Genomic DNA, 115,343 nt, shown 5'->3' with positions numbered 1-115,343 from the left:
TTCAATGAAGGTGTTTGAAATTGTTATGGTGCTTACCGAGGGGGGACCCGGCTATACGACAGAGGTGTTCTATACGTACATTCGCAACACGTTTAGCTCGGGGGAAATGGGCTATGCAACGGCAATCAATATGCTGCTGTTCGCTCTTGTGACGCTAGTCGGCGTTCCTGTGCTCATGGCGATGAAGAAAAGGGAGGTCGAGATGTAATGAGGAAAAAGCTTTCTCCCTTCGCGCTGGAAATTTTAGCAATTGCTCTTGCTCTCTTGATTCTAATCCCGTTCTTCATGATCTTCGTCAATTCCTTTAAAGGGATCAGGGAGTCCGCGCTGTTTGGCTTATCGCTGCCTTCAACGTGGGAGTTCAGCAATTACAAGGATGTATTTAAACAGGACAATATTTTGCGCGGCTTCAAAAATAGCTTTCTCTTATCGGCTCTTGTGGTTGTATGTGTGAACTTGTTCGCCTCCATGGCGGCGTTCGTCATTCAGCGGCGCGGCGGAAAGTTTTTGAATGGTGTGTACATGGCCTTTATTATGGGCCTTATCGTACCGGTATCCATTATTCCGACCATTCGGCTGATGGATGTTCTGCATATAAAAGGAACTTATTTCAGCATTGTGATGTACTACACGGCAGTACTGCTACCGTTCGCGGTCTTTCTATTAGTAGGGTTTATCAAATCCGTCCCACGGGAGCTTGATGAAGCAGCAATTCTAGAGGGCTGCGGTTACTTCCGTCTTTATCTGAAAATAATTCTGCCATTAATCAGCACGGTGCTTGTGACGGTGTCGATTGTCGTCATCGTATCGGTGTGGAATGATTTCTTCGGTCCCTTCTATCTCGTTACGGACAGTACGAAATGGACGATTGTACTGCAGGTATTCAACTTCGTTACACTGTACAGCACAAACTGGGGAATCGTATTCGCATTTATGATCGTTGTCATTACGCCAGTGCTCATCATTTATTTGTTCCTGCAGCGTTATATTATCGATGGTTTAACGGCGGGCTCGGTCAAAGGGTGATTTGGGGTGATGCTCGTAGCGAGGGGGCCTAACGAAAAAAATGAGACAGGTTATGATTGTCGATGATGAACGTTGGATTCGCAGAGGCTTGATTCAATCGATCCCATGGGAGGAGCTGGGACTTGCGCTTGCGGGGGAAGCGGAGGACGGTGAAGATGCCTACCATATGGCGTTATCCAAAAAGCCGGATCTGCTGTTTCTTGATATGCGAATGCCTGGTCTTGATGGCAAACAATTGCTTGCTTTGCTTAGCAAGGAACTTCCCGGACTGCTGACAATCGTGGTAAGCGGCTACTCGGATTTTGAATATACAAAGGAAGCGATTCGTCATAAAGCATTCGAGTATTTGTTGAAGCCTATTAAAAAGGATGAGCTTGCCGTTGTGCTAGGAAAAGCGCTGGCTGAGCTGGATAGCCGCGAGGCTGGCGAAGCGATTAAAAAGCAGGATAATAGAAGCAATTGGCTTTGGAATGTTTTGTTTGTAGGGGAAGGAAGCGTGGCTTTAGACTCGGGCAAGCTTGAAGCCCACTGCTGGCATGCTCAAAATGCTTTATTGCTGGTTGCGCAGCCAGATGTATATATGGAGCGGTGCGACTTGGTGCCGATCATGGAGCAATTACGGCATAAGCTGCTGCTGGAGCAATCGTTTTATTTTGGCGGGGATTGGGAGTTTATCGTGACGGCAGCTCCAGGCTGCCATGGAGAGCTGGTACTCTGTCTGCATGGCAGCCAGCTAGCTAAATCGGAGCTTCAGCGATTGTCTTCTCTGCTTCAGCAGATGCTGGGGCAGTGGGCTGGCGTGAGCCACAGCATAGCCATCAGCGAGCGGGTAGAGCAGTATTCCCTGCTTCCGCAGGCGTACAAGAAAGCGAAGCTGAGCTTGAATTTCAGAAGAATTGGCGAATTGGGAGTAGTCGTATTTGCTGGCGAAGGCACCGCTGCTGCTGCTGCCTATCCACGGGAGCTTGAGCAAGCTTTGCTTTTGAGCCTTCAACTGGGCAATGAAGAGCAAGCTCAGCATGCTTTTGAAAGCTTCTATGTCCATATTTCCAGGCCCAATATGACGGTGAATGATTTGGTGCGTGGAGCGACGATGCTCATACATGCGCTGGAGAAGCAGCTGCAAACGACGGATAGCACACTGGAGACGGCAAGCGGCCAAACATTGCTTGCTTATACGGAAATCATTCGGCAGCGCAGAGATGCGGCAGCTGTAAAGAGTTTATTTTCGGATGGGATATTGCCGGGGATGCTTGCTTTGCAATGTCCAGCAGCCGGGAAGCAAGGCGAGCAAATCGTGCGGGAAATTGTGAAGCTGATTGAGCTGCACTACGATCAGCCGCTCAGCCTGCAGCAGATTGCAGAGAGCCGCTTCCTCAATCCTGATTATTTGAGCCGCTTGTTCAAAAAAACGACAGGCAGCAATTTCGTCGATTATTTGACTGATGCTCGAATTGCAGGGGCGATTAAGCTGATGCGTTACCCGAAATATAAAAACTATGAAATTGCAAAGCGGGTCGGTTATGAGGACTATCGCTATTTTAGCCAAATTTTCAAGAAGAGAATGGGTAAGACGATTGGGGAGTACCGCGGCTCGCTGGAGCCTCAAATCATGCCATGACGAAGGAGAGATATAGAAGATGACGACTAGACAAATACCCGATACCCTAACGCTTGAGGATAGAGCCGGCCATGCGATGAATGCCATCGCCGGCATGGCGGATCGCGACTTTGATGATATTCCATTTTTTGCTGCCAATTTAATGACGGAGCCAGCCAATCTGACGCATGGTGATTGGGATTACGGCTCCTCGCACGGACGGATGGTCGATGGCATGATCTTGGCGCGTCATATGTCCGGAGAAACGTTTGGGGCAGATATTGAAGCCAAATACAGATCAAATCTGCTCTCCTTCTTCAGAGAGGATGGGCTTAGTTATAGGCAGAAGAACCCGCACCATAATTGGGAGGCAAACGCTAACTTTATCGATCAGCGCGCCGTAATTTTGTCGCTAACCACATGGTTTCTTTCTACAGGAGATATGGTTGTGAAGGAAGCGGCAGATAAGCACGTGGCGGCGCTGAAGCGCGTGGCGATCAAGGAGCGGGACGTCTGGTATTATCCTGCCTCTGAATATAAAGAGGGCGGCTGGCCGTCCTCGAATGCGATTTTGCTGAGGCTGGCACCAGACCCTGCGGCCTTTTGCGGCAGGCTGGTCATGCCGCTGCTGAAATATCACGAGCTGACCGGCAATGCGGATGCTTTTGAGCTTTGCCAGTTTTTCACTGCATTAATAGTGCAGCGCAGCGGCGTGTTCAATAAGGACGGAAGCTTTAATGATTCGCTTGCTTATCGTAGTGGACATTTCCATACCCGCCTTGGCACGCTCGATGCGCTTGCGAGATTCGGCGTATTTACTGGAGATGCCGCGCTTATCAGCTTTGTGGAGAAGAGCTACGCCTGGGCAGTTACACAGTGTACCGCCTTCGGCTGGACACCGGGCGATATGAAGGAGCAGGCTTATGAGCATGAAACCTGCTCGCTCGTGGATCTAATTTCCACGGGCATTACGCTGGCTCAGAGCGGCTATACGAAATATTGGGGTGTAGTCGAGCGCTATATTCGCAATCACTTGGCAGAATCACAGCTGCTGGAGATGGACTGGGTAAAGGAAACGGATGACCGATCGAAGGATGTTCCCGGTCTTATCACGTTCGAGAATATCGCGAAGCGGACAAGAGGTGCCTTTGCAGGCTATTCCGCACCCAATGATTTTTGCTGCAATGTGAATCATGGACGCGGGCATACGAATGATTTGCAAATCTGCTGCCTCGGCTCGGGAACGCGTGGTCTGTATATGGGCTGGAGCAATACGATTACCGAAAAGAAGGGCACAGTCAGCGTGAATTTCCTGCTTAATCGTGGCTCGACATGGCTCGATGTAGACAGCTACCTGCCGCATGAGGGCAAGCTAGTGCTGCATATACACCGCGATATTCCGCGGCTGCAGGTCCGCATTCCAGAATGGGCGGGCTATGCGAAGGTGACATTTGTTCGCGAGTTGGATGGCGAGACGACTTCAGGCAAAGGCAATGAGCCAAGCCGCTGGGTAAATGAGTGCTTCCTGCTGTTAGGTGCAGCGTCGGCAGGCGAGACCATTACGATTGAATTTCCGTTATCGAAGCGCACAACGATCGAGACCGCTATCGGACAAACATTTGAAACGAAGTGGCAGGGCGATGACGTTATCGGCATTTCCCCGCAGGGCACAAGCCATCCTTTCTACAGCGGCCGCAAGGTATACGATAAAGCGCCGCTTCGTGAGGGAGAGTATCGCCGCTTGGAGACGGAGCTCGTGTGGTAGCTGCAAAAGTGCAGGATAGGAAGAAAAGGATGTAAAGGATGTAATTAAAACGAGTAGTGGAAACAGAGTGATTGGACAAAACGTTTTAAAAGGAGGCGCTTTGCATGAGAACGGTGGTTGCGGTTTATACGGGCCAAGGTTTGTCAGATCCGCTAAAGGCGGTGTTTCAGGAGCTGCTGCCTGATGTTCGTCTCGTTAATATTATAGATGACAGCTTGATTGGAGATGTGGTGAAGGCGGGCCATATTCCGGCGGGCGTTACGAAGCGGCTGACTCAGTATTATGCTAATGGTGAGGAGCTCGGGGCTGACGTGATATTGAACACCTGCTCCTCCGTAGGCGAGGTTGCGGATGCGGCAAAGGGGAAGATCGGTATTCCGATTGTAAAAATTGATGAAGCGATGGCTGCTAAAGCGGTGGCTGAGTATGACAAAATCGCAGTGCTTGCGACGCTGCCTTCTACTTTAGAGCCGACCATGCGGCTGATTAGGAAGAAAGCAGATTTGGCAGGAAAAGAAATAACGCTAGTTGACGGACTTGCCGCAGGGGCGTTTGATGCATTAGTCAGCGGCAGGCCTGATGAGCATGACCGAATTTTGCTTGAAACGGCGAAGCAGGTTTGTGAGGCAGCCGACGTGCTGGTGCTGGCACAGGGCTCGATGGCTCGGATGGAGGCAGTCCTTCGCGAAGCGATAGGCAAGCCGGTGCTGTCTAGCCCACGGCTTGGTGTGGAGCAGGTAAAAGCCGTGCTTGAGCAGCTGGATGCAGAGTAGAGCAAAAAAATAGGCAACGAGATGGAGAAAGCTGCTTGGATAGTTAAAAGTAGATGTTCGTTTAGCTTTTAGATAGATGAGGGCAGGAGGTTAAGCATTTGAATGAGGATAGAGTGGTAGCGGTCTACCGGGTAGAAACGCCTTATTCGCTGGAGAGAGCGGCGGAGGTGATCGCCGGTGAGCAATCGACGGGCACATTCACCGCGGTTCCTGGCGAGACGGATGCGTTAAAAGAAAGGTTTGGCGCACGTATTGAGAAAATTACGGAGCTGGAAACGGTCTTGGAGCCATCCTTGCCCGGCTCTAAGACGCCAGCCGGACATGATGGGCAATATCGGCGCGGTTTGATTGCGATCTCCTTTCCGCTGCATAATTTTGGTCCTTCGATTCCAAATCTAATGTCGGCTATTGCAGGCAATTTGTTCGAGCTTCAGGAGCTGTCAGGGCTTCGACTTGTCGATTTGGAGCTTCCCACAGCATTTACGACCCGTTATCCAGGTCCGAAGTTTGGGATCAATGGCACTCGCAAACTTACGGGGGTTTATGATCGCCCGATCGTGGGGACGATTGTTAAGCCAAGCATCGGGCTTGATATGAAGGATTTGCAGCGTATGATTCTGAATGTTTCGGCGGCGGGGCTTGATTTTATCAAGGATGATGAGCTGAATGCAAATGCACCTTATGCCCCTTTGGAGAAAAGGGTGAAGGCGGTTATGGAGGCGGTCGATAAAGCTGCTGATGTGACGGGCAAAAGGATCATGTATGCGTTCAATATTACCGGGGATATCGATGAAATGGAGCGGGGACACGAGCTCGTCGTAAAAGCGGGCGGAAATTGCGTCATGGTGAGCATCATGAGTGTTGGGCTTGCAGGCTTGGCGCATCTGAACCGCTATAGCGAGGTGCCCATTCATGGTCACCGGAACCAATGGGGCATGATGACGCGCAGTCCCATGCTGGGCTTCGAGTTCTCCGCGTATCAGAAGCTGTGCCGGCTGGCGGGGGCAGACCATCTGCATGTCAACGGCTTGAACAGCAAATTTTACGAGAGCAATGAATCGGTTGTTCGTTCTATTCAAGCCTGCTTGAAGCCGATGCATGAGGGATATAGGACGATGCCGGTTGTATCCTCTGGGCAGTGGGCGGGGATGGCGCCGGCAACCTTTGCAGCTACTGCAACCATGGACGTTATGCATTTGGCAGGTGGCGGTATACTCGCTCATCCAGATGGGGCGGGAGCCGGCTTCAAGAGCATGCAGCAGGGCTGGGAGGCGGCTGTGCAGGGCATTGGGCTTGATGCTTATGCAGAGCAGCATTCTGCGCTTCGTCGAGCGATTGAAAAATACGGGAAGGGCTGACTGGATATGACGATGAATGCTTCAAAGGCGAAACCCTTCACCAAATGGCTATGCTATTACGGGGATGACTTCACGGGCTCGACGGATGTGCTGGAGTCTTTGTTCCGCGCAGGCGTGAGGACGGCTCTGTTTCTGGAGCCGCCAAGCGAGGAGCTTCTGCAAAGGCGCTTTGCTGAGCTGGATGCCTTCGGAGTTGCCGGAATCGGACGTTCACTTCCGCCAGCTGAGGCTGAGCAGGAGCTGCGTCCGATTTTTGAGCAATTGAAGCAAACGGGAGCGGCGATCGTACATTACAAACTATGCTCGACCTTCGATTCGTCGCCATCCATCGGAAATATCGGCAAAGCGGCGGAGATTGGCCGCTCTGTATTCGGAGAACATATGATTCCACTGTTAGTCGGCGTTCCTTACTTAGGGCGCTATACGCTGTTTGGCAATCATTTTGCCGATGCAGGCGGCCAGGTTCACCGCCTTGACCGGCATCCGACCATGTCTCGCCATCCGATTACGCCAATGAAGGAAGCTGATTTGCGCAAGCATTTTGCGGAGCAAAGTGCGCTGAAGATTGCGCTTATGAATATTTTGGAGCTGCAAGGTACATGGGAAGCGGTGCAGGCTCGCTATAGGAGCCTGCTAGAGAGCGAGCAGCCTGATTTGCTGCTGTTCGATGTCCTGGATGACGCTCGCTTAGAGACTGCTGGCTGTTTAATTTGGGAGGAAGCGAATCGTTCAGAAGGGCTTTTTGTTATGGGATCGTCCGGAATAGAGTACGCGCTTACCGCATACTGGAGGACGAGCGGCTTGCTGGCGGATGGAGGACGGCCCAATTCTGTTGTATCCGCTGTGGAGCAGCTGCTTGTCGTATCGGGAAGCTGCTCACCGATGACAAAAGCTCAGATTGAACACGCCCTGCATGCAGGATTTGCGGGCATTCCAGTACCAGCTTGGGAGCTGATTGACCCTAAGTTAGCTGTGCAAGCACGCAAGCAGCTGCTTGAAGACGCGCGAAGGCTGCTGAAAGAAGGGAAAAGCGTCTTGTTATATTCGGCAGCGGGAGCAAATGATCCAGCCATTGCCGCATTCCGTACCGCGCTTGCCTCGCATGGATACCAGGCGGAGGACAGCAGCCGTCTTCTCGGGGAGATCCTCGGTTCTTTGGCACGAGAGCTGATCAAGGAGGAAGGGCTTAGCCGTTTAGTCATTGCTGGGGGTGACACGTCAGGTTATGTGACCCGAGAGCTTGGTGTCTATGCACTGGAATGTATCGCTGCTTTAGCGCCCGGCGCACCCTTATGCCGTGTTTTCTCCGATGATCCCGCTCTCGATGGCTTGGAGCTTACACTGAAGGGCGGTCAGGTAGGAGGGACGGATTTTTTCAGTAAAGTGAAGCATGGAGGCGTCTCAGATGATCTTTAATCAGAACGGACCAGATTTCAACAATTTGCAGGTACTGGAGCTAGGCACGGTGTCTCCGCGCGCAGAGCTTATTCCATACGGCGATTGGGAAACGGCGCTCAGCCGTGATCGAGCAGCATCGCCTTACTATCAATTGCTGAGCGGCAGCTGGCGATTTCGTTATTGTGCTTCGGCGCTGTCATGTCCGGAGCAATTCTATGCTCCTGATTACGACGATGAGTCTTGGAGTTTCTTGCCGGTACCCGGCAACTGGCAAATGCATGGATATGGACAGCCGCATTACAGCAGCTGTCCGTATCCATTTCCAATTGATCCGCCATATGTCCCTGGGCTTAATCCAGTTGGCTGCTATCGTACAGCCTTCTCGGTACCTAAGGAATGGAGCGAGCGACAGATTCGTCTCGTGTTTGGCGGAGTAGACTCCTCCTTTCACCTGTGGATAAACGGACAGCCAGTTGGCTATAGCCAGGGAAGCCATAATACGTCTGAATTTGAGATCACCAGGTTTCTGAACGCTGGAAGCAACGTACTCGCAATCAGCGTATATCAGTGGTGCGATGGCAGCTATTTGGAATCTCAGGACAAATGGCGGCTTAGTGGTATTTTTCGCGATGTGTATTTGGCTGCTTTGCCTGGGATTACGATTGAGGACGCATTTGTGCAAACAAATCTTGAGCCAGACTATACCGGAGCTGAGCTCAACCTCCAGCTTAAGCTGACTAAGGGAATTGAGGAGCCGGAGTCGGCTTACCGCTTGAGGGCAACGCTGCTCGATGAGCTGGGCAATCAGGTAATGGATGCCTATGCTTCGGAGAAGCTGGTGCTAGAGGTTGATGAGGAGCAGACCATTTCATTCCAAAAAACGATTGATGCGCCTTTGCTGTGGACTGCGGAAACCCCCTATCTATATACGCTGCTGCTGACTTTATATGCTGGCGAGACCCATATTGCCGAGGTTAAAGCGATCTCGGTAGGCTTCCGATCCATTGAGATAGCTGACGGACAAATGTTTATTAATGGGCACCCCATTATAATCAAGGGCGTGAATCGCAATGAGTTTGATCCGGTTGCAGGGTATGTAACGACACTCGAGTCGATGCTTGCGGATATAAAACTGATGAAGCAGCATAACATCAACACGGTTCGTCTGTCCCATTATCCGAATGATTCACGTTGGCTGGATTTATGCGATCGCTACGGGCTTTACGCCATTGATGAAGCGGATTTGGAGACGCATGGCTTTCATTTTATTGACGATGAGAGCTATTTAAGCAAGCATCCTGATTGGCGAGAGGCATATGTGCAGCGGGCAAAAATAATGGTTGAACGCGATAAAAATCATCCATCTGTCATTGTATGGTCGCTAGGCAATGAGTCGGGCTATGGTCCCAACCATGATGCGATGGCAGCGTGGATTAGAGAGAAGGATGAGACTCGGCCGATTCATTATGAACGGGCCTACGAAGCGCCCGTCGTCGATATCGTTAGCACGATGTATCCGTCTGTAGACATGCTGATCGAGGAAGGGAAAAAGGCAGATAGCCGTCCTTATCTGATGGTTGAATTTGGCCATGCCATGGGGAATTCAACAGGGAATCAGCAGGAATATTGGGATACCGTATATGAGTATCCACGCTTGCTTGGAGGACTCATATGGGAGTGGGCGGACATGGGCATATTGCAAAAAACGAAGTCAGGAGAGCCTTGGTACGCATATGGGGGCGACTTTGGAGATGCTCCGCATAGCGGTTCATTTTGTATGGATGGCTTGTTGTTCCCGGACAAAACGATTAAAGCCTCTTTGCTTGAGTATAAGAAAGCGATTGAGCCTGTCAAGATTGAGGCAGCAGAGCTCGATTCAGGAAAAATAACGATTAAAAACCGTCACAGCTTTCTCTCGCTTGAGCATCTGCAAGGAGAATGGCAGCTGCTTAGGGACGCCGTGGTGGTGGAGCGGGGCAAGCTGCAGACCCTGCATACACCAGCAGGAGCAGAGGAGACGATTCAAATTCCGCTGAAGCAGGGCTGCATGCAGCAAGCAGCAGGCGAGTACTGGCTTCATGTGAGATTTATGCTGAGCAGCGATGCAAGCTGGGCGGAGGCTGGTCATGAGGTTGCTTGGGCGGATTTACCGTTCATGGAGGTAGAAGTCGAGCAGCGAGAGGAGCTTGAGCAGCATGCAAATGATCCATCTCGGCTGGAGGCCGCTGACAACATAGAGGCTGGAGTTTCTCTTATCATCCAGGATGAGGCTGTAAAGCTTAAAGTGCTGGGTCATGGTTTTAAGATCTCGTTTAGCAAAGAGACCGGCTTAATGGATACGTGGCAAGCCGGCGGTCAGTCGCTGCTGCTTGCAGGGCCATCTTTGAACCTATGGCGTGCCCCGCTCGATAACGATGTTCATATCGCGAAGGAATGGGTAAAGGCCGGTTATGACCGAATGGAAACCTCAATACGAGGCTTTAGTGCCGCAGCCATCACCCAACATTGCTGTCAAGTGACCATAGAAGCAGCGATAGGGGCCAAGGGGGAGGCGGTAGCTTTTCACTCCGTTACGCTTTATACGATTAACAGCTCCGGAGAGGTCAATATTGAAGTTGCGCTAAATCCGTTAAAGGAGCTGCCTCCCCTGCCAAGATTCGGCTTAGAGCTGCGTATGGCTGACAGCTTTGATCAGCTAAGCTGGTTTGGCCGAGGACCACATGAATGTTATGAGGATCGCAAAGAAAGCGGTAAGCTGGGAGAATACAACGGTTCCGTTGCGGAGCAGTTTGTACCCTATGTGAGGCCGCAGGAGAACGGAAATAAATGCGAGATTCGCTGGTCTAAGGTGACTAACCGGGAAGGGCAAGGGCTTCTTTTTAAGAGCAAGTTTCTCTTTAATATAAGTGCTCATCATTACTCTGCCGCGGATCTGACGCAGACGAAGCATGTCCATTTGCTGACTCGTCTCAACGAAACAATAATTAAGCTGGATGCAGCGCAAAGCGGCATTGGCAATCATAGCTGCGGCTACGCGCCAACGCTTGAGAAGTACATGATTTATCCGAAAAAAATGAGCTTTCAAGTTATGATTAGTCCGTGTAAGCATGAAAAAGAATAGTGTTAATTCGGTTAAGAAGAATGTGGGCCTTTTTATTTCAGCTATGTAAAATACCGCAAAGTAACGTTATTTTTACACAAGCTATGCACACAAATGTAAGCGGCTGCTTGTTAAGCTGGGTGTAGAACCTTAGAGGAGGACTTACCTATGCTAAAAGTAGCCATTATCGGTGCAGGGGCGATTTCCAACGCTCATATTGAAGCTTTTTTGAAATTTCCACAGCGCTGCGAGATTGTAGCGATCAGTGATATTTACGAGGACAAGGCGCTCGAGCGTATTAAGCAGCATCAGCTGAATGCGGTCGCCGTATCCGATTACGCGAAGCTTCTCGAGATGAATATTGATTTGGTATCGATATGCACGCCACCCTACACACATGCAGATCTTGCAGTTGCTTTTCTAGAGGCAGGCGTGCATGTGCTTGTGGAAAAACCGATGGCTGCCTCCTTGGAGGAATGTGATCGAATGAATGAAGCAGCTGCTAAGACCGGCAAGCTGCTGTCGATCGTTGCGCAAAATCGTTTCAAGTCACCAATGATGAAGCTGAAATCGATACTGGATGAAGGCCTTGCGGGCAAAATTGTTCACGCTCAGATCGATTCCCTCTGGTGGCGCGGCCATAGCTACTATGATCTCTGGTGGCGCGGCACATGGGAGAAGGAAGGCGGAGGCTGTACCTTAAATCATGCAGTCCATCATATTGATGCTTTGGTGTGGATGATGGGGCGTCCGTCCGAAGTACAAGCTTTTATGACGAATGTTTCGCATGACAATGCAGAGGTCGAGGATCTATCGATAGGTATTTTTCGTTATGCCGAAGGAGCGCTTGCACAGGTTACAAGCTCGGTCGTGCATCACGGACAGGAGCAGCAGATTATTTTCCAAGGAGAACGAGCGCGTGTATCAGCACCATGGAAGATTGCCGCTTCCACCGCTTCCACCGCTAACGCTAACGGTTTTCCAGAGCCGAATATATTGCTCGAGGAGGAGATCCAGCGACGCTACGAGTCTTTGCCGGAGGTTGTTTATGAAGGCCATGCGGGACAAATAGACAATGTGCTGACAGCGATAGAGACGAATGCCCCCTTGCTTATTGACGGGCTAAGCGGCCGCCAGACGTTAGAGGTGATCATTGGTATTTATAAGGCTGCCAGCACGAAGAGTCCTGTACAGTTTCCGATACGCATGGATGATCCATTTTATACACGAAGCGGTATGCAGGAAAATACGATTCATTTCTATGAAAAGAAGAGCTCGGTGGAAAACTTCTCAGATTTGCCTATTACAATCGGCAGCGACTTTAAATAGCCCAGCTAGCGTGGGGCCGGATAGAACCCGCTTTGGAATTGCTTTCGATACTGATGCGGCGTGATGCCCATTTGTGTCTTGAACATTTTGCAAAAGTAGGAGCTGTTCGTAATGCCTACTTCTTCTCCAATGCGGGCAATGGAGAGCTCGGATGCGGTGAGGAGCAGTATCGCTTGCTGCACTTTTTTGGCGGCGACATAGTCAGAAATGCTGCTCCCCGTACACGCCTTGAACAGATGGGATAGATGATAGGGCGAGAGATGAAGCTCGCTTGCCATTTGCTCCAGTCGCAAGGGCTCCTTGTAATGCTCATCAAGCCATTCCAAAATTCGCTCGGCCTGATGTGGCCGGCGCAGCAGGCCTTGCTTGGAAGCCGAGCTAGACTGCATCTCCCATAGCTGCTTGAAGGCACGCAAAAAAGCAACGAGGAATAAAGAGAATTCTTCAAAATATTCACTTTTAGCTATATTCGGCAGACGCTGCTCGAAGCTTCGCAGCAAGCTGTGCAGCGGCTCTGCATCCCCGCTTGGATAAATACAGGGCTCAAGCAGGCTGCCAGTATGAATATGCTTGAAAAAAGCTTGTAGGGCCGGCCATTTGTCCAAATAGCTCTCGTATAGCGTCGGTTCAAAATGTACGATGGAGCGAATAAATGGTGTGTTAGGACTTAACTCGACCTGGACATGGTGCAGCTGGTACGGCTGGAAAATGCAGAGCATGCCGGGTGCCAGCTCGTAGCTTTTTTGCTCAATAATCAATGTGCCTTTTCCTTCATGAACGATTAAAACCTCGATGCCCTGATGGGCGTGAAACGTCCTTGTGTAATGCTCAGGCCCGTCGTTGGCGCGTCTATATGCAAAGTAGAGTGGAACCTCTTGTAAATTAATATTTAGAATATGGGACACACCAAGCACATCCTCGCTGACAAAAATGATTACACTCTATTAGTTTAACATAATAGAATGTCATCATTTTTTTTAGATAAGCTAAGGACGAATCGTTACGCGCGTGCCGACCGGAACGATTTTGGACAAGGCAAGGACGTCGTCATTGAACATACGAATGCAGCCGTGTGAAACGAGATGGCCGATGGAGGCAGGGGCGTTGGTGCCGTGAATGCCGTAATGAGGCTTAGACAGTCCCATCCAGAATGCGCCGAAGGGACCGCTGGGATTGAGCTGCTTATTGATAATCGTGAATTCACCAGTTGGCGTTTGGGAGACCATCTTGCCGATGCCAACAGGATAGGAATGAATAACAATATCGTCATCGAGCAGATGAAGCTGTCGATCGGAAAGATCGACAATGATGCGGTAGTTGGGCATATTAGCTTCGCTCCTTTTATTTATGGTATGTAGGAAGGATAGAAACATTTACAGTAGTTACCTTGTTTGTGATGGAGATTGAAGGGAGGGGGAAGGGGAGTGTGGAATAATGAAGAAGCTAATCGTTACAATTTTATAGATCAAGATTGGTGTGAAATGAACAAAGGGGCCTCTGCAGGCCCCTTTGTTGTTTAATGACCCGCAGCTTCGTGGTCGTTCGATAGTTTAAGCACGTCAAATATTTTGAACAGCAGGCTTAGTACGATTGCAACTACAGTTGCAAGTGCCATCCCCGATAGTGAAAAATCACCGATCTTGAGATTTACGCCGCTGAGTCCTGTCACCATAACAACAGTTGTAAGGAAAAGGTTCGTCGGCTTGCTGTAATCCACCTTGGATTCTACAAGCATCCGGAAGCCAGATGCAGCGATTACTCCGAATAGCAGCAATGAAACACCGCCCATGACGGGTGTTGGAATACCAGAAATTAATGCGGAAAACTTGCCTGAGAACGAGAGTACGATGGCAATGAGAGCTGCTCCCCCGATAACAAAGGTAGAGTATACCTTTGTTATGGCAAGCACTCCAATGTTTTCCCCGTAAGTCGTGTTAGGCGTGGAGCCTACAAAGCCCGATAGAATGGTTGAAATACCGTTGCCAAGCATAGAGCGGTGGAGGCCGGGATCCTTCGATAGATCTCTCTCCACAATGTTGCCTGTTACGACTAGATGCCCAATATGCTCGGCAATGACGACTAGTGCAGCTGGGGCAATAGCGATAATTGCCGTCCACTGAAATTCAGGAAATGTGAAATGCGGCAATTGAACGACGCTGCTGTCACTAACATTGCTGAAATCGGTGAAGCCCATGTAAGAGGCCAGCACATAACCAGTAATAATACCGATCAGAATCGGAATGATCCGCATAAAGCCGCGGAACAGTACGGAGCCAAGCACGGTTACCGCAAGGGTAATGGTAGATAGCGCTACAATTTTTGGATCCATCGACCATAGCGCTGCATCCTCATCAGCATATGGAATCCAGCCAGCCATGCGCGCGGCGACAGGAACCAGCTCCAAACCAATAATCGCGACGATAGCACCCATGGCTGCCGGTGGAAACAAGACGTTAATCCAGCCAGTACCTGCCGCTTGAATAATGAGCGCGACGATCGTGAAGATAACGCCTGCTGCGATAAATCCGCCAAGCGCGGCTGCGTAGTTGCCGCCTCCAGCAGCATGATCGCCGATTACGGCGCCGGCAGGAGCAAGAAAGGCGAAGCTTGAGCCGAGGTAGGCTGGAATTTTGTTTTTGCATATCCATAGATAAAGCAGTGTACCGATACCATTCATGAGCAAGCAGATCGCAGGATCAACGCCTAGTAAATTGGGTACGAGTACGGTGGAACCAAACATAGCAAATAGATGCTGCAGGCTGAGCAGAAAGCTCTGCAGAGCAGGAGGCTTTTCCATGACCCCAATTGCTTTTCTCATATTAAAATTGTCCCCCAGTAGATGTAGTTGGTTCAAAGACCTTTGATGATTCTACATATTCATTGTCGGTTTGGCAAGCTTTTTTTAAAATATAGGAAAGCATAAGTTACACATTTATATTTTCCTATATTTCTCGGGTTGAAACGCGCAGGCGCCGCCAAAGGATGGCGAAAGCCGTTTCACCTTGTTGTATAGGAAACCATGCATTCTCCGAACCTGTTGATCATGATGCTGCGGCGGCAGCCAGTGAGCAGATAACAAAAGCTAACGGAAGCCAGAGACGCTAAAGTTGAATTTTGGGTTAGCGTCACATTTTAACGGAAGCCAGAGACGCTATTCCTCAGAAATGAAGCGAAATCGGGCATGTAGGGTACAAATAGAGGCGCGTGTTTCCGTTAGAATCTTGAAACGAAAAATAAAGGCGATTTAGCGTCTGTGGTTTCCGTTAGAAGTGTGAGCTGACGCGACCGCGATTTCCAATCATCCGTAAGGGTGATTTTGTTCAGTTCAGCTAATTTAGCTGGAATTTCTCCCTCTATTTTATGGGATTTTAGCTTGTTTTGGCATTTAGCTGGAATTTCTCCCCCTAATTCTAAGGAATCATCCGAATTCAGGAAAACGCGTAAAATTCACGGGACAAATTCCATCTATTTCATACTGCGAAGCGAAAACTGTTATTTTAGCGGGACAAATTCCATCTAAATTCATGGAAGGTGTACAGGTGAAGGTAAAACGAAGCGATTAGCGCATGCCTTGTGATCGCGGTTGCAGCCGGATGCTTTGATTTCCTTAGACCTTTTCCAATCTAGTGCACGAAGTAGAGTCTACGCGCGATGACCCTCATTTTCAGCAGATTTGATTGTACAAAGTGCAGTGCAGCAGCAACACAAAGCTCTATTCATCCTCCGTCTCCAGAACCTCATCAACATGTCCTATCGCCATAAGGACGGCGACAGCCGTTTCACCTTGAAATATAGTGAAAATATATTCGTGTCGGAGCTCGTCGAATTAAGGGAAGTGATTCGACAGTAGAGCGGTTCCAAGCCATTTAACCGGATTATTATATAAATATTTATTTTAGGTTCGAAATTTGTTTTTTTTAGCATATATTTCAAGGATATATGGTTTAATAAAGGTAGAGTATTGGCTTTGAAAGGAGTGTGACAGGATGGAACTGTGGCTCATATGGCTTATTATTGCTGGCATTTTGATCGTTGTAGAAATGCTGACGCTTACCTTTTATCTGTTATGGCTCGGGATAGGCGCTGTAGCTGCGGCAATCATCGATTTTATTTTTCCTGATGCGCTAGTATTGGAAGTGATTGTTGGCTGCGTTGTTGCTCTTATTTTGACGGTATTTACAAAAACGCTTACAAGGCGTGTCCGCAGCTCACGCGGCTTTAAGGATGCCGTAGACGAGTTGGTTGGAAAGTCAGGCATTGTGCTCGAAGATGTGTCGATTGATGCGCCAGGAATCGTCAAGATTGGCAACGAAACATGGAGTGCGTTGTCGAATGAGCCGATTCATAAGGGAGAGTCGATTGTTGTCGTAAGCAGAGGAAGTGCAGTGCTTCAAGTTAAAAGATGGGGAGGTTCTAATTAATGGGCATTATTTTAACGATTATCATTGTAGTCATCGTAGTTGTTTTTGTTGCTATGTCAGTGAAGATTGTGCCTCAGCAAAGAGTCGGGGTGGTGGAGCGGTTAGGGAAGTACAATCGCTTACTGACAGCAGGAATCAATATTTTGATTCCGATTATTGATCATGTGCGAACGTATCATGATTTGCGCATTCAACAAGCGAATGTGCCGCCGCAAACCGTTATTACCAAAGATAATGTTCAGGTGAAGATCGACACGATTATTTTTTATCAGGTGACGGGTCCAGAGCAGGCTACATATGGCATATCCGATTATGTGTACGGGGTTCGGAATATTAGTACAGCTACTATGCGTCAAATTATCGGTAAAATGGAGCTGGACGAAACATTGTCTGGACGTGAAAAAATATCGTCTGATATTCGTATTGCCCTTGATGAAGCAACGGAAAAGTGGGGCGTGCGAATCGAGCGGGTTGAGGTAATTGATATTCAGCCTCCTCTTGATATTCAAGACGCGATGGATAAGCAAATGAAAGCAGAGCGAAGCAAACGGGCGATGGTGCTGGATGCGGAAGCAGCGAAGCAGGATATGATTCTGCGGGCAGAGGGCGACAAGCAAAGTAAAATATTGAAGGCAGAGGGCGATAAGGAAGCCCGTATCCGGCAGGCGGAAGGACAGCGTCATGCGCAGGAGCTTGAGGCGCTGGGCGAAGCGAGAGCGATTCAGTCGATTGCGGAAGCGGAGAAAATTCGTATTGAACTGATTCGTTCGGCGGGTCTGGACGAGAATATTCTTACGTATCGTTCCTTAGAGGCGCTGACTGATATTGCAAATGGACCAGCCAATAAGGTGTTCATTCCAACTAGAGCGATTGATACGCTTGGAAGTATTGGCGCAATAGGTGAAATGCTTAAAGCGAGTAAATAAAACTCGAATCAGAATTGTGAAAATAGCTGAGCAGAACTGCTTTTCTGCTCGGCTATTTTTTGAAATAACTTGTCCTTAGATAGGCAAAATTACGACTATGAGGTCTAAACTCGCAGATAAATGAAGAGATTTGATTGTTTTATGAGTAAAATGAGAAAATTTGCGAAAAAACCGAGACCTTTGCCCAACTTATCCGTAGTATCCCTTATAGCGATAATATTTTGCGCAAAATGAGAATGGCTTGAAAGGGGAGAGATGTCATTGAGCTTCATGGATCAAAACGAGAACCAACCTCAGAATCATGGTATGAGTGGACGTAAACCACCGGAATTAAGTCCACGTACGGTGAAGAGAATTGTTATTGGTGCCATTGCGGCAGTGCTAGTCATTACGTTAGGATCGTCCTCATTTTATACGGTACAAGAGCAAGAAAGAGCAGCAATTTTGACATTCGGCAAATATTCGGGAGAAAGCTCCGCAGGGCTGCATTTTAAATGGCCTTATCCGGTTCAACAGGTCATCACCGTCCCGGCTGAGCTTACGCAGCGGATTCATATCGGCTACCGTCAGGAAGGCTCCGAATCGATTCCGGTTGACGAGGAAGCAATGATGATTACAGGCGATGAAAATATCGTATCAGCAGATGCGGTCGTTCAGTGGAAAATCAGCAATATTCACGATTATTTATATAACATCTCGGATGCGGAGCAGTTTTTGAGAAATGCTGCCAGTTCGTCAATACGTGCAGTCATTGGCTCAGAGAAGCTTGATTACGCTATTACCGATGGTAAAACGGTTATTCAGGACAAAGTACGCGAGAAGCTGATCGAGCTTCAGTCCAAGTACAAAACGGGAATTCAAATTATAGATATCAAGTTCCAGGATATCGAGCCGCCAAGCGGTCAGGTTGCCGAAGCTTTCCGCGAGGTTACGAATGCGCGTGAGGAGAAAAATACAAAAATCAACAACGCCGCGAAGTATGAGAATGATAAGATTCCGAAGGCGCGCGGTGAGGCACAAGCGCTGCTTGAGAATGCGGAAGGTCAGAAAAAATCACGGATTTTGAACGCAGAGGGTGATGTTGCCCAGTTTAACGCGATATTCGGAGAGTACAAAAACAATCCGGATGTAACCCAGAGTCGTTTGATTTTGGAAACGCTTGAGAAAATTTTACCGAATTCCAAAATATTCATTACGAATTCAAACAGCGATACTGTAAACTATTTACCGCTCAATGAGCTGATGAAAAGCGGAACTAACAGCAGCACGACTCCGACAGTGACGACGCCTCCGGTGACGACTCCGCCGGCAGCAGAAGTTCCGAATGGAGGTACAGCACAATGACACTAAAAAGAAACCAGTGGCTGATGATTATTATTGGTTTGGTTGTAATTATTTTGGGATCAGGCTCGATGTATATCGTCAAGGAAGGCGAATATAAAGTCGTGCTTCGCTTCGGTGAAGCGATGAGAGCTGTACCGGAGCCAGGACTCAAGTTCAAGCTTCCATTTATTGAGAATGTTATGATGCTGCCTAAGTATCAAATGACCTATGAGAGCAGCCCGACTACCATTCTTACGAAGGATCAGAAGCCAATCGTAGTAGATAACTATACCGTATGGCGGATCACCAACGCTTCACAGTTTTTGAGAACAGTGCAATCGGTAAGCGGCGGCGTTCAGCGGATTGATGAGGCTGTGTACAACTCCGTTCGACGCAAGCTCTCAGAAGTTAACTACGATAATATCATTAGTGAGAATACAGCACGTGGTAATATTAATGATGAGATTACGAAGGATGTAATATCGGCATTGACTAGAGATAACTACGGGATCGAAGTTATCGACGTTCGTATCAAGCGTACTGATTTGCCAGAGGAAAATAAGCAAAGCGTATACAACCGTATGATTTCCGACCGTCAATCCATCGCAGCGCGTTATTTGTCTGAGGGTGATGAGGAGTCGCGTAAGATTACTTCCAAAGCAGATCGTACGGCAACTGAGCTGCTAGCTCAGGCGCAGGCGGATGCGAAGAAAATTGTAGCTGAAGGCGAGCGCGAGGCAGCGGTTATTTACAACAAAGCCTATGGCAGTGATCCACAGTTTTATAATTTTTATCGTACTCTTGAGAGCTATGCAACCACATTGCAAAATGAGCCGGTCATCATGCTTCCAATTGATTCGCCGTATGCGAAAATATTGTTAGGAAAATAACGAATAAGCCTCTCGCTGACAAGCGAGAGGCTTATTTTTTTTGAAAAGGCTATTAAAGCTGCATAAATATTGCATTTGTATTACTTGTAGATGGTATGGAATCCTTTAGAGTTATAGATGTGGTCAAAGATAAAGCGAACTTCATACAGAAAAATGACAACGCTTTATTATTTTGGAGGCTTAAAGACTGGGGAACAAATTACAATCAAAGGAGTGATAGAAATTGAAGAGAGTAAGAGGAATTCGCAAGGGTGTCAGTATGCTCGTTATCGTTTGTATGGTTTTTGGTTTATTCACAGGCATCCCATTGCCTTCTGTGCATGCTGCTGATTTAACAGTAAATGTACCAGTACCTAATGGGAGCTTTGAGAGTAATTTAGAATCGTGGGATACGAGCTTTGAACCAGCCGAAGGGGCGAGCCCGATTACAATTCAGGGAAGCTGGATCCCGACAGGCGGGGGAGCGCAGCGTCTCGATTATTGGAGCGCTAATGCTTATAAAGCAAATACATATCAGACGATTATTGGTATAACAAATGGCGCTTACACACTCTCTGCATGGGTAGAGCGAGGGGCGGGCTTTAATGAGAGCTATATGTACGCGAAAGACACGGGACTTGCAGAGGTGAAGGTAAATGTGCCTGTCAGCGGCAGCTGGATACAAATTCACTTGCCGATCGTCGTGGCTAACAACCAGCTGACGCTAGGTTTTTATGCAGATGGCATGGCATCCGCTAGCAACTTTATGGGTGTAGACAACGTTACGCTTGTGCTTGATGAGGCAGCTCCAGCCAAGGAGCTTGAGAATACAAGCTTTGAAAGCGGTTTAACGGGATGGGAGACCAGCTTTGGACCAGAAGGCAGTACATCGCCAATCGAAATAAAATCAGACTGGTCGCCGGAGAATGGTGGAACGAATCGGCTAAACTATTGGAGTGCAGCTCCTTACACTGCGGATACGTATCAGACGACAACCGGCCTTGAAAACGGCGTTTATACATTATCGGCTTGGATATCGAGCGGGGGCGGCTTTAATCAGAGCTATATGTATGCCAAAAATACGGGGAGAGCGGAGACTAAAGTGAACATACCGATCAGCAGCTCGTCTTGGACGAAAATCAGCTTGCCCGTCATTATCGAGAACAACAGCGCAACCATTGGCTTTTACGCTGATGGACCTGCAGAGGCTTGGCTCGGCATCGATCTCGTTTCTTTAGTGAAGGATGAGGAGGCTGAGACACAGCCTGTCGGAGTAACCATCGACAATTATAGCTTCCAAGCTGACGGGCAATCACAGGAGCCGGACGGCTGGAAGGAGGAGGGCGATATTACCGCTTCCTACGCGGATGCTCCAGGTTATTTAAGCAGCTACAGCTTGTCTCACTGGTCGGACAGCAATTATAAGGTAACGACCTCCCAGACTCTTTCTGGCTTGGAGAACGGTTATTATACATTGACTGCTTGGGCACAAAATAGCGGTGGACAGCATGCCAGCTACTTGTTCGCTCGCGATAATGGGACTTCCGAAGCAAGAGCGGCTTTGCCGATTGCCAGTACATGGACGAAGGTATATTTGAGAGGTATCCATGTTCTTAACGGCGAAGCAACGATCGGCTTGTATTCCGACGCCATTGCAGGCAATTGGGTAAAGCTTGATAGAGTCGAGCTGGTGAAGGACGATAATCCTTATAAGTTTCTAAAGGGCGGAGATGTTTCGGAGCTTACCTACGTGGAATCACAGGGCGGCAAGTTTTTTGACAGCGAAGGCAATGAAAAGGATTTATTTCAAATTTTAAAAGAAAACGGTCATGATATTGTACGGCTGCGCGTCTACAATGAACCTGGCAAAGGACATGGCGACGGCAGCTATTATCGCCCTGCTGGGATTATGGATAAAGCGGATATTTTGAAGCTTGCAAAGCGCGCGAAGGCGGCAGGCTTGCAGATTCAGCTTTCTTTCCATTACAGCGATTATTGGACGAACGGCGCAACACATAACGTTCCGAATGCATGGCTAAATGAGATCAGCGGCTTAACAGGTGATGAAGCCAAAGTAACTAAGCTGGAGCAGCTCTTGCGTTCTTATACGACAGAGGTTATGGAAGCCATGGTAGCTCAGGGCACAGTACCGGAATTCGTTTCCTTAGGGAATGAAATGCAATCGGGTATCTTGTTCCCATATGGCAGAGCTTCTGGCACGAATTGGTCAAATTTGGCTAGATTCCTTCAAGCAGGATCAGAAGCCGTTAAAGCAGCTTCTCCGCAGTCGAAGGTGATTTTGCATCTTGATGATGCGGGTAATTACAGCAAATATGAAAGCTTCTTTAATCAAATCGAAGCTAGAAATGTCGATTACGATATTATTGGTCCTTCTTATTATCCGTTTTGGACGGATTTGACGATTGAACAAATTGTGGAGTTTTGCAATTATTTTAGCGAGAAATATGATAAAGACATTATGATTATGGAAACTGGATATAACTGGAACAAGACGCTGCCAAATGGAACCATTGGACAGTTGAATGATAACGGTCCTTATTCGGAAGACACCAGCACTCCGCAAGGCCAGAAGGAATTTATGATTAATTTATTCAATGGCTTAAAGAGCGTAAATAATGGCAGAGTCATTGGCGATCTTTACTGGGACCCGATTATGATCGCTGTGCCAGGCGTAGGCTGGGCAATTAAGGAGATTGATGATCAGCCGGACTTGAATGTCGTTTCGAACACGACCTTATTTGATTTTGATGGAAAGGCGCTTCCGTCGCATGATGCTTATATTCAAAATACGGAAGGAACAACGATAGGACATCTCTCGGGTGTTGTACGAGGGACGTCGAGCAGCCCAATAGCTTATGCATCCATTAAAACTACGGTTGGCGGCCAAGCCTATACGACTCGTTCCGATGCTGCCGGCAACTATTTCATTCCGGATTTGCCCGTTGGTACAGCTTATACGCTTGAAGCATCCAAGAGCGGCTATCAAGCCGGTAGTATGACAGCTAACGTTGTGAAAGCAGGAGAGTTTACTAAAAATCAAGATATAACGTTAACTGGCGGCTCAATTGCAGGTACTGTGAAGGATCAAGACCAAATAGCCATTGCTGGCGTAACGGTTTCGACTACGATCGAAGGCGAAACCTATAGTGCGTTAACAAACGCTGCAGGACAATATACGTTGGCTGATTTGCCAGCCGCATCGTCTGCAACGGTTCATGCGGTTAAGGAAGGTTATTCCAATGGTGTAGTAAGCGGTATAGAGGTTGCCATTGGTGTGAGCAGCACTGCTATTGATCTTGCTGTCGTATTAAATTCAGGTACGATTGCTGGGACAATACAAGACGGAGAGCGATCTCCCCTTGCAGCGGCACAGGTCAGCGTTTCTGTAGGTGGGAAAATCTATTCAGCAGTCTCAGCACCAGATGGACATTACTCGATTTCGAATGTACCCGCAGGTGCAAATTATATAATTAAGGCTGTGAAAACAGGTTATATCGATGGTGAATCTGCTCCATTTGCAGTTGCTGTTGGCCAAATGACAGCGGATATTGATGTGACGCTGCTTCATAACTTTGGCATGATCACAGGAATAATAACCGACAGCTCCAATGCTCCAGTTGCAGGTGCGACAGTCAAGGCTGTTAAAGGAGATCATTCGTATTCTGCGCAGACTGATGCGTCTGGCAAATACACGCTGAAGGATGTACTCGGCGGAAGCGGTTATGTAGTCACAGCTAGCAAGAACGGTTATATGAACAGCTCGGCAGCAGGGGTCACTGTAACGGCATTAACGCAAGGAGCAGCTGTGCATTTGAAGCTTGCAACACTTATTTCTTTAACCAATGCCAGCTTTGAGACACAGGGTGCAGATAGATATACGATTCCTGGCTGGACAATAACAGGAACAACCAATGCTACATTTATTCAAACCCATGCGAATGCAACGGATGGTCGTTATGTGTTCTCCAATTGGCTCGAAGGAGCTTATACGTCAGAGGCGACACAGACATTAACGAATCTGGCAAACGGCTATTATAAGCTGACTGCATGGTTCTACAATGGTGGAGATCAGAAGGAATATTATATGTATGCGAAGGATTCAAGCGGCGAGCTCGCACGTCTGGACATTCCAAAAAGCAGCTTGATGACCGAGCGAAGTATGGAAGTTTTAGTTGAGCATGGCGAGCTTGCGATTGGTTTCTACGCCGATGCGAACGCAGGAAATTGGTCGCTGATTGACTCTGTATCCTTAGGTTATCTAGGGGCTGGAGCGGGTGCGATTTCTGGAATCGTTCAAAATGAATCGGGTGCCAAGCTTGCGGATGCAGCAGTTAAGATTTCGATAAACGGAGTGGAATACCAAGCATCTACTAATTCAGTCGGTGAGTTTAGCTTATTAGAAATACCGGCTGGAACAGGATACACACTGTTTGCGAGTAAAACGGGCTTCCAAGGAAATTCGGCAGCAGGCATCGCAGTGGTTGATAAGCTGACAACGTCAGATGTTATCATTACGCTGATTGAGGAGCAGGCGACAGCTACGCCAACTCCGACTCCGACACCAACGCCAGAGGAAACGGAAACACCAGAAGTGACACCAACACCGGAGGAAACGGAAACACCGGAAGAAACAACAACGCCAGAGGAAACAGTAACGCCGGAGGTAACACCAACGCCAGAGGAAACGGAAACACCGGTGGTGACACCAACACCAACGTCATCAATACCATCGACGCAAGCACCGATATTGCCTACGGCAATGCCGGTCGTAAAGGTTGATTTGCAGCAAGGAGTGAAGAATGAAGCAGAGCAATCGATTACGGTGAGCGTGGAATTTGCGGCAGGAGCTGGCGATATCATCGTAGAAATTTCTGCACAACAAATTGCACAGCTGGCAAGCACCTCTTTGAAGACTATTATGATAAAAACAGGCCTTGCAACGGTTTCGCTGTCGCCTGAGCTATTTAAGGATTTAATTAATGGCACTTCTAATAACGTTCAGCTCTCCGTCGCTATAGTCGAATCGTCAGCATTGGCGGGCGAACTTAAGACGCTGATCGATGGAAATGCGTTGTATGATTTTAATTTAACGTTAGATGGGAAGAAAATAACTGAATTTGGCCCGGGGATGGTGAAGGTAGAACTGCCGTACACGCTGCGACTGGGAGAGAAGCCGCATAATGTGATTGTTTATTACATCAACGATGAAAGCAAGCTGGAAGTTATGAAAAACGCTAGTTATAACGAGGCAACGGGGACTGTTTCATTTGGTCCGAAGCATTTTAGTAAATATGCAGCAGGCTATAAAGCTAGATTATTTACAGATCTTGCTAAGGCAGCCTGGGCGCAGCAAAGTGTTGAGTTTCTTGCAGCGAGAGGTATCATTAACGGCTTTGAGGATCACTCCTTCAAGCCTGACTCGGCCGTAACGAGGGCGCAATTCCTTCATATGCTGATGGGATTACTCGATACAGGGGCAGCGGTGGAGCATTCAACCTTCACGGATGTGAAAGAAAATATGTGGTACAGCGAAGCTGTTTCAGCTGCTGAGAAGCTCGGCATAGTTAAAGGGAAGGGCGATGGTAGCTTCGGTATTCATGATGAGATTAGCCGTGAAGAAATGGCGGTGATCATGTATCGTGCTTCACAAGCCAGCAACACTAATATGGCATTGCAAGCAAGCGCAGATGCTTTTGTCGATCAAGCTGATATTTCAGTATTTGCAGAAGAGGCGATTCAACAGCTACAGCTAGCCGGACTTATCAATGGGGTAGGCAAAAGCCGGTTTGCTCCTAAAGCAAGCGCAACAAGAGCACAGGCAGCTGTTATTTTAGAGCGATTATTCATTGCAATGGTGTCAGTAAAATAATGGATTGATAGTAAACAGGGGTTGTCCCAAAAGTAGATAAATCTACTAAAGGGACAACTCTTTTTTTAGGAAAAGAGTGAATGCAGTAAACACAGATGAGCAGAACCATGTATCTTTCTGCTCATCATACAAGAATGTCTGCTGCGCAGTGTCTTTAAGCACCTATGTGTTCTTATCCGCACAAAATGACCGCCTCCGGCAGCTAATTCCACCTGATAAGCACCTATATGTGCTTATGACCCAAGAATGCCTGCTGCGTAGTGGCGTTAAGCACCTATGTGTTCTTATCCGTACGAAATGGCCGCCTCCGGCAGCTAATTCCACCTGATAAGCACATATATGTGCTTATGATCCAAGAATGCCTTGTGCGCAGTAGCGTTAAGCACCTATGTGTTCTTATCCGCACGAAATGACCGCCTCCGGCAGCTAATTCCATCTGATAAGCACATATATGTGCTTATGACCCAAGAATGCCTGCTGCGCAATAGCGTTAAGCACCTATGTGTTCTTATCCGCACAAAATGACCGCCTCCGGCAGCTAATTCCACCTGATAAGCACCTATATGTGCTTATGACCCAAGAATGCCTGCTGCGCAATAGCGTTAAGCACCTATGTGTTCTTATCCGCACGAAATGACCGCCTCCGGCAGCAAATTCCGCCTGATAAGCACATATATGTGCTTATGACCCAAGAATACCTGCTGGGCAGTAGCGTTAAGCACCTATGTGTTCTTATCCGCACAAAATGACCGCCTCCGGCAGCTAATTCCACCTGATAAGCACCTATATGTGCTTATGACCCCAAGATGCCTTGTGCGCAGTAGCGTTAAGCACCTATGTGTTCTTATCCGCACAAAATGACCGCCTCCGGCAGCTAATTCCACCTCCTAAGGGGACATCCCCTTTGATCAATGACTTTATGTGACAGCTCCTATTCAAATTTTATAATCAGAATATTGTCCATCATGACCAGCGTTTAATGAATGGCAAGAGGCAGTCTCCTCCTGTAAGCTAAAGCTATAGAATCGTTAACTTATAAGAGGAGTGATCAGATTGAACCATAAGGCAGAACGTTCGCGCGTCTGGGAGGAGATCGTTCAAATCCCAACCTACGGCGTTGGTAAACCAGATAAAAATCCAATGTTCTTGGAGAAGCGAGTCTATCAAGGCAGCACGGGCAGAGTATATCCACACGCGGTTATTGACAAAATTGACGATGAGAAGGCAGCGAAGCCTTATAAGATCGCTATTTTGGAAAATGAATATTTGAGAATTGAAATTATGCCTGAAATTGGCGGACGCATCTATCGTGCTGTAGACAAAACAAATAATTATGATTTTGTTTATTATAATCAGGTCATTAAGCCTGCGCTAGTTGGTCTTGCCGGTCCATGGATTTCGGGAGGCATTGAGTTCAACTGGCCGCAGCATCATCGTCCGAACACCTTCGGACCAGTAGAGTATCGCTTAGAGGAAAATGCTGATGGCAGCGCTACGGTTTGGGTAAGCGAAATCGATCGTATGTATGGAACAAAAGTAACAGCAGGCTTTACGCTGCATCCGGGAAAAGCTTATTTGGAGGTCCATGCGCAGTTGTACAATCGGACGCCAGAGCCGCAAACCTTCCTATGGTGGGCTAATCCTGCGGTTGCAGTCAATGATCATACTCAATCCGTATTTCCTCCAGATGTTCATGCCGTATTCGACCATGGTAAACGAGATGTTTCCAAATTTCCGATTGCAACGGGCACTTACTATAAGATGGATTATTCCGAAGGCGTCGATATTTCGCGCTACAAGAACATTCCGGTTCCAACCTCGTATATGGCGTATAAATCGGATTATAACTTTGTGGGCGGCTACGATCATTCGGTACAAGCGGGGCTGCTGCATGTCGCGAATCATCATATTTCACCGGGCAAAAAGCAGTGGACTTGGGGAGACGGCGAGTTTGGCCAAGCATGGGACCGCAGCTTAACCGATGAGGATGGCCCCTATATCGAGCTTATGACAGGTGTATATACAGATAATCAGCCGGACTTTACGTGGCTGCAGCCTTACGAGGAAAAATCCTTTAAACAATATTTTATGCCTTACAAAAATATCGGCGTAGTCAAAAATGCTACGATTGAAGCCGCAGTTAATTTAGAGGTTGATCCGGTTGAAGCGAAGGTGACCGTTCAGGCTTATGCGACATCGTTATGCTTAGCAGCAACGATTGAGCTTAGAAGCAAGAACAGAGTATATTTGCTTGAAACGGCAGACCTTTCGCCAAGCACTACCTTTATATCCAATGTTCCACTGCATGCAGATGATCAAGAATATGATCTGAAAGTGACAATTAAGGATGCAGCAGGTCGCGTGCTCGTCAGCTATCAGCCGAAGAAGCCAGGTATTGAAGAAATGCCTGATGCAGCTAAGCCGATGCCAGAGCCGCAGGAGATGAAAACGAACGAGCAGCTTTATTTAGCTGGTCTTCATCTGGAGCAATATCGCCATGCGACATTTGAGCCGGAAGCCTATTATTTGGAAGGGATTAAACGTGATGATTCGGATATTCGCATTAATGTCGCATACGGAACGCTGCTTCTTCGCAGAGGACTATTCGCGGAAAGCGAAGCTCATTTCCGCAGAGCTGTCAGCAGCCTGACGCTGCGCAATCCTAACCCGTATGATAGCGAAGCTTATTATCAGCTTGGTGTATCGCTAAAGCATCAAGGCAAATTAGAAGAGGCTTTTGCCTCTTTCTACAAAGCGGTATGGTCTGCAAACTGGCAGGATAGCGGCTACTTCTCACTAGCGCAAATCGCATCAGAGAAGGGTGCCTACGATGAAGCTCTTGAGCTCGTTGAACGTTGCTTGGTTCGCAATACTCGCAACTATAAAGCGCGGGATTTGAAAACAGCTATGCTCCGCCGCCTTGGAAGAATTGAGGATGCAGCAGCGTATGCAGCTGAAACACTGAAGCTGGATATCGCCGATTTTGGCGCTTATCACGAATTGTATTTGGCGTATAAAGAGGCTGGCGATCATGCTGCAGCGGACAAAGCGCTGAACGGTCTAACGACATTAATGCGCGGTGATGCTCATAACCATTTAGCTCTTGCCTCTGATTATATCGGAGCGGGCCTGTATGCGGAAGCGAATCAAGTCTTGCATTACGCTGCAAGGGATGAGAATACCGATGCGTATCCAATGATTCATTTTGCGCTGGCGTACTGCTACGGGAAATTACAGCTAAATGAGCTGGCAGCTTGTCATTTGAAAGCAGGCAACGAGGCAACGCCAGACTATTGCTTCCCTAACAGCTTATTTGATCTAGTCGTATTGCAAAATGCTGTCGAAGCACGTCCGGAGGATGCGAAGGCACATTATTTCCTGGGTAATTTCTACTATGACAAGAAGCGTCATCAGGAAGCAGTTGCAAGCTGGGAGAATTCGGTCATGAATGATGCATCTTTCTCAATCGCTCATCGCAATTTAGCGCTGGCTTACTTCAATAAGCTAAATGAAGTTGATAAGGCACGCAGGTCGCTTGAGACAGCATTCGCCTGTGATCAGTCCGATGCTCGTGTGTTTTATGAGCTGGATCAGCTTTATAAGAAAATCAATCTAGCGCCTGAGCAGCGTTTGGCTGAACTTGAGAATCATCTAGAGCTGGTTAAGCTCAGGGACGATCTATATTTGGAATACGTTACTTTGCACAATCTATTGGGCAAGTATAAGGAAGCGATAATGCTTCTAGCTTCGCGCAGATTCCATCCATGGGAAGGCGGAGAAGGCAAGACGCTTGGACAATATGTGCTTGCTCATGTCGAGCTTGCGAAGCTGTCGCTTAGCGGCCAGCAATATACAGAAGCATTGGAGCTGCTTAACCAAGCACTCGCAAATCCGGAAAATCTTGGCGAAGCCAAGCTCACAGGCGCACAAGAAAACAATGTGTATTATTATCTAGGCTGTGCATTGGAGGGTCTTGGTCTAGAGGCTGAAGCAGAGCAAGCGTTCAAGACGGCCTCCGAGGGGCTGGAGGAGCCAGCAAGTGCCATGTACTACAACGACCAGCCGCCAGAAATGATTTTTTATCAAGGCTTGGCATGGACGAAGCTTGGCAATAACAAGGAAGCGAAATGCCGATTCAATAAGCTAATTGATTTTGCAGAAAAACATATATTCGACTATGTGAAAATTGATTATTTTGCCGTATCGCTGCCTGATTTCCTCGTATTCGAGGAGGACTTGAATAAACGCAATGTCATTCATTGCCGCTTTATGATGGGACTAGGTTTACTTGGTCTTCAGCAGCTTGAGCAAGCAACTGAGCAATTCGAGCTTGCTACTGCAATGGATTACTGTCATCAAGGTGCGAAGCTTCATAAAGAGCTTACTCTAAAATAATAAAATCACGGTGTTCATCGGATTAATCTGATGAACACCGTATGTTTGCTTGTTGATGAAGTATATAACTTGAACTAAACATTTACGTTTTGGGCGCTGCGCGAGAAAATCATTCTGAAGGGTCGCGGTTGCAGCCAGATACTTTGATTTCCTAAGACATTTAAAGGTAAGAATCCGGCTGCAAAGGCGAACACTTCGTTTCTAGAGAAACGATCTTCTCGCTCCGCTAAATCTTCATTCTTTTAAGTTCAAGTTATATAGAAATGGGAGGTTACAATAATGACGGTTCGTCTTACTCTTGATTTATCGGAGAATTGGCAGTTTCAAGCTGATCCTGAAGGCAGCGGTTTGGAGCAGCAATGGTTTAAGGACGGCTTACCCAATGCACGAAGCATAAAGGTACCTCACACCTGGAATGTCGAACAGGGGCTTGAAGAATATCGAGGGCTCGCTTGGTATGCCTATGATTTGAATATTTCAGAATCCTGGCAAGGAAAGCTAATTCGGCTGCAGTTCGACGCTGTTTATCGAGATGCTGTCGTTTGGCTGAACGGCAGGCAGGTGGGTCATCATTATCATTCAGGCTATACGACATTTGTACTGGATATTACTTCTTATGTGCACCATGGTCAGTCTAACCGCCTTGTCGTTTCTGTTAATAATGAAAACAGTGAGCAAGCGCTGCCGATTCGAAATAGCTTCGATTGGGCAGATGACGGAGGAATCATTCGTGGTGTGTCGTTATTGGTTACAGGGGGCATAGCGATTGATTATGCCAAAATTGATGCGATTCCCAATTTCACTGAACATAGCGCTTCTGCGGAATCGGGTACGATTCGAGGCGAAATACGTCTATGGCAACAAGCTGGCTTAGAAAATAAGGCGATTACGGTGAGACTCTCTGTTTCGTTAAAGGACAAGTCAATGGCAAGCGACAGCTATGATTTAGTTGTAAATGAAGGAAAGCTGCTGCTTAATGAGCTAACGATCGCACAGCCAAAGCTGTGGCATTTTGACCATCCTCATCTATATAACGTCCATATTTTGCTTATATCGGAGGGGGAAGCGACCGATCAGCTAAGCTTAGATATTGGCTTCCGAGAAATAAAGACGGTAGGCAATCAGCTGCTGCTTAATCGTGAGCCAGTTCGCTTAATGGGCGTAGAATGGATGCCGGGCTCACATCCAGACAAAGGAATGGCGGAGTCGGAAGCTGATCTCATAGAGGTGCTAAAGCAGATCAAGCATGCCAATTGTGTAATCACCAGATTTCACTGGCAGCAGGATAGTCGTTTACTGGACTGGTGTGACCGTCATGGCCTTCTCGTGCAGGAGGAGATTCCGCATTGGCAGCAGCCTAGTGAACCGGATGCAAGCTTACTGCCCATTGCCAAGCAGCATGCGGAGGAAATGATCAATAGGCATTATAATCATCCTTGCGTTTATGCTTGGGGGATGGGCAACGAGGTTAATGGACAGGATGAGCGCACGATTATATACATGCAGCAATTGAAGTCTTATATGCTCACTCTCGATAGCGGCAGATTAATCAACTATGTAAGTAATTCGGTGCATTTTAAGCCGCAAATCGATGCAACTGGCACCGGTGATTTGTTGATGTGGAATGACTACATCGGTACATGGCATGGGGATCTTGATATGAAGGAGGTCATTCATAGCATTGATGAGGCTTATCCAGACAAACCGCTGGTTGTAGCAGAATACGGTCTATGCGAGCCGGCCTTTACGGGCGGCGATCCAAAAAGAATTGAAATATTGCAGCAGAAAACTACGGAGTATCGCAAGCATCAAGGAATCGCTGCTCTTATCTTTTTCAGTTTAAATGATTATCGGACTCAAATGGGAGAGGAAGGGACAGGGAGGCTGCGTCAAAGAGTTCATGGGACCACTGATCTGTACGGCAATCCTAAGCCCTCGTATCAGGCGCTGCGTGAGATTGGATCTCCAATCGAATTAGTCGGAGCCTCTATTGAAAAGGATCAAGTGTTATCTATTGCATTGGTACTGCGTGACGATATTCCATGCCACTCGGTTAACGGCTATCAATTTATTTTAGAAGAAGAGAACGGCAGCAAGCATACATTGGAAATTCCGCCGCTGAATCCGGGTGAGCAATGTCAGATTTCGGTTGCTGTCAGCACGGTATCCGCACTCGACACTTGCCAGTTTTCGATTAACCGTCCTACCGGATTTTCTGTTTTAAGCGGAGCACTGCCATTTTTGGCGTGAAAATAATGCTAAGCCGCTTCAAGGTTGACTTAGCAACCAATATGTTGAAAATATGCCCTGTATCCTTTAGCAACGGTTTGATACGATGATAGAGAATTCGATTATTTCTATTCTACTCATGTATTTTGATATAGCACTAACTAGGAGGAATCGCTATTATGACAACTTATTCACTTAAGCTGGATGGTCTGAATAAAGAGATCAAGCCAGGAAAGCTCGCAGGCAGCAAAGGAACGAACCCTAAAGGGGAGAGCTACGGGTTTACGAATTTTTATATGCTGCGGAATGAACAGCCGATTATTCCTGTCGTTGGCGAATTTCATTTCTCGCGTTTTTCTTATCTTCATTGGGAGGAAGAGCTTCTTAAAATGAAGGCTGGCGGTGTAAATGTCATCGCAACTTATATTTTCTGGAATTACCATGAGGAAGAGGAAGGCATCTTCAACTGGAGCGAAAATCGTAATTTGCGTCATTTTGTTGACCTTTGTGCGAAGCATGAGCTGCCTCTCGTCCTTCGTATTGGTCCGTTTTGCCATGGCGAGGTGAGAAATGGCGGTATTCCGGATTGGGTATTCGGCAAGCCGCTGGAGATCCGCTCGAACGATGAGCAATATTTGTTTTATGCGAAGCGCCTTTATCGTCAAATCGCGAAGCAGGTCAAAGGCTCCTTATTCCAAGAGGGCGGTCCTGTCATCGCTGTTCAGCTGGAAAATGAATTTATGCACTGCGGCGCGCCGCTTGATTCGTGGGGCTACAAAGCAGGCGTATTTATGTCTTCAGGCAAAGGGGGCAATGAGCATCTGGCTGAGCTGCGCCGCATAGCGGAGGAAGCAGGCATTACGCCAATGTTCTTCACAGCTACCGCTTGGGGAGGAGCCGCAGTCCCAGAGACGGATACGCTGCCAATGCTGGCAGGCTACGCCTACACGCCGTGGATTCCTAATCAGCCGCCAAGCGGCGAGTATATTTACCGTGATCTTCATGTGCTTCCTTCCGAGGCAGTTAATTATGATACGCTTGAATATCCTGTAGCTTATTGCGAGATGGCAGGCGGCATGCAGGTGAGCTACACGGCTCGCCCGAATGTAAGTCCAGAGAGCGTGGAAGCGATGACGCTCGTTAAGCTGGCGAGCGGAAGCAACCTGCTTGGGTATTATATGTATCACGGCGGATCTAATCCGCAGGGCAAGCATGGCTATCTCAATGAATACGGTCTTCCAAAAATTACGTACGATTATCAATCACCGCTTGGCGAATTTGGACGTGTCGGCAAATCGTATGACCGAATTCGCTCGCTTTCCTTATTCATGGATGCATTTGGGTCCATTCTAGCGCCAATGGGAACGGTGCTGCCTGAAGGACAATCTGATATTCATCCAGAGGATACAGAATCACTGCGCTGGTGTGTTCGCCAGAAGGATGGCTCTGGCTTCCTATTCCTGAATAATTTCCAGGATCATCTCGAGCTTCCGGATCAAAAGGATATTCGGATCGAGCTGGAGACAGCGAAGGGCAAGGTCGTATTCCCGCATAATGGTACACTGAAACTGAAGCAGAATGTAAGTGCGGTGCTTCCGTTCAATCTTGAGCTTGAGGGGGCAATGCTCGTCACAGCTACCGTACAGCCGCTTACAAAGCTGAATGCAGCGGGTCAGCCTATTCTTGTCTTTTATGCACAACAAGGCCTTGCACCGGAGCTCGTATTCAGTCGTTCGACTGTGGCTGCTGTCTCGACTGATAGTGCTGAAGCCGCTATTGAAGAGGATGTAATCGTAGTTACACCGCAAGTCGGCAAGCAGCATGGATTTACGCTGACGCTTACTAGCGGAGAGCATGTGCAAGTACTCGTTCTCTCACGAGAAGAGGCGCTTCAAACCTATAAATTCACCATTTGGGGCGAGGAAAGATTGGTCATAAGCTACAGCCGTCTTTATGTAAAGGATGAGCGCTTAGTATCGACATCAGAAGGTAAAGCAAGCTGGAGCGTATCCATTTGCCCGGTATTGCCGGAGCAGGCTATACTCGCGAGTCAAGGCGTAGCAGAAGGGCAGCAGGAAGGCTTGTTCCACACCTTTAAGATAGAGGTTCCGACGTATAAGCCAGGTCTGACGATCAATAAGCCGATGGAGCGAAGCGCGCTTGTTCAGATTGATACGAACTGGCCGAGCCATGTATCTGATCTATTCCTACAGGTGGAATACGATGGAGACGTTGCGGGCGCTTATCTTGATAACCAGCTGCTGACTGATCACATTCACTATGGAGAAGCATGGCCAATCGGACTGAAGCAATTCAAGGATGATTTGGAAAATAAAGAGCTGCATCTCTCGATTACACCGCTTCGCAAGGGTACCGTTCATACCTTCGTAAATCAAGCGCTGGTCGAGAGGTTTGAGGGTGTTGAGATAGCGGTATTCCATCGCATCGAGCCTATTCCTTATTACACGACTGCTTTGTTCAAAGCTTTTAAATAGCATGCAAATAAAAAACCGGAGTTTTGGCGTAAATGCTAAAATTTCGGTTTTTTTATTGTATAGGAAACTAATCATTCTCCGAATCTGTTGATAACGATACTGCGGAGGCAGCCAGAGAGCGAATAACGAAAGCTAACGGAAGCCAGAGACGCTAAAGTTCAATTTTTGATTAGCGTCACATTTTAACGGAACAGGGAGACACTATTACGCAGAAATGAAGCGAGATCGGGCATGTAGGGTGCAAATAGAGGCCTGTGTTTCCGTTAGAATCTTGAAACGAAAAATAAAGGCGATTTAGCGTCTGTGGTTTCCGTTAGAAGTGTGAGCTGAGGCTAAGCTGGGCTGACGCGTCTACGATTTCCAATCACCCGTAAGGGGATTGCTGTTCTTTGTTGTTGTAAATAATAGAGCTAATAAGGCGAGATATATAAGTAAAACCTAAAAAATGAAGATTAAGCGAAGCGAGAAGATCGTTTCTCTAGAAACGAAGTGTTCGCCTTTGCAGCCGGATTCTTACCTTTAAATGTCTTAGAAAATCAAAGAATCTGGCTGCAACCGCGACCCTTCAGAATGATCTGCTCGCGCAGCGACCAAAACGTAAATGTCTAATTCAACTTAAATAGTTGTAAAAACATCTTAAACATTTCGATTTTACTAGTTGAAATGATGGGGATGAACACGTAAGGTGGAGAAGGCGCTAAGATGCTCTTAACATCTGCCCTATGACTTACAAGAAAAGGTGCGAAGCTATCATGCCTAAAATCAACCTTTTTACAAAGATCGTCGCGTTAATCATCGTTATGCTCGTTCCGATTATGCTCTTTTATTTTTATTCCAATAAAACCAGCACTGATATTTTGGGCGAGGAGCTTACCAAATCCAATACGAATCAGCTTGTTTTTTTTCAAAATCAGGTGAATACGAGCATAGATTCGATGGCGCTTTGGCCAGACCTGCTCATTCAGGACCCTGATATTTCGTCTCTTCGAGATATTTTCACAGAAACGACTGAGCTTAATCTTAATATGACGACTTTAATCAAAAGAATTCAAACGAAGCTTGCGATTCACCAAAACTCCTCCAAGTGGCGAAGCAGTTTGCATATTTATTCTCCAATGCTTCATAGAGATATTTCTGCTAACGATGTTGTTCTATATGACAGCGCTGATTTGAAGAGTCGATTAAAGCCTGGTTGGCAGGTGCAGACTACAACTGATAGTCAGACCGGACCGTATATTTTCTCACGGTATGCGGTTACGCCTTATTACAGCTATTTGGACCCGAGCGGCTCCAGCCTTATTATTGAGGTGAAGTTTGACAGCTCGAACATTAAGGATATGCTGGATAAGTTCAAAAGCGGCGGCCGCAATGAGCCCTTTTATTATTTGAAGGATGTTGGTGTCATCTATAATCGCTCGGTAAACAAGGAGCTTGCAAGCAATGTAATTAGCCTTTTGGATGAAAAGCCGCTGCAGGATATGGAAAGCAGAAATTTGAAAGTAGGGGAAGAAGAGCTTTTAGTCAACATTGTGAAATCAGAGACGATTGGCTGGTATTTAATTGACTATATTCCGATTTCAGAAATTATTCGCCCAATAAAGAAGACTAATCAGCTGTTTTATGTATCTATGGCAGGCTTGCTGCTGCTTTGCTCTACGGCCGCTTATTTATTATATGCTCAGGTTCAAGTACCGATTAAGCGTCTCATTATTGGATTTCAGAAGCTGAAAAATGGTGATTATTCGGTTCGTATGAAGCCGCGGGGCAAGAGTGAGTTCGGATTTCTATATACACGCTTCAATCTGATGGTGGCACAAATTCAAGAGCTGTTCGAGACCGTTTATTTGGAGAAAATTCATGTGCGTGAGGCGCGCCTAAAGCAGCTCCAATCGCAAATCAATCCGCATTTCTTCTATAATTGCTTCTCTTTTATTTCCAGTATGGCCAAGCTTGAGAAGCATGAGGCTGTTGTTGCGATGTCCCATCATTTGTCTAATTATTACCGTTATACGACGCGGCAGGAGCGTGACCTTGTCGCGTTGTCGGAGGAAATCAACTTTGTGAGCAGCTACTTGGAAATACAAAAGATGCGAATGGAGAGACTCAGCTATACGATTGATTTGCCAGCAGAGATGCGCCAGCTTGAAATACCGCCGCTTATGCTGCAGCCGTTAGTCGAGAATGCGGTTATTCACGGCATTGAAGCATGGTCGGATGCATCGATTATTCGAATTACCGGAGAGTGGAATGAGGACGAGGCGAGGCTAATCGTTGAGGATGATGGCAGGGGGATGAGTGCCGAGGCGATTCTTATTCTCCAGCATAAAATGCAAATTCAGATGGATGAGCAGATGGGCTGCGGGCTTTGGAATGTACATCAGCGTATGCATCTCAGGTTTAGGGGGTCTGCTGGGGTTAGCTTCTTTCCTTCGAGCCTCGGAGGTCTGAAGGTCATCATTACTTGGTCGACAGCTTAGCTAGAAAAGGGGAATACAGATGATCGAAATTTTATTGATAGATGATGAGTCTTATGTAACGGGGAGTTTGGAGAAGACGATACCATGGTCCTCCATTGGGGTGAAAAGTGTATATCAAGCTGCTTCCGCCTTTGAAGCTCTAGAGCTTCTTGAGGAAAATGCAATTGATATTGTCGTATCAGATATTGCAATGCCGGAAATGAACGGTTTGGAGCTCATTAAGGAAATCGGCGAGCGCTGGCCCCATATCAAATGCATTTTATTAACGGGGCATTCTGATTTTGATTATGCGAAAAAAGCGGTGCAGCTGCAGGCTTTTGATTATATTTTAAAGCCGGTAAATGATGATGAATTTGTGAAGACCGTGTCAGGCGCGATCGAAGCCTTGAAGGATGAATGGGAGCAAGCTGAAAAATACCAGCAGCTGCTGTATGATCGCAAATCTGATTTTAAAGTGCTGCGCGCCAACTTCATGGTCGACTTAGTGCTCGGCAGACAGCTCTCTCCTAAGACGATACAAGAGAAGCTGACGCAATATGAAATTCCGCTTGCTATCGAACGTCCGACGGTAATGATGCTTGTCCAGCTTGGCAAGCAGTTCTCACATCTAGATTATAGCTCTGTCTCGCTTATGGAGTTTGCTGTAGGAAATATCGCGGAGGAATCGTTCGCTAATGAATTTCATGTCTGGCATTGCAAGGCGCCCCATGAATATTTGCTCATTATGGCTCAGCCGAAGTATGTACCTGGTGAAAAAACTGATTATAGCCTAGAGAGCCGCCAATTGCGCAAAGGCAAGCTGGCTGAAGCAGCGAAGATGCTTCGTACCAATGTAAGCAGCTATCTTAAAGGTGATATTTCGATCGTCGTGACCGATTGGTTTGAATTTCCTGAAGCGATTACGACGGCGTATCGTGCAGGTCTTGGTACTATGTTTATGATTGCAAATGAAGAGCAGCATGCCATTCATTATTTGGAGGATCGAGTAAGCAAAGATAATATTTTCGTCAAATCAATGGAAAGCTTGTATAAACCGCCTACGATTATTACGCTGCTGGAATCGAAGCGCTGGGATGCGGTAGAGCAGAAAATTAAAGATGTTTTTACTGACTTAAAAAATACAAGGCACTCCAGAGAGCATTTATATGAGGTCTATTTGGCGCTGACGAATGCTTTTATGTATATCGCACATCGTCAAGGACAATATGTGTCGCAAATTAATGAGCTAGGCATTGATTTTATTTTGGATCAGACGGTTGTCCTGTCTCCAGATCGGCTTGAGGAATGGTCGATTGGCGTGCTGCGCAAGCTTGAAAGTGAGCTGTCGGTCAATGAAGAGAGCGCAAAGAGCTTCATTGTGAAGCAGGTGCAGGAGATCGTCGCGAACAATCTAAGCAAGGATACGACGGTAAAGACGATTGCAGATCGGGTGTTTTTGCATCCCGTTTATCTCTCGAAGGTATTTAAGGCAGAAACGGGAGAAAGCTTAAGTGAGTGGATTATTGGGATGAAAATGGAGCGGGCACTCTATTTACTTAAAAATACAAATATGAAAATTTATGAAATAACGAGTGAGCTAGGGTATCAGAATCCGCAATATTTTAGCAAAACGTTTAAAAAATATTATGGGATGACGCCTCAAGAGTTCCGTGAGCAATAAACTAGTTGCAAAAGGTGCTGATATGTTCGCATTGTGTCATAGGCTGCAACTGTTGCTGAACCTATAATTAGACATGTAGAACATAATCATGAGGGGGATTACAATGAATACAAAATCCAAAAAACGGTACACGTTTACACTTTGTATGCTTCTCATCGTAGCAGCCATTGTCGGCTGCTCTAATAGCGGCAATAAGGTTGAACCGACGAATACGACGAACGGGAACACTGCTGGAGGAAATGAAGAGAATCCTTACAAGGAGAAGTATGATCCAGCAGTTTCCATCTCAACGGCATGGGGAGTAGATCCAGCGCTTACTTTCCGTGAAGGAGAAACGATCGATAACAACGTTGCAACCAAATGGGCACTTGAAACGCTTGGCATTAAAGTAGAGTCCCTTTGGTCAGTAACGGATACCAATGGAGCCTTCGCTACGAAAATGCGTCTTGCTATGTCTTCAGGACAGCAAATGCCGGACGTTGTCATGATCAACGACAAGCTGCTGGCGCAGGATCTTATTGATTCGGGCATGTTCCAGGATGCTGGAGCGTTATTCGATAAATATGCAGGCGAGAAATGGAAAACGGCTATGAATCTGGATTCCAGCGTGTGGAATTCATATATCAATGACGGCAAGCGTATGGGTATTCCTTTGCTGGATTATGCTTACAATAGCGATTACTTGCTATGGATACGTCAGGATTGGCTGGATAAGCTTAATATGAAGGCTCCAACAACGATTGCTGAGCTTGAAACAGTGATGGAAGCATTTAAAAACAATAATCCACAAGGGCTTGCTCCAGACAAAGTTGTCCCGCTAAGCGTTGGCTTCAAAACGTCAATGAGCACATGGATGGGTGATCCGTCATGGGTATTCGGCGCATACGGCACGCTTCCAACACAGTGGAACGTAGCAGAAGATGGAACGCTTGAATACGGCTCAACAAACCCAGGCATGAAGCAAGGTCTAATAAAACTTAAAGAATGGCGCGACAAAGGCTATATTCCGAAAGAAGCGGCACTATGGGATGAGAACAAAACCTCTGAGCCGGCAGTAGCTGGAACAGCAGGCATTATTCCAGGACCTTACTGGATGAGCGGCTGGCCATTGCTTGATACAGCGAAAAACGTAGAGGGCGCAGTATGGAAGCCTTATGCGATTCCTACAGGTGAAGATGGTACTGCTATGCGTCACGGTACACATTTCGTAAACGGTGTTATTCTGATCAACAAAAATATGAAAAATCCAGAAGCCTTCTTCACTTACGAGAACTATCTATTTGATAATCTAGCTGATCCGCAAGAAGGCAGTCCATTTGAGAATGGCGTATTTGAAGGCTATGATTATGCGCTTGATGCAAACGGCAATCCATTGTATTTGGATGATGTTCCTGGCGGAGCAATAACTGCTCCACTGCGTTACTTCATTGTACGGGACGGCGCACGTATTCCTGACGCACAATTTAAAGCACTGCTTAACCTAGCGGAAGGCAATGAAGCGAAAACCTATCGTGAGAAAGAGGTTGTTGCACAGTATGGTCCGGCAACGGCGCTTGCAGCAACAGTTATTATGGAACAAGAAGACATTTCCAAAAAAGATATGTTTGTAGGACCTGCTACAAAAACAATGAAATCTCGTATGGACTATTTGAAAAAAATCGAAGCTCAAACGTTCAACGAAATTATTTATGGCGCAAAGCCAGCTGAAGCGTTTGATGAGTTCGTGAAAAGCTGGAAATCCTCTGGCGGCGACGATATTACGAAGGAAGTTAACGAGTGGTATTCGAACGTAGCGAAATAATGATATAGCTTGAAATGCGACCTCTTTGGGGGTCGCATTTTTTTTTGAAATATAGGAAAGCAAATCATTTCGCCATACTTTCTCTATATTTCTCCGGAATGAAACGCGCCACCGCCATAAGAATGGCGACAGCCGTTTCACCTTGTTTATTGTTGAAAGTGGTTGTATTTGTGCCATGAATGTTGGGTTTGTTAGCTATTTCGATTTTAGTGACGCTGATATAATTTTGATATAAGGAACGCGGTGCATACGCGCCTCATAAGGGGCTAACGGCGTTCCACATTTCATCCAGCGGGAGGAACAACTATGTCACATCAACAAACGCTAGAACAAGACGGCATCTCAAAATCTGTTGTCAAAACAAAAGGAAAACCGCTGTTTTATTACCTGTTAAAACAATGGCAATTTCATCTAATGGTGCTTCCATCCCTCGCCTTTCTCATTATCTTTGCCTACTTGCCTATGGGTGGGCTCGTCATGGCATTTCAGGACTATAAGCCTTGGCTCGGCCTGACAGGCTCCGAGTGGGTTGGACTGGATCAGTTCCGGTATTTGTTCGAGAGGGAAGACAGCTTGCAGGTCATTTGGAACACATTAATAATAGCCATTTTCAAAATGGTTTTGAATCTGTTTGCTCCGTTCATGTTTGCTATTCTTTTAAATGAAATTAGAAAGCAGCTGGTCAAGCGCTTCGTTCAAACGCTTGTATACTTGCCTCACTTCTTATCATGGGTGATCTTGGGTGGCATACTGACAGATCTGCTATCAACGGAAGGCGGGCTTGTAAATCGTATTTTGACGGGCGTATTCGGAATGGAGCCGATCTTCTTCCTAGGTAATGGAGATTGGTTCCGATTCACTGTCATTCTCTCGGATGTATGGAAGGAATTCGGTTTTGGTACGGTTGTATTTTTAGCTGCACTTGCCAACATTAATCCATCCTTGTATGAGGCGGCTGAAGTGGATGGCGCAAACCGCTGGAAGCAGACGCTTCATATTACAGTGCCTTCCATGATTCCTATCGCAATAGTAGTCGGTACGCTTGCGCTTGGAAACGTACTAAATGCCGGCTTTGACCAAATTTTCAACCTATATAATTCACTCGTCTACTCCAAAGGTGATATTATTGACACCTTCGTATATCGGACAGCGATTCTAAACGGTGAAATGGGCTTCGGAACGGCAATTGGGTTGTTTAAATCAGTGATCAGCTTCGTTCTAGTCGTTATTTCATATCGCTTAGCTTACAAACTAGCCAATTACAGAATTTTTTAAATAAAGGAGGTCATGCTGAATGTATCACAAATCCCCATCCTATCGCGTATTCAATATTTTTAATACCGTTCTGTTGATTGTTCTTGCGCTTCTTTGCGTTATACCGTTGGTGCATGTATTAGCAGTATCACTGAGTGCGAAAGCAGCGGCTGACGCCAACATCGTTGGTTTATGGCCAGTCGATTTCACGCTAGAGGCCTACAAGAAAACAACGAGTAATCCCGTGTTTCTGAGCTCGATGTGGATCGCAGTAAAGAGAACGGTTATTGGTACTTTTTTAACACTAGTATTAGCTTTCTTGGCAGCATATCCGTTATCCAAAGAAAACTCTGCTTTCCGCGGCAGAAATGTGTACGCATGGCTGTTCGTATTTACGATGCTTTTCAACGGCGGACTTGTCCCATTTTATATGGTCATTCAAAAGATTGGCCTTATGGACAACTTCTGGGTGCTGGTGCTTCCAGGAGCGGTCAACGTGTTTCTAACGATCCTTATGCTTAACTTCTTCCGCGGCGTTCCGAAGGAGCTTGAGGAGGCAGCACTCATTGATGGCGCGGGTCATTTTCGTACCTTGTTCAGCATCTACCTTCCTGTTTCGCTGCCGGCTATTGCAACGCTCGCACTATTCAGCATGGTATTCCACTGGAACTCCTGGTTTGATGGTTTGCTGTATATCGGCGATCCGAAGCGCTATCCGCTGGCGACCTTTCTTCAAACGGTCATCATTCAGCGCGATATGAGCTCCATGAGCATAAACCCGGCTGATATGGCACTCATCTCGCAAAAAACAGTGAAATCAGCTCAAATTTTCATCGGCGCGCTCCCAATCCTGATCGTATATCCCTTCCTCCAAAAGTTTTTTGTCAAAGGCTTGGTGATGGGTTCGGTTAAGGAGTAGCTGCAAAAACAAAGAGGCACTCGGCGAATCGCCGAGTGCCTCTTTGTTTGATTTATTAGTTAAGGAGTATCTAAGTGGAACTAGAAACTTACGTATTGTGCGCTGCGCGAGAAGATCATTCTTACGATCGCGGTTGCAGCCAGATTCTATGATTTCCTAAGACATTTAAAGGTAAGAATCCGGCTGCAAAGGCGAACACTTCGTTTCTCCAGAACGATCTTCTCGCTTCGCTTATACTTCATTTTTCAAGTTCAACTTATATGACTAGCACACCCAATCTAACAACCAGAGAAAGAAACACAAAGTAACTAGGATCTAGGATTTAACAAGCGAACTGAAAGCGTGTCCCGCAGGGACGAAAGCGATCCATCCTCAACGTCTCACTAGGCGCATTTGATTAACTTCAACGTTATTCCTCATGCAGGTGTCCAGAGGGCGCAGCGCCTCGGGGCCCTCCCTTGGAAGGGAGGGTTTGGGAGGGTTCGAAACGCCTTTGAAGGTTTGGTAGAAGTCTTTTGAAGGTTGGTAGAAGCCTTTTGAAGGTTTGGTTGATAGAATAAGAGAAGTCTAGACTGCACTTAGTACAATAGAAACCTGACATGAGAGCAGTTTCAAAGGGCTACGTTGTAATATTGCAGCAGAATTAGCTCCAAACCATCGAATATCGGCATAGATTAGGTAATCTATTGTACAAACTACAATGTACGAGAGAAGTCAGGTGAGTAACGTCGTTTACGTTGTACAAAGTGCAGCGTAGTTCCGTTCTGTAGAGCTATACCTGAACGTAACAATCCAACGAGCACGCCCAACCTAACAACCTAAGAAAGAAACACAAAGTAACTAAGATCTAGGATCTAATTAACAAACTGAAAGCGTGTCCCGCAGGGACGAAAGCGATCCACCGCGAACGTTGCACTTGGCGCAATTGATTAACTTCAACGTTACTCCTCGTGCAGGTGTCCAGAGGGCGCAGCGCCTCGGGGCCCTCCCTTGGAAGGGAGGGTTTGGGAGGGTTCGAAACGCCTTTGAAGGTTTGGGTAGAAGCCTTTAAAGGTTTGGTAGAAGCCTTTGAAGGTTGGTAGAAGCCTTTGAAGGTTGGTAGAAGCCTTTGAAGGTTGGTAGAAGCCTTTGAAGGTTGGTAGAAGCCTTTTAAAGGTTTGGTAGAAACTCTCTAAGGTTTAGCAATCGCTTCTAACCGATTGTGCTTCAAATTGCTGATCAGCCGATCAACGAAAAAGGCACCAGCAATGAAAATGAGAAATAGATTCGGGTAACCATAGCGCGAGAAGGCGACGAATGGAACATAGATGACGGTGAAATAGGCTAGTGTAAATAGTAAAAGCATGTAAGGAATATTACGTTTTCTAATGGCACTGATGAGCATAAACAGCAAGCCAATGCTGCCAATTGCCATAGCTACAACATGAGTAGTATAGACGAGTGCAAGAGGTATATCGAACACTGTTCTCCAATAATAAGGTCCGAGATAAAGCCCCTTGATCTTCTCGATCGTGTACCAATTTAAATAGTCCATTGGCTGGTAAGTGAAGCCATATTTCATAATTTTTTGCGCAGTTTCAGCCATTGCGTCGTCTGACCCAACGAATAGACTGGCTCTATCGGCGCCTACATATTCTGGATGAGCATCGAAAAATGGCTTTGCAGGAGCATTATTATTAATTAATGCGCCCAGCAGCATAGGATTTCCTGCCGATTTGGTGAAGGGAATGAACTGATCAAAGGTCACGTAGTTGCGTATCCACCAAGGACAAAGCAGAAGAATCATCGTAACGGAGATTACGGCTGTATGCTTAACGATTGTTTTCCAGGAAACTTTATTGAACAGCCACAAAACAAATAATACAACCGGAAAAAGCCCCGTATGTGGTTTAAAGTAGCAGCCAAGCACAACTAAAACAGCGACAATCACATAATGTTTTGTCTGGTTGCTCTTCAAAGCGAGCAAGCTGAAGCAAATCAGCAGAATGAAGATCGTCCTGAATATGGTCTCAGACAGAATAGCGCCCGAGGAGAAGTAATCTGGCAAATACAAAGCAGTAGCTATCGATGCTATAAGTGCAGCTCTGCTATTAAACATATAATTGGCAATGACAAAAATCAAATAGACCGAGAAAGCTTGAAGCAGAACCTGCAAAAGTCGGAAGGCGATAACAGCGGCTTCGCCTTGTCCGAAAATAAGCATTAACCCAGATAATACAAACGGCATCCCAGGCATAATAAAAGACGATGGAGACTCGCCGCTGTTATAAGCAAGCGTATGCTTGTTCAATAAAATTTTGGCGCTGTTCACGTATTTCACATCATCATTATTCAATTTCTCATAGGAGCCTAACAAAAAATGATCACCATAAATGAGAACTGACGCGGCACTGATCGCGAATACAAGAACAATGATAACGAGCAAAGTGCTTTTAATTGGCTTCGATACTTTACTAAGATTAAACAAAAAAGACACACCTCTCGATTGTATTTCAATTTATAAAACTTTAAAATTGGCCCCTGCACAAGTATAACGTACAAAATACCGAAAATGTTCCGAATTACCCAATAAACAGGTTAATTTTTTTTATGCTTGTAAACGTTCGTACAATTGCTATAGTATCTCCTCTCATAAAATATGACGAGGTGAGAGAACAGTGTATAAGAAAAGATATGCAAGTCGTAATATACGAGGCAAGCTGCGCGTCTGCAGGTACCTATCAGCAAATAGGAGTCTGAAGCAATACGTGCCGCATACCGTTTCGTTTAGTCGAAATCATTTGCAAATGATGCTTAATTACTATGACACACTTTATGTGAAGCCAGATGTGGGCTCGCTCGGTATGGGAATCTTCAAGCTTAAGCGGATGGATTCGGGCTACGAGCTCTACGAGATTGTTGGAAAAAAACAAATGAGTAGAAATTATGCAACGGTTTTTGACGTGTATAGCCATATTAAGAGAGTAAGTTCAAAAAGGCTTATTATTCAGAAAGCGATAGATTTAGATAAAGTAAATGATTGTCCCTACGATATTCGGGCAATGGTCCAGCGAAAGCCAAGAGGCTCATGGGTCTTTACAGGCTTTATGGTTAAGGTAGGTGGGCACAACAAAATCGTTACGAATTATTATCAAGGCGGAGACCTTTATTCGATGAAAAAGCTTGGCTTTGAGCAGGGTTTATCTGAAGATGAGACTGCAAGACGAATGGAAAGGCTTATTGGTGTTGCTATGCAAATATCACGTACATTAAGCAGAAGACGCTCTGGCATGCAAGAGCTAGGCATTGATTTTGCTTTTGATAATGAGCAGCAGCTGTGGGTGCTTGAGGTGAACTCCAACCACCCGCAGTTTCATCCGCTTAAGCAGCTTGATCCAGAAGCCTACAACAAAATGAAATATTTTGCAGCCAGCTACGGCAGACGCGATGCGAAATAATATACTTTGAAAATTCCTGCATTAAGGAAGCAACTCAAGAAACCGTTTCGCTGCAGCGGAGAGTGGAACACCGCGCAGCGTAGCAATGCCGATGCTGCGCGAAGGTAGAGGAGGCTGGAGCGGAATCTCAATAAGCTCGCCTGTGGACAGCTCCTCAATCACATATTCGCGAATGAGAAAAGCGAGCCCGAATCCGCTTCTGGCGAATTGCGCAAGCAAATCGAAGCTGCCCAGCTCAAGCTCAGGGCTCAGCATGGTGCCGGAGGCCTTGGCATATTCATCAAGAAAACAGCGTGTGCTTGCTCCTTTTTCCAGCAGCAGCAAAGGGTAGCTGCTAATCGCCTCAAGCTTCATACCGTCGCTGCCGAGCGCTGCGTATGCACGACCACCAACGAGAATATCCTGAAGCGGCATACTTGTTCGAAAATCAAGCAGACGATCAGCAGCTGGCATATGTACGATGCCAAAGTCGATTTTGCCTTCCTTGAGCAGTGAAATGGTCTCTGGTGTTGTACGATTCGTTACGCGAATTCGAATGTCAGGATAAGCGGTATGAAATTGCTCCAAATAAGGCATTAAATAGTGCTTGCATAACGTATCGCTGGCACCGATGCTAATTTCACCGCTTTGCAGATTGTGCATTTCCGCGAGCATCCGCTCACCGGTTTCCATGAAGCTGTAGGCTTGCTCGATATATTGGAAGAGAACCTCCCCTTCTGCCGTGAGCTTTACTCCTTTGGCCATTCGAAAAAATAGCTGTCCGCCTAATTTAGCCTCCAATTGCTTAATGGTATGAGTTACGGCAGGCTGTGTAATGTAAAGCTTCTCTGCGGCTCGCGACAAGCTGCCTGTCTTAGCCGTCCAATAAAAAACGCGATACCATTCCATATTAACGATCATACCTATTACCTCACCTAATGATTGATATTAGTAATATCAATTATTTTAATGTTTCTCTAGCTATTATAATGACAATAGTAGAGTGAAAACAAGCTTGGGAGGCGATTGGTTTGACGGTGACAGCAATAGTAGGTGCGAATTGGGGAGATGAGGGCAAGGGGAAGATGACGGATGCCTTGGCCGCAGAATCCTCTTATGTCGTTCGTTATCAAGGCGGCAGCAATGCTGGACATACGATTATAAACAGCTATGGGAAATTTGCGCTGCATATGCTCCCATCGGGCGTTTTTCATCCGGAAATTACGAATGTCATCGGTCCGGGGACAGCATTAGATATTGATGTATTGCTGAAAGAGCGGGATGAGCTGCTTGCTAGAGGAGTGCCAGAGCCAACCATTCGCGTATCGGAGAGGGCTCAGGTGGTATTGTCTATTCATCGTTTGTTCGATGAGCTGGAGGAGGAGCGGCTTGGAGCAAACGGCTTCGGTTCCACGAAGCGGGGTATCGCTCCATTTTATGCGGATAAATATGCAAAGCTTGGTGTTCAAGTAGCGGATTTGTATGATGAAGAGCGTCTGCTGCACCGACTTGAGCAATCCTTGGCAGCCAAAAATGTTTTGCTGCAGCAATTGTATAACCGCCAGCCGATCAAGGCTATCGACTTGCTGCCAGAGCTGCTGGAGCAAGCAGAGAAGCTGCGCCCATTCGTCTGTGATACGAGTTCGTTGCTCCATGAAGCGTATCGCAACGGGCAGTCGATACTGCTTGAGGGTCAGCTTGGCGCGCTGCGTGATCCTGATCATGGTATTTACCCTTATTCCACTTCTTCCTCTACGCTGGCAGGCTTTGCGCCGGTTGGCGCGGGATTGCCGCCATATGCGATTACACGAATTATTGCAGTCGTGAAAGCTTATTCCAGCTGCGTGGGAGCGGGCCCATTTGTAAGCGAGCTGTCAGGAGAGGAAGCGGATCAGCTTCGTCGTTTGGGTGGAGATGCGGGAGAATTTGGTGCGACAACTGGACGGCCAAGGCGAATGGGCTGGTTCGATGCTGTAGCATCTCGTTATGGCTGCATGCTGCAGGGGGCGACAGAGGTTGCACTCACCAACCTGGATGTACTCGGTTATTTGGATGAAATCCCTGTATGCGTAGGCTATGAGATAGACGGAAGCCTAATAAAGGAGTCTTTCCCGGTTACAGCAAAGCTCGATCAAGCTAAGCCGGTATTGAAACGGCTTCCAGGCTGGCGTTGTGATATTTCGAAAATTCGCAGCTTTGAGCAGCTGCCAGAGGCAGCGCAGCAGTATGTTCGGTTCGTGGAGGAAGTGATCGGCGTGAAGATCGGAAGCGTATCGGTGGGACCGAATCGCGAGCAGCTTATGACGCTATAACTAAGAGAAACCTCTTGTCCTTAGACAAGAGGTTTCTTCTTACGCGGCGACAAGGTGTAGCTGAAGCTGATTAGAAAATCGATACCTAGAATAACCGCCCAAAGCTGAAGAGTACTCCATAATGCTTCAGTCCGAGCCTCATCGCCGACCATTATGATCATGCCGTACAACAGGGCAGAGCCGATTACAAAGGCGAGCAGATGATGCAGCCATCCATTCCGTTCATATCTTGCATGCTCTTTGCCGTATTTAGGCTTGCGAAATGGAGCAGGTCCGCCAGCAAAGCGGTGTGCGAATCGTTCATCAGCCCATTTGATCATTCTATGTCCATAAGCGATAGACACACCGATGTATACGGCCGCCAAACTATGGGCGAAGGTAGCTATAGCGCCGCCGCGCAAATCAATGACAGTGGCGATAACTAGCGCCAAATCGATCAATGGGGTGCTGTACAGCAGCAGTATACCAAGCTTTTTCAAGCGGAATATATAGCGGCATATTAAGCCGGCAAGCACAAATACCCAAAATCCAATTTCGCAGCTGACAATAAAGGCGGTAATCATGTGAAGATCTACTCCTTCTGTTAAAATAGTGACAAGTCACTTATTGATCAAAAAAATATTCAATATTGAAGGGAATACGCGAACTATGAAAAAGCTGCTCGTCGTTGGAAGCATAAATATGGATATTGTCAGCAATGTGAATGAATTCCCGCTGCCAGGTGAAACGATACCCAGTATAGCTACCTCATTTTTCCCCGGGGGCAAGGGAGCGAATCAAGCGGTTGCGGCGGCAAGAGCTGGTGCAAGCTGCCAGGTGATCGGAGCGGTCGGTGAAGATCCTTTTGCTGAAACACTGACTTCTGCCTTACATAATAATGGAATCGCAACTGATCAAATATTACGAAAAAAAGGAAGTTCAGGTTTCGCTATTATTACCGTTAATGAAAAAGGTGAAAATAATATTGTATTATCCGAAGGGGCCAATGGTCAGCTTTCTGCAGAGGATGCAGCAGCAGGCGTTGGTGATTGGAGGGATGTTTATGCGGTGCTGCTTCAAAATGAAATTCCTTGGGAGACGACGCTATCCGTTATGACTAGCGCCCGAGGCGGGGCAAAGGTGTTTTATAATCCTGCTCCTGCTAGAGAAATTCCTGAGTCTGTGTTTCCGCTTATCGATACGCTTATTATTAACGAGACCGAGGCTGCAGTCGTTTCTGGCTTAACCTTAAACGATCTGACAACAGCTCAGGCAGCAGCAGAGTGGATTTTGGCAAAAGGAACAAGCAGCGTCATCGTAACACTCGGTGAGAAAGGCAGTATTTATAAAAATGCGCAGGGCAATACGGCCATAATACCTGCATTTAAAGTCAGCCCTGTCGATACGACGGCAGCAGGCGATACGTTCTTTGGCGCGTACGCTGCTGCCAGCGCAGAGGGCTTAGCGGCGGAGCAAGCGCTTATGTTCGCCTCTGCTGCAGCTGCTCTTGCTGTTACGAAAGCCGGTGCTCAGTCTTCGATTCCTGATAAGGCTGAAATCGAAGCGTTTCTACGAAGCAACACTAAGCAATAATTTTGGTATTGCCAAAACTAATACCATTAGTTTATTATAAAACTAATGGTATTAGTTTTTTTATTTCGAGGAGGCCGATTGCAATGCGAATGATACGTGAGAAAACGATTGTACAGCTGACCTATTTGCCGAAAATATTTCCGGTTAACTGCTATTTAGTTGAGGAGGAGGACAGCTTAACGCTCGTGGATGCGGCGCTTCCAGGAAACGTGGAAGCTATTCTTCAAGCGGCTCAGCAGCTGGGGAAGCCAATTAATCGAATTGTATTGACACATGCCCATGAGGATCACATTGGCGCTCTCGATGGTCTGAAGGAGCGGCTTCCTGCGGCACAGGTGTTTATTTCCTACAGAGATGCCAAGCTTCTGCAAGGAGATCGCTCGCTTGAGCCGAGTGAGCCTAATACGCCGATTCGCGGGGGTGTGCCGAAGAACGTTCGCACAAGGCCGGATGTACTGCTGCGGGATGGAGATGCTATTGGCTCCTTGCTTGCCGTAGCTTCACCTGGACATACGCCAGGCTCGATGTCATTTCTGGATACTAGGAATAATATGCTGATCGTAGGCGATGCTTTTCAAACAAGGGCAGGCGTTGCCGTATCAGGACAGCTGAGGCTGCTGTTTCCTTTTCCAGCGATGGCAACCTGGGATAAGCATACAAGTCTGGAATCGGCGCGTCGCTTAAGAGCCTTGAAGCCAACGGCAATTGCAGCAGGGCACGGCAATATGGTGCTGAAGCCAGCATTATCGCTGGGTAAAGCAATCGCAGACGCAGAGCGCTCTTTGGCGAAAGCAAGCAGAAAGGGGAGCGCATAATGTCCCCTAGAAGAGGGCTGGATTTGATGGTGATCGTAGAAGCGGCAGCTGCTATCGCGGATGAGCATGGTGTACAGGACGTTACGCTAGCCTCGCTTGCACAGAAGCTCGGTGTACGGTCTCCTTCATTATATAATCATGTGAACGGACTGAAGGGACTTCGCAATCAGCTTGCCATATACGGACTCAAGAAGCTGACCTTGATGATGAATGAAGTTTTGGAAAATAACACTGGCGATGAAGCGATGCATGCGGTTGCTTCTGCTTATATTTCTTTTGCGAGGCTGCATCCAGGCTTGTATGAGCTTACTTTGCGCTCTCCGGATGACGATGATGCAGAATACGTAGCTTGCGCGCAGCAGCTGGTAGAGATGCTCATAAACATGTTAAGTCATTACAAGCTGGACTATGATACTTCCATTCATATTGTTCGAGGCTTTCGCAGCTTATTGCACGGCTTCGCCTCGATCGAGCAGAAAGGCGGTTTTGGGATGTCGCAGTCCCCAAATGACAGTATTAAAATCATCGTACAAACCTATATCAATGGACTTCGCTTCCATCCGCAATAAACAAGAAGACTGCAGCCTCCTTAAGCGGCAGCGGCAGTCTTCATATCATTTAATATGGCTGTTGAATCAAAGCGGCAGCTCCGATTAGTCCTGCATCCTGCTGAAGCTGTGCGGGGACGATAGCGGTTTGTCTGCCAGAAGGATTAAGGGCATGCTTGGATACGTAATCTCTTACTGCTGAGAAAAGCGAATCGCCGACCTGCGATACACCGCCGCCGATGACGATTTTGTTTGGGTCCAATATGTTAATCAGCGATACACAGCCCATGCCTATCGTAGTAAATACACGATTTACAAGCTCTGTCATTTGGGAATCTCCTTGCTCTGCCAGCTCAAACGCTTCTTTAGAGGAAACCTCTCTTCCCAGCAGCTCCGTCGCTTGACGGGCGACCGCAGTGCCTGAGGCGACAACCTCCCAAGGTGTGCCGGCCTCATCCATAATCATAAAGCCTGCATCTCCAGCGTTGCCTGTTGAACCGGTTAGCAGCTTGCCGTGCATGAAGATGCCGGCACCAATCCCTGTGCTGATCGTAATGAAAATAAAGTGCTCGGAATCTTGAGCGGCTCCAATCCATTTCTCGGCGAGCGCGGCAGCGGTTGCATCATTCTCCATTTTAATAGGCAGAGGCAGATGGGCTTTGAGCGCTTCCACGACAGGGAAGCCCCACCAGCTCTTCAGATTAGGCGGGCAAGTCAGCTCGCCTTTCTGTGTATTGAGTGGTCCCGGCGCACCAACGCCTACTCCCTTTAACGAAGCAAGCGATAGTCCGCTTTGCTCTGCAAGCTCTTTAACAGCATCCCCCACACGTGCAATCATAACGGCGGGCTCAACCGTAAGATCGGTTTTTAATGAGCCTTTTGCAATAACGCCTCCTTGCTCGTCCACGAAGCCAAATGCTATTTTTGTTCCGCCAATGTCAATACCTACTGCTATGCTCACGTAATACCCTCCAGTAATATAAAAAGATAGCTATATTGCGCTAAGAAAAAGTCTAACATACTCACGGAAGATTAGGAACATTTAAGCGCAATTGTCGTTGCGGTAAACGATGAAATGCCCCCCTTAATTTCTACTGTACAAAAAGAGGAGACTATAGTAATATCCAATCGAATGAAGTGCAAGAGAGAGAATCCTTTGCGGCGCAAGGGGTCCTATGGTCGTTTGCAATCAACACAGAGAAGAAGGTAGCTAATCCAATGGAATCCGAAGCCAAAGCAAGCTCGCAAATGATGAAACTCGGGATGCCGATGACCGCAAATGTATGGAGAAATGCCCGTATTGATTTGGGTGCCTCGTGTTTGTTCAGCCTATTTAATGTCGTAATCAATCAGTTTTATATCGCATTTGCGCTTCAGCAGGGAGCAAGTCATTTTCAAGTGGGCCTATTATCGGCTGCACCTGCAGTGGGCTTATTATTTTCTCCGTTTTGGGCTAGCTGGATCGAGAAAGTAAACAATCCCAAGCCATTCGTCATTCTACCGAATGCAATCGGAAGATTGCTGCTGCTGCTGCCTGCATTTTTTGCTTATCCATCGGTCTATGTTGCGACAGCTATTCTATTTCAATTGCTAATGGGTATACAAGCACCGGCGTATGCGGCTTTGGTATCACGTATGTATCCATCCGATTTGCGTGGAAGATTAATGGGGTATGTTCGAGTCGCCATGGGCATTATTATGATTCCGCTCGCTTATTTTGTTGGCAGCTGGTCGGATGCCTTCGGCCCGTCGGGGCCACTTATCGCAGCTTCCATAGCAGGCTTTATTTCAATTGGATTATTCAGCACGCTGAAGCTGCCTGCTCAGCAAGCAGCAGCAAAGCCTTCTCTTCTGAAAAAGACTAGCCGCTTTCCATTGCAGGAGCAGTGGAAGCTTGTGAGAGGAAATAAGACGCTTGCCGTTTTTCTAGCGGCTACTACATTATCAGGCTTCGGCAATATGCTTGCAATTCCGTTGTATCAAATTATTCAGGTTGATGTGCTTGAGCTGTCCAATTTACAGATCGGTTATGCACGTGTTGCTTATTTTACAGCGCTGCTGCTCACCTTCTGGATCGCGGGTTGGATGATTGATCGGATTGATATTAAATATACATTGCTTTTCGGAATCGCCGCCTATGCCATCGTGCCGATGATTTATGGTTTATGGGGAGGCTATGCTGCGGTTATTACGGGAAATGCGCTACAAGGAATCGGAGATGCGATTTGGGATATCGGCATTTTGGCTTTTGTTTTTCGGTTAGCGCCGGGGCGGGAGGCGATGGTTTTTGGATTGCATCTGATGCTGTTCGGTATTCGCGGCAGTCTTGGCCCAATTATTGGCTCATCGCTGGCGAGCAGCGTGTCTATACCATTATTGCTAATCATTGCGTCCATCTGCGGGTGGATCGGGACATTACTGTTTCTATCGGGTAATTGGAGGCGAGGATTACATAAATCGTAGTATTCAGCGAGCTTTCAGTTTTCGTTCATCTCTCGTTCATAATAGGATGCTAGAATTATTTTACACCTAAATAATTTGAGATATATTCCTAGGAGATGAATGATATGAACAAATGGAAAGTCATGCTTAGTGTGGTTGTTATTGCTGCTGCTTTGGCAGGCTGTGGAGTACAGGAGGAGCAGACAACTGCCGAGGGGCAAACGGGTACGCAAGGGACCGCTGAGCAAAATGGAGGAGCTGGCACAACGCAGTCGAATGGTGCTGGCCGCGGCATGGGCATGATGGGCGCGCAAGCCGATCTCATGGGGAAAGTGAAGTCGATTGATGGGCAAACGATTACCCTTTACAAGTCTGCGATGGGACAAGGCGGCGGTATGCCTCCAAGCGGCGATGGCCAGCAAATGCCGGAGGGCGGAGAGCCGTCCGCAGATGGTGAGCGTCCGGAACGTCCAGAAGTACCAGCAGGTGACGGTACAGCAACAGAAGGCGATGGCACAGCACCTCAAGGCGGCGGTCGCATGAACATGGAATCGATGTTCACAGACGAAACGGTAGACATTGAAGTAACGGATACGACAAAGATCGTTACGATGACGTTTGAAAACGAGCAAATGGTAGAGAAAGCCATTGCGCTTGCGGATTTAAAGACAGATGATATCTTATCTGTGATGCTGGTGGACGGTACCCAGCAAGCGGAGTCGATTACGATCACGACGGGTGGCTTCGGCGGAGGCGGAGGAGGCAGACAGCCACAGCAGCAGACCGCAGACAAATAAATGAAAAAAGGATGTCTTGGAGAGGCTTAATGCCTTCTAAGACATCCTTTTTTTGTTTGTTTGTGTTATTGTGCGATCCAAAAATATGTCCATAACATCTATAAATGCGGCATGTGTTTAGCAAGCCCCTCCGTATATGATGAAATTACGGAAGACAAAGCGTCTATCCAACATCATTTTTAGGGGGATAAAAAAATGAGTAAAGTACGCAATAAGTTCTCAATGCTGCTTCTGATGGTATCAATTGTTGCTTTAATTACAGCTGGCTGTGGCGGCAACAACAATGGCGGGAGTAAGGAGGCTAATGGAGGCAAAGGCGCAACCACCGGCAAAAAGACAGACATCTTGTTCTGGTCGCCGTTCTCCGGCTCTGACGGTCCCTTCATGAAAAAGATCGTAGACAAATATAACGGCTCGCAGGATCAATATAAAGTGAATTTCATCATTCAGCCGAACGGAGAATATTACAAGCAATTGGACGTTGCACTGAGCACCGGCAAAGAAAGTCCGGATCTTATGATCATGCACGTTGACCAAGTACCTACTTATGCCAGCAAGGATCAATTGCAGCCGATTGATGATATGGCTTCCGTCGCAGGCATCAATAAAGCTGATTTCGCTGACGCGGCAGTTAATTATTCCACGATTGATGGCAAATGGTACTCCATTCCGCTAGATATTCATCCGCTCGTTATGTACTACAACAAAGATTTGTTTGAGAAAGCGGGCATAGCAGCAGCTCCGACTAACCGGGCAGAATTTGATGACGCAGTGCAGAAGCTGACGGATAAGAGCAGCGGCGTTTACGGCTACACAGTTCCAACAACATGGCCGCAGCAATTCATCTTCCCAACACTAGTATGGCAAAATGGCGGTGAGCTATGGAACGGTACGGATGTTGCCTACAACTCTCCAGAGGCTGTTGAGATGGTGCAATGGCTGCGCGGGATGGTAGATAGCGGCATTTCTCCTGGAAATGTTCAACAGGACGGGGAAAACACATTGTTCCTTCAAGGTAAAAACGCTATTCAATTTAACGGTCCTTGGATGAAATCACAATTTGACGAAGCAGGCTTGAATTATGGTGTTGCTCCAGTTCCGCAAATCGGCAAGGCGAAGCATGCGGTATTCGCAGGCTCTCACGGCTTTGTCGTTCCACAAAGCGTAACGGATGAGAAAATTACGGCTGGTATCGGCGATTTCTTGAAATATGTATCAACGAATTCGATGGACTGGGCGGAGTCGGGCCAAGCGCTGGCATCGAAGCCGATGATCGAAAGCGACGCATTCAAAGCGCTTGAGTTCCAAAACAGTGTGGCATCCGCATTTTCTTATGTGCAATTCGCGCCAAACGTATTGAACTGGGGAACTATCTCCGAGCCCATTTGGGGCGAGCTTAACAATGCGTTGTTAGGTAAAAAGGATGCACAAAAAGCAATGGATGATGCAGTAGCAAAATCGCAGCAAGCACTTAAAAAATAAATGAAGCAATCATAATCAAGTAACGAGGAAGGTGGGAATAGCAGAGGCCATTCCCATCTTCCCGGTTACGCTTGCTTGATGTTGAAAATACGTAAAGCGTCAGGAGGGCTCCGGTTGAAGACCAATTTCACGTCACGCATGACATCCTTTTTGTTCGTAGTGCCTTACTTAGCTGCGTTTGGCATATTTCTTTTGTTTCCGATTTTGTATGGCGTATATCTCAGCCTCCATAATTTTGAGCTTTTATCGAAGGATCATGAGTTTGTTGGACTGGCCAACTATATCAAAATCTTTACGCCTGGAACGTATATCAGTGATATTTTCTTCAGAGGCTTATGGGTAACGGCACAATTTGTTCTGTTCTCCGTTCCGCTTTTAATTATTGTAGGTCTATCGCTTGCTATGCTGATCAATGCACTGCCATCCAAAATTCGCGGTCTATTCCGCACCTTTTACTTCCTTCCCTATGCCTTGTCGGCTTCGGTTATGGCTGTCATTTGGCTGATGATGTTCGACACCAATGCTGGATTTTTGAACAGCATGCTGGCGAAGCTCGGCATTACTGGTATTCCATGGCTAACGGACACTCCGTGGGTGTGGGTTTCACTCATTATGACCACATTATGGTGGACCATCGGATTTAATATGATTATTTTTATTAATGCTTTGAATGAAGTGCCTGAGGACTTCTATGAGGCCGCTTCGATAGATGGAGCGAGTGCTTGGGACAAATTTACGAAAATTACGCTGCCGTCGATACGTCCAGTTATGCTGTTTGTCATGATTACATCGACGATTGCTTCCTTTAATATCTATGCGCAGCCTTACTTGCTAACACGCGGTGGACCTGGTGATACAACAAGGGTTCTTCTTATTAACGTACTGGATCAAGCCTTCGCCCGCAAAGAGGTCGGTTCAGCCTCGGCCATGGCGATCGTTATGGCGCTGCTCATCATTATCATTTCGGTCGTACAGTTCAAGCTTACGAGTGGCAGAAAGGGAGAGGTATAGATGGTAAAAACGAGAAAGCTTTGGCTCGTTGTGCTGGCCGTTATCGTTGCGATATTTTTCCTGCTGCCGCTCATTTGGATGGTTTCAACTGCATTTAAAAATGATTTTGAGGCCTTGTCTGGCAAAATGAACTTTTTCCCGCTTAAACCGACAGTCGATAATTTTGTACAGGGCATTAACGGTGAATTTATGAACGTTCCGATCCTTCGCTGGATTATGAACTCGTTATTCGTTGGATTGATCGGTACAGCTATCGTTCTTATCATTGATTCGATGGCTGCTTTCGCGCTGGCAAGACTTCCAGATTTACCGCTTCGCAGAATTATGTTGTCTATGTTCATTGCATCGCTCATGATTCCTGGCGTACTAACCTTCCTGCCTATGTATATGGAGTTTAATGCACTGAATTTAATTAACACCTATCCTGCGCTTATTTTGCCGGCAACAGCTGGAGCATTCGGTGTTTTTCTGCTCTATCAGTTTTTCTCCGCCTTTCCGAAGGAAATCGAAGAGGCTGCTCGTATTGACGGTGCAAATAAGTGGCAAATCTATGCTCGCATCCTTTTGCCATCCGCTGTTTCAATTATGGTTACACTGGGAATCTTCACATTTATGGGGATTTACAATGACTTTGTATGGCCCCTTTATGCGACGACTTCACCGGAAATGCGAACGATTACGGCCGGTATAGCAATGATGGCAACTGGCAGCTATACACAAAGCTACGGCAAGCTAATGGCGATGACGACGATTGCGGCACTCCCAGTTCTCATTGTTTTTATAGTTGGACAACGCGCGTTCGTGAAAGCTATTACGCAAACGGCTGTGAAATAACAGCAATTTTATCCATAAGGCAGAGAGAGAGACCTCATAGGGTCTCTTTCTGCACATTAGCGAATGTAAGCGAGGGAAAATCATATGAGCCAAAAAAATAAGCGGATATTAAATCTTTTTATTATTGTTGCAGCATGCATAATCATTAGTTTGATGGGGGTTTGGATAATGGGAAAAACCAATCATGACTCAGAGACAGCTAAAGCATATAATGGGCATGGCGGAACATTTAAAAATACGTTGGCGCCAATCGATACGCCAGATCCGAGCATCGCCTATCACGATGGCTATTATTATATGACTTTTACGCATAATGGAACGGATATTATGATCATGAAATCAAGAACGCTGGACTTCAATGGAGCTGAGCGCAGGGTAGTATGGTACCCGCCTGTCGATACGATGTATTCGGCAAATTTGTGGGCACCGGAAATTCAGTATTTACAGGGCAAGTTTTATATTTATTTTGCAGCAGATGACGGAGCCAATGAGAATCATCGCATGTATGCGCTTGAAGCCGAAACAAATGATCCAATGGGCAGCTATTCCTTTAAGGGACAAGTGACGGATGCGACGAACAAATGGGCGATTGACGGTCTTGCGCTTGAGCATGAGAACCAGCTGTATTTCGTGTGGTCTGGCTGGGAAGGCGATATAAATGTAGAACAGAATACGTACATCGCGCCAATGAGCAATCCGTATACGATCAGCGGACCAAGAGTGCTGCTTAGCAAGCCGGATCTGGAATGGGAAAAAGCCGGCGGTCCTCCGTATATTAATGAAGGGCAAGCCATTTTGAAAAAGGATGATCGTATATTTATTGCCTATTCTGGAGCAGGAAGCTGGACGCCGTTCTATAGCATAGGTCTGCTCACACTAGCGGCTGGCGCTGATCCGCTTGATGCCTCCAAATGGACGAAAGCCGCAGAGCCGCTTATGAAAATGGACAGCGATGCCGAGGTTTATGGGCCTGGCCATAATACTTTTGCATCTTCACCTGACGGAGAAGAGGACTTCATTGTTTACCATGCAACGAGCGGCCAGAGCGATGGCTGGAACAATCGTAAGGCACGTGCAGGACGGATAGAATGGAATGCTGATGGCATGCCGATCTTTGGCAGTCCGTTGTCGCTAAACACAGCGATTGAAGTGCCAGCGGGTTCAGGATTTTTCCAAGCAGAGCATGCTCTGGTCGAGGGAGAGGACAATATCATCTTTAGCGGCATCCCATCGGCCTTGGACACAGATGTTCCTCTTCTGCTGCAATATAGCAATGAAGAAGGTGAAGAACTTCGTGTACAGATCACTGTGAATGGTGAAGCACAATCAGAAATGATACTTCCAGCTACTAAGCCAAACGAGCTCGGTTATGCTTATGCCGTAATTACTGTGAAGGAAGGCCATAATAAGGTTGGTATTATGGGGCATCAGGCAGCCAAGCATATACTGGCCATTGAGGTTCCGCGTTTTGAGGCTGAATATGCGCAATTTTCTTTGGATAGCGAGCTCAGGGACAACCCTGAACGTTCAAATGGCCGCTCTGTCGTTATTGAACAAGGGGTGAAGGAAGCCATTCGATTCGATTATGTGAAGGTGCCTAACAAGGGAACCTATACCGTGCGCATAAAAGCAGCCAATATTGCAGGCAGCGATGTGCCGCTTGAGCTATCCGTTAATGGGGAACGCGCTCAGAAGCTGACTGTTCCAGCAGGTGAACGTGGTCATTTGGCAGAGGTATTATTAAATGTTAAGCTGAATGCTGGCCCAAACTCATTGTTATTCGGCAATGCTTCAGGGGCAATTGAACTGGATTGCATAGACATTATTTCGGAAATCAAATAATCTGATCAAATATTCAAACGCAATGGAGGCCATTATGATGACTAAAGTAAAGCGGAGCATGCTATTGGCATTAATTGGCCTCATACTTGCTGCAATGGTTAGCTGCTCCTCAGCAGAGGATAAGAATAACGTAGCTCAAACGGAGCAAGAGAAGAAGCAAACCGTCGTTCGTCTTGAATATTGGACCCCATTTAGCGGTGGCGACAATCAGTTTATGACGGAAATGGTTGACCGTTTCAATGCAGAAAATCCAGGTATCAAGGTTGTACAGGTCAATTCTCGTTTAGATGACTACTATTCTAGATTACGGACGGCTATTATGTCTGGCAGCGCTCCGGATCTTGCTATTTTGCATCAAACGAGCTTGCCGCAGTTCGTTCAGAATGGCTATATTGAGCAGCTGTCTGAATCGGCGAAGCAAATTGGGCTGGACTGGACGGGCTTCAATAAAAACATACTAGAATCTACTGTATATGATGGTCAGCCGTATGCTGTGCCGCTTGATACGCACGCCCTTGTCCTCTATTACAATAAAACCTATTTAAGAGAAGCTGGCTTATTAGATGAACGCAGTAAACCCATCATTGCCAAAAGCACCGATGGGTTCACCGCATTCCTCCAGAAGCTGAAGACATCTATTCCGCCTGGCGTAGCTCCTATGGCTCAGCCAAGTACGCGGATTGACTCTGTGTGGCTTTGGTGGAGTCTATACAATCAGCTGCAAGGTGGCGGAGCATTTTATAATGAGGAAGTGAATAATGCGGTTTTTAACAATCCGCAAGCTTTGCAAGCGTTAACTTATGTAGATGGCTTATACAAAGCGAAGCTCATACCACCGGATATTAACGATTCCTTTAAACTGTTTTATGATGGCGATGCTGCGGTGCTTATAACCGGCATGTGGGGAACAGGTGCTTTCGAGAAGGCGGACTCCTTAGACTTCGGTGTGATTCCGATGCCTGTTTTATACGATCATCCTGCGGTTTGGGGCGATTCACACACGCTTGCGATACCGAAAAAGCATGGGATGACAGACGAGAAAAAACGTGCGGCGCTTATCTTTGCGAAATGGTGTGTGGAGCATGGTGCGATGTGGGCGGAAGCAGGACATGTGCCGAGCGTGACTAAGGTTGTAGCTAGTGAGCCGTTTAACAGCTTGAATTACCGAAGCGACTATGCGGCTACTGCTAATTATGTAGCGTATTGGCCGCGTCATGTGAGACAGTGGTCGATCGTGGAAATACTTATACAAGAATTTGAAAAGATGAATTACTCTCAGCAAACGCCTGAGCAAACGCTGGAGGCTGCTGTGAAGCGGGTTAATATCGAGCTGCGGAAGTAAGGGCTAACAAGAGGTGGTTACTAGCGATGATTGGGTGGTTTAAAAATCAGGAGCTTGCACGAAAGTTAATCTTAATTAATTTTATACTTATCGTGCTCCCACTCAGTATAATGGGTTATTTCGCATTCACTCGGTTTGCTGCGACGCTTGAGCAAAAGGTCGGCGACTATCAATTGCAGACGCTTAAGCAATTAACGCTGAATATCGACACCTACATGGCGGAATTAGATCGCTTAACGCTTATGCCTTATCAATATGAGCAAATTATTGCGTTTCTCGAGAGCAAAAGAATGATCGGGCAGGCGCTGACGCTGGAAGAAATCAAGCAGTTAAACAGTTTCGTTTCACAGGTGTTTCTGAACGGGCGGATTGATATTGTCGGTGTATCCTTGTTTGGAGAAAGCGGAGCATCCTATGTTGTGCTGCCGGAAAGCCAGTATGTCACAAATTACCGTCTGGATGAAAATGCAGAGTGGCTCAAAAACGAGCAGGTCAGCAATGGACAATCCACATTTATTGCGACCCATAATATTCAATCGACGAGCGGCACGATTTATCCTGTTTTCTCGATTGCGAGGGAGCTGCGCAGCTTCGATACGGGGAAAAAGCTAGGCTATATTGTCATTGATGTTGATCCATCTGTCATTCATAAAATTTTATCGCAGGTTACTTTGGGCAGCCGCGAAGCACTATATCTTACCGATCAAAGCGGAGAAATCGTAGTTGGCAAGGATCGTTCAGAGCCGTTTGAGCGTACGATAATGCCATTTGAGAGCAATCTAGGCGAAGGCGTCATCCACTCTAAATTAAGCGGCGAGAAGCAGCTTGTTTCCTATGTTCAGTCATCGATCACCAAATGGACAACGGTAGGGATCGTGCCTGTATCGGAGCTGATGAAGGACAGCTTGCTTATTCGGAATTCGATTATGCTGTTTGGTATTATTAGTGTGGGCTTAGCAATGCTGATGTCCGTATTTCTGGCGTTTCGAATTACGGAGCCGCTGCGCAGTTTAATTAAGCTCATGCGCAAAGTAGAGCGCGGTGACCTGCTTGTATCCTTCCCTGTCAAGCAATGGGATGAGGTAGGGCATTTAGGCAAAGCGTTTAATACGATGGTATCGAAGCTGAGCGAGCTCGGATATTTGCTTTATGAAACAGAAATTCGAGAGAAGGATGCCCAAATTGCGGCATTGCAAAGTAAAATCAATCCCCATTTCCTGTACAATACGCTCGGATCAATTAGCATGTATGCAGAGGTCGAGGGTAATCAAGAGGTTGTGACGATGACGAACAATTTAAGCAAGCTGCTGCGTTACAGCTTGAGCGGACAGAAGGAGCATGTGAACCTCGGAGATGAGCTTAATCATGTCAGGGGTTATATGACCATTCAAAAAATGCGCTATGAGGATCGAATTGACTTTCAACTGGAGAATGATGAAGCTTTATTAGCCTGCAGAGTCATTCCTTTAATCATTCAACCAATTGTAGAAAATGCCATTAATCATGGTATTGACAAAGGGGTTGGAAGCGGGAAAATTACGTTGTCTTACAAAATCGAGGACGCTCTGCTTCGAATCGTCATTGAAGATGACGGCATTGGCATGACGCAGGAGCAGCTGGGAGCCATTCGCCGACGATTGATGTTTACGAAGGATCTTGGCGGGAAGTCTGGCAACGGATTATTAAATGTGCATAGAAGAATCGTGCTTCATTACGGAGAGTCGTATGGCTTAATGCTGGAGAGCATGCCGTATCAAGGTCTGAAGGTAGTCATGACTTTGCCTGTCGTACTTAAGAAGCCTGATATAGAGGAGGGAATTGCTCATGCCTAGAATCGTTATCGTTGATGACGAATCGATATTTCGCAAAGGCTTGCGCAAAATGATTGCAGACCTTGACCCGGATTGGGAAGTTGTAGGAGAAGCAAGGGACGGGTATGAAGCTCTGCAATTGGCCCAGGAAATTCATCCGGATGCGCTTCTGACAGACATCAGAATGCCTCGAATGGATGGCATTCAGCTGCAGCAAATGATGCGAGAGCGATTTCCGCAAGTGTTATGCGTAGTGATAAGCGGCTTTGATGATTTTGTTTATGTGCAGCAATCGATGAGACAAGGTGCGATCGATTATATGATGAAGCCGATCGAGCGCGAGGAGCTTGCGAAAGTACTAAGTATGCTGAAAGAGAAGATTCATTTGCAGCAAAGCATCCCGGTAAACAAATCGCATCGTGAGGAGTATCAAATCCTTCAGCATGTAAGCGAGCATCTCGTTACGGGGCTGCTGCGAGGCAGTGTGAATGAAGCTGATTTAGAGCTGCTTAAGACCGTGGGGATTCATTTTCAAGAGCCGTATTTCACATGTATGGTCATTAAGCTGGATAAAAACTCAATTGGCAGCGAGCGCTATAATCATGCGGACCCCTCTTTGTTCCAATTGTATATTCAGCAGCTTGTGCAGGAGGTGCTGAGCAGGAGAACGAATGGTTTTTGCTTCATTATGTCGGAGACCAAGGTAGTAGCTTTGCTTAACATTCCTGATCAGGAGAAAGCGATGCTTACAGTAAGAGAAATAGGAGAGACTATTCGCAGGCAAATCACTTCTCTTTCCAATATGACGGTAACCATCGGTATCGGTCAGGCGGCTGAAGGTGTGAGGTTAATCTCGAATGCCTACAACGAGGCGGAAATCGCACTGCTTCACCGTCTTATTTTGGGTGGTGACAGGGTGCTTGTCTACAGTGACATGGTTCAAGTAGACAGCTTTAATAATGGCGAGGCAATGGCAGTCTCTTGGGACAGGCTGGAGCAGGCGATTAACGAGGGCAAACAAGAGGGAGTACTCTGCGCAGCAGAGGTGTTTATTAATGAGCTTTGTACTCATGCAGGGGCTCCTGAGGCCGTGCATCAACAGCTTTGCAAGCTGCTCATTTATTATTATGAGATTGCAGGCAAGCTTGGACTGACGAAGCAGTGGCTTGGAATGAAGGATATGAAAGCTGTTCTTTTCCATATTTGCTCTATCTCATCACGCGAGGAACTCGTGGAGGAATGCTCGCAGCTGCTTGTTCGTTTAACGGAATGCATCGCGAGCAGCACGATGCAGCCCGAGCATGATCCGATTGAAAAGTCGATTCGTTATATCGAGCTGCATTACTCTAAAGCGCTGACACTTAAGGAGGTTGCAGACAATGTTTATTTGAATGCAGCTTATTTCAGTACTTTGTTTAAGCAGCGAACAGGTAAATCATTTATTGAACGTCTGACTGAAATTCGAATTTTGGAGGCCAAGCGGAGAATGGCTCAATCAGACCACAAAGTCGCGAATATCGCCGAGCAAACCGGCTTCTCCAGCATTCGGCATTTTAATCGCGTCTTCAAAAACGAAACGGGAATGTCGCCTAAAGAATACCGCGATCAAATTCATAGTTGAATCAAGGAAGCGGGTATTGCTAGAGAAGTGCTGCGCTAAGCTTCAATAAGCGACGTAAACCTGAATATCCTGGTCGTAGTTGCCGAACTGCTTGCCGAACATGCTTAGACCGCCGCTATGCGTGGCTGTTTCGGGTGCACTGATTCGAAATCTGATATCGTCGCCATAGCCGATGGAAAGCTCCTTAATCGTGCGATCCGACATTCGTATACCGTCAATATAGGAGCCTTCTGAATCAATCGTTATTTGCTTGAGTAAGCCGTGCTGCGTGCCAAGGTCCCACCATGCAGGCGTATAAACGCCTCTAACAGCTCCGAAATCTCCAGGACAGGTCCATATGCCAAGGCATACGTCGTTAATAGAGAAGGAGAGATCGGAGGGCCAATTTTCATTATAGTGAGGAGCCTCGGAGCAGATTTCAAGAGAAATAGAGATGCTCTGAGCGCTCTGCTTCCCAACCAAATAGTTAGGGATACGATATTCAATAAAGCCGCTGCCAAACCATAGGTGGCTGGCCTTTACATGCGCTGGATCGGAAAAATAGCGTGGATCGTCGACGATGCCGATAATTTGCGTATCGGAGGTCAATCCGCAAGTCGGCCTTACCTCGTAGGCAGAATATTGTCCGATTGGAATGGATACAGCATAACGATTTTGATTTGGCTCTTGCTTGGCGCGGAACTGCAAGGTGGCCGATTCAAGTGTGAGATGACATAATTTCTGCCTGCCTCGCGTGCTTGGTATGCTCTCAGTCGTGACAATAGAAGCCTCCTCCAGCTTCTGTATGTGCTTGGTCACAATTGCGGATGAAATGCTTAACGCTTCAGCTAAATCTTTTATATTCATCGGACGAGTATTTAATAGCTCAATGATGTTAATTCTCGTATCGGATGAAAAACACTCCAGAAATTTCAAGTTGCTTCTATTAACCTCAATAATCATCGTGAGCACCTCATTTTCATTCATTCCAGTCTAGTATATAACTTTAAAGTTAATTACACAATTTTAAAGTTGACTATTAACGTGATTATCCTTATTATAAGGCTATAAACATACTTATTAATTAATTATTAACTTAAAAGTTAACTAAAAGGAGCGATTAAAAATGACAAATCAATTACGAGCAGAGTACCCAAGACCGCAGCATGTTAGACAAAACTGGCTTAATTTAAATGGGGAGTGGGAGTTTGAATATGATGATGAGAATGCGGGTCAAGGCTTAAAATGGAACCTTGGCCAATCCTCCTTCTCCAAAAAAATTCAAGTGCCGTTTGCTTTCCAAAGCAAGCTGAGCGGCATTGGCGATCCTGATTTCCATGATACGGTATGGTACCGCAAGGCGGTTTCGATTCCAGATTCATTTAAAGGGAAACGAGTAATATTGCATTTTGGGGCTGTGGACTATGAGGCTTCTGTTTGGGTTAATGGTGAGAAGGTTGCCTATCACGAAGGCGGACATACACCGTTTTTCGCTGATATTACGGATGCATTAGCTGACGAGGACAATGTGATCGTTGTCAAAGCGGTTGACTACAGCAAAGATGTTACCCTTCCGCGCGGCAAGCAGTATTGGCTACAAGACTCGGCGAGTATCTTTTACACGCGTACGACTGGCATTTGGCAGACGGTGTGGATAGAGGCGGTAGACAACATTCATTTGGAGAAGGTGAAATTCACTCCACATTTGGATACGAATGAAATCGAAGTGGATGCGTATTTCAAAGGTGTGGCATCAAATGCGAAAATCTCTCTAAAGGTTGATATTGTATTTGAGGGTCAGCCCGTTACGAGTGACATCTATTCAATTAGCAGCAATCAGAGCAAGCGTACGATTGGGCTGCAGGATTTTAACGATCATGGACTTGGACGCTGGTGGTCTCCTGAGAAACCAAGCTTATATGATATTCAATTTACGGTTTTGGAAGACGGCGCAGTGGTTGATGAGGTATCGAGCTATTTCGGGATGCGCAAAATTTCAATCGAGGCGGGCAAGCTAAGTCTCAATAACCGTCCGTACCAAATGAAGCTCGTGCTCGATCAGGGGTACTTCCCGGACGGAAACCTTACGCCTCCAAGTGATGATGCAATCCGTAGAGACGTGGAACTGACTAAGGAAATGGGATTCAACGGTGCGCGCAAGCATCAAAAAATTGAAGATCCGCGTTATTTGTATTGGTGTGATAAGCTTGGCCTTCTCGTCTGGGGAGAAGCGGCAAACGCATATCAGTATTCGAATGATTATGTTCGCAAGTTTACGAAGGAATGGCAGGAAGCGATCGAGCGTGATTATAACCACCCGAGTATCGTCGTATGGGTTCCGCTGAATGAAAGCTGGGGTGTCCCTAACATCCTGATAGACAAGCAGCAGCAGCAGCATGCGCTATCGATGTATTATTTGACGAAATCGCTGGACCCGACAAGACCGGTCATTTCTAATGATGGCTGGGAGATGGTTGAGACAGACTTGTACAACATTCATGATTATGAATGGAGAGAGGACGTTCTAACGCAAAGGTACGGCTCAGTTGCGGCAGCAATAGCGGCAAGACCAGCCAATCGCGAGCTATCTGTCGGAGGTTTTGAATACAGCGGCCAGCCTATTCTAGTCACAGAGTTTGGCGGCATAGCCTATAAGAAGAGCGAATGGGAAGGCTGGGGCTACTCCGGCGCAGATAATGATGAAGATTATGCAGCTAAGCTAGAAGCAGTTATTAAGCCTATTCGCGTATCGAGCGTTGTACAGGGCTACTGCTATACCCAGCTTACGGATGTTGAACAGGAAATTAATGGACTGCTGACGTATGATCGCAAGCCAAAGATACCGCTAGAAATCATTCGTGCGATTAACGAAGGCATATAAGTTGAAATAAACATTTGCGTTTTGGTCGCTGCGCGAGAAGATCATTCTTACGATCGCGGTTGCAGCCAGATTCTTTGATTTCCTAAGACATTTAAAGGTGAGAATATGGCTGCAAAGGCGAACACTTTGTTTCTCCAGAACGATCTTCTCGCTTCGCTTAAACTTCATTTTTTAAGTTCAGCTTATATATATCTATTTTTCAAATAAAAAAGGCAATCGCTTCTCGTTTAATACCGAGGAGCGATTGCCTTTTTACCGTATGGTTACATGATTAGTAAAGTGAAATGGTTAAAGTATCACGTTCGAAATAAGAATGAAGAGTGGCTTCACTACCGACGATTTCTACACTTATCAACGATTTAAGACAGGTCTTCAAAGCATTTTTACCTGTGGTCAGCTTCCGATTAAGTATGGCGGTAAGCTTCTCAATGGCTTGTTTATTCGTATCGGTTAAATAGACAGGTATCGTTTTATTTTGAAACAGCAGCATAGTTTTCATAGTATGGACCTCCATCCCGCGAAGGATTTTTTTTATAGTGTAACTGACAATTATTAAATAATTCTTAAAATTCGGTGAGTTTTTGGTTACAAAGCTGTAACTTTTCCCGAAAATCAATCAAAATGCCTTATTTTCGCCTATTATGGACGGCGTTCTGACGCTTCCAGCTGTTTTTTTCGGAATTGTGAGGGTGTACATTTCATCGTTTTGCGAAATACTTTAACAAAGTAGCTAATATGATCAAAGCCGACATCAAGGGCTACAGCCGATATTTTGAGCTCGGCTTTTAGCAGCAGCTCCGTTGCTTGTCTGATTCGATATGCATTTAAGTATTCGATTGGCGTCTGCCTGGTCATCGTCTTAAAGAAGCGGCAAAATTGTCCTTCACTCATCGGAATCTGTTCAGCAATCTCAGCGATGCGAATCGGACGATGGAAATTATGCTGCATATATTCGATAGCGGTCTTCAGCCTGTCAATTTTTGTGGAGTCGGCAATGCTTGTCTCCGTTCGATTGCAGTAGCGATCCTTCGTTGCGATCTCGTGGAGCATTAAATATAAATGCCCCTTCACGGCAATCTCGAGGCCGGACGGCTCGCTCTCGCAAATGCTCATAATGCTCTTCAAATGGTGGAGCAAGCTGCGTTCCCACTCGGTGTTTTGAGTAATATGTCTAGGAAACGTTCGTTTCTTATCCTGAAGCGGGGATATAAAACGCTCCTGTACAGCATCAAAGCTGGCACTTGCCAGCAAATGTGTGTCGAATACAACTGCGCAAAACGAACAGGCGGTTTCACCAAGTGCATGTCCAGCATGGATATCGCCTCCGTCGATAAAGACCGCTTCCCCAGCTCGAACGGGGAAATATTCAGTATCAACCTGAAAAAGCACTTCGCCTTCAAGCACACAAAAAAATTCAGCCTCTGCATGCCAATGACAATCTAGAACAGGAATGCCAGCCTCAGGATGCTCAATCCAATAGGCTGCGAGCGGAAACATATTATCGCCATGCAGACGGTCTTCCTTCAAGGAATGACGAGTGGTTTGATCCATTTGATGGGTCCTCCTGTACGAGATTCTAGAGGTTTAGGAAGAATTGAAGAGAAATCGTCAGAATAATGCTATAGTTGGGCATTATTTTGTTAGTTTGTTCGATTAATTATCAGTATAATGCAATTATGAAGGAATGCAAATAAAATAATACAATACAGGAAGGTTGGTTCAGTCCATGAAATTTACAGACGGCAACTGGCTCATTCGTGATGAATACAAAGTATTAGGAGCAGTACAGGTTCATGATTTTGAACAAAATGCCGGCAAGCTGACGGCTTACGCTTCCCCGCAGCCGATTGTTACCCGTTCCAATATGTTGGATACGATGCTGCTAACGGTTCATTTTCATTCTCCATTGCCTGGCATTATCGGAGTTAAGCTTGTACATCACGCTGGCGTTGCAGAGCGCGGCCCGGCATTTGAGCTATCCTCGCAAACGGGCGACCATGTTGTAATTGAAGAAAATGATAATGAAGCTGTTCTAACAAGCGGTAATTTGAGCGTCCATATCCGCAAAGGTCCGGTATGGGCAGTTGATTTCTATCGCGGCGGCGAGCGCATTACAGGCAGTACACAAAAATCAATGGCTTACATTACAGAGGACAACGGCAATACTTTCATGCGCGAGGAGCTGGATGTTGGTGTTGGCGAGTGGGTTTATGGACTTGGCGAGCGCTTTACATCATTCGTGAGAAACGGACAAGTCGTTGATCTATGGAACAAAGACGGCGGAACAAGCTCCGAGCAATCCTATAAAAATATCCCTTTTTACATTACAAACAAGGGCTACGGCGTATTCGTCAATCATCCTGAGCTTGTATCATTCGAAATCACTTCAGAAAAAGTGAAAAAAGCTCAATTCAGCGTAGCTGGAGAATCGCTCGAATATTTCATTATTGACGGTCCAAGCATGAAGGAAGTGCTCAACCGCTATACGGATCTTACAGGCAAGCCTTCCTTGCCTCCAGCATGGACATTTGGGCTATGGCTGACAACATCATTCACAACTAATTATGATGAAGCAACCGTGAACTCTTTTGTTGACGGAATGGCAGAGCGCGACTTGCCGCTGCATGTATTCCACTTTGATTGTTTCTGGATGCGTGAGTTCCATTGGACGGATTTCAAATGGGATGAGCGTGTATTCCCGGACCCAGTGGGCATGCTTGCACGTTTGAAGGAAAAAGGGCTGAAGATTTGTGTATGGATCAATCCGTACATCGCTCAGCGCTCACGCTTGTTCGAAGAAGGCAAGCAAAACGGTTATTTAGTGAAGAAGCCTAACGGAGATGTATGGCAATGGGATTTGTGGCAGCCAGGCATGGCGCTTGTCGATTTCACCAACCCAGCGGCATGCGAATGGTATGCAGGCTACCTGCGTGAGCTTGTAGATATGGGCGTAGACAGCTTCAAAACAGATTTCGGCGAGCGAATTCCTACAGACGTTGCTTACTTCGATGGCTCTGACCCGATGAAAATGCATAACTATTACACACAGCTTTATAATAAAGTCGTATTTGAAGTGCTTGAAGAAAAGCTAGGCAAAAACGAAGCGGCTCTGTTCGCGCGTTCAGCTACTGCCGGCGGTCAAAAGTTCCCAGTTCACTGGGGCGGCGATTGTTATGCGGATTATGAGTCAATGGCTGAGAGCCTTCGCGGCGGCTTGTCGCTCGGTATTTCTGGCTTTGGCTTCTGGAGCCATGACATTGGCGGCTTTGAAAACACAGCCCCTGATCATGTATTCAAACGCTGGCTGGCATTTGGCTTGCTTTCTAGCCACAGCCGTCTGCACGGAAGCAAATCGTACCGGGTGCCTTGGGCATATGATACCGAGGCAGTTGACGTTACGCGTTTCTTTACGAAGCTGAAATGCCGCATTATGCCTTACTTGTTCAATACAGCTGTTCAAGCAACTGAGCTTGGTTTGCCTTCGATGCGTGCGATGGTGCTTGAATTCCCTGAGGATCCGACGACTGAGGTTCTTGATCGTCAATATATGCTCGGCGACTCCTTGCTGGTAGCTCCAATCTTCAATGAGCAGGGCAATGTGACTTATTATTTGCCGGCTGGCAAATGGACTCACCTGCTCACTGGTGAAATTGTAGAGGGCGGCTCATGGCGCAAAGAGAAATATGATTTCTTCAGTTTGCCATTATTCGTACGTCCGAACTCCATTATTGCGCTTGGAGCAAATGATGTTCGCCCTGATTATGACTATGCAGATGGTGTATCGCTTGAGCTTCACAATCTGGAGGATGGCAAAACGGCGGAAACGATCGTTCGTGATGTTAAAGGAGCAACCGAGCTTACTGTATCAGCAAGCCGTCTAGGCGGAGCTATTTCAGTTAAAGTCGAAGGTGCGAGCAAACCATTCTCGTTTGCCATTAAAGGTCTAGGCAGCATTGCTTCAATCGAAGGCATTCAGGCAGAGGTTGACGGCAATGTAGTGAAAATTAACCCAAGCTCGAAGCTGGCGGCATTTACCATTAATATCTAATTTAATCATGCAGCAGCTCTGCCAAAGCCTAATGAGGGTTTAGGCGGGGCTGTTGTCTCTTTGTTAGCCGTTAATAGGAGCTTTAACCAAAATCGCATAAGAAAAGGCTAATAAAACAGCTGTTTTTTGCCCTGCGCTGTCGATATAATGGAATCAGAAAGCAAAATAAAATATATTAAAATAAAGATATAAGGGAGTGCAGCTTACATGTCACGTATGAATATTGGCTTGCAATTGTACACAGTGCGGGATGCTACAGCGGCGGACTTTGAAGGTACGCTTCGCCAGGTTGCTGCTATGGGCTATGAGGGCGTAGAATTTGCTGGTTACGGAGATATCAAAGCGGAAGCGATGCGCGATTTGCTGCAGGAGCTGAACCTGAAAGCAATCGGAAGCCATATCGGTTTGCAACTGCTTGAAGAGCGCATTGAGGAGGAAATTGCTTATCTTCAAACAATTGGAGCTCAATATGCCATTTGTCCATGGCTGCCGGCAGATGCACGCGATGCAGCAGCATGGCAGAATCATCTCGTGAAATTCGAGGAGTACGGTAAGCGTTTCCGTGAAGCAGGCATTACATTCGCGTATCATAACCATGATTTTGAATTCGAAGTGGAAATCGATGGCCAAATCGTATTTGATGCGATGTACGAGCGTATCGATGCGCAGTATTTGCAAGTAGAAATGGATATCGGCTGGGTACAATACTCAGGCGTTGATCCACTAGCTTACATTGCGAAGTATGCTGGTCGTTTGCCGCTGCTTCACTTGAAGGATTTCCGAGCAGGCGAAAAAGGTCAGCAAATTGATACCGTTGAACTTGGCCGCGGTGATTTGCCGCTTCTAGATATTATTGATTCCGCTTCGAAGGCATCCGTTGAATGGCTGATCGTCGAGCAGGATACTTGTGCGAACCCGCCGCTCGAAGCTGTAGCTGAGAGCATGGAATGGGTTAAAGCAAATTTTTTGAACAAATAAATTAATTTAAAATAGACAGGGGAAAATATGAACATGTCCAAAGTACGCGTAGCAGTAATAGGTTGCGGCTCCATTTCGAAATACCGTCACATTCCTGAATATGCAGCACACGAGAATGTAGAGCTTGTAGCATTCGTTGATCCCATTATCGAACGCGCTGAGCTCTATGCTGATCAGTATGGCGCCAAAGCTTTTGCAGATTTCGAAACGATGCTCGCAGAGATTAAGCCTGATGCAGTCAGTGTATGTACGCCAAATGCATTGCATGCTCCGATGTCCATTGCGGTAGCTAATGCTGGCGCTCATGTATTAGTTGAGAAGCCGATGGCAGTTACAGATGAAGAAGCCGAAGCGATGATTGAAGCAGCTAAGAAAAACGGCGTTCACCTCATGGTAGGCCATAACCAGCGCTTTATGCCTCCGCATGTGAAGGCGAAGCAAGTGCTGCAATCGGGCGTGCTTGGCAAAGTACTTACATTCCGTACTTCGTTCGGTCACCCTGGACCGGATGGCTGGAGTATTGACGGCGCAAGCAGCTGGTTCTTCCGCAAGCCGGAAGCGATTATGGGCGCAATGGGCGATTTGGGCGTTCATAAATCAGATCTTATTCGCTGGATGCTGGATGATGAGGTTTCAGAGGTAGCTGGCTTTGTCGGTACATTGGATAAGAAGGGTACAGATGTAGACGATAACGCATCCTGCTTGCTTCGCATGAAGAGCGGGGCTATTGGTACATTGGTTGCAAGCTGGACTTATTACAAGGGTGAGGACAACAGCACGATTCTTTGGTGCGAGAATGGCGTAATGAAGATCGGTACGCATCCGGACGATCAAGTCATCGTTGAGCTGCGCAATGGCACAGTTGAGAAGCATAAGGTTGGCGCAATCTCTACCAACGACAAGCAAGAGTCCAGCGGTGTTGTCAATGCTTTCTTGGAGAGCATTCTAACGAACACAACGCCTGCTGTAAGCGGTGAGGATGGCCGTGCTTCCTTAAAAGTTATTTTGTGCGCATTCGAATCACAAGCGACTGGCAAGTTCATCAGCGTAAACTAATCAAGCGGAATACCTCCGATAGGCGAGCTGAAATCGCCCAGTCGGAGGTATTCTTTTTTGAACACTATCTTGCATTGTAGAATAGCTTATGGTAAATTATATAAAACAGCAACGCAGTGCGCACCGCTATACTACAATAGTGAATAGTAAGCTATGCTTCATATCACTAATGGGGGACGAGAAATGAACATTCAATTTAAAAAGGGCGTATTGGAAATATGCGTGCTTGTGTTAGCAACACGTGGAGATCGTTATGGCTATGAGCTGGCAGTGAAAATTTCCGAGAAATTCGAGGTTGCCGTCGGCAGTGTATACCCGCTGCTAAGCAGATTAACGCAGGATGGCTATTTCTCTACTTATTTAAAGGAGTCCACTGAGGGGCCGCCGCGTAAATATTATCATTTGACGCCAGAGGGCTGGAATCATATGCGAGAGCTCATTGCAGAATGGAAAAGCTTTACCCAGGCGGTAAACGAAATTGTAGAGGAAGGACTAAAACCATGACGACAAGAGATCGATATATGCTCGAGCTTGAAGAGCTGCTTAAGGTAATCCCGGAAGTGCAGCGCAAGGATTGGCTGTATGATTATTACCTTCATTTTCAGCAAGCGGTTGAAAATGGTCAGAGTGAAGAGGATGCCGCTCGCGAGCTGGGAGACCCTAGGTTGATTGCCAATGAGCTGCTGCTGAGCTATCGCGTAGATGAGGCGGAGACGAACAGCAGCTTCGGCAAGCTCTCTAAAGCAGTATTTGCGACCGTGAGTCTTGGATTGTTTAATATTATATTCATACTCGGTCCCTATCTGGCATTAGCGGCAGTTATTCTTTCTTTATGGGTATCTGCGCTTGCTATTGGATTGGCGGGAATCGGCATTGCCATTGAGAGTGTCGTAAATAACACGTTTACTATTCCTCAAGCTTTAACGATAGCGCTGATTACGAGTGCAATTACTATTTTGCTCATCGTCGGTTTAAAAGCTCTTACTGCTGCTTTTTACAAAATGACATTAAAATATTTGAAATTTAATACGAGAATCTTCAGGGGGAGTAACAAATGAAGAAATTAGTGGCTATTGCTTTAATATTGCTCGGAATTGGTGTGCTATGCGCATATTTTGTTTTTGATAAAAATGATATTGGCAAGTTCAAGGGTGATCCTTATTTGCAGGAAAAGACCGTTGCTGCGGAAGCTATAAGCTCCATTCATGTGGAAACAGACACGTATAGTGTTACATTCGTAAAAGGCAATACTGAGGATATCCAAATGCGGCTTGAAGGTAATGTGAGCAAAAAAAATGAAAATAAAATTGTATTTAATACGGATACCAAAGGCGATACATTATATGTTAAGAGCTATACGAAACCTCAATTTATGGTTGGCATATCGATTGTAAATCTGAAGCTAATTGTTGAACTTCCTGATAGGCTATGGGACAAAGTTGAAATTGAAACGGATACCGGCAATATTAATATAGACCAATTTAATGCAGATAAGCTCATTGTGAATTTGGATACAGGCAATTTGAATATTTCAAACTACAGCGTTAATGTTATTGATTTTGATACGGATACAGGAAATGTTACATTGACGGATGGAACAGGCAAGGTAAAGGGAGACACAGACACAGGCAATATAAAAATAGAAACAGACGAATTGCGCAATGATGTGGATATCCAGTCTGATACGGGCAATATAACGATAAATGTTGATAAGCAGCCAGAATCAGCAGCGATTCATATCGAGAAGGATATTGGCAGCAGCAAGGTTGAATGGTCTGGCTTTAGCGATACTAATGAGTCTAAAAGTATTATGGAAGGCAAAATTGGCAGCGGCGATATTTCCATTAATATTAAATCAGATGTCGGCAACGTGAAGCTTGGCCACCGTTAATCAAACGAAGAGCAGCCTATGGGAATGATCATAGGCTGCTCTTTTTTAAAATATAGGAAAGTATATCCTTTCGCCATACTATCTCTATATTTCTCCGGAATGAAACGCGCAGCGCCGCCAAAGGACGGCGACAGCCGTTTCACCTTGTGTGCATGCCGTCTCGCTGAGAAAGATAGCCGCATATACTATAGTAATCTTTTTGTCGAAAGGAAGAGATGCATCATGGCTGTTGAACGCAAAAACTTTCGCAGGTTTACTTATGCGGAGTATATGGACTATTTGCAACCGTTCGTGGGCAAGGTGAAGTTCTCGCAGATTCACATCCATGGCACATGGAAACCAACGATTGCTGATTATCGGAAAGCTGCTGACAAGATTAAAATTATACAAGGGATGTGGCGCTTTCATGCGATTACGCAAAACTGGGGTGATATTGCCCAGCATGCAACGATCGATCCTGACGGTTACATTTGGGAAGGCAGATCATTGCTGCAAGCCCCTGCTTCGGCAGTAGGCTACAACGATCCGGATGATGACCGGATTCATCCCTTCATGTTCGAAATGATTGGAAATTTTGACGTTGGTGCGGAGAAGCTGGAAGGGGCACAGCTGGCTGCTGCCGTTAAGCTTACTAGCAGTATTGCAAGGCTATGGAAGCTGCCAGAGAGTCAAATTAAGTTTCATCGTGAAATGAATGCCGCAAAAACCTGTCCGGGGAGCGCATTAAGTAAAGCCTCGTTTTTAGAACTCGTTCGCGATTGGAGGGAGGTCGAAATGACTTCTGCTGATGCAAACAAAATCATTGCTACTTGGCTGTCGCCAGCGTGGTTTGCCGCTAGTACCAAGGCGGAGCGTGATGAAATTCATCGATTGGCAAATGTACTCCGGAAAGCTAGCGGTCAGCTGTAATATTCGTCATTAGCATATTCTCATAATGCAGTAACGGTGCTGTTTTGCTAGCTGTTTTCGGCATTCTACCATTTTTTGTGTCATGAATCGGTGAAAACCCCGTGGTAAGATAAGTGGCGTCGGGAAGAACGATGCGCAAACAAAACGAATGCGCTGCTGAATGGAACCTCAGTCGTAGACGTTTTGAATAAAAAAACTTATTTTATTAGGAGGAAATATTCATGAAGATGCAACCAATACGTGTAGGTGTCGCTAGCTTAATCGCAGCAGCAGTAATCGGCGTAGGAATTACAGGCCCAACGGCAGGTGCAGCACCGGCTGTGAAAACATACTCCAATCTTAAAGCCTTTACGATTAGCCAAGATATAATTAAACAAATTACAGATAAATACGGTGTAGATCTTGGCAAGCTGCTAAATGGTACGACAATTCAATTGCCAACGCCAGGCGGTTCAGCTGGGGATGCAGGAACTGGAACAGTAACGAAGCCAAGCACAGGAACTGGTACGGTAACGAAGCCAAGCACAGGAACTGGAACAGTAACAAAGCCGGGCACAGAAACTGGTACGGTAACGAAGCCAAGCACAGGAACTGGAACAGTAACGAAGCCGGGCACAGAAACTGGTACGGTAACGAAGCCAAGCACAGGAACTGGAACAGTAACGAAGCCGGGCACAGAAACTGGTACGGTAACAAAACCTACACAGCCTAGTACTGGAGGCAGCACAGGCAATGATACAACAACAGGCAATACTGGATCTGAGAGCTTGAGCGATTATCAATCACAAGTAATTACATTAGTTAATAAAGAGCGTGCGAATGCTGGATTATCTGCTTTGACAAGTGATGCTTTGCTTACCAAAGTAGCAACAGAGAAAGCAAGAGACATGGACGTGAACAACTACTTCAGCCATACGTCGCCGACTTACGGCTCTCCATTTGATATGATGCGTTCATTTGGTGTTTCTTATTCCTATGCTGGCGAGAACATTGCCTCTGGACAGAAAACTCCTCAAGACGTAATGACTGCTTGGATGAATAGTCCTGGTCACCGTGCGAACATTCTTAGCGGAAACTTCACTAAAATCGGTGTTGGCTATGTCAATGGCGAATGGGTTCAAATGTTTATCGGCTAGTTTTAGCTGAAGAGATTAGAGAACTTGAGGGTTAAGGGCGCAATGCGCCCTTAACTATCTCTTTTTTAACAATAACGCTATCGAAGTTGTGAAACTCCGGAAGCGCACAGGAGGATTTACTAAATGTTTAAAAAACGCAGTTTAGCAGCAGCAATCGTTGGATTATCCGTCATGATGGCGGCAGGAACCGTTAACGCAGCTTCACAAACACATACTTCGATTGACAATGATACATTTTGGAAATTATCGAAACAATATAATGTTCCGCTTGATAAGCTTCTCGAAGCGAATGCAAAGGTTGATCCGTTAAACCTTTATAAAGGAATCAAGCTTACAATCCCATCTAACGAAACGGAAATTAAAGCTGCTCAAAAATCAGCTTCAACGGTGAAAGCAACTGCTGCTGAAGATGCTAAGACAGTTATTGCTTTGAATGGAAAGGAATACGCTTACTCTAAGGCGCTCCTTGTACAAGCTACTGCCTATACAGCGGCTGCAGCGGAAAATGGTAAATGGGGTGCTGTCGACTATTTTGGTGCTAAGCTTAAGGTGGGGACAATCGCTGTTGATCCTAAAATAATTCCGCTTGGCACGAAGCTTTATGTTGCTGGTTATGATTATAACGGATTGCCAAAAGGCGGGATGATCGCTACAGCGACCGATACCGGTGGGGCAATTAAAGGAAATCGAATTGATATCTTTGTTCCAGGCGTTACAAGTCAAGCTAAGTCATTCGGCATTCAAAACGTTAAAGTATTTATTTTAAAATAGGATTCCTTCAAAAAAACCGTTATTCCGCGATAGTTAAGCGGGTTAACGGTTTTGTTCTATTTATAAAGGCTTGCGGGCAGCGGCTTGACCCAATAGCTCAGGAAGCGTGACGAGTTCATAGCCCTTGCTCTGGAGCAGTTTTATGAGCTTAGGCAAAGCTGCAAGCGTGCCGGCTAAATTTTGATTATCTCCTCCTCCAGCATGCTGGAGAACAATAGAGCCTGGCCGAAGCGTGCTTTTTATATTTTGCAGCACAACTGAACTGCTCGGATTGTTTTTCCAGTCTACCGAGTCCACATCCCAATTAACAATTGTAAATCCGGCTTGCTTGCTCCATTTCACTTGCTGAGGCAATAACTCGCCATATGGAGGCCGGATAAAATGAGGAGAGTAGCCGACGATGCTTTGAATAATGGCATCGGTTTTCCAAATTTGGTTTTGATAATTTGCCATCGAAAGGCTGGATAATACCGAATGGTTGTAGGAATGATTTCCGATAACATGTCCCTCATTATGTATTCGTTTCGTAATGGAAGGATATTTGGCAGCACGATTTCCAACGACAAAAAAAGTGGCGCAAACATGATGCTCGGCTAAAATATCCAAAATAGCCGGCGTATATCTAGAATCAGGTGCATCATCAAAGGTAAGCGCTACTCGCATGCTATGACGAGGCCCATTCAGGAAAAAAGCGTTTGGAAACTGCTTGTTGAGTGTGACCCAAGATGTACCGGCTGTTTTGCGCTTTTTTGCATCAGAAGCTGGCTTGGTTTGTATTTGCTGCTGCAAGCTAGAAGCAGCAATTGAATCGGTTGCCAAGCTTATTAGCGAAAAACCGAGAATAGCTGTGTACACCACCTGCAGCCAAAATTTTCGTTGGTGTGGCATTTTCCACATATCGAATTGCCCTCCTGCTCAAATATATAGTACTGTGCCGCTATTTTAACCAATTCGTATGCTTTCATGCGCTTTACATTGAAAATGAGGAAGCTTAAGATGGTAATAGATATTCATTCTCATTCAAAGGAGATTATGATATGAAGCTGCTGCAATTCATACATGCGAATCAAGTAAAGCTAGGCATCAAAGCCGAGGATGGTATTATCGATATTCAGGCTGCATCGCAGGCGCTTGGACTTACAGCTCCACAATCGATTGATGCGGTTATCGGCGGCGGCACTGAGGCTAGAACACAGCTGGAAGCTGTAATAAAGGCGGCATTGGAAACACCGAGTCCAGCATATATTTACAATGAGTCAACGATCTCTTTTGCGCCTGTCGTTTCTAGTCCGCAAAAAATTATTTGTGTGGGCTTGAATTATCGCAAGCATGCGGAGGAGACGAAGGCAGAAATTCCAACTTCACCTATTTTGTTTAATAAATTTGCGAACGCACTTGCTGGGCATGGTGGGACTGTCGAGCTTCCGCTTACGAGCGCTGAGGTTGATTACGAAGCGGAGCTTGCTATTATTATAGGAAAACCCGCCAAAAATGTTGAAGAAGAAGCTGCGCTGGATTATGTGTTTGGCTACAGCTGTGCGAATGATTTATCTGCACGGAATTTACAGCGCCGCACATCCCAGTGGATGCTTGGCAAAAGCTGTGATGGCTTTGCTCCGATCGGCCCATTTATTGTTACCGCGGATGAGATCAATGATCCTGACTCGCTTGCCATTTCATGCAGCGTAAACGGCGTACAGAAGCAGCATTCCAATACAGCAGATATGATTTTCTCATGCCGCTCGATCGTAAGCTACATATCCAAGCATATGACGCTTGTGCCCGGCGATATTATTTTGACAGGAACACCTGAGGGCGTCGTTATCGGCTATCCTAAAGAACAGCGCGTATTTTTGAAATCTGGAGATGTCGTTGCCGTTCAAATTGAGCGTTTGGGCGAGTTAATCGTCACGATGGCATGAGAGGGCGAATACAGTGATGAATGAGAATATGCTTAAGCTGCTGGAGAGCAGCTATAGTCTAACGGTCAATAAGCAGGAAGATGTTGTATTTAGCTGTCCTGCTGTAGATTTATTAGACGAGAACAAAGTAAAACAGCTATTGGACTTATATACGCCTTTAATTAAAGGTTTGGAATCTTCCGTTGGTGAAGCTTATATGACGAGCTGGTTTCGAGGACCGATGCTCGGATTGATGTATACGATCTCTGCTTGGAATAAGGTTCCGGATGTATCACTTGGCAATTTAACTTTGCAGCTTTATAAAGCGTCCTATAATGGATATGAATATTATACGGTCAGCTTCCTGATGGAAAATTTAGAGCCAACGAAGGGCCCTGAGCTAGAGGAGGAGTATGCTGAATGGGCCGAGGAAATGCTTAGCCGATTCTTTACTCAGACGCTCAGGCCGGTATTTGAGACGATTGCGAAGGTTGGTACGCTGCAGGTTGGAATGCTATGGAGCCAGCTTCCGGGCACATTGCAATATGGCTATGATTCCCTAATGAGCTCCGATGAAGGCGAACAGGTGAAGCAAAGGGCTGCTCAAACGTATGCGCTGGTGAAATCGCTCGATGGGACAGTTTTTGGAAGAAGCAAAAATCCATTCAACATAAAATTTAGAATGATAGAATCAATCGCTTGCTCAGATAAGCAGGTTCGAATGAAGTCAGCCTGCTGCTTGTATTATTTAATCGAAGGCGCTGATTATTGTTTCACATGTCCGAGAATTAAAGAGTCTGAGCGTGAAAGCCGCCGCGCAGAATACCGGGAAAAGAACCCAGTATAGCTAGTTGAAATGAATGCAAAAAAAGACCGTCACGATCGCTTAATTCAAGCGAAAATGACGGTCTTTTATTTTTTATTTCATTTTGAATACGCTGATTGTTTTGAGAAGCTGACCTGCCATTGTGCGCATGCGCTCGGTTTCCTCAACGACTGCTTGAACCGAAGCGATTTGCTCGTTCATGGAGGCGGATACCTGCTCAGTGCCGGCGGCGGATTGCTGTGTAATAGCGGATATGTTTTGGATCGCTCCAGAAATTTTGCGAGCGCTCTCGAGCATAACATCGCTCTCTTGAGAGAAAACATATATTTTATCTGTAATGAATTGAACGCTTTGAACAATATCTGCAAATACAACCTCTGATTCTTTAATATGCTCTGTCTGAATATTAACGACCTCTTCATTGGTTTTCATATCGCGAATTGCTTGTTTGATTCCTTCATCGATACTCTTCACCAAATTGAATACCTGCTTAGTGGAAGCACTGGATTCCTCAGCAAGCTTGCGTACCTCTTGTGCTACGACCGCGAAGCCTCTGCCATGTTCGCCAGCTCTAGCTGCTTCAATCGAGGCGTTAAGCGATAATAAATTTGTTTGTTCAGCGATGTCGGAAATTGTTGTTGTAATGGCGCTTATTCCCTGCGCCTTGCGGGCAAGCTCTTCGATGGTTGCAGATACTAGCGCTGTTGCCTCAACGTTTCGGCGCATTCCATCAGCTTGAACATCGAGCGCCCTCATTCCTTTGTCTACGAGCTGAAGGGTTTGCTCGGAGCGAGTGTTCATCTCTTTCGTTGAGTTAGCATAGTCGGATACCTTTTCTTCAATTTCAGTAATCGACTCGCTCATCTCCGATACATCCTCGGAAATTTCATTTGCCCCTGTTGCAAGCTCAGTAGCACTGGCAGCAACCTGCTCCATAGCCATTTTAATATTGTTGTTTTTGTCAAAAATGCTGTGACTGGTATCGGAGACATGCCGGATGATATTCGTCGTTTCTGTTAGAATGTCACGGAGCTTATCGATCATGCTGTTAAAGGAGTGGCCAAGTTCGCCTAAAGCCGAAGAGTTGCTGGTATCAATCTTTTGAGTAAAGTCGCCTTTTGCAATACGAAGCGCTGTTCCTTTTACTTCATCAAAGGAGGTGTTTATCGCTCTCTCGATAAAGGAAACAAGCGGAAGCGTCACGATTGCCATAATGATAATTACAATAATACCAGCAGTGAGAGAGCCACCAGATACGGATAAAATAATAAGCATAATGAGAGCAATCACCGCTAAATTAAGATAAGAAGTGATCAATAGCTTATTTCGTACAGAAAGAGAATAGTACCATTGGATCATTATGTAAGCGCTCCTTTTAATAGAATATCCACATTATAGCATCTGATGCGAAATTGGTCTATAATTGTCGATTTGTAAATATTAATAAAAATAATGGGCGCAAGCGGCGTTTCGGAAAATACTAAAGACGTTTTCGGTGTAGCCATAATTAGAAAATGATACCATTACCGTTAAAGAGATAAAGTTTCGTTTAAAATATTACATCGATCTTTCGTATATTTTTGATTAGTTATAATGAGTCAAAAGTAGGAATTATTAATATATAAGTTGAACTACACATTTACGTTTTGGTCGCTGCGCGAGAAGATCATTTTTTAAGTTCAACTTATATATCACTGCGAAACGAGTTTTGCCTTTAAAGGACGGCGACAGTTGGTTCACCTTGTCATAACTATTACTAGGATTGTATTTCCTCTCCGAAAGATTCATTTTTATTTTCGGGAATGCATATACATTTATTTAAATATGGTTATAAAAGTAATTATATTTAAAATAATCTAAATAAATATGTCGAATGATAAAATATTTTTAAATTAATTGTTGAAAATGATAGAAAAGAACTATATAATATGCCTTAAGTCATACGTGGTAACTAACGCCTATAAAATCATAAAGGAGGATAATTAGTATGCAAATGGATTCTGTTTCGCTCGCTCGTCAAGTGGAGTTTGTGTTTCGACAGCTTGAGGGTGAATTGACTAATGCAACGGCAGGTACTGTGTTAATTAACATCAGAAATAACGCGGTAGGAAAATTTGGGGTAAAGCATCATCCCATTGAAAGCAAAAACGGGAAGCTTGAGAGTATGGATAAGGGATTGACTGCTCTGCAGGTGCAAGCCTTTAAGCAATTGGCAATTGAATCGCTGAAATATCGTAAAGATTGGACGCATGGCGAAATTTTGTATGATTTCTCTGTTCGATCCAGTGCAAATTCGTGGTCTGCAAGCGTTTTGTTCGAATCAAATTATAATATGGCAAACTGGAATTCACGCTATTATCCGAAAAGAAATGATTTATGGGATTCTCATTGAACCTATACATAAGAAGCATCCCGATTTGAAGGAAAGAATGAATGCAGCAAAAACAGCTGAGCAGAATAGCTATATCTGCTCAGCTGTTTTTCTTTTTTGATCTTGAGCACAAGAAACGCCGCCTGCTGCTTTATGACATTAAGCACCCATTGCAGCTAGAATAAAAAGTGGACACTTCATAAGAGTAGGCAGATAATAAATAACAAAGAGGAAGAGGTGTCTAGTATGGGTGAGAGCAGACAACAGTATAGTGATGAGTTTAAAGAAAAGACCGTCCAGTACATTCAAGAGCAGACAAAGAGTGTGCCGCAGATAGCAGAAGAACTAAACATTCCAGCGGAAACGTTACATCAATGGTTAGCGAAACATCGTAAGTTTGAAAATGAACCATTAGTCGATCGTGAAGCCATCCGTCAAAAAGACCATAGAATTGAGGAGCAGGCCACCGAGATTGAGGATCTTAAAGAAGAGATCGCGATTCTAAAAAAGGCCATGCACTTCTTCAGCAAAGAAAGGAAATAAGGTTCCAGTTTGTCGAAGATCATCGCCCGAGTTTCAACCGGAGAAGATGTGTAACTTACTTGATGTATCACGGAGTGGTTACTACAAATGGCTGCAGGAGAAGGAAAAGGAAATCGTGTGCCTCTTAGGAATACCGTATGGGAGCGATCATGAGCCGGAAAGGCAATTGTTACAATAACGCCTGCATCGAGTCGTTCCACAGCGTGCTGAAGAAAGAGTTTTTACTATACGCGTTTCAAAACAAAAGCCCAAGCGTAACAAGAGCTGTTTGAGTACATTGAACACTTGTACAACCGAAAGAGAATCCATGGTTCTTTAGGCTACGAATCGCCCGTCCGTTTTGAGGAAATGTACTACAAAAAGATTAGCTAAATACTCTTATTTAGTGTCTACTTTCTTGACAGAGGGTTAAGTCCAAATAAGTGCTTATCACTCAAGAACGTAAGCTGTTTTGCAGCCATAAGCACCTATGTGTTCTTAACACGCCCGAATGCCCATTTCCCGCCACTAATTAGACCCAATAAGCACACATAGGTGCTTATCGCTCAAGAACGTAAGCTGTTTTGCTGCCATAAGCACCTATGCGTTCTTAACGCGCCCGAATGCCCTTTTCACGCCACTAATTAGACCCAATAAGCACACATAGGTGCTTATCACTCAAGAACGTAAGCTGTTTTGCTGCCATAAGCACCTATGTGTTCTTAACGCGCCCGAATGCCCTTTTCACGCCACTAATTAGACCCAATAAGCACATATAGGTGCTTATCACTCAAGAACGTAAGCTGTTTTGCTGCCATAAGCACCTATGCGTTCTTAACGCGCCCGAATGCCCGTAGCCCGCCACTAATTAGACCCAATAAGCACACATAGGTGCTTATCACTCAAGAACGTAAGCTGTTTTGCTGCCATAAGCACCTATGTGTTCTTAACACGCCCGAATGCCCATTTCCCGCCACTAATTAGACCCAATAAGCACACATAAGTGCTTATCACTCAAGAACGTAAGCTGTTTTGCTGCCATAAGCACCTATGCGTTCTTAACGCGCCCGAATGCCCATTTCCCGCCACTAATTAGACCCAATAAGCACACATAGGTGCTTATCACTCAAGAACGTAAGCTGTTTTGCTGCCATAAGCACCTATGCGTTCTTAACGCGCCCGAATGCCTATTTCCCGCCACTAAATTCATCTCATAAGGGCTTATCCCCATTGATCAATGATTATATGGGCAGCCTCATTTAAAGACCAAAGTCAAAATCAGGATATACGTAAGGAGATTCTGGTGCTTTGATCCGCTCCACTTTAAGGGCCTCCAGCGTTATAATTTCGTTATCCAAATAGGTTGAGGTCGTGAAGCTGCCCTTGACTGATATCCACTCATCCTCCACGTAATCCATTGCCTTTGGCCAAATGATCATCAGTCCATAAGGCAGCGCATCAGCAGAGCAGCAGTTCATAGCGAAACGGCTTACTGCAAAACGTTCCTTGCCCATATCTTCCTCTCGATATACAAATCCAGTAATTTCGACCTGCTTGCCGATGAAAGCTTCTCGATATAAGTCTAATGTAGTTAATGTTTCAATAAATTGTACCTCCGGTACCGAGATCGTCGGCTGCGTATAAAGCTGCTTGCCATAAGCGGCATGTGCTTCGGTATATTCATCGTAAGGAAACAAGCTGTCAAGCGAATTGTCCTTAGTGCTCGTTGCAGGAGCACGTTCAACTCCTTCGATGCCTGAGAGACTGACTCCTTTTTTGGAAGCGAGTGCGCTGCCAAGCGTTCCAGTGGGCACAAGAAAACCGAGCAGCAGCGGGAATACGAACAACCCATAAATAATGATGTTTTTGAAAATAGAGGGAGAGGGTTCATGCTCGCAATCGCAGCTAGGCGCCGCTCTTCCCAAACGCTTCTGGAGGGCAGCATAGATTTGATATACAGCAGCAGCATGAAGTCCCAGCGCGGATAGCTTCACATATAGCTCCATTCGAGGAGCGATATAAAGCATCATTTCGCCAGTATGGTCCAAATAAACGATAAACATTGCAAAGCCGGTTAAAATCGCGGCTCTTATCAGATGGTGGGTCATAGCAGTACCTCCGTTAACCAGGCTCCAATTAGAGTTAATACAGCAGTTAAAGCAATGAGTATGAGTACAAACTTAACGCGAAAGGTGGATAGCAGCATAAGTGTATTTTTTAGATCGATCATAGGTCCGAATACGAGAAAAGCAAGCAGCGGCCCGAAATCAAATATCCCGCTAAACGATGAAGCAATAAAAGCATCGGATGTTGAGCAGATCGACAGAATAAAAGCAAAGCCCATCATAAATACGTAAGAGAATAAAGGCTGGTCAGCAAAAGCAGCAAGTGTGCTGCGGTCAATAACCGTTTGGATAACGGCAGTTAATAATGCGCCAAAAATCAAATATTTGCCCATTTCAAAAAACTCATCTGAAGCGTGAGACAGAATGGAGGCAACGCGGCCTCGAAAGCCTTTGCCATTCAAATCATGCTCATGACTATGCGTATGGCCGTGATGTGCATGATTTACAACTGCGGTTGCTTTGAGTGGACTGCTGTGCATGAATTTATAAAGCAGAAACCCAACGACTACAGAAACAGCAAAGGCTAGTCCCATACGGGAGTAAGCCATCGCAGGCGTTGTTCGGAAAGCTGTAAACGTTGACGCATACACAATAGGATTCACAATCGGCCCAGCTAAAAGATAAACAATTCCTATGTAAGCAGGCATACCTTTGCGTATAAGACGACGAACGACGGGAATCATCCCACATTCACATAGTGGAAATAACAGTCCAAGCAACGCTCCAAATAGAACTCCCGCGATGGGGTTTTTGGGAGTAAACTTGCGAATCATATCATCCGTCACGAATACTTGAAGCAGAGCGGAGAATAGAACACCTAGCAAAATGAACGGAAATGCTTCTAATATAATACTTATGAACAATATCTTGAAGGACTGCATATTAGCCGCGTTGAAAAGATAAACAGGCAGCTCTCGATTGGTTGCGATTAGTACAAGCATGATCAGACAACCTAGACCAAGCAAGGGCGTACCAAAACGAAGCAGAAATTTCAGCATGAATTAATTTCCTTTCTTTTATTGTAATGATTACGATTATGAGTATAGCTTATGCTTGGCCTTACTACAATAGGACAACTATTTATTCGCTTGACTTTATGATTCACAAAGGTATAATCATTTTAAATGCGATGATGGGAATAAGTAAGCTCGATTGTTTTTGCATACAGAGAGCCGGTGGATGGTGCGAACCGGTGCAAGCATCGATGCGGAATGGGGCCCAGAGCATACTTTCGGAAACTGACAGCTCATGCTGCTGTCGAAGATGTTTGTACGGCAGTTCCCCGTTATGGAGCAATAAGGCTTGTGGGTTTTTTATGCGCTTATTTCTGAAGAGAAGCGTACCATAAGCGAATTAGGGTGGCACCACGGTCCCTCGTCCCTTGCGGCGGGGGATTTTTTGCGTTTTTTTCTGGTAAGAAATAATTTTCGAATTCACAACGAAAAGGGGTAGAAGTGGAATGAAAAAGGTACTTTCCGGCATTCAGCCAAGCGGTCAGCTTACACTAGGAAACTATATAGGCGCGATGCAAAACTTCGTAAAGCTGCAGCATACAGAGGAATGTTTTTTTATGATTGTGGATCTGCATGCGATTTCGGTTCCGCAGGAGCCGGCGGCACTTCGTGAGCAGACAGAGGCGGTAGCGGCATTATTTATAGCGGCAGGAATTGATCCTCTTAAAGCAAATGTATTCGTTCAATCGCATGTGCGGGCGCATGCCGAGCTTGGATGGTTGTTAACGACGCTTGCGAATATGGGCGAGCTGGAGAGAATGACTCAGTTTAAGGATAAATCGTCTGGGAAGGAATCGGTTGGCGCGGGCTTGTTCGTATATCCAACACTGATGGCTGCCGATATCCTCATCTATAATGCTGATCTTGTGCCTGTGGGCGACGATCAGAAGCAGCATATGGAGCTGACACGTGATCTTGCACATCGTTTTAATACAAGGTTTGGCAAATATTTCACCATTCCAGAGCCATATATTCCAAAGGTAGGCGCCAGAATTATGTCATTGGATGATGCAAGCAAAAAAATGAGCAAGAGCAATCCGAATGTCGGCAGCTCTATTTTTCTGCTTGATTCCCCAGATGTCATTCGCAAAAAAATTAGCCGTGCGACGACCGATTCTGATCGCGAGGTGAAATATGATCCGGCTAATAAACCGGAAGTTAGCAACCTGATGAGCATCTATTCGCATTGCGCTAATATGACGATTGATGAAATTGAGGCTCGATATGAGGGGCAAGGCTACGGTCCGTTTAAGAAGGGTCTGGCAGAGCATGTTGTTGCGGTTATTGAACCATTGCAGGCACGGTATAATGAAATTCGCAGCTCCGGCGAAATAAATCAAATTTTGAAGCAGGGTGGGGAGCGCGCTTCCGTTATTGCGGATCGTACTTTAGCAGACGTGAAAGAGCTGATGGGCTTTCTTGCACCTCGCGATTAATTCCAAGGCTGACGCTATGCGTCAGCCTTGTTTTTTTCTGCGCATGCGTGCCTTAACAATAAACCCTGCTCCGATAGTTAAGAGACAGAGCACTCCGAATAGCAATACCAGCCAGCCACTATGACTTATGGAGACAGACATCGCACTCATAAATAGAATGGCAAGCACCGAGAAAAATAACGAAAGCGGTTTGGACATGGTGTTTTCTCTCCTTAACAAATCGTCAATATATTTTTAAAGATTTAAGAATAGTTTCTCCAAGGGTGCACATAATAAGTTTGCAAGCTTGCAACTCACATCAAAGTGCAGAGGACGAAAGGAGAAATACATTATGGCAGGAAGAAGCGGTCAACTTGTTGTACCACAAGCTAACCAAGCTATACAGCAACTGAAACTTGAGGCAGCGCAAGAGCTCGGCGTACAAATCCCTCAAGATGGCTACTACGGTAATGTTTCGACGCGTGATGCAGGTTCCCTTGGTGGTTACATTACGAAAAAGCTAGTCCAAATTGCTGAGCAACAACTATCTGGCGGCTCCCGTTAATTGCAACTAATACACAATGATGAATTGAAGCCCAAGACTTAACTTGGGCTTCTTTGCATGTCTTTTTATTATTTTAGCATACGTAAAAAAGAAAGCCCCTCTTATTTTGCTCCAAAGGGCTTTCCCGCGTCAATATTAATAAGTATCCATACGCAATCTCTTCATTAATCGCTCATCACTGAGCCATCCGACATATGAGCCAATGGTTTCATATTTCTTATTCATCAGGAGCACGCCTACGAATGGATATTGCTTGCGATGACGATATCGTACGTCGCACCATCTTACCTCATAGCCGAATGGATGCTCGCGTACGTCCGCGCAAGCAAAGCTGGTGAAATACAAAAAGGAGCGGATAGCGGGATCGTTTTTTGACATCGCAACCGCGGGATGATCAGAGCATTGCACCCGGTCTAGCCAGGTTAAGGAGCTGCTGCGTAAATTACCGATCACGAAGCCGCCTGCTTTCGCCTGCTTGACAATATTCCAGATCGATAAGGAGATCGTTGGTATAGCGATGTATTTGTCACCCTCTTCGTATTCCGAATCGAGCTTCTTCATCCGATGAACTGTACTTCTGGCAGTCAATGTTCGCCAAACGAAATAAATAGCTAAAAACAAATACATAATCGGAAATAAGAATGCGGGATTTACTAAGCCGCCCGCCCACAGTAAAATAGCAATGATGTGTGTCGTAAATATAATGGGATCAAAGATGTGAATAATATTCCATGATATCCACTTGTCTGTAAAGGGCCGCATCGCTTGCGTGCCATACGTATTAAACAGATCGGTAAAGACATGCACGCAGACGGCGAGCAGCACCCAGCCTCCAACATGGAGCCAAGGCAAGCCTCCACGGTAAAACAATTGCAAAATGCCGGTAATCAATACGGTCCATATGGCAATAGCCGGCAAGGAATGAGAAATACCGCGATGATTGCGAATATAAACAGCATTTCCTTTTAAACGAAGCAGACCGTCCAAATCAGGCGCTTGCGAGCCGATTACTGTACCAAGCAGTACGGCTGTTTGAATGGATTGATCCGCTGCAACAACAGGATCAATGGCTGCGAGTCCAGCTAAGCCTATGCCCATAACGAGATGTGTGCCTGTATCCATGTCGAAATCTCCCCTATCCAAATGATTAGGATTAGTATCGACGAACAAGGGGAACTTTATCAATACAAGCAAAAGGAGACTGAAGGTAATGTTTATTTGTTTTGCTGAGTACCGCATAGCCGCCGAGTGGCGGGAGACCTATCTTAATTATACAAGCGAGCTTCTAGCAGGTGTACAGGATGTGCAATTATATGAAGGAACGGATCAACCGGGCTTGTTCGTGGAGGTGTGGAATGCGTCAAGCCTTGAGCAAGCGGAGCAACTGAAAGAGGAACGCTGCAATGAGCGTTCCTCTTGGTTCAAAGTATCGGAATGGATTGTTGGAGGAGCTGCAAAAATGCACATCTGGACGTTTAAACCTGCTCATTTAAACGTTCAGACTGCAATTAGCGACTAGAATTAGCGGTGCCTAACGTAGCTGTTCCTAGCGGAGTTGAGGAGCTCACTACGCTGCCATGAAACGGATATTCGTATGCGATTGGTCCATCGAAGGTCACATAGTCAAGATTCAGCGTCAAAAGTAAGTAACGCATACCCGTTGAAGGATCACTAATAACGATGTGATCACGTCCAGCTGCTTCAATGACGCCTTTGAAAATTTTGGCGTTCCATTCCCTATTGTTCTCATAGGTCATATAGAAGGTCGCCATTTTACCGCGATTAAGGCGCAGTATGTTTTCAACATAGGATTCCTCAATGGCGGGAAGTGTAACGATATTGCCTCCTGCAGGTGTGACAAAAGCTCCGCTAGGTACAGCAGGAGGTGCCATTTGCATAGCTTGGGCAGGAAATGCAGTTGCTTGCGGCTGCTGCATGCCCATTTGTTGAGGGTAACCGCCATATCCACCATAGCCGTACCCTTGATATGGAGCTGTATTTGCTGGACTAACTTGGTTTTTGAATCCATAACCGTTAGACATGTTGAAATTCCTCGCTTTCACACTTTAGAAATTTTTTTAATAAACGGTAGGACAATCTCCAGATGTCGGAATGAAGAAGCAGTGCGCTTTATATCTTCCGCTATTAGCCTGGTCATACCACGTATTCGGGCAGCTGCCTGCCGGACGGAAAAACCACAGTGCATTTGATGCGGGATGCTGACGCTCTCCGTTGATGACCCGTTGCGCTAAACGTATGTCTTTATCGCGTGCACTCTGGTAAAAATAGCTCTTGGTGATGGCCTCGAAGCCGCCTGGGCTTTGATACACCATGTCAGGTATGGATCTTATATTGCGAAAGTCCAAGCAATTTCCACGCACGCGGTTCACACCAACATTGCCTACCATAAGCATCCCGAGCTCGCCCTCGCCTTCGGCTTCTGCACGCATGAGTCGAGCCAGCATTTTCGTGTTCTCGGAGTTTGTTTTAATGACTGCCATAGACTAGATGGTTCACATCCCTTCGCATACTATAGAACGGTTTGATGCTCCAATAGGCCTAGGCACCAAACTACATAGCTATTGTACTCGGCGCCCAGCCAAATGGTTACTAAATGATTTGTCACAATTTGAGTGGCAAAATGATGAACAAAATCGTCGAACATTGTCATGGCATACTTTTTTCGGTATGATTAGAAACGATTCATCAATGGATGATAGACGCACTAAGCGTCTTGTCGCATAACTCGGGAGGCTCGCTTCGTGTTGAAAGACTTAATTGCTTTGACTAAACCAGGGCTGCTTCGACTTAATGTGTTTGCTGCATTGGGCGGTTTTTTGGTTGCTTCTAAATGGGATGTTAACTTCATGCTGCTCATATGGACACTTATCGGCTCAACCTTGACGATAGCGTCGGCAACTGTCGTTAATAATTATTGGGATCGAGAGCTTGATTTGAAAATGGAGCGAACGAAAAACCGTGCGCTGCCAACTGGTCGAATGAAGCCGGGAACCGTTCTAGCCTATGGTATTATTCTGGGAGTCGCAGGGCTTCTTATCTTATTTACGCTGGTCAATCCGTTATCCGGTTGGCTGGGGCTGCTTGGTTGGTTCGTTTATATCGTTATCTACACGTTTTGGCTTAAACGGACGTCTACGTGGAGCACTTCAGTAGGCGGAATCTCTGGCGCAATGCCGCCAGTAATCGGCTACTGTGCCGTTACGAATGAGGTTGATGCAGGCGCATGGCTGTTGTTTGCAATGCTCTTCCTATGGCAGCCGGCTCACTTCTGGTCGCTTGCGATTCGCAGGGTAGAGGAATACAGGGAGGCTGGTTTTCCGCTGCTGCCTGTCGTTAAAGGGATTAAACGGACTAAGCTGCAAATGATTCCTTACATTTTGCTGCTTCTGCCGACCGTTATTTTATTTTATACTTATGGATATGTAGGTATCTTTTTCTTAATTATTTCCGTTGTAGGCGGACTCGTATGGCTCATTCATACGTTGCGCGGGACCAGCGCCAAGGATACCGAAAAATGGGCGAAAACAAACTTTCTTATCTCGGTTAATTATTTGATGGTTATTTTTATCGTTATGATTCTAAACACGACAGGATCATAATTACAATCTTAAGGAGTGACTAACGTGGCGTTTGTGAAGAAGCATAGCTTCAAGATAGCAGTTCTGGCGCTTTGCGCAGCTATGGGCATTTATTTATTTATAACATACGGCATGCAGCCGAAGCAGACGCTTCCGATTGAGATGGCTGCTCCAGCTTTCGAATTAACAGATATTGATGGTCAAGACGTATCTCTAGCCTCGACGAACGGCAAGGCACGGATCGTGTATTTCTACTTTGCCAACTGTCCGGATGTATGTCCGCCAACCACCTTCCTCTTATCGCAAGTGCAAGAGCAGCTTGCAGCGGAGGGTAAGCTTGGCACAGAGGCGGAGCTTATTTCCATTACGTTTGATCCCGTGAAAGATACGCCTGACGTGATTCGGGCCTTTGCTAAGCGGAACTTCGCTGATACGAGCAGCTGGCGCTTTCTCCGCGGAGATGAGGAAACTTCGCTTCAGCTGGCTAGAGATTTCGGGGTAGCTGTCATTAAAAATGAGGATGGCTCGTTTACACATATGAATGTCATCACCATCGTGGACGCGGATGGCCAAATTCGCAAATGGATCAACGGCAGCAAGGAAGAATTAACGGCTGAAGAAATTGTAGCTGACTTGAAGTCAGTGCTTTAAAATTCATCTTTGCTCCAAATGGAAGCGGGACTCTGCGCAGCATACTTAATATGCGCATCGAGGCCCGCTTTTTCTAATTGCTCAATTAAATATTCCTCGGGCGTATTTTCTACTCCAGCGTAACCTTTGCGGGTATAAATATGCTCGGCATCTGGAAACATGTCGCGAAGCAGAAAACGAATTCTTTTGCCGGAGGAATCATTATCCGTAAAAATATAGGCCTGCTGATGCCCGATCTGCCTGCGCAGCTTCTCGAGCTGATCAGAGCCTGGAGTGCCAAAGGTACAATAGATGGGCACTTCTTCGTGCAGCACGCGTCTTAGTCTTGATTTATCGTTTTTTCCTTCAACAATAATAGCAATATCCATGGCTGTCACCTCGGGTACAGGGAAATGTGGAAGGCAGCATGCTGCCTTATAAGGCTAGTGTACCACTAAATTCTTATTTTACCGATAGAGTATGCAAGGTGAAATGGCTATCGCCGTCCTTATGGCGGTGGCGCGTTTCATTCAGGAGAAATATAGAGAAAGTATGGCCAAATGATATACTTTCCTATATTTCAAGAAAAAAAGCCTGCGCTCAGCAGGCTTCATGAAATATAGGAAAGTATAAGTTTCTTCTTAGATACTAGTATAAGCAGGTGCATGCAATAATTACGAGTAAAATAAACAACACGAGAATAATGCCGATATGATTGGAGCCATTGTGTCCACAGCTTTCATTTACAGAACTTACATTTCCAGACATTTATGGAGTCACCCCTTTTCTTTTCCAACAAAGCGCTGCCAGCCACTAGAGCAGGTTTGGGCGATAGCCGCTAATGCTTGATTGCCCGTGGCTAGTCATTTGCCATTGTGTAATCTATGTAACGGGATGCCATTCGCCCTGTGCTTCTACCCAGCTTTATGAAAAATGGGTGCGGGAGGAATGTCGCTTCCAAGTATGCAGGGGCAGAAAGGTAACAGCGATCATTAGCGCGATAAAAGCTATGTAGTATGGCGACACATGGTCGCGCAATTGGCCAGCTGCCATAGGTCCAATGAAAGCGCCGACGGAAAAGGCAATGGAAAGCACAGAGAAAGTGCGGCCATAACGCGCCCCGCCGCTGAGCTCAATGAGCAGAATGGATAATGCCGGTAAAATAACCCCTTTGGCCATCCCGACAAATAGCAGCATAACCATGAGCGGTGCAGGGAAATTTGAGGCAATGCCAAAGTAAATGATCGCAAGAACTAGTGAGCCCCATAACGTCCGCTGATATGCGGAAACGCGGTTTAAGAACAGCATGCTTAGGGTGACAAGCGCTCCTATGCTGACTACGGAGAATAGCAGCCCTGTCGTCATCATCGCTTCTTGCGTTTTGGCCATTAGCGGAAGTTCGAACGATAAAATGCCTTGTGCACAGCTAAGCGCGACAGGCAGCATATAGACGAGCCACGGGATAGGAACAGCTTGCTCAAGCGGCAGCTTTTCCTTTTTTTCCAGCTTAGACATCGACTTGCTTTGCTCTGCATTCGCCCGGATGTCCTTGATGAAAAAGATCGCGCAGACAGATGTTACAATTAAAATCCAGCCAAGCAGCGTAAAGGCGGTCGCAAACCCGATCTTGGCAACAAGATAGGCGCCTGCTGCTGGTGAGACAACGCTCGCGAGTGTGTGGACGAGACCGTTGCCTGCCATAAGCTTTCCTTGCTCGGTGCGGTCGCTTGTCATTTTGGCAAGCAACGCAAGGCAAGCTGGGGATAGAAAAGCAAGCACGAAGCCGCTGATCGATCTTAGCAGAAGAAGCTGCCAAGGATTTGTAACATGCGACTGGAACAGCAGCACCACACCCGCTGCCAGGAGGCTGAATACGATAAAAAATCGGCTGCCGTAGCGGTCGACGCTAAAGCCTGCAATAAGATTGCCAGGCAAATGCGTGATGGAGTACATGCCCATCATTAGTCCAATAAAGGACGGCGCTGCTCCTAATGAGATAGCGAAGGGCGTTAAAATCGGGTATTGCGCATGCAGATCAAAAAAAGCGATAAATAAAAATAAATAAAGCCAAACCGCGGTTTTCAAAGGGCGGCCCCTCCTTGCCAATTACAATCTTATATACTTGTACGTCTAAATGGGACAGGATATGTCTGTATAAAAACAGGCAAGCGTTTACGCCTCATATTTCATAGGTTATAATATTTTGTAATGGGATATTGTACGAGGTATAATGGAGGGGATCACGCTTGGAATTTTTAAATTTTTCGACTTATGATCTGGACACATGGACAGCCTTCTTTAAAGAACATTGGCTCGTACTCGTTATCGCGCTTATCGTGTTGTTTATTATCGTACGCATTGTGAAGACCGTGTTGAAATGGGCAATCGTTGCCGTCATCGTAATCGGTCTGGTTGTGTACAGCGGCTACAGCATGGATGATCTGAAGCAGATCGGCACGAAGGTTGCTGATACGGTTAAGCAGGAAGCTATCAATGCAATGGTAGGCGAAGCGAAGGATGCTACCTTCGTAACGAATGCAGATGGTACCTTTACAGTCAAAACCAGAAATGTTGAGCTTTCCGGCAAACCTGGCGATAACGAGGTGGCTGTATCCTTTCGAGGCACCCAGCTTGGCAAGTGGGAGATTGACAGTACGATACAAACCGTAATCGACCAAGCGAAGAAGAACGGGTAATGCTTATGATGAGCTGGGTTCAACAACATGTTAACAAGCTGGAGCCTGTTGCGATTATTGTGCTTCTCTTGCTGCTTGGCTCTCTTATACAGGGGATAAGGAGAGGCGCATCGAGTTCCGCGAGGCGTCTTTTCTTTTTTGTTTGGGAAGGTGTAGTCATTGTCGTCTGTTTGGTGCTGGCAGCACAGCTTGCGAATCGATTATCGCCTGTTGTAGCGGAGTGGCTGATTAAACGCGTCAGAGTGCCGCTGCGTGAGCTAAGCGGTCTAGAGCAGGGATGGTTCACACTGCTCACAAGCCTACGTGATTTCGCACTGCTTCGTTATGGGGTTTTATTTATATTCGGTTATTTGCTGCTGCGCGCAGCAGCAGCTTTGGTTGAGCCGCTAATTGAGCGCTCCGTTGAAAGTCTGCTACGCAGCGGCAGGGAAGAGCCTGCTGACGGCCTCAAGGGGAAGCGGAGCGCAAGCCGCGCACTAGGATCGATAATTGGCGCTTTGCATGGCGCCGGGCGGTCTTTCGTATTCGTAGCTCTGCTGTTTGTCTATGTGTCGCTTATGCCTAATGGATGGTATGTCGACAAAATATCCGAGTCGCAGATTTATAATCAAGCAGCGGAGTGGCTGAGTCCGGTTGCAGGCGATGTCCTGAAAGGGCAAGGGCCCGTGCTGACCCAAGCGGTCGAAGCACAGTTTAAGCAAATTTTACAACGCAAATACGAAATTATTGATTATGCCATCCCTGCTGAAATTGAGCAGGCAGCCCTTTATGTAACGAAGGATGCGCAGACGAATGAAGATAAGGCGCGCAGACTTTATGATTGGCTGGGAACAAGAATTGCTTATGACTACGACAAAGCTCGCAATTATGAGGAGCAGGGCATTTGGAAGGAACAAACACCGCCCGAGACATTTGATACGCGGAATGGCGTATGTATAGATATAGCACGTTTATACGCTGTGATGGCTAGATCAGCAGGACTTGAAGTGCGAGTTGTAACTGGCATGGGAGCGGATGGGCAAGGCGGCTATGGCCCGCATGCGTGGAATGAAGTGCAAATCGGAGAGGGAGCTGAAGGCTGGGTTCCGCTTGATGCTACATGGGCAAACGCTGGAGATTGGTTTAATCCGCCGGCATTCGATGATACGCATATTCGCGAAGCGTAATTCGGCTGGCTGACGTTAACTTATTTAATGAATATGAGGTGATTCAACATGCAGGATGATCCGCAAAAGCGGGAAATCATAAATCGGCGTCATTTTTCGTTTCGATTGAATTTATTTTTCTTTATTACGTTCGCTTTATTTAGCGTTTTGATCGTTCGGTTAGCGATATTGCAGTTCGTGGAAGGTCCGATGCTTAGCGCAGAAGGTATCGAGAAGAGCACGAGAAACGATAAAATTCCTCCTATACGGGGAAATATCTATGATGCTACAGGACATCCAATTGCGTATTCAACCTCTACACAATCGCTGTACTTCAGCATACAGCCAGAGGCTAAGCTGGAGAATGCGAAACAGAACGCTAGGGAAATGGCCGCGAAGCTGCTGGAGGTGTTCACGAAATTTGGTGATCCGGAAAAAGCAATGACGGAGGAAGATATTATTCGCCAAATGGACCTTGATTTCAGGCGAAACAATATTTCGACCCCACGGCGCATCAAATCGGGGCTGACCAATAACGAAATTGCTTATTTTATGGAAAACCAGACTTCCTTCAAGGGCATTGACATCATGGAGGAGAGCGTCCGTAATTACAGTACAGATTCGATTGCCGTGCAGCTGGTAGGCTATTTGAAGAAGTATAAGGGCGTTCGTGAAACGGTGGACTTTTACAAGGAAAAAACGACGGAAAAGGACGAAACTCTTCAATATTTGGACGAAGAGGATGTAGGGATGGACGGTTTAGAGTATATGTACCAGGATGTGCTGCGCGGTACGAATGGTCTCAAAACCTACCCCGTAAACAATGCTGAGCGCATTATTGGTCCGATGCAAATCACAAATCCGAAAAAAGGATCTGACATTTATCTGACGATTAACAAGAACGTACAATTGACAACAGAAGAAGCAATTATGGATCAATTGAAAAAAATATCGACATCATCCAATAAATATGAACGGGCGGAATATGCCAAAACGGGCTTTGCTGTCGCAATGGAAGTAGATACCGGAAAAATCGTTGCCATGGCAAGTATGCCGGATTACGATCCGAACATTTGGGCCGGAGGCCGGATTAGCGCGGATGATTACGAAAATTTCTCTAATGTGCTCGAGAACGGGACAATCCGCAGCGTATACGGAAAATATGATTCAGAGGAGGAACGGAAAAAGCATCCTTCCTCGATCGTATATCTCGGTTCAACGATGAAGCCGTTAACCGTGCTTATTGGCTTGAATGAGAAATTGTTTAATACGAACAGCTATTACAATGATACCGGTGTTTTCAGCTATGGTAAAAAAGGTTATGAGACCTTCGTTCGGAACTCTCAGCGTCATGTTTACGGCAGCATCGATGGAGCCAAGGCGATTGAACACTCCTCCAATCCGTTTATGGCGGAATGGGTAGGGAATAAGCTCTATATGCGTGGATCGGTTAACGGCAAGAGCAGCGTCGAGATTTGGGACGATTATGTCAAGCAATTTGGATTAGGTGTATTAACCGGAAGTGGTCTGTTTGGGGAGTCCAAAGGGATCATTGATTATTTTGACTCGGCTGAAAGGTTTAGTGCGCAAGCAGCTCTGGTTCTCGCTTCATTTGGTCAGCAGGGTCGCTATACGACGCTTCAGCTTGCGCAATATACAGCAATGCTCGCTAATCACGGCAAGCGCATGAAGCCGCAGTTCGTTAACGAAATTAAGGATACGGATGGGAATGTAATTCAAGGCTTCACTCCTGAAATTTTGAACGAGGTTGAGTTCCCTGCGGAATATTGGAAGGAAATTGAAACGGGTATGTCCAAGGTTAGCTCACAGGGCTTTGAAGGTGTGGACTACACGTACATGAGGAAGACGGGAACCTCTGAGCAGGAAGTTGCAAAGCGTACCGCCGAGAATGCGGTCTTTATCGCTTATGCGCCTGCTGACAAGCCTAAGCTTGCTGTGGCTGTCGTTATACCTGATGGCGGTTTCGGGAGTTACGGAGCATCGCCAATCGCAAGAAAAATATTCGATGCCTACGACCAAGAGGTCGGTTTGTATGGCGTGCCGAAGAAGAAAACAACAGAGACTAATGAGCCAAACACAGCTGATCAATCCGCGGGGAATACTGCCGACGAGGTGGATACAGCGATAGGTACGACGGAATAAGACGATTAATAGCAAGCCAATAAAAGAAACCTCTCCTTTGGTGAAATGGTTGTTAGCCACTATCACTTCACCAAGGATTGGTTTCTTTTTATTTATGCATTTTATGGTACGAGGACATAGCGTCTATTCTATGTGTTCTTATGCGCTCCTGAATGACCGCACCCGCCACTAATTGGCCCAATAAGCGCACTCCTCCCTTGATTAATAACGGACAATCCCTCCTTCTTTTTCCAGTTGAGGCAGCTGCCTCAAAAATAAAAGTTGCACTAGTGAAACATTTTTGTGTATTATAAAAAAAAAGGCTTTAGGCAAACTAAGATTCATAAGGGCAAATAATCATGCATATTAAAAATAACAAGGATGTAGGAGGTTTTATTTATGCGTAAAGGGTATAAGACGAATTCAGCATTTAAAAGATTCATTTTGACGATTGTATTTCTAGTGATAACGGCAGTGATGTCATCGGCCTGCGGACAGCAAACGGAAACTGGTGAGAGTGGAAAGCTGAACATTACGGCGACGACAGGAATGATTACAGATGTGGCACAGCAAGTAGGCGGCGAGTATGTAGAGGTTAGTGGGCTGATGGGAGCGGGAATTGATCCCCATTTGTATAAAGCCTCACAAGGCGATGTGAAGAAGCTTGATAACGCCGATATTATTTTTTACAACGGCTTGCATCTGGAAGGCAAAATGGCTGAGATGTTTGAGTCGCTGGAGAAGCGGAAGCCAACGGTTGCTGTATCGAAGTATTTGACAGAGGACCAGCTGCATTCGGCTCCAGGGCAAGGGGAAGGCATGCATGACCCGCATATATGGTTTAACGTGAAGCTCTGGATTTCTACGGCAGAAGTCATTCGCGATACATTAATCGAGAAGGATGCTTCCCATGCTGATTATTACAAGGAGAATGCAGCAGCCTATATCAAGCAGCTTGAAGAGCTGGATACTTATGCGAGGGAGCAAATCGCGCTAATTCCTGAGGAAAGCCGCATTCTCGTAACGGCTCATGATGCTTTCGGATATTTTGGCGAAGCATACGGGTTGACTGTCACGGGTTTACAAGGCATGAATACGATGTCTGAATATGGCTCAAAGGATGTTAGCAAGCTGCGTGACTACCTCGTTGAGAAAAAAATAAAAGCGGTATTTATCGAATCCAGCGTTCCAAAAAAATCGATTGAATCGGTCATCGAAGGTGCGCGCCAATTAGGGCATGAGGTGAAAATTGGCGGAGAGCTCTTCTCCGATGCTATGGGTGATGCAGGAACGGTAGAAGGAACTTATATCGGTATGGTTAGACATAATGTGGATACGATTGTAGCCGCTTTGAAATAGCATAACAATGGCAAGGAAAGCGAGTGATAATGATGAGTCAGATTCATACAGAAGTCAAACCGAATACGAAGACGATAGCTCCGCTGAGCATAACAGGATTAAGTGTTGCCTATCAGAAGAAGCCAGTGCTGAAAAATGTGTCCTTTGAAGTAACCGAAGGAGAGCTGATCGGCGTAATCGGTCCGAATGGCGCTGGCAAATCGACCTTGATGAAGGCAGCGCTCGGGCTTATACCGAGCATTAGCGGAGAGGTGCTCGTATACGGAAAGCCTTATAAACAGCAGCGCAGAATGATTGGCTACGTGCCGCAGCGGGAATCCGTCGATTGGGATTTTCCAACAAATGCGCTGGATGTTGTACTTATGGGACGCTATGGGCATCTTGGATGGTTTCGCCGTCCATCGGCAAAGGATAAGGCGCTCGCGCTGGAGTGTCTAAGCAAGGTTGGCATGGCTGATTACGCAGGAAGACAGATCAGTCAGCTCTCAGGAGGACAGCAGCAGCGTGTCTTCCTGGCACGAGCGCTGGCTCAGGATGCGAAGCTGTACTTTATGGATGAGCCCTTCGCAGGCGTTGATGCTGCGACAGAAAAGGCGATCATCACGCTGCTGCAGGAGCTGAAGCTGCAGGGGAAAACGGTTATTGTCGTCCATCATGATCTTGCGACCGTTCAGGATTATTTTGATTCTGTGCTGCTGCTGAATGTAGAGGTTCAAGGCTTCGGCCCCACTGAACAAATCTTTACACAGGGGCTGCTGCAGCATACCTATGGCGGCAGACTTGCCTTCCTAGATCGCAGCCTGCATTCCCGGTCATCGCTAGACGGAAAGGATGAGTGACAATGGAGCAAATTTGGTCCATGCTGGCTGATCCTAATATGCAATGGATATTTCTTGGCTGTACGCTGCTTGGGCTTAGCAGCGGCGTCATCGGCTGCTTCTCCTATCTCAGGAAGCAAAGCTTAATGGGAGACACATTGGCGCATGCAGCTTTACCAGGAATTTGCATCGCATTTATGCTTACAGGAGTAAAATCAATTGGGATTTTTCTAATTGGCGCAGGCATAGCCGGAATTATCGCAACATTCGGAATTGGTTATATTACTCGAAACTCGAAGCTCAAGCAGGATGCAGCGATGGGAATTGTGCTCTCTGGATTTTTTGGTCTAGGGATCGTGCTCCTTACGTTAATCCAACATGGCAGCTACGGCAATCAGGCCGGTCTGGATAAGTTCATGTTTGGGCAAGCAGCTTCGATGATCGCTTCTGACGTCATTACGATGACGATCGTATGCGTATCGCTAATAACGATATGTACACTGCTCTTTAAGCAATTCAAAATTATCGCGTTTGATCCGGGCTTTGCAAGGGGGCTCGGTTATCCCGTAGCTTTCCTAGAGCAATTAATGATGTTATTAGTTGTAGTTGCTGTCGTAGCGGGCATCCAAGCGGTAGGCGTTGTGCTTGTAGCAGCGCTGCTCATTACACCGGCCGTATCAGCTAGGTACTGGACGAACCGATTGGGACTAATGGTTATATTGTCAGGCTTATTCGGGGCAATCAGCGGCGCAGCAGGCACATGGATAAGTGCATCGGTCTCGAATCTGCCAACAGGCCCAGTCACAGTGCTTGCGGCTACTCTGATGTTCTGTTTTTCCATATTATTTGGCCCGCAGCGTGGCATCATTGCGAAACGGCTGCTGCGCAAAACCGTTAAGCAGCGCTTCCACCGCGAAAACGAGCTTCATATGGAGAGCACAGCGAAGAAGGAGGCGGCCTTATGAGTGGTTTTTGGATATTGCTAACAGGCGCGCTCGTAGCTAGCTGCTGCGGCGTACTTGGTGTATTTCTCGTCCTTCGCAAGATGGCTATGATTGGCGATGCTATCAGCCATTCCGTTATGCCGGGCATCGTTATCGCGTTTCTGCTCAGCGGTTCGCGCGATTCTCTGCTGATGATGTTTGCAGCACTAGTATTCGGCTTGCTTACGACGTTTCTTATTCAGATGTTTCAGCAAAGCGGTATTCAATCGGACGCTTCGATCGGAGTTGTGTTTACGGCTCTTTTCGCGATAGGCGTAGTATTGGTCAGCTTATATGCGCGTCAGGTGCATTTGGACCAGGATGCGATTTTATATGGTGAAATCGCTTATGTTCACTGGAATATTTGGGAGCTGGGCGGCGTGAATATGGGACCGAAGGCGGTGTGGCTGCTCGGTGTAACGCTGCTCGTTATTACAACGGTAATTGGTTTGTTCTACAAGCAATTTAAGCTTTGTGCATTCGATCCGGCGCTAGCGGCAGCTATCGGCATACCAGTTGCTTTTTTCCATTATTTATTGATGGGTCTTGTATCCATGGCGACGGTCAGCTCCTTTGAGAGCGTAGGTGCAATTCTCGTTGTAGGAATGCTGATTATTCCCGCCTCAACGGCATACTTGTTGACGGATCGGCTCGGAATTATGATCGCTTGGAGTGTGCTCATCGGCATTATGAGTACATTTATCGGCTATGGAGCGGCTGTTTTGCTGGATGCATCAATCGCAGGCTGTATGGTTTGCGCGGCATTGCTGCTGTTCATCATTGCTTTTCTGTTCTCTCCTTCTCACGGCATTATTATAAAAAAGCTTCGAATCAGAAAGCTTGCCTAACCTCAGATGTAAATGAATTTTCTTCAAATAAAGAAAGCATTCGATTGTCGGATGCTTTCTTTTTTGTTGCCAATATACAAAAATTGATAAATTAATGAGAAATATTTGCAACCTTTAGCTGGTTAAATACGTTTTATATTTGGTACATACTAGAAAAAATGGGGAGAGGGAAACAGAAATGAAAGTTTGGTTTAAGCTTATTATACCGATTGTTGTCACTGCTTTAGTAGTATCCGGCTGCAGCTTTGGAGGAGACAATAAGGGGACAGACAAAAATCAACCGTCATCGCTGAGGGTGATGTATTACGATGAGGGCTCTTTCTTCCAAGAATATGGAATGCTTTTCTCAGCGTTATATCCAAATGTTGAGATTGAGGTTGTAAACACGCAAAGCCTCTACTCAGGACAAAATGATGATTATGAAGCTGCTTTTGCAAAGTTCATCGAAGAGGAACAGCCTGATATTCTTATGCTGAGCGCCGATCAATTTAAACAAATGGCACTTGACGGCAAGCTCTATGATCTTGATGTGGTCATAGAGAAGGAGAAGTATGACACAGAGGGATTAGTTCCAGGTATGCTTGATTATTTAAGAGAGCTCGGCGGAGGAAGGCTGTATGGCATGACGCCAAGCTACTACAGTCAAGTGATGTATTACAACAAGGATTTATTTGATAAGTACCAAATTGAGTATCCAACCGATCGAATGAGCTGGAATGAAACGCTGCAGCTGGCTCGTCGCTTCCCTACAGAAGGAGAACCGAAAGAACGCGTATACGGTTTGAAAATGGGCTATAGCGAGGAACTATTTGATTTGGCAAACACACTTGCATCTGCGGATGGCATTAGCTATGTGAATGCTTCGCAGAAGCTGCTGACGATAAACACCGATTCATGGAAAAATGTGTTCCAGACTGCGCTTGATGCAATCGCATCTAAATCGCTTTATTTCGAGAGTATGATGTATGAAAATCAAGAATCAAATATGGGTGGAACGTATGAGGATTATTTGCTGAGAGATCCCTTTATCTCAGGGCGTCTAGCGATGTCCCTCGGAGACTTCAATTACATTAACCAAATTAAACAAGCGAGCAATAATGAACAGGTTAAGGATAGGGTCGTGAAAAACTGGGATCTTGTTACGGTGCCTGTTGGAGCGCAAAATCCAGATCAATCGAATATGACATCATTCAATAATTTACTTGCGATTAGCGCAGACTCAGCCAATAAGGAAACAGCTTGGCAATTCCTTAGTTATCTAACGAGTGATGAATATGCGAGAGTAAAATCAAAGTCCAACAACTACAATGGCTTGCCAGTAAGAACCAAATATATTACAGATGTAGAGGGACATAATTTTGCTGCCTTCTATAATTTAAAGCCTAGTACCTTTAATAGCTATAAGGATTTTGATAAGCTGCCGCAAACTTTCTGGGGAGAATTTATGACAGCTGCCCAGGAGGAGCTTCAGAAGGTGAAGGATGATAAGCAGCCGCTTAATGAAGCGCTTGATATTTTGCAGGTCAAAGGGCAAGAAATGCTGCTGAAGGAAGATCCAATTACTCCGGAGCAAGAAGAAACGGCTCAGGAGGCGCCAGCTGTAGAGAGCGGCTCAGCAACGACGATAGTGCGGTAAGGTTGAAATGAATTGGGAGCATGCCTTCGCGTTCAAGCGAAGGCGTGCTCTCTTTTTTAAAATATAGGAAAGTAAATGCTCTGTGAATTCATTTGGAATCTGACGTAAATGTGCTAAAATAATTTACTAGTTAGATACAACAATGAATGGCTTTTATGAGGAGGCACAATATTGGGAGACTATAAGCTGGTTGCGCTCGACATGGATGGGACGCTACTCAATGAGCAAAGTGAAATTAGCGCTGAAAACGCGGAATGGATTCAAAAAGCGCTGGATGCAGGTGTCATCGTCAGCTTCTCTACAGGCCGGGGCTTTCGCAGCGCATTGCCATTTGCAGAGCAGTTAAAGCTGGAAACACCGATGATAACGGTAAATGGCAGTGAAATATGGCATCGTCCGCATGTACTGCACAAGCGTACGCATCTTAGTCACGTTTATGTAAAAAGGCTTCATGAGCTTGCTCTCTCGCATGGGGAGCCTTGGTTTTGGGCCTACACAGCAGATGATATTTTCAATAAAGAAAAGTGGATTAACCCAGCATCCGATTATGATGCGCATCATTGGTTGAAATTTGGCTATTACACCGAGGATGACAGCATAAGAGAACAGATCCTTGCTGAGGTGCAGAGCTGGGGAGCACTCGAAATTACGAATTCCTCGCCATGGAATTTGGAGCTTAATCCGCTCGGCGTATCGAAGGCTAGCGCGCTTAAAGAGCTTTGCGGGCTTCTTGATATTGAGATGTCGCAAGTGATCGCTGTAGGCGACAGCCTAAACGATATCGCAGCTATTCGCGAGGCTGGACTTGGCGTTGCGATGGGCAATGCTCAGGATGTCGTCAAGGAAGCGGCAGATTTTATTACCTTCTCGAACAATGAGCATGGCGTCGCTGAGGTTATTAAACGGTACGTTTTGAAAGGGTGAGAAGCGTATGGATATTTTAGGCTGGATATTAGTCGTTCTGCTATTCGTTGTCGGAATGGCTGGAGCGATTTATCCAATTTTGCCTGGCGCACTAGCGATTTACGCAGCGTTTTTCGTATATGGCTGGTTTTTCTCCTTCCATGAATTTGGCTTTTGGTTTTGGCTTATTCAGACACTCATCGTTGTTGTTCTCTTTGTTGCCGATTATGCGGTCAGCGGATGGGGCGTGAAGCGCTTCGGAGGCTCTAGAGCCTCCATTATTGGCAGTACGATCGGTCTTATTTTTGGCCCTTTTGTTATTCCTGCATTCGGTCTAATTATCGGTCCTTTCTTAGGTGCAGTCATCGGAGAAATCATTATCGGCACAAGTCCGTCGAAGTCGTTGAAGGTCGGGCTTGGATCAGTCGTAGGACTGTTCACCAGTGTTGTCGTTAAAGTTATTTTGCAGGCGGCAATGATTTTGCTGTTTGTGCTGTGGCTAGTAAACTAAGGTATAGAGAGGATGGATGGCGCGATGATAAAGGTAACGGTTTGGAATGAATTTTTGCATGAAAAAAATAATGAAGAAGTAAAGAGGATTTACCCGGATGGCATTCATCAAGCGCTGGCGAGCGGAATTGCGAGCGGTGATATCGAGGTAGCGACAGCTACGCTGGAGGAGCCCGAGCATGGGCTTACAACGGAGCGCTTGGCGAATACGGATGTTCTTATCTGGTGGGGACATATGGGGCATGACAGAGTCGATGACGCGGTTGTAGAGCGTGTTCAGCAGCGTGTGTGGGAAGGGATGGGCTTAATTGTGCTCCATTCCGGTCATTTCTCAAAAATTTTCAAGAAGCTGATGGGAACGGGCTGTGATTTGAAGTGGCGGGAGGCAGGTGAGAAGGAGCGGCTTTGGGTCGTTAATCCTGCGCATCCAATCGCCGCTGGCTTGCCGGAGTATATCACGCTTGAGCATGAGGAAATGTACGGCGAGCACTTCGATATCCCAGCTCCAGATGAGCTGATTTTTGTAAGCTGGTTTGAAGGCGGTGAGGTATTCCGCAGCGGCTGTACATTCAGTCGAGGTCAAGGCAAAATTTTTTATTTCCGGCCCGGGCATGAGACATACCCAACCTACTACAACCCGCAGGTGCTTCAAGTTATTCAGAACAGCGTACGCTGGGCAGCGCCTTCGCATGCAGCCGTTCCGGTTCGCGGCAACCATCAGCCGCTGGAGCCTATAAGCAATAAAGGATAGGGAGACTTGGACAGAAGATTATGCTAAAAAAAGACTCATTAATTAAAGGCACGCTTATACTGGCGGCCGCTGCTTTAGTCGTTCGATTTCTTGGGCTGTTCCAGCGTATTCCAATCGATTATATGCTGGGCTCTGCAGGACAGGCAGCTTTTAACTCAGCCAACACGATCTATCTATTGCTGCTAACCATCGCTACTGGAGGAATTCCACTTTCCATCAGCAAGATGATATCCCAGCGTTATGCGCTAGGCAGGGCAGATGAAGCTAAACGGATTTATAAGGCTGCATTGATGTTCGGAGCCGGAACAGGCCTGCTTCTAGCAACGGCCATGTTCGTCTTCGCACCTGTCTACGCGAAAATTTCGAAGGTGCCGGATTTGGTCCTATCCTTGAGAGCCATCGCTCCAGCGCTGCTGCTGTTCCCGATTATCGCCATGATGCGGGGTTATTTTCAAGGCAGACAAATTATGTCGGCAGGCGGCATTTCGCAAATTATGGAGCAAATATTGCGATTGATCGGCGGTATTGGGCTGGCATTCATCGTGCTTGGCTGGGGCTGGGGCGATGAATATGGCGCTGCAGCTGTTGCTTTTGGTTCCGTCCTTGGCAGTATCGGTGCTTTTTCAGTTATGATGTGGTTTTGGCGAAAGCTAAAAAAACAAGACCTGGGGGAGCTGGCCAAATCGTCCGGAGCAGGCAATAATCCGTCTGTGAAGACAGGCGCGAAATTGCCTTATCGCACAATTTATCGCGAAATATTCGGTACCTCCATTCCAGCAGTTGTTACTGCGATGACGGTGCAATTTTTATACTTTTTTGATATGACGCTATTTATACGATTAACGGATTCTTTCTATAGCTTTAGCTCAGCAACGAAGGTATTGGCTGATTATTCGAATAAGGCAATGGGGATTGCCGGCATACCGCCGATTTTAGCGATTGCGCTTGGAGCGTCGATCATACCCGTTATTTCATCTGCTTTTTCCTTAAACAATATGAATGAGGTACAGCGTCAATCCTCGCTGGTCATGCGCATCGTCTGCTTTACTGGCGTACCGGTTGCTTTGCTGCTAACCGTAGCCTCTTATTCCGTTACAGGCTTGCTCTTTACAAGCCCGAGCGGCAGCGGCACTGTAGCTATGCTTACGGCGGGTGCGATTTTTCAAATTACGATGATGATTTCAAATTCGATATTGTACGGGCTGAATAAATCAAAGCAGCCAATGTACCATACCTTTATCGGACTTGGACTCAAAATTGTGTTCAGTATTGCACTAGCGCCTGTGCTGGGCGTGTACGGACTTATTATTGGATCGTCGATTTGCTTTATCGTGATTACGCTGTTGAACGTGCGGGAAATTAATAAACAGGTTAGTCTGAATATACTCGGTCGGAAATGGCTGGCGTATATTGCAGCGATAGCTGTGCCGGCATTGGCTGGCCTGGGCGCGGAGTATGCAGTGCTTGCTTTGACAGAAGGATGGGCAGATAAACTTTCCTATCTAGCAGCCGCAGCTGTCACTTCAATGGTTGTAGGCGGCTTGTATCTTCTATTATTGGCCGCTCTGCGTGTGATAACACCTGAGGATATTCGTTCATTCCCTGGGCCGCTCCGCAAGCTGATGTCGCTGCTGCTTAAGCCATTTTATAGAAAAGCAGCGTAACTAGCTGGTTTATAGAACAACAGGAGGCGTCTTCCGTTTATCGGATGGCGCTTCTTTTTTTTGAAATACAGGAAACGATACATTCTCCGATCCTGTGGATAACGAAGCTGCGCCAGCATCCGGAGAGCAGATCAAGAGAGCTAACGGAAGCCAGAGACGCTAAAGTTGCATTTTGGGTTAGCGTCACATTTTAACGGAAGTGGGAGACGCTATTCCGCAGAAATGAAGCGAGATCGGGCATATAGGGGACAAATAGAGGCGCGTGTTTCCGTTACAATTTTGAAATGAGAAATAAAGGCGATATAACGTCTGTGGTTTCCGTTAGAAGTGTGATCTGACGCTTCTGCGATTGCCAATCATCCGTAAGGATAATTTTGTTGTTCATATACGAATTCAAAATATTACCAAACTGTGGAAAACATGCTATATTGGATGCTGCGGCTTTGAATTGGAAGAGTTTTTTGAAATATAGGAGAGTATATCATTGCGCCCTACTTTCTCTATATTTCTCAGAATGAAACGCGCGGGCGCCGCCAAAGGACGGCGAGAGCCGTTTCACATCGGGGGGAGAAGCATGACAAGAGAAACGATACTTATGGTAGATGATGAGAAAGAAATTTTAAAGCTGATGGAAATTTATTTTAAAAATGACGGGTATACGATGCTGCAGGCATCAAATGGGCTTGAGGCGCTGACGCTCATGAATAACCATCAGGTGGATCTGATTATTCTTGATGTGATGATGCCCGTCATGGACGGCCTGGAAGCATGCATGAAAATTCGTGAGCAAAACAATATACCGATTATTATGCTTTCTGCCAAAACGCAGGATATTGATAAAATTTCAGGATTAAGTCTCGGAGCAGATGAATATGTAACCAAGCCGTTTAGCCCTTTAGTGCTGCTTGCGAGCGTCAAATCCCATATTCGCAGAGCAAAGCAGTTTAATATGACAACAGTGCAAAATCACAATGAGATTGTCATTGATGAGCTAGTCATTAATACGGCGACCCATACCGTTAAGGTGGATCAGCAGGAAATTAAGCTTACCCCGCGTGAGTTTGCCATTCTCAAGCTGCTCTCAGTTAATCGAGGCATCGTGCTGAGCATGGACAAAATATATGAGGAAGCATGGAATGAGCCGTTCATGGAATCAAAAAATACAGTGATGGTACATATTCGGAAAATTCGCGAAAAGATAGAAAAGGATACACAAAACCCGAAATATATAAAAACCGTATGGGGAATCGGTTATAAAATGGAGGCGCTTTAAGCTGATGCGCAACAAGCAAAGCATATATTTTGTTGTAGGAAGCTTGCTCGCTGCGGTTGCGGCCGCTTTCATTGGACGATGGCTTGTTTCCTATATGATACATATTCCGCCTTATGATACTTTTTTAAAGTGGATAATTGAAAGTATTGGCTCGATTCCCATTATGATTTTTGTTGGCTTGCTTGGTTTCGTTATTAGCTATAGAGAGCTTGTAAAACGAACGGGGGCAAACAAGCATCGTAGTGGAGTGCGAGCGCCTAGCAATAAGCTGTTCCGCACGATTCGTTGGACGTTTATGGCTGCTTTTCTTAAAAGCCTGATCCTTATGATTGCTCTTGTTATAGCCGTTCATTTGCTGGCCTACTACCTCATTCAACACTCTGTCCTCGATCGGCCTCTCATTTGGGTCGTCAATCATATTGGCTCCACACCAGTACTCGCCGTATTCGGTTGTGTGTTGTTTTTGGCGCTGTTTTTTTGGACGAGCAAAAATATGATTTCGTATTTGAAGGAGATTCGCAGCGGCCTGCAGCAGTTGGCATCCGGCAAGCTCGATTATGTCATACCGCTCCGTTCGGCTGATGAGCTCGGTGATATTGCGCTGAGCATCAATGTGCTAAGCAAGCAATTCAATGAGCTGCTGGAAGAGGAGAGAAACGCTGAGAAAACAAAAAATGATTTGATTACAGGTGTGTCACACGATTTACGCACGCCGTTAACCTCTATACTTGGTTTTCTAGAGCTGATTGAGAAGGATCGTTATCAGGATGAAGTAGAGCTTCGTTATTTTGTCAGCATTGCTTATGAGAAATCGCTTCGTTTGAAACGATTGATTGATGATTTATTCGAATACACCAAGCTGAATAATGGTATGCCGCTTGTGCTCGCAGAAATCGATGTCGTGGACTTGCTTGGACAGCTGGCGGAGGAATTTGTGCCTAGTCTTGAGAAGGTGGACATGTTATGCCAAATTCATTCGACTGAAAGCACCTTAATGATCATGGCAGATGGAGACTTACTCGTACGCGCTTATGATAATCTGATCTCCAACGCCCTGCAATATGGTCAAGCAGGTAAGCTGGTAGATATCCATATTGAAAAAATCAAAACGGAGGCTGTGATTCGCATCGTTAATTATGGCGAGCCGATTCCAGCTCAAGATGTTCCCTATATATTTGATCGATTTTATCGTGTGGATCGTGCGCGTACAGCTGATTTTGGAGGCACAGGACTTGGACTTGCGATTACGAAAAGCATTATTGAAGCGCAGGGTGGCCGGATTTCTGTCAGCAGTACAGCTAAGGAGACCATATTCGAGACCCGCTATTCTCTATTACAGCACAAAGCTTAAGCATTTGATAAGAGAATGTTAAGCTGCACACTGCAATAACGATAAGACCCCTCCATTAGACTAACAACAGTTAGATAATGGAGGGGACGCAGGATGGAGAGAACAGAGCAAACTATATTTTTAACGTTCATCGCTTTAGCTATGATGGTCGGATGGCTGTTAACCGGATGTACTTCGAAAGAAGGGCCGATCAGCGATGTTCGGCTCATCGTTAACGGTAATGTGATCGCACAAGAAGCACCTGTAAGCATATATGACGAAAGGCTGTTTGTTCCGGAAGCTTACCTTGAGAAAACCTTTCAGAAAAAGCTGGAATGGCAGTCAGAGATAACGAAAAAAGAGGGTGCTTATTACTCGGATCAGGTAGCTGTACTGATGTATCATGATATAGCCATAGCCCCTGAGAGCGACGGCATTATTGCCGTGGAGAGATTTGAGAATCAAATGCGGATGCTGAAGGAAGCAGGCTTTCAAGTGATCAATATAGATGACTATACAAGCTTTTTGATCTCTAATGGCTCCGTACCGGACAACGCGGTATTAATCTCTTTTGACGACGGTTATGAAAGCTTTTATAAGCTGGCTTACCCGATATTAAAGAAGCATGGCTACGCAGCAGTTAATTTTGTTATCGTCTCGGCAGTTGATGATCGCAAGCAGCCAGGAACACCTAAGCTGACTTGGGAGCAAATGAGAGAAATGCAGGATGCGAATATGAGCTTTCGCAGCCACAGCTACGGGATGCATCGTTATGGCGCAGTGAATGAGAACAGTGAAGTACTGCCTGTCATGGCAAGGAAAATATACGTTGAAGAAAAGCAAAGAAGAGAAACAGAGGAAGAGTTCAGCAAGAGGGTGCTGGATGATTTGTTATTGGCGGAGGAGAGATTGCGCACGGAGCTTGGCAATACGCAGAGCGCTCTCGCCTTTCCATACGGGGCGTTTCATCCAGCTGTAGTAAAGCTTGCCGAGGAGGCAGGCATCCAGATTACATTCACCACAAGAGAAGGCTTAAATACGAGGCTGCACCGCACGGGCAACCGAATCAATGGGGCGAAAACCGGTGAAACCGAGGACGAGCTCATAAATAAATTGAAGCGGTTAGCGGAGCCGAAAACGAAGGGGAATCCTTCATCTCTATTATTTATTGACGGACTGGAAGCACCGAAGATTAACACGATTGATTTGCCTAATTCGGAGGAGAGAGTTGTTTCATTGCGTGATTTTTGCGAGTTCAATGGCTGGACGCTTTCATGGAGCCCATCAGAAAAAAAGGTGGGAATTGAAACGACTAAACTGCCGTAAATGACGAAAAAAATGTGAGAAAATCGACAAAAATTAGTGCTTTCCATACATTTACAATACATAGAGTCTCCGGTACAATAAGTAGAGTTTGTCAGAATAGACGGCCTACTATATTTGATCATAAAAGGAGACGAATGAATGAAAAAGTTTATATCTAGACCAAACAAGCTAATCGTACTTTTACTAGCATTTACGCTCGTATTCGTTGCAGGCTGTCAAGCTGTTTCTAATCTTGATTTTAATGCGGTATTGAAGAATTCACTTAAAGTGACGTCGAGTGAGAGCAAGCAGTCAGTAGAGCTTAAGCTGCTGCTTGATGAAACGTTATATGAGGGCATCTCGGAAGAGGAACTCGAGATTATGAAGCTGGTGTCAAGCTTGAAGCTGCAGCTCGATCATGTCAAGGCACAGGATAGCTCGCATGTATCCTTTGATGGAAGTTTGGTCTTTGGAGATACAACAAGCATAAAATTCAATCTGAAAATGTCAGATACGCTGGCGGTGCTTGAGCTTGAAGGAGCGAAGCAGCCATTTGAGCTTGATCTGACGAGCGAGGGCATGTTTGGATTAATGGGCGGTTCCAACTTGCTGGACTCGCCGGAGTTGGCGGAAGATGCTCCTGAGCTTGATGAAGCGGCATTAACGGAGCTTGGCCACCAGCTGCTTGATACGGTTGGATCATTTGTTATTGATAATTTGCCCAATCCCGACCGTATTTCTGTAAAGCCGGTAAATGAAACAATTAACGGCTCCTCCACCTCATTAATGCATGTTCAATTTGACCTGAACGGCCCTGAGCTTTGGGCATGGGTGAAAAAATATGTAGACGCATTAGTCGCTGATCAAGCGGGTCATGAGAAGATGATTGCTGGCGTGTTTGAAGTGCTGCAGAGCAATCCGGACATCTGGTCGGCTGCTGGAACGATCAATCCTTTTGAAGAAGGCGGATTGGACACACAAGCTCCTGAGGAAATATTGGAGGATACGATAGAGGGCTTTACGAGCTTGCTTGCCGAGCTTCAAGGAGAACTCAAGCTGCTTGAAGAAGAGGATCAAGAATCACTAGACGAAGTGTTCAGCAATGATTTAACGATTAAAGCGGATGTTTATGTAGATAATAAGCTCGATATTCGCAAGCAGGCCTTCGAAATCTCTTATGTGCTGACGCAAGAGCAGCAGGAGTATGGTTATCTGCCGTTTAAAGGGATCAGCCTGAAGGCAGAGAGTGAATCATGGAATGTGAATGGCGATGTAAAAGCAGACGCTCCTGTTGCTTCTGAAACTAACGTCTCAGTTGAGACGCTAATGGATATTCAAGGCTATCAGCTATTGAAGCTGTTTGATGACAAATCAGTCGCATATGATATATTGAAAAACAAGCTTCATGTGAACAAGCAGAATATTACATGGTATTCTTATCAGTATTACAATCCGGTCATTGTGACAGCGAATCATATCACGCTTGTTCCGCTTCGGGATACGGTGGAACAGCTTGGCGGTGTGCTGACGTACGATGCCAAGACCAAAGCCTTGAAAGTAGTTGACGAAGCTACGGGCACGACGATTGTTTTCAAAAGCGGAAGTGACGTTGCTGTAGTAAATGGCAAAAACGTAAAGCTATCTTTCCCTGTAATTGTCGTAGACGGAGTTACTTATGTACCTGCACGTAATTTGGCTTCAGCGCTTCATGCAAAGATTGGCTGGACGGATATTGATGAGGATATGAGAATATTTACGCTGGATCGGGAAGTCTAAGAAGAGTTTGCCACGGATGAGGCGTTTAAGCCTGATATCTTTTTTTAGGGGTGCAAAATGAAAAAACTAACGACAGATGCTGAGTTTCGTGAGGCGGTTGCGAGCGAGGGACTTACCATTGCTGTTTTCAAAACAACCTGGTGCGGGGATTGTCACTTTATTGACCCATTTATGCCAGAGCTTGAACGGCAATATGAGGATAAGGTCAAATTCGTAGAGCTTGATCGCGATGATCTCCCTGATTTATGCTCGGAGCTGAACATTCTTGGAATTCCAAGCTTTATTGCCTTCCGCGGCAGCAAGGAGCTGGTGCGGTTCGTCAGCAAGCTGCGCAAATCGCGTGAGGAAATTGAGGAGTTTGTAGACCGGGCGATCCAAGTCAGTGAAGCATTAGGCCATAATTAAAAGATAGTCCGCGCTAGCAGGGAATGTATTCCCTGAGCGCGGGCTTTCCTTTTTTACTGGCCTCTTACTCGGAAGTGTCACATTTTCAACATGGCTTTTGCTTTTTTTTATGGCTATAATTGAACTGTTATTAAAACATGAAATAAGGTGATTTTATTATGGTAACCGGGCGTTTTCGCGCGTTGGCTATTGCAGCGTGCATCGGAATGCTTCTTGTACTGCTCGGCGGTGCATTAGTCACGAACACAGACTCAGGCCGTGGCTGCGGTGATGATTGGCCCTTGTGCCACGGGAAATTTATACCTGCGTATACTGTCGAATCTTTAATT

General features: G+C 46.1%; 94 protein-coding genes, 1 pseudogene and 1 other annotated feature (2 of these 96 running past the window's edge). Of the genes and pseudogenes, 75 read left to right on the top strand and 20 right to left on the bottom strand.

Annotation, left to right across the window (positions count from 1 at the left end):
- The 9 genes from MHI37_RS23110 to MHI37_RS23070 form a co-directional block, all read left to right on the top strand.
- On the top strand, positions 1-208 hold the end of the coding sequence (locus MHI37_RS23110; RefSeq protein WP_076337520.1) for a sugar ABC transporter permease. It extends 662 nt beyond the left edge of the window; the window shows 208 of its 870 coding nt (coding positions 663-870); its start codon lies beyond the left edge, outside the window; the stop codon is at positions 206-208.
- Complete coding sequence (locus MHI37_RS23105) at positions 208-1,026, top strand: carbohydrate ABC transporter permease (RefSeq protein ID WP_076337456.1); 819 nt, start codon at positions 208-210, stop codon at positions 1,024-1,026. The genes MHI37_RS23110 and MHI37_RS23105 overlap by 1 nt, the downstream gene beginning before the upstream one ends.
- Before the next feature lie 40 nt (positions 1,027-1,066).
- Positions 1,067-2,647, top strand: a complete 1,581-nt coding sequence (locus MHI37_RS23100; RefSeq protein ID WP_076337455.1) for a response regulator — start codon at positions 1,067-1,069, stop codon at positions 2,645-2,647.
- A 19-nt stretch (positions 2,648-2,666) separates the two neighbouring features.
- Positions 2,667-4,391, top strand: a complete 1,725-nt coding sequence (locus MHI37_RS23095) for a hypothetical protein (RefSeq protein ID WP_076337454.1) — start codon at positions 2,667-2,669, stop codon at positions 4,389-4,391.
- A gap of 104 nt (positions 4,392-4,495) precedes the next feature.
- The gene (locus MHI37_RS23090; RefSeq protein WP_076337453.1) at positions 4,496-5,164 is read left to right on the top strand and encodes an aspartate/glutamate racemase family protein; all 669 of its coding nucleotides are present in this window, start codon (positions 4,496-4,498) and stop codon (positions 5,162-5,164) included.
- Between the two features lie 98 nt (positions 5,165-5,262).
- Positions 5,263-6,522, top strand: a complete 1,260-nt coding sequence (locus MHI37_RS23085; RefSeq protein WP_076337452.1) for a ribulose-bisphosphate carboxylase large subunit family protein — start codon at positions 5,263-5,265, stop codon at positions 6,520-6,522.
- A 6-nt stretch (positions 6,523-6,528) separates the two neighbouring features.
- Entirely contained in the window at positions 6,529-7,938 is a 1,410-nt protein-coding gene (locus MHI37_RS23080; protein WP_076337451.1) for a four-carbon acid sugar kinase family protein, read from the top strand.
- Positions 7,928-11,041 (top strand): glycoside hydrolase family 2 TIM barrel-domain containing protein, encoded by a 3,114-nt coding sequence (locus tag MHI37_RS23075; RefSeq protein WP_076337450.1) that lies wholly within the window; start codon positions 7,928-7,930, stop codon positions 11,039-11,041. The genes MHI37_RS23080 and MHI37_RS23075 overlap by 11 nt, the downstream gene beginning before the upstream one ends.
- 147 nt (positions 11,042-11,188) lie before the next feature.
- On the top strand, positions 11,189-12,349 hold the full coding sequence (locus tag MHI37_RS23070; protein WP_076337449.1) for a Gfo/Idh/MocA family oxidoreductase: 1,161 nt from the start codon (positions 11,189-11,191) through the stop codon (positions 12,347-12,349).
- 5 nt (positions 12,350-12,354) lie between these two features.
- Here the strand turns inward: MHI37_RS23070 and MHI37_RS23065 are convergent, their stop codons facing one another.
- From MHI37_RS23065 to uraA, 3 genes are all read right to left on the bottom strand, one after another.
- The gene (locus MHI37_RS23065; RefSeq protein WP_076337448.1) at positions 12,355-13,254 is read right to left on the bottom strand and encodes an AraC family transcriptional regulator; all 900 of its coding nucleotides are present in this window, start codon (positions 13,252-13,254) and stop codon (positions 12,355-12,357) included.
- Between the two features lie 81 nt (positions 13,255-13,335).
- Positions 13,336-13,674 carry a L,D-transpeptidase gene (locus MHI37_RS23060; protein ID WP_076337447.1) on the bottom strand — a complete coding sequence of 113 codons (339 nt, stop codon included), beginning with the start codon at positions 13,672-13,674 and terminating at the stop codon, positions 13,336-13,338.
- A gap of 191 nt (positions 13,675-13,865) precedes the next feature.
- A complete protein-coding gene (uraA, locus tag MHI37_RS23055) occupies positions 13,866-15,167 on the bottom strand; it encodes a uracil permease (protein WP_076337446.1) in 1,302 nt (433 codons plus the stop codon).
- 1,168 nt (positions 15,168-16,335) lie between these two features.
- Between uraA and MHI37_RS23050 the strand changes: the two genes are divergently transcribed.
- The 13 genes from MHI37_RS23050 to MHI37_RS22990 all read left to right on the top strand — a co-directional run bounded on the left by MHI37_RS23050 (position 16,336) and on the right by MHI37_RS22990 (position 43,008).
- A complete protein-coding gene (locus MHI37_RS23050) occupies positions 16,336-16,770 on the top strand; it encodes an NfeD family protein (protein WP_076340072.1) in 435 nt (144 codons plus the stop codon).
- A complete protein-coding gene (locus tag MHI37_RS23045; RefSeq protein ID WP_076340071.1) occupies positions 16,770-17,696 on the top strand; it encodes an SPFH domain-containing protein in 927 nt (308 codons plus the stop codon). Before MHI37_RS23050 ends, MHI37_RS23045 begins: the two co-directional genes overlap by 1 nt.
- Positions 17,697-17,966: 270 nt before the next feature.
- Positions 17,967-19,040, top strand: a complete 1,074-nt coding sequence (gene hflK / locus MHI37_RS23040; protein WP_083676597.1) for an FtsH protease activity modulator HflK — start codon at positions 17,967-17,969, stop codon at positions 19,038-19,040.
- The gene (locus MHI37_RS23035; RefSeq protein ID WP_076340069.1) at positions 19,037-19,909 is read left to right on the top strand and encodes a protease modulator HflC; all 873 of its coding nucleotides are present in this window, start codon (positions 19,037-19,039) and stop codon (positions 19,907-19,909) included. Before hflK ends, MHI37_RS23035 begins: the two co-directional genes overlap by 4 nt.
- A 223-nt stretch (positions 19,910-20,132) precedes the next feature.
- Positions 20,133-25,778, top strand: coding sequence for a glycosyl hydrolase 53 family protein (locus MHI37_RS23030; protein ID WP_076340068.1), 5,646 nt, complete (start codon positions 20,133-20,135; stop codon positions 25,776-25,778).
- 1,053 nt (positions 25,779-26,831) lie between these two features.
- Entirely contained in the window at positions 26,832-30,173 is a 3,342-nt protein-coding gene (locus MHI37_RS23025; RefSeq protein WP_076339952.1) for a DUF5107 domain-containing protein, read from the top strand.
- 279 nt (positions 30,174-30,452) lie between these two features.
- Positions 30,453-32,423 carry a glycoside hydrolase family 2 gene (locus tag MHI37_RS23020; protein ID WP_076339953.1) on the top strand — a complete coding sequence of 657 codons (1,971 nt, stop codon included), beginning with the start codon at positions 30,453-30,455 and terminating at the stop codon, positions 32,421-32,423.
- A gap of 158 nt (positions 32,424-32,581) precedes the next feature.
- The gene (locus MHI37_RS23015) at positions 32,582-34,897 is read left to right on the top strand and encodes a beta-galactosidase (RefSeq protein ID WP_076339954.1); all 2,316 of its coding nucleotides are present in this window, start codon (positions 32,582-32,584) and stop codon (positions 34,895-34,897) included.
- Positions 34,898-35,649: 752 nt separating this feature from the next.
- Positions 35,650-37,374, top strand: a complete 1,725-nt coding sequence (locus MHI37_RS23010; protein ID WP_076339955.1) for a histidine kinase — start codon at positions 35,650-35,652, stop codon at positions 37,372-37,374.
- Positions 37,375-37,393: 19 nt separating this feature from the next.
- Positions 37,394-39,034, top strand: coding sequence for a response regulator (locus tag MHI37_RS23005; RefSeq protein ID WP_076339956.1), 1,641 nt, complete (start codon positions 37,394-37,396; stop codon positions 39,032-39,034).
- A gap of 103 nt (positions 39,035-39,137) precedes the next feature.
- A complete protein-coding gene (locus MHI37_RS23000) occupies positions 39,138-40,835 on the top strand; it encodes an extracellular solute-binding protein (protein WP_076339957.1) in 1,698 nt (565 codons plus the stop codon).
- A gap of 414 nt (positions 40,836-41,249) precedes the next feature.
- Positions 41,250-42,110, top strand: a complete 861-nt coding sequence (locus tag MHI37_RS22995) for an ABC transporter permease subunit (protein WP_076339959.1) — start codon at positions 41,250-41,252, stop codon at positions 42,108-42,110.
- A gap of 19 nt (positions 42,111-42,129) precedes the next feature.
- Complete coding sequence (locus tag MHI37_RS22990; RefSeq protein ID WP_076339958.1) at positions 42,130-43,008, top strand: carbohydrate ABC transporter permease; 879 nt, start codon at positions 42,130-42,132, stop codon at positions 43,006-43,008.
- A 1,171-nt stretch (positions 43,009-44,179) separates the two neighbouring features.
- On the opposite strand, the gene MHI37_RS22985 is transcribed toward MHI37_RS22990, so the two are convergent.
- Positions 44,180-45,475, bottom strand: a complete 1,296-nt coding sequence (locus MHI37_RS22985; protein WP_076339472.1) for a glycosyltransferase family 39 protein — start codon at positions 45,473-45,475, stop codon at positions 44,180-44,182.
- A gap of 190 nt (positions 45,476-45,665) precedes the next feature.
- On the opposite strand from MHI37_RS22985, the gene MHI37_RS22980 reads away from it, so the two are divergent.
- Entirely contained in the window at positions 45,666-46,445 is a 780-nt protein-coding gene (locus tag MHI37_RS22980) for a YheC/YheD family protein (protein WP_076339473.1), read from the top strand.
- Positions 46,446-46,466: 21 nt separating this feature from the next.
- On the opposite strand, the gene MHI37_RS22975 is transcribed toward MHI37_RS22980, so the two are convergent.
- A complete protein-coding gene (locus MHI37_RS22975; protein WP_076339474.1) occupies positions 46,467-47,345 on the bottom strand; it encodes a LysR family transcriptional regulator in 879 nt (292 codons plus the stop codon).
- 110 nt (positions 47,346-47,455) lie between these two features.
- On the opposite strand from MHI37_RS22975, the gene MHI37_RS22970 reads away from it, so the two are divergent.
- A complete protein-coding gene (locus MHI37_RS22970; RefSeq protein WP_076339475.1) occupies positions 47,456-48,736 on the top strand; it encodes an adenylosuccinate synthase in 1,281 nt (426 codons plus the stop codon).
- A 20-nt stretch (positions 48,737-48,756) separates the two neighbouring features.
- Here the strand turns inward: MHI37_RS22970 and MHI37_RS22965 are convergent, their stop codons facing one another.
- A complete protein-coding gene (locus tag MHI37_RS22965) occupies positions 48,757-49,299 on the bottom strand; it encodes a hypothetical protein (protein WP_076339476.1) in 543 nt (180 codons plus the stop codon).
- 85 nt (positions 49,300-49,384) lie between these two features.
- On the opposite strand from MHI37_RS22965, the gene rbsK reads away from it, so the two are divergent.
- From rbsK to MHI37_RS22950, 3 genes are all read left to right on the top strand, one after another.
- Positions 49,385-50,308 (top strand): ribokinase, encoded by a 924-nt coding sequence (gene rbsK / locus MHI37_RS22960; RefSeq protein WP_076339477.1) that lies wholly within the window; start codon positions 49,385-49,387, stop codon positions 50,306-50,308.
- An 83-nt stretch (positions 50,309-50,391) separates the two neighbouring features.
- On the top strand, positions 50,392-51,123 hold the full coding sequence (locus MHI37_RS22955) for an MBL fold metallo-hydrolase (protein WP_076339478.1): 732 nt from the start codon (positions 50,392-50,394) through the stop codon (positions 51,121-51,123).
- Positions 51,123-51,692 carry a TetR/AcrR family transcriptional regulator gene (locus MHI37_RS22950; RefSeq protein ID WP_076339479.1) on the top strand — a complete coding sequence of 190 codons (570 nt, stop codon included), beginning with the start codon at positions 51,123-51,125 and terminating at the stop codon, positions 51,690-51,692. The genes MHI37_RS22955 and MHI37_RS22950 overlap by 1 nt, the downstream gene beginning before the upstream one ends.
- Before the next feature lie 49 nt (positions 51,693-51,741).
- Here the strand turns inward: MHI37_RS22950 and MHI37_RS22945 are convergent, their stop codons facing one another.
- Positions 51,742-52,632 carry an ROK family protein gene (locus MHI37_RS22945; protein WP_076339480.1) on the bottom strand — a complete coding sequence of 297 codons (891 nt, stop codon included), beginning with the start codon at positions 52,630-52,632 and terminating at the stop codon, positions 51,742-51,744.
- Positions 52,633-52,889: 257 nt separating this feature from the next.
- Between MHI37_RS22945 and MHI37_RS22940 the strand changes: the two genes are divergently transcribed.
- The 9 genes from MHI37_RS22940 (at position 52,890) to MHI37_RS22900 (ending at position 64,853) form a co-directional block, all read left to right on the top strand.
- Positions 52,890-54,134, top strand: a complete 1,245-nt coding sequence (locus MHI37_RS22940) for an MFS transporter (RefSeq protein ID WP_076339481.1) — start codon at positions 52,890-52,892, stop codon at positions 54,132-54,134.
- 104 nt (positions 54,135-54,238) lie between these two features.
- On the top strand, positions 54,239-54,910 hold the full coding sequence (locus MHI37_RS22935; RefSeq protein ID WP_076339482.1) for a hypothetical protein: 672 nt from the start codon (positions 54,239-54,241) through the stop codon (positions 54,908-54,910).
- Between the two features lie 195 nt (positions 54,911-55,105).
- A complete protein-coding gene (locus tag MHI37_RS22930) occupies positions 55,106-56,392 on the top strand; it encodes an ABC transporter substrate-binding protein (RefSeq protein ID WP_076339483.1) in 1,287 nt (428 codons plus the stop codon).
- A 114-nt stretch (positions 56,393-56,506) separates the two neighbouring features.
- Complete coding sequence (locus MHI37_RS22925) at positions 56,507-57,403, top strand: sugar ABC transporter permease (protein ID WP_144023797.1); 897 nt, start codon at positions 56,507-56,509, stop codon at positions 57,401-57,403.
- The gene (locus MHI37_RS22920; RefSeq protein WP_076339485.1) at positions 57,404-58,237 is read left to right on the top strand and encodes a carbohydrate ABC transporter permease; all 834 of its coding nucleotides are present in this window, start codon (positions 57,404-57,406) and stop codon (positions 58,235-58,237) included.
- Positions 58,238-58,405: 168 nt separating this feature from the next.
- Positions 58,406-60,079, top strand: coding sequence for a family 43 glycosylhydrolase (locus MHI37_RS22915; protein ID WP_256710695.1), 1,674 nt, complete (start codon positions 58,406-58,408; stop codon positions 60,077-60,079).
- A 34-nt stretch (positions 60,080-60,113) separates the two neighbouring features.
- Complete coding sequence (locus tag MHI37_RS22910) at positions 60,114-61,421, top strand: ABC transporter substrate-binding protein (protein WP_076339487.1); 1,308 nt, start codon at positions 60,114-60,116, stop codon at positions 61,419-61,421.
- Between the two features lie 26 nt (positions 61,422-61,447).
- Positions 61,448-63,253 carry a sensor histidine kinase gene (locus tag MHI37_RS22905; protein WP_076339488.1) on the top strand — a complete coding sequence of 602 codons (1,806 nt, stop codon included), beginning with the start codon at positions 61,448-61,450 and terminating at the stop codon, positions 63,251-63,253.
- The gene (locus tag MHI37_RS22900; protein WP_076339489.1) at positions 63,246-64,853 is read left to right on the top strand and encodes a response regulator; all 1,608 of its coding nucleotides are present in this window, start codon (positions 63,246-63,248) and stop codon (positions 64,851-64,853) included. The genes MHI37_RS22905 and MHI37_RS22900 overlap by 8 nt, the downstream gene beginning before the upstream one ends.
- A gap of 42 nt (positions 64,854-64,895) precedes the next feature.
- On the opposite strand, the gene MHI37_RS22895 is transcribed toward MHI37_RS22900, so the two are convergent.
- Entirely contained in the window at positions 64,896-65,795 is a 900-nt protein-coding gene (locus tag MHI37_RS22895) for an ArsR family transcriptional regulator (RefSeq protein ID WP_076339490.1), read from the bottom strand.
- Between the two features lie 163 nt (positions 65,796-65,958).
- Between MHI37_RS22895 and MHI37_RS22890 the strand changes: the two genes are divergently transcribed.
- Positions 65,959-67,713 (top strand): glycoside hydrolase family 2, encoded by a 1,755-nt coding sequence (locus MHI37_RS22890; RefSeq protein WP_076339491.1) that lies wholly within the window; start codon positions 65,959-65,961, stop codon positions 67,711-67,713.
- 271 nt (positions 67,714-67,984) lie between these two features.
- Here the strand turns inward: MHI37_RS22890 and MHI37_RS22885 are convergent, their stop codons facing one another.
- Both MHI37_RS22885 and MHI37_RS22880 read right to left on the bottom strand, forming a co-directional pair.
- On the bottom strand, positions 67,985-68,212 hold the full coding sequence (locus tag MHI37_RS22885) for a 3-dehydroquinate dehydratase (RefSeq protein WP_076339492.1): 228 nt from the start codon (positions 68,210-68,212) through the stop codon (positions 67,985-67,987).
- A gap of 140 nt (positions 68,213-68,352) precedes the next feature.
- Positions 68,353-69,264 carry an AraC family transcriptional regulator gene (locus tag MHI37_RS22880; protein WP_076339493.1) on the bottom strand — a complete coding sequence of 304 codons (912 nt, stop codon included), beginning with the start codon at positions 69,262-69,264 and terminating at the stop codon, positions 68,353-68,355.
- Positions 69,265-69,439: 175 nt separating this feature from the next.
- On the opposite strand from MHI37_RS22880, the gene yicI reads away from it, so the two are divergent.
- The 9 genes from yicI to MHI37_RS22835 all read left to right on the top strand — a co-directional run bounded on the left by yicI (position 69,440) and on the right by MHI37_RS22835 (position 78,502).
- Entirely contained in the window at positions 69,440-71,761 is a 2,322-nt protein-coding gene (gene yicI / locus MHI37_RS22875; protein WP_076339494.1) for an alpha-xylosidase, read from the top strand.
- 207 nt (positions 71,762-71,968) lie between these two features.
- Positions 71,969-72,739 carry a sugar phosphate isomerase/epimerase gene (locus tag MHI37_RS22870; RefSeq protein ID WP_076339495.1) on the top strand — a complete coding sequence of 257 codons (771 nt, stop codon included), beginning with the start codon at positions 71,969-71,971 and terminating at the stop codon, positions 72,737-72,739.
- A 33-nt stretch (positions 72,740-72,772) separates the two neighbouring features.
- Positions 72,773-73,795, top strand: coding sequence for a Gfo/Idh/MocA family oxidoreductase (locus MHI37_RS22865; protein WP_076339496.1), 1,023 nt, complete (start codon positions 72,773-72,775; stop codon positions 73,793-73,795).
- Between the two features lie 183 nt (positions 73,796-73,978).
- Positions 73,979-74,299, top strand: coding sequence for a PadR family transcriptional regulator (locus MHI37_RS22860; protein ID WP_076339497.1), 321 nt, complete (start codon positions 73,979-73,981; stop codon positions 74,297-74,299).
- The gene (locus tag MHI37_RS22855; RefSeq protein ID WP_076339498.1) at positions 74,296-74,853 is read left to right on the top strand and encodes a DUF1700 domain-containing protein; all 558 of its coding nucleotides are present in this window, start codon (positions 74,296-74,298) and stop codon (positions 74,851-74,853) included. Before MHI37_RS22860 ends, MHI37_RS22855 begins: the two co-directional genes overlap by 4 nt.
- A complete protein-coding gene (locus MHI37_RS22850) occupies positions 74,850-75,686 on the top strand; it encodes a DUF4097 family beta strand repeat-containing protein (protein WP_076339499.1) in 837 nt (278 codons plus the stop codon). The genes MHI37_RS22855 and MHI37_RS22850 overlap by 4 nt, the downstream gene beginning before the upstream one ends.
- 222 nt (positions 75,687-75,908) lie before the next feature.
- Entirely contained in the window at positions 75,909-76,595 is a 687-nt protein-coding gene (locus tag MHI37_RS22845) for a peptidoglycan recognition family protein (protein WP_076339500.1), read from the top strand.
- A 221-nt stretch (positions 76,596-76,816) separates the two neighbouring features.
- On the top strand, positions 76,817-77,731 hold the full coding sequence (locus MHI37_RS22840) for a CAP domain-containing protein (RefSeq protein WP_342556512.1): 915 nt from the start codon (positions 76,817-76,819) through the stop codon (positions 77,729-77,731).
- Positions 77,732-77,854: 123 nt separating this feature from the next.
- Complete coding sequence (locus tag MHI37_RS22835) at positions 77,855-78,502, top strand: 3D domain-containing protein (RefSeq protein ID WP_076339502.1); 648 nt, start codon at positions 77,855-77,857, stop codon at positions 78,500-78,502.
- Positions 78,503-78,562: 60 nt separating this feature from the next.
- Here the strand turns inward: MHI37_RS22835 and MHI37_RS22830 are convergent, their stop codons facing one another.
- Positions 78,563-79,399 (bottom strand): polysaccharide deacetylase family protein, encoded by an 837-nt coding sequence (locus tag MHI37_RS22830; RefSeq protein WP_256710696.1) that lies wholly within the window; start codon positions 79,397-79,399, stop codon positions 78,563-78,565.
- 140 nt (positions 79,400-79,539) lie between these two features.
- Here MHI37_RS22830 and MHI37_RS22825 point away from each other — a divergent pair, with 140 nt between their 5' ends.
- Positions 79,540-80,424: a fumarylacetoacetate hydrolase family protein gene (locus MHI37_RS22825; protein ID WP_076339503.1), complete on the top strand. Its 885-nt coding sequence runs from the start codon at positions 79,540-79,542 to the stop codon at positions 80,422-80,424.
- 16 nt (positions 80,425-80,440) lie between these two features.
- Positions 80,441-81,250, top strand: coding sequence for a (2Fe-2S)-binding protein (locus tag MHI37_RS22820; protein WP_076339504.1), 810 nt, complete (start codon positions 80,441-80,443; stop codon positions 81,248-81,250).
- A gap of 72 nt (positions 81,251-81,322) precedes the next feature.
- Here MHI37_RS22820 and MHI37_RS22815 read toward each other — a convergent pair whose 3' ends face one another.
- A complete protein-coding gene (locus MHI37_RS22815) occupies positions 81,323-82,588 on the bottom strand; it encodes a methyl-accepting chemotaxis protein (RefSeq protein WP_083676533.1) in 1,266 nt (421 codons plus the stop codon).
- Positions 82,589-83,216: 628 nt separating this feature from the next.
- Here MHI37_RS22815 and MHI37_RS22810 point away from each other — a divergent pair.
- The 4 genes and pseudogenes from MHI37_RS22810 to MHI37_RS22795 form a co-directional block, all read left to right on the top strand.
- Complete coding sequence (locus MHI37_RS22810) at positions 83,217-83,621, top strand: O-methyltransferase (RefSeq protein ID WP_076339505.1); 405 nt, start codon at positions 83,217-83,219, stop codon at positions 83,619-83,621.
- Between the two features lie 41 nt (positions 83,622-83,662).
- Positions 83,663-83,785 (top strand): hypothetical protein, encoded by a 123-nt coding sequence (locus MHI37_RS22805; RefSeq protein ID WP_342556511.1) that lies wholly within the window; start codon positions 83,663-83,665, stop codon positions 83,783-83,785.
- Positions 83,786-83,846: 61 nt separating this feature from the next.
- Positions 83,847-84,143, top strand: a complete 297-nt coding sequence (locus MHI37_RS22800) for a transposase (protein ID WP_076339506.1) — start codon at positions 83,847-83,849, stop codon at positions 84,141-84,143.
- Between the two features lie 143 nt (positions 84,144-84,286).
- Positions 84,287-84,515, top strand: a pseudogene (locus MHI37_RS22795) (IS3 family transposase); the annotation flags it as partial.
- 866 nt (positions 84,516-85,381) lie between these two features.
- On the opposite strand, the gene MHI37_RS22790 reads toward MHI37_RS22795, so the two are convergent.
- Both MHI37_RS22790 and MHI37_RS22785 read right to left on the bottom strand, forming a co-directional pair.
- Positions 85,382-86,230, bottom strand: coding sequence for a TIGR03943 family protein (locus tag MHI37_RS22790; RefSeq protein ID WP_076338016.1), 849 nt, complete (start codon positions 86,228-86,230; stop codon positions 85,382-85,384).
- The gene (locus MHI37_RS22785) at positions 86,227-87,246 is read right to left on the bottom strand and encodes a permease (protein ID WP_076338015.1); all 1,020 of its coding nucleotides are present in this window, start codon (positions 87,244-87,246) and stop codon (positions 86,227-86,229) included. Before MHI37_RS22785 ends, MHI37_RS22790 begins: the two co-directional genes overlap by 4 nt.
- Positions 87,247-87,368: 122 nt before the next feature.
- Positions 87,369-87,633, top strand: a binding site (T-box leader).
- A 74-nt stretch (positions 87,634-87,707) separates the two neighbouring features.
- Here MHI37_RS22785 and trpS point away from each other — a divergent pair.
- On the top strand, positions 87,708-88,697 hold the full coding sequence (gene trpS / locus MHI37_RS22780) for a tryptophan--tRNA ligase (protein ID WP_076338014.1): 990 nt from the start codon (positions 87,708-87,710) through the stop codon (positions 88,695-88,697).
- A 21-nt stretch (positions 88,698-88,718) separates the two neighbouring features.
- On the opposite strand, the gene MHI37_RS22775 is transcribed toward trpS, so the two are convergent.
- Positions 88,719-88,895 carry a DUF5325 family protein gene (locus MHI37_RS22775; protein WP_179090252.1) on the bottom strand — a complete coding sequence of 59 codons (177 nt, stop codon included), beginning with the start codon at positions 88,893-88,895 and terminating at the stop codon, positions 88,719-88,721.
- 133 nt (positions 88,896-89,028) lie between these two features.
- Here MHI37_RS22775 and MHI37_RS22770 point away from each other — a divergent pair, with 133 nt between their 5' ends.
- A complete protein-coding gene (locus tag MHI37_RS22770; protein ID WP_076338013.1) occupies positions 89,029-89,241 on the top strand; it encodes an alpha/beta-type small acid-soluble spore protein in 213 nt (70 codons plus the stop codon).
- Between the two features lie 135 nt (positions 89,242-89,376).
- Here MHI37_RS22770 and MHI37_RS22765 read toward each other — a convergent pair whose 3' ends face one another.
- The gene (locus MHI37_RS22765; protein WP_076338012.1) at positions 89,377-90,363 is read right to left on the bottom strand and encodes a metal-dependent hydrolase; all 987 of its coding nucleotides are present in this window, start codon (positions 90,361-90,363) and stop codon (positions 89,377-89,379) included.
- Positions 90,364-90,451: 88 nt separating this feature from the next.
- Between MHI37_RS22765 and MHI37_RS22760 the strand changes: the two genes are divergently transcribed.
- Positions 90,452-90,760 carry a hypothetical protein gene (locus tag MHI37_RS22760; protein WP_076338011.1) on the top strand — a complete coding sequence of 103 codons (309 nt, stop codon included), beginning with the start codon at positions 90,452-90,454 and terminating at the stop codon, positions 90,758-90,760.
- On the opposite strand, the gene gerQ is transcribed toward MHI37_RS22760, so the two are convergent.
- Together gerQ and MHI37_RS22750 are read right to left on the bottom strand one after the other, a co-directional pair.
- Positions 90,750-91,178, bottom strand: coding sequence for a spore coat protein GerQ (gene gerQ, locus MHI37_RS22755; protein WP_256710596.1), 429 nt, complete (start codon positions 91,176-91,178; stop codon positions 90,750-90,752). The two genes, MHI37_RS22760 and gerQ, sit on opposite strands and share 11 nt — an antisense overlap.
- Before the next feature lie 141 nt (positions 91,179-91,319).
- Complete coding sequence (locus tag MHI37_RS22750; RefSeq protein ID WP_076338009.1) at positions 91,320-91,742, bottom strand: cell wall hydrolase; 423 nt, start codon at positions 91,740-91,742, stop codon at positions 91,320-91,322.
- A gap of 240 nt (positions 91,743-91,982) precedes the next feature.
- On the opposite strand from MHI37_RS22750, the gene cyoE reads away from it, so the two are divergent.
- Entirely contained in the window at positions 91,983-92,861 is an 879-nt protein-coding gene (gene cyoE / locus MHI37_RS22745; protein WP_256710595.1) for a heme o synthase, read from the top strand.
- A gap of 24 nt (positions 92,862-92,885) precedes the next feature.
- Positions 92,886-93,491, top strand: a complete 606-nt coding sequence (locus tag MHI37_RS22740; RefSeq protein ID WP_076338007.1) for an SCO family protein — start codon at positions 92,886-92,888, stop codon at positions 93,489-93,491.
- On the opposite strand, the gene MHI37_RS22735 is transcribed toward MHI37_RS22740, so the two are convergent.
- Positions 93,488-93,859, bottom strand: a complete 372-nt coding sequence (locus tag MHI37_RS22735) for a toprim domain-containing protein (RefSeq protein ID WP_076338006.1) — start codon at positions 93,857-93,859, stop codon at positions 93,488-93,490. The two genes, MHI37_RS22740 and MHI37_RS22735, sit on opposite strands and share 4 nt — an antisense overlap.
- A 535-nt stretch (positions 93,860-94,394) precedes the next feature.
- On the bottom strand, positions 94,395-95,555 hold the full coding sequence (locus MHI37_RS22730) for an MFS transporter (RefSeq protein ID WP_076338005.1): 1,161 nt from the start codon (positions 95,553-95,555) through the stop codon (positions 94,395-94,397).
- A 161-nt stretch (positions 95,556-95,716) separates the two neighbouring features.
- Here MHI37_RS22730 and MHI37_RS22725 point away from each other — a divergent pair, with 161 nt between their 5' ends.
- The 18 genes from MHI37_RS22725 to MHI37_RS22640 form a co-directional block, all read left to right on the top strand.
- Positions 95,717-96,166, top strand: a complete 450-nt coding sequence (locus MHI37_RS22725; protein WP_083676376.1) for a hypothetical protein — start codon at positions 95,717-95,719, stop codon at positions 96,164-96,166.
- Positions 96,166-97,332, top strand: a complete 1,167-nt coding sequence (locus MHI37_RS22720) for a transglutaminase-like domain-containing protein (RefSeq protein ID WP_306010681.1) — start codon at positions 96,166-96,168, stop codon at positions 97,330-97,332. The genes MHI37_RS22725 and MHI37_RS22720 overlap by 1 nt, the downstream gene beginning before the upstream one ends.
- 48 nt (positions 97,333-97,380) lie before the next feature.
- Positions 97,381-99,474: a penicillin-binding transpeptidase domain-containing protein gene (locus tag MHI37_RS22715; protein WP_076338004.1), complete on the top strand. Its 2,094-nt coding sequence runs from the start codon at positions 97,381-97,383 to the stop codon at positions 99,472-99,474.
- A 378-nt stretch (positions 99,475-99,852) separates the two neighbouring features.
- Positions 99,853-100,812 (top strand): zinc ABC transporter substrate-binding protein, encoded by a 960-nt coding sequence (locus MHI37_RS22710; protein WP_076338003.1) that lies wholly within the window; start codon positions 99,853-99,855, stop codon positions 100,810-100,812.
- 29 nt (positions 100,813-100,841) lie between these two features.
- Positions 100,842-101,651 carry a metal ABC transporter ATP-binding protein gene (locus MHI37_RS22705; protein WP_306010680.1) on the top strand — a complete coding sequence of 270 codons (810 nt, stop codon included), beginning with the start codon at positions 100,842-100,844 and terminating at the stop codon, positions 101,649-101,651.
- Positions 101,652-101,653: 2 nt separating this feature from the next.
- On the top strand, positions 101,654-102,595 hold the full coding sequence (locus MHI37_RS22700; protein WP_076338002.1) for a metal ABC transporter permease: 942 nt from the start codon (positions 101,654-101,656) through the stop codon (positions 102,593-102,595).
- The gene (locus tag MHI37_RS22695) at positions 102,592-103,461 is read left to right on the top strand and encodes a metal ABC transporter permease (protein ID WP_076338001.1); all 870 of its coding nucleotides are present in this window, start codon (positions 102,592-102,594) and stop codon (positions 103,459-103,461) included. Before MHI37_RS22700 ends, MHI37_RS22695 begins: the two co-directional genes overlap by 4 nt.
- Before the next feature lie 178 nt (positions 103,462-103,639).
- A complete protein-coding gene (locus MHI37_RS22690) occupies positions 103,640-105,097 on the top strand; it encodes an extracellular solute-binding protein (RefSeq protein ID WP_076338000.1) in 1,458 nt (485 codons plus the stop codon).
- 171 nt (positions 105,098-105,268) lie between these two features.
- Entirely contained in the window at positions 105,269-106,021 is a 753-nt protein-coding gene (locus MHI37_RS22685; protein ID WP_076337999.1) for a Cof-type HAD-IIB family hydrolase, read from the top strand.
- Positions 106,022-106,028: 7 nt separating this feature from the next.
- Positions 106,029-106,511: a DUF456 family protein gene (locus MHI37_RS22680; RefSeq protein ID WP_076337998.1), complete on the top strand. Its 483-nt coding sequence runs from the start codon at positions 106,029-106,031 to the stop codon at positions 106,509-106,511.
- A 24-nt stretch (positions 106,512-106,535) separates the two neighbouring features.
- The gene (locus tag MHI37_RS22675) at positions 106,536-107,261 is read left to right on the top strand and encodes a ThuA domain-containing protein (RefSeq protein ID WP_076337997.1); all 726 of its coding nucleotides are present in this window, start codon (positions 106,536-106,538) and stop codon (positions 107,259-107,261) included.
- 20 nt (positions 107,262-107,281) lie between these two features.
- Complete coding sequence (locus tag MHI37_RS22670; RefSeq protein WP_076337996.1) at positions 107,282-108,925, top strand: polysaccharide biosynthesis protein; 1,644 nt, start codon at positions 107,282-107,284, stop codon at positions 108,923-108,925.
- A gap of 574 nt (positions 108,926-109,499) precedes the next feature.
- Positions 109,500-110,198, top strand: a complete 699-nt coding sequence (locus MHI37_RS22665; protein ID WP_076337995.1) for a response regulator transcription factor — start codon at positions 109,500-109,502, stop codon at positions 110,196-110,198.
- A 4-nt stretch (positions 110,199-110,202) separates the two neighbouring features.
- Positions 110,203-111,549, top strand: coding sequence for an ATP-binding protein (locus MHI37_RS22660; RefSeq protein ID WP_306010679.1), 1,347 nt, complete (start codon positions 110,203-110,205; stop codon positions 111,547-111,549).
- A 93-nt stretch (positions 111,550-111,642) separates the two neighbouring features.
- Positions 111,643-112,854, top strand: a complete 1,212-nt coding sequence (locus tag MHI37_RS22655) for a polysaccharide deacetylase family protein (protein WP_076337994.1) — start codon at positions 111,643-111,645, stop codon at positions 112,852-112,854.
- Between the two features lie 138 nt (positions 112,855-112,992).
- Entirely contained in the window at positions 112,993-114,609 is a 1,617-nt protein-coding gene (locus MHI37_RS22650; protein ID WP_076337993.1) for a copper amine oxidase N-terminal domain-containing protein, read from the top strand.
- Positions 114,610-114,666: 57 nt separating this feature from the next.
- Positions 114,667-115,014, top strand: coding sequence for a thioredoxin family protein (locus MHI37_RS22645; protein ID WP_076337992.1), 348 nt, complete (start codon positions 114,667-114,669; stop codon positions 115,012-115,014).
- Positions 115,015-115,172: 158 nt separating this feature from the next.
- Positions 115,173-115,343: the beginning of a COX15/CtaA family protein gene (locus MHI37_RS22640; protein WP_076337991.1), read on the top strand. Its footprint extends 765 nt past the window's final position; 171 of the gene's 936 nt are visible here — the first part of the coding sequence; it begins with the start codon at positions 115,173-115,175; the stop codon falls past the right edge of the window.

This window comes from Paenibacillus sp. FSL H8-0548 (genome assembly GCF_038630985.1).
Lineage (GTDB): Bacteria > Bacillota > Bacilli > Paenibacillales > Paenibacillaceae > Pristimantibacillus.
Note: the sequence above shows the minus strand (reverse complement) of the source record. Positions and strands in the feature narration are given on the sequence as shown.

Excerpts from the sequence above, each read along its gene's own strand:
- MHI37_RS22915 (WP_256710695.1), top strand. The coding sequence starts at position 58,406 with ATGGGAAAAACCAATCATGACTCAGAGACAGCTAAAGCATATAATGGG.
- MHI37_RS23000 (WP_076339957.1), top strand. The coding sequence starts at position 39,138 with ATGAATACAAAATCCAAAAAACGGTACACGTTTACACTTTGTATGCTT.
- MHI37_RS22680 (WP_076337998.1), top strand. The coding sequence starts at position 106,029 with ATGGATATTTTAGGCTGGATATTAGTCGTTCTGCTATTCGTTGTCGGA.
- hflK (WP_083676597.1), top strand. The coding sequence starts at position 17,967 with ATGGATCAAAACGAGAACCAACCTCAGAATCATGGTATGAGTGGACGT.
- MHI37_RS22890 (WP_076339491.1), top strand. The coding sequence starts at position 65,959 with ATGACAAATCAATTACGAGCAGAGTACCCAAGACCGCAGCATGTTAGA.
- trpS (WP_076338014.1), top strand. The coding sequence starts at position 87,708 with ATGAAAAAGGTACTTTCCGGCATTCAGCCAAGCGGTCAGCTTACACTA.
- MHI37_RS23080 (WP_076337451.1), top strand. The coding sequence starts at position 6,529 with ATGACGATGAATGCTTCAAAGGCGAAACCCTTCACCAAATGGCTATGC.
- MHI37_RS22835 (WP_076339502.1), top strand. The coding sequence starts at position 77,855 with ATGTTTAAAAAACGCAGTTTAGCAGCAGCAATCGTTGGATTATCCGTC.
- yicI (WP_076339494.1), top strand. The coding sequence starts at position 69,440 with ATGAAATTTACAGACGGCAACTGGCTCATTCGTGATGAATACAAAGTA.
- MHI37_RS22710 (WP_076338003.1), top strand. The coding sequence starts at position 99,853 with ATGCGTAAAGGGTATAAGACGAATTCAGCATTTAAAAGATTCATTTTG.
- MHI37_RS22920 (WP_076339485.1), top strand. The coding sequence starts at position 57,404 with ATGGTAAAAACGAGAAAGCTTTGGCTCGTTGTGCTGGCCGTTATCGTT.
- MHI37_RS22830 (WP_256710696.1), bottom strand. The coding sequence starts at position 79,399 with ATGTGGAAAATGCCACACCAACGAAAATTTTGGCTGCAGGTGGTGTAC.
- MHI37_RS22800 (WP_076339506.1), top strand. The coding sequence starts at position 83,847 with ATGGGTGAGAGCAGACAACAGTATAGTGATGAGTTTAAAGAAAAGACC.
- MHI37_RS23035 (WP_076340069.1), top strand. The coding sequence starts at position 19,037 with ATGACACTAAAAAGAAACCAGTGGCTGATGATTATTATTGGTTTGGTT.
- rbsK (WP_076339477.1), top strand. The coding sequence starts at position 49,385 with ATGAAAAAGCTGCTCGTCGTTGGAAGCATAAATATGGATATTGTCAGC.
- MHI37_RS23015 (WP_076339954.1), top strand. The coding sequence starts at position 32,582 with ATGACAACTTATTCACTTAAGCTGGATGGTCTGAATAAAGAGATCAAG.
- MHI37_RS22735 (WP_076338006.1), bottom strand. The coding sequence starts at position 93,859 with ATGGATATTGCTATTATTGTTGAAGGAAAAAACGATAAATCAAGACTA.
- MHI37_RS22905 (WP_076339488.1), top strand. The coding sequence starts at position 61,448 with ATGATTGGGTGGTTTAAAAATCAGGAGCTTGCACGAAAGTTAATCTTA.
- MHI37_RS22655 (WP_076337994.1), top strand. The coding sequence starts at position 111,643 with ATGGAGAGAACAGAGCAAACTATATTTTTAACGTTCATCGCTTTAGCT.
- MHI37_RS23010 (WP_076339955.1), top strand. The coding sequence starts at position 35,650 with ATGCCTAAAATCAACCTTTTTACAAAGATCGTCGCGTTAATCATCGTT.
- MHI37_RS22715 (WP_076338004.1), top strand. The coding sequence starts at position 97,381 with ATGCAGGATGATCCGCAAAAGCGGGAAATCATAAATCGGCGTCATTTT.
- MHI37_RS22885 (WP_076339492.1), bottom strand. The coding sequence starts at position 68,212 with ATGAAAACTATGCTGCTGTTTCAAAATAAAACGATACCTGTCTATTTA.
- MHI37_RS22660 (WP_306010679.1), top strand. The coding sequence starts at position 110,203 with ATGCGCAACAAGCAAAGCATATATTTTGTTGTAGGAAGCTTGCTCGCT.
- MHI37_RS22700 (WP_076338002.1), top strand. The coding sequence starts at position 101,654 with ATGGAGCAAATTTGGTCCATGCTGGCTGATCCTAATATGCAATGGATA.
- MHI37_RS22860 (WP_076339497.1), top strand. The coding sequence starts at position 73,979 with ATGAACATTCAATTTAAAAAGGGCGTATTGGAAATATGCGTGCTTGTG.
- MHI37_RS22645 (WP_076337992.1), top strand. The coding sequence starts at position 114,667 with ATGAAAAAACTAACGACAGATGCTGAGTTTCGTGAGGCGGTTGCGAGC.
- MHI37_RS22845 (WP_076339500.1), top strand. The coding sequence starts at position 75,909 with ATGGCTGTTGAACGCAAAAACTTTCGCAGGTTTACTTATGCGGAGTAT.
- MHI37_RS23100 (WP_076337455.1), top strand. The coding sequence starts at position 1,067 with ATGAGACAGGTTATGATTGTCGATGATGAACGTTGGATTCGCAGAGGC.
- MHI37_RS23020 (WP_076339953.1), top strand. The coding sequence starts at position 30,453 with ATGACGGTTCGTCTTACTCTTGATTTATCGGAGAATTGGCAGTTTCAA.
- MHI37_RS22760 (WP_076338011.1), top strand. The coding sequence starts at position 90,452 with ATGTTTATTTGTTTTGCTGAGTACCGCATAGCCGCCGAGTGGCGGGAG.
- MHI37_RS23090 (WP_076337453.1), top strand. The coding sequence starts at position 4,496 with ATGAGAACGGTGGTTGCGGTTTATACGGGCCAAGGTTTGTCAGATCCG.
- MHI37_RS23050 (WP_076340072.1), top strand. The coding sequence starts at position 16,336 with ATGGAACTGTGGCTCATATGGCTTATTATTGCTGGCATTTTGATCGTT.
- MHI37_RS23070 (WP_076337449.1), top strand. The coding sequence starts at position 11,189 with ATGCTAAAAGTAGCCATTATCGGTGCAGGGGCGATTTCCAACGCTCAT.
- MHI37_RS22995 (WP_076339959.1), top strand. The coding sequence starts at position 41,250 with ATGGTGCTTCCATCCCTCGCCTTTCTCATTATCTTTGCCTACTTGCCT.
- MHI37_RS22820 (WP_076339504.1), top strand. The coding sequence starts at position 80,441 with ATGAATGAGAATATGCTTAAGCTGCTGGAGAGCAGCTATAGTCTAACG.
- MHI37_RS22895 (WP_076339490.1), bottom strand. The coding sequence starts at position 65,795 with ATGATTATTGAGGTTAATAGAAGCAACTTGAAATTTCTGGAGTGTTTT.
- gerQ (WP_256710596.1), bottom strand. The coding sequence starts at position 91,178 with ATGCAGCAGCCGCAAGCAACTGCATTTCCTGCCCAAGCTATGCAAATG.
- MHI37_RS22825 (WP_076339503.1), top strand. The coding sequence starts at position 79,540 with ATGAAGCTGCTGCAATTCATACATGCGAATCAAGTAAAGCTAGGCATC.
- MHI37_RS22935 (WP_076339482.1), top strand. The coding sequence starts at position 54,239 with ATGAACAAATGGAAAGTCATGCTTAGTGTGGTTGTTATTGCTGCTGCT.
- MHI37_RS23045 (WP_076340071.1), top strand. The coding sequence starts at position 16,770 with ATGGGCATTATTTTAACGATTATCATTGTAGTCATCGTAGTTGTTTTT.
- MHI37_RS22810 (WP_076339505.1), top strand. The coding sequence starts at position 83,217 with ATGCAAATGGATTCTGTTTCGCTCGCTCGTCAAGTGGAGTTTGTGTTT.
- MHI37_RS22670 (WP_076337996.1), top strand. The coding sequence starts at position 107,282 with ATGCTAAAAAAAGACTCATTAATTAAAGGCACGCTTATACTGGCGGCC.
- MHI37_RS22705 (WP_306010680.1), top strand. The coding sequence starts at position 100,842 with ATGATGAGTCAGATTCATACAGAAGTCAAACCGAATACGAAGACGATA.
- MHI37_RS22765 (WP_076338012.1), bottom strand. The coding sequence starts at position 90,363 with ATGGATACAGGCACACATCTCGTTATGGGCATAGGCTTAGCTGGACTC.
- MHI37_RS23075 (WP_076337450.1), top strand. The coding sequence starts at position 7,928 with ATGATCTTTAATCAGAACGGACCAGATTTCAACAATTTGCAGGTACTG.
- MHI37_RS22965 (WP_076339476.1), bottom strand. The coding sequence starts at position 49,299 with ATGATTACCGCCTTTATTGTCAGCTGCGAAATTGGATTTTGGGTATTT.
- MHI37_RS23105 (WP_076337456.1), top strand. The coding sequence starts at position 208 with ATGAGGAAAAAGCTTTCTCCCTTCGCGCTGGAAATTTTAGCAATTGCT.
- MHI37_RS22850 (WP_076339499.1), top strand. The coding sequence starts at position 74,850 with ATGAAGAAATTAGTGGCTATTGCTTTAATATTGCTCGGAATTGGTGTG.
- MHI37_RS22785 (WP_076338015.1), bottom strand. The coding sequence starts at position 87,246 with ATGCTGAAATTTCTGCTTCGTTTTGGTACGCCCTTGCTTGGTCTAGGT.
- MHI37_RS22675 (WP_076337997.1), top strand. The coding sequence starts at position 106,536 with ATGATAAAGGTAACGGTTTGGAATGAATTTTTGCATGAAAAAAATAAT.
- MHI37_RS22770 (WP_076338013.1), top strand. The coding sequence starts at position 89,029 with ATGGCAGGAAGAAGCGGTCAACTTGTTGTACCACAAGCTAACCAAGCT.
- MHI37_RS22840 (WP_342556512.1), top strand. The coding sequence starts at position 76,817 with ATGAAGATGCAACCAATACGTGTAGGTGTCGCTAGCTTAATCGCAGCA.
- MHI37_RS22975 (WP_076339474.1), bottom strand. The coding sequence starts at position 47,345 with ATGATCGTTAATATGGAATGGTATCGCGTTTTTTATTGGACGGCTAAG.
- MHI37_RS23060 (WP_076337447.1), bottom strand. The coding sequence starts at position 13,674 with ATGCCCAACTACCGCATCATTGTCGATCTTTCCGATCGACAGCTTCAT.
- MHI37_RS22900 (WP_076339489.1), top strand. The coding sequence starts at position 63,246 with ATGCCTAGAATCGTTATCGTTGATGACGAATCGATATTTCGCAAAGGC.
- MHI37_RS23005 (WP_076339956.1), top strand. The coding sequence starts at position 37,394 with ATGATCGAAATTTTATTGATAGATGATGAGTCTTATGTAACGGGGAGT.
- MHI37_RS22690 (WP_076338000.1), top strand. The coding sequence starts at position 103,640 with ATGAAAGTTTGGTTTAAGCTTATTATACCGATTGTTGTCACTGCTTTA.
- uraA (WP_076337446.1), bottom strand. The coding sequence starts at position 15,167 with ATGAGAAAAGCAATTGGGGTCATGGAAAAGCCTCCTGCTCTGCAGAGC.
- MHI37_RS22775 (WP_179090252.1), bottom strand. The coding sequence starts at position 88,895 with ATGTCCAAACCGCTTTCGTTATTTTTCTCGGTGCTTGCCATTCTATTT.
- MHI37_RS22940 (WP_076339481.1), top strand. The coding sequence starts at position 52,890 with ATGGAATCCGAAGCCAAAGCAAGCTCGCAAATGATGAAACTCGGGATG.
- MHI37_RS23095 (WP_076337454.1), top strand. The coding sequence starts at position 2,667 with ATGACGACTAGACAAATACCCGATACCCTAACGCTTGAGGATAGAGCC.
- MHI37_RS22695 (WP_076338001.1), top strand. The coding sequence starts at position 102,592 with ATGAGTGGTTTTTGGATATTGCTAACAGGCGCGCTCGTAGCTAGCTGC.
- MHI37_RS22650 (WP_076337993.1), top strand. The coding sequence starts at position 112,993 with ATGAAAAAGTTTATATCTAGACCAAACAAGCTAATCGTACTTTTACTA.
- MHI37_RS22870 (WP_076339495.1), top strand. The coding sequence starts at position 71,969 with ATGTCACGTATGAATATTGGCTTGCAATTGTACACAGTGCGGGATGCT.
- MHI37_RS22720 (WP_306010681.1), top strand. The coding sequence starts at position 96,166 with ATGCTTATGATGAGCTGGGTTCAACAACATGTTAACAAGCTGGAGCCT.
- MHI37_RS22855 (WP_076339498.1), top strand. The coding sequence starts at position 74,296 with ATGACGACAAGAGATCGATATATGCTCGAGCTTGAAGAGCTGCTTAAG.
- MHI37_RS22990 (WP_076339958.1), top strand. The coding sequence starts at position 42,130 with ATGTATCACAAATCCCCATCCTATCGCGTATTCAATATTTTTAATACC.
- MHI37_RS22880 (WP_076339493.1), bottom strand. The coding sequence starts at position 69,264 with ATGGATCAAACCACTCGTCATTCCTTGAAGGAAGACCGTCTGCATGGC.
- MHI37_RS22790 (WP_076338016.1), bottom strand. The coding sequence starts at position 86,230 with ATGACCCACCATCTGATAAGAGCCGCGATTTTAACCGGCTTTGCAATG.
- MHI37_RS22955 (WP_076339478.1), top strand. The coding sequence starts at position 50,392 with ATGCGAATGATACGTGAGAAAACGATTGTACAGCTGACCTATTTGCCG.
- MHI37_RS22930 (WP_076339483.1), top strand. The coding sequence starts at position 55,106 with ATGAGTAAAGTACGCAATAAGTTCTCAATGCTGCTTCTGATGGTATCA.
- MHI37_RS22805 (WP_342556511.1), top strand. The coding sequence starts at position 83,663 with ATGCAGCAAAAACAGCTGAGCAGAATAGCTATATCTGCTCAGCTGTTT.
- MHI37_RS22815 (WP_083676533.1), bottom strand. The coding sequence starts at position 82,588 with ATGATCCAATGGTACTATTCTCTTTCTGTACGAAATAAGCTATTGATC.
- MHI37_RS22665 (WP_076337995.1), top strand. The coding sequence starts at position 109,500 with ATGACAAGAGAAACGATACTTATGGTAGATGATGAGAAAGAAATTTTA.
- MHI37_RS22950 (WP_076339479.1), top strand. The coding sequence starts at position 51,123 with ATGTCCCCTAGAAGAGGGCTGGATTTGATGGTGATCGTAGAAGCGGCA.
- MHI37_RS22750 (WP_076338009.1), bottom strand. The coding sequence starts at position 91,742 with ATGGCAGTCATTAAAACAAACTCCGAGAACACGAAAATGCTGGCTCGA.
- MHI37_RS22910 (WP_076339487.1), top strand. The coding sequence starts at position 60,114 with ATGATGACTAAAGTAAAGCGGAGCATGCTATTGGCATTAATTGGCCTC.
- MHI37_RS22865 (WP_076339496.1), top strand. The coding sequence starts at position 72,773 with ATGTCCAAAGTACGCGTAGCAGTAATAGGTTGCGGCTCCATTTCGAAA.